The following is a 115,343-nucleotide window of genomic DNA, read 5'->3' as shown; positions in this document are numbered from 1 at the left end:
AAAACATCGCGCTGCAAATCTTTAGCAGCCAATGCTCTATTGTTAGTAAACTGGTGCTTGACCACTGGGGCTTTGATTCTGACTTTGTTGAAGTTGCCACTAATCAACGCATTGATAACCCCCAACATGATGTCACGTATTTGGATGTCGCGCGCATTGCCAACCATGTATTAATGTTCCGCCGTGAAGATGACGCCATCGACGAACACGAAGTCGAACTGGACGTCACCGGTGCCGATATTCTCTACCAACTTACTAACCTTAGTGATTTGGAGTTCCGCGATCAAATTGACGCAGTCATTAACGCCTGCGGATTATAATAACAAGGATTTTCATGTTTTCAGGGATGATGTTCATCTTTGCCCCGCTGGTCGTGGGCTACCTATTTACCCTATCCAACACGGCAATTACCCAAACCATTAATCGCGCAACGTCTTACTTAATCTATGTGATTTTAAGTTTGATGGGCTTGAGTCTTGCGGCGCTTGATAACTTAGGCCAAAACTTGCAAACCATCGTCCAATACACAGCTGTGTTCTTCTTGTGTTTAGGCGGTGCGAATCTGCTGTTTCTGCCACTGGTCGATCGCTGGTTACCACTGCAAACTGAAGCTGCGAAAAGTAAACTGCCCCTTTCCAGTATGGCCTTAGAATCAGTCAAGCTTATCGTCGTTGTCGGCGGCGGTTTGTTGGTCGGCATACTGCTGCCTATCGACTTGAGCTGGGTTGATACCGCGAGTGAATGGATTTTATTTATCTTACTGTTTTTTATCGGTATTCAATTAAGAAATAGTGGACTGACTTTAGGGCAGATTCTGCTTAACAAGCATGGAATGATCATCGCATCTGTGATCATATTCACTTCCATGCTTGGCGGATTGCTTGCGGCATGGATTCTCGATATCGGTGTCTTCCATGGTTTGGCGATGGCCTCAGGTTTTGGTTGGTATTCACTGGCAGGCATTCTCATGGGCGATGCGTTTGGTCCCGTATTTGGTGGCGCCTCTTTTTTAATCGAGTTATTACGAGAACTGGTTGCTCTAGTCATGATCCCGATGTTGATTCGCACTCGTCCTTGCACCGCTATCGGCTATGCCGGAGCGACAGCTATGGACTTTACACTTCCTGTCATACAAACCACAGGTGGTGTACGCTGCGTACCTATCGCAATTGTTAGTGGGTTCATCTTGAGCCTGTTGGTCCCTGTGCTGATGCTATTCTTTGTCTCTCTTGCTAACTAGATCGCAGGAATACAGCAATAAATCCCCTAGTATAAGGCACTCAGTTTCGCGCCAACTTTCGCTGTAACTTGATTATATTGAGTTCACCGCAAACAATAAAAACAAGCGCTTATTTAGCAAAAGGAATCCCTATGAAACGCTTGATGGTCACTTTGCTCTTTACCTCGTTGCCCTTGTCTGCCTTTGCCGCCGATAACTCATGTTTGGCAGGAAAATACGACGCCTATATTGATGCATCGCTTAATTGGTACCAAGATTTAACCACACTTACCACCAGCCAATATCCTGAGCTTGAAGGAGTGAGCACGTGGTTTCTTCAAGGGCGCAAACACCATTTTGAACTAAGCCGCGCAGCTGTTCATTACTATCTGGAACATGACCCAAGTAAAGTGGCGATTGAACAGTCGGTTGAAGGTTGGCTAAAGCTAGAGCAATCTGATATTAAAGCCCTTGCTAAACGCGACGATCAACTCGGCCAATTGGCAAAAGTTACTTACAATGATCGCCAAACACCGCCTCATGAAAAAAACTATGAACTGCGCTCGGCATTAGCAGAATTATTAAGTCATCCCAACAAGATTGACCAAGCTCTACAAACCTACAATCAGTCCATCAGCCAAATCTCTCAGACTGAATGCCAATAACGAGCAATTAATACCGAGCAAACGGGACTTTGCGCCCGTTTTGGTTTACATTGTCACGCCTAATAAAGATGTATATTGAGTCACAATCGAGTATGGACACTGAACAAAAAACGGTTGATGTCAGTTTCGAAAATTTGCTGCGAATCTTCACTGTTCCTGAAGGTCCTGATTCCACCCTTACCAAGATTGAAGAAGAACTTTCGCGTAACCTAAATCAATTTTTACGCGAACACATTGTTGCAGAAGAAAAACCGCTTAAAGAGATAGAAAAAGACTTCTCGAATCCAACCATTCCCGAGCAACCGAGCTTTGTCTCCGACCATACTCAGCACTTACTCGATACGTTAGTGTCTCACTCGGTGCATACTTCGGCACCGAGTTTTATTGGACATATGACGTCTGCGCTCCCCTATTTTCTGATGCCGCTGTCCAAAATCATGATCGCACTCAATCAGAACCTAGTAAAAATCGAGACGTCAAAAGCCTTTACGCCTTTAGAACGTCAGGTTCTTGGCATGCTTCATCGGCTCGTTTATCAGCAAAATGACACCTTCTATACACAATGGATGCACAGCGCTGAACACTCACTTGGCGCCTTTTGCTCGGGTGGAACCATCGCCAATATTACCGCGTTATGGGTTGCTCGCAATAATGCATTAAAAGCCCAAGGAGACTTTCAAGGTGTTGAAAAAGAGGGGCTATTCAAGGCCATGAAACACTATGGCTATAACGGAATGGCCGTTCTTGTTTCCAAACGTGGTCATTACTCATTAAAAAAAGCCGCCGATGTGCTTGGGCTTGGCCAAGATGAACTGATTGCAATAGATACCGATGATGCGAACCGACTTTGCCCAAGTGCTTTGGCTAAGCAACTCAAGCAGTTACAACAGCAAAACATCAAAGTTATCGCAGTGATCGGCGTCGCAGGCACGACCGAGACCGGCAATATCGATCCACTCGATGAGATAGCCGAGCTATGCCAGCAATATCAGTGTCATTTTCACGTTGATGCCGCTTGGGGCGGTGCAACGCTGATGTCAAATCGTTATCGAACCTTACTCAAGGGGATCGAGCGCGCCGACTCAGTGACCATCGATGCCCACAAGCAGCTGTACATTCCTATGGGGGCAGGAATGGTGCTGTTTAAAAACCCAGACTCGATGCGCTCGGTAGAGCATCATGCGCAATATATATTGCGTAAGGGCTCAAAAGACTTGGGTAGTCACACTTTAGAAGGCTCACGCTCAGGTATGGCAATGTTAGTGTACGCGGCGATGAATATTATCAGTCGTCCTGGCTATGAGCTTTTGATAAATCAAAGCATTGAGAAAGCGCAATATTTCGCCAAGCTTATCACCCATCAGCCCGACTTTGAGTTAATTTCAGCCCCTGAGCTCTGTCTGCTGACTTACCGTTATGTTCCAGAGAAAACTCGCAAAGCGCTAAAAGTTGCGTCTGGAAAACCGCTCGCTGAACTCAATGATAAGCTCAATGAACTCACCCAGTTTATTCAAAAGACGCAGCGCGAAACCGGCCGCTCTTTTGTGTCACGAACTCAACTCAACCCGCAACATTTGGAGCAACGGGACACCATTGTATTTCGCGTTGTACTTGCCAATCCCCTGACACAAAACGAGATATTACAAGCGGTGCTTGAAGAACAGCGAGAAATCGCAGCAAAAGCGCCAAATCTCAATAAACAACTCATGAGTCTCACCAACGAACTATTGAAAAAATGAAAATTTCTTTCGGTTTCATGTAATTTCTATATCATAGCCAAACCGAAATACGTACATTTGCAGCAAAACTATGCAGATTTTGTAGTTTAGACAAAATTTAGTTTGAGGCTGGTCATATTCTGATTAATTGAGATGTACAAAAATTACTGTAAACCTTTAGGTTAGGTTTATACTGGTCGCATGGCGTTGGTTAGAATTTACCATTTAGGAAATCACTCTTTTTCCTACCCCCTACACTTGGATGGTATAACCAATAAGTTGTTCTCCATACCCTCGTGAACACTATGAATACATTAGAAAAAATACAAAAAAATCTGGAGAACTTTAGCAAATCCGAACGGAAAGTCGCTGAAGTTATAATGGCTACCCCACAAACTGCCATTCATTCCAGCATTGCTACACTGGCTAAGATGGCTGACGTAAGTGAGCCTACGGTCAACCGTTTCTGCCGACGTTTAGATACCAAAGGGTTTCCTGATTTTAAGCTGCACTTAGCACAGAGCTTAGCCAATGGAACACCTTACGTTAACCGTAATGTCGAAGAAGACGATGGCCCTGACGCGTACACCCATAAGATTTTCGAATCGACTATGGCGTGCTTGGATGTGGCCAAAAACAGCCTAGATCCAATGCAAGTAAACCGTGCCGTCGATCTGCTTACTCAAGCCAAACGGATTTCGTTTTTCGGTTTGGGTGCATCGTCTGCGGTTGCCAAAGATGCACAAAACAAGTTTATTCGATTCAATATTCCGATTACTTGCTTTGAAGACATTGTCATGCAACGCATGAGCTGTATTAATTGTACCGATAACGATGTTATCGTATTAATTTCACATACAGGTCGAACCAAAAGCCAAGTCGAGATTGCTAATCTAGCAAAAGAAAATGGTGCAACGGTAATTGCGATTACTGCGAAAGACTCACCACTGGATAAAGCCAGTTCGCTGTCAATTTCATTGGATGTGCCCGAAGACACCGACGTCTACATGCCAATGGCAAGTCGTGTCGTGCAAATGACCGTCATCGATGTCCTTGCGACAGGCTTCACTTTACGACGTGGTACTGGTTTTAGAGAGAATTTACGCCGAGTCAAAGATGCCTTAAAAGACTCGCGCTACGATAAGCTTTCACACTTTTAAACAGTGAATATCTCATTAAAAAAGGAGCCAAATGGCTCCTTTTATCGTTCCGTCTCTCGGTCATCTAGCATGGTATAGCTCGCTTCCTCGCGTTCAACCCCTTCATACAGTGATTGATTCTCACCACAACTGCATACATGATCGAGGATAAACGTTAAACGTGCTTTGGTTAACGGCAGAGGGTTGCCTTTAATCGAGACCGATTTCATCGCCCCATCAACGACCTGCTCAAAAGACGTGCGGCAGACACCAAACTGACTCAACGCCGGGATTCTTAGTTGCTCTAAAATCATTTTAACCCAAGCAATTCCATCGCTCATATGGGCATCGTTGTGATTGGTTAGAATACGTGCCATCGTACGATAGCGTTTCAGCACCTCAAGCTTACCTTCTAATTGAGCAACCTTGATATTTTCCTCCATGACATACGGCGCTAAGCGTGCGGTGATCACGCTGTGAGGAGCGGTCATTTTGCCAGCTAAAGATGCGGCCAAACCGTGAGCGGCTCCAAGATAGGCATTGGTACTAGCCATGCCACCAAGCATAGACGCCACTGCCAAATCTTCTCGCCCTTGTGGCTCATCTCGCAAGCAACTAGGAATGATGGAACGGCTAAGACGTCTTAATCCCTCCTCGCAGATCATATCGGTTAACGGATTCGGTTGGCTACAAACATAGGCTTCCATTAGGTGAGTAAAGGCTGTCATTGCGCCGCGAGCTGACAACTCTTTAGGCATGCCATATGTCAATGTTGGATCGACAATCGCCACATCGGCCAGCATATCGCTACTGCGCAAACTGACCTTAATTCGGTCTTGGCCTGATTTGAGGACGGCTTTATGCGTCACTTCAGACCCAGTCCCTGCCGTCGTTGGAATAGCTATAAAGGGAAGTGGCTTCGACTTTAAAGGAACCTTACGACCAACAACTTCGACATAATCATATACATTACCTTTATTGGGTATCACCGCTGCTAATGCTTTTCCCATGTCCAAGGCGCTACCTCCGCCCATAGCAATCACCATATCTGGGCCAAACTTACGCGCTTCAACTGCCGCTTCTTCCACCATCGTGATATAAGGCTCACCAGACACGACCAAATGCTGATAACGAAAATGTTGGTTATGCAGATAATCACCGACGGCATTCCCCTCTTGGTTATGCTTATCGGTTACCAGCAATGCACTGTAACCGTATTGATTAATAACAGACAAAGAAGATAGCAAAGCGTCTTGACCAAAAATCACGCGTGTTGCAGTCATAAAGTCGAACATAATCCCTTCCGCCCAATAAAACTATTAATATCATCTTTCAGATTGCCTATAGAATTCAAATAGGTACTTGACCCAGTGCAAAGAACCAAAGATTAAACAAACTGAACACCTGTTTTACTGCCAATTTAAAAGATAACGCACAATCTGTAGACAAATCAGATAAAATTTATTCAATAAGTTTTACCTATTAAAACAACAGCTATTTGCTTCTTTATTTTCCAAACCAGTTAAGGCATAGTGCTTGTTAACAAATTAGAGGAGAAAGCTATGTTCGTTGTTATTTTTGGTCGCCCTGCTTGCCCTTTCTGTGTTCGCGCTAAAGAACACGCAGAAACTCTCAAAGCGAAACGTGATGACTTCAACTATCGTTACGTAGATATTCACGCTGAAGGCATTTCAAAAGCTGACCTAGAAAAAACCGTCGGTAAGCCAGTTGAAACTGTGCCACAAATTTTTATCGACCAACAACACATCGGCGGATGTGATGATTTTGAAGCATACGCAAAAGAAAACCTTGGTCTGTTCGATTAAATTGAACCGAGTTAAAAAAAGCCGCTCTTTGAGCGGCTTTTTTGTTTTATTTATTAAATAAATTAACGCGAAAAATATAAAATATTTTACTTATATTTTTATCTCTTTCAGCTACAATTCCCTACACAAACCTTACCTCTTTGGCATAAAAAACTTATTAGCCGTGAATATAGACGTCGTACTTTTGCTAGAACAAAACCCTATCCTACTCATCTTTGTCGTCTTGGCGATCGGTTTAGCGATTGGCAAGATACGCTTTGGCAATTTTCAACTCGGAAATTCAATTGGCGTACTCCTGACATCACTGGTGATGGGTCACCTTGGCTTCACTTTCAATGCGGATGCCTTAACAATAGGCTTTATGCTGTTTATTTACTGTGTCGGAATCGAAGCGGGCCCTAACTTTTTTGGCATTTTTTTTCGAGACGGCAAGCACTATTTCTTACTGAGTATGATTGTGCTAAGCAGCGCACTCTGCATCACTTATTTTTGTAGTCACTACATGCACCTCGACTTTGGCCTTTCAGCGGGTATGATGGCAGGCGCACTCACCGCCACTCCCGTGTTGGTTGGGGCACAAGATGCGCTCAATTCAGGCCTAGCAAATATTCCACGCAATATGGAATTTAGTGTTGTGCTTGAAAACTTGTCTGTGGGTTATGCTATGGCATATTTGGTGGGATTAATCAGTATGATCATGTTCGCCAAACTTTTACCAAAATTGCAAAAGCAAGACCTTTCTGATTCCGCGCAGCAAATCGCTCGAGAGCGTGGTCTTGGCAGTTCAGGGCAACGTAAAGTGTACCTACCGATCATTCGCGCCTATCGTGTCGGCCCAGAATTGATTGAGTGGATTGATGGACGCAATCTTCGCGAACTGGGCCTTTACAACCAAACTGGCTGTTATATCGAGCGAGTACGCCGTCACGGCATCCTTGCCCACCCAGATGGCGATGCGATTTTGCAAGAAGGCGATGAAATTGCCTTAGTCGGTTTTCCGGATAGTCATGCTCGACTTGACTCTAGCTTCCGTAATGGCAAAGAGGTCTTTGACCGTAACTTGCTTGATTTACGCATTGCCGAAGAGGAAATCGTGGTAAAAAGCGATTCCATTGCTGGTAAGCGACTTTCGGATCTCAACCTTTCTGAATACGGCTGTTTCTTAAACCGCGTGGTGCGCGCACAGATAGAAATGCCGATGGATCTCGACATTGTCTTAGCCAAAGGAGACGTGTTGCAGGTCAGTGGTGAAAAGAGCCGGGTTCATGGTCTTGCCGAAAAAATCGGTTTTATCTCAATTCACAGCCAAATGGCCGACCTTCTCGCCTTCTGTAGTTTCTTTATCCTCGGCATCTTATTTGGCTTAGTCACCATGACATTCGGGCAAGTTTCGTTTGGACTTGGCAATGCCGTCGGCTTGCTATTATCAGGGATTACACTCGGCTTTTTGCGGGCCAATCACCCGACCTTTGGCTACGTGCCGCAAGGGGCACTCAATATGGTCAAAGATCTGGGTTTAATGTTCTTTATGGTAGGTATAGGGCTCAGCGCTGGCGGCAAAATGTTTGACCATCTGGCTCAGGTTGGCCCTCAGGTTATTGGGTTAGCGTTTTTGGTGAGTGTCGTACCCGTGGTTATTGCATATCTGGTTGGAGCCTATCTGTTCAAAATGAACCGCGCTTTATTGTTTGGTGCAATCATTGGTGCACGTACCTGCGCGCCAGCTATGGATGTCGTCAATGATTACGCTAAATCGGCGATTCCAGCGCTTGGTTATGCAGGAACCTATGCCATCGCCAATATATTGATGACGCTCGCCGGTACCGTATTGATTATTTTAAGTTAACCAGACTTATACGCGACCACTGCAACAAAAAAGGCGCTCAATGAGCGCCTTTGATTTTATTACGATATTCAATTAGATATTGATAAAGTTGGTTTCCACTGCAGGATTAACATCGGCGTCGTAATCCACGCCATCAACACCGAAGCCAAACAACTTAAGGAATTCTTCTTTATATTCCTCATAATCAGTCAACTCTTTGAGGTTCTCAGAGGTAATTTGCGGCCATAGCTGACGACAATGCTGCTGAATATCTTCGCGAAGCTCCCAGTCGTCAAGGCGTAAGCGATTTTTATCATCCACTTCAGGGGCTGAACCATCGTCTTTATAAAGGCGTTGGCTAAACATACGGAAAATCTGCTCCATACAGCCTTCGTGTACACCCTCTTCACGCATTTTCTTGAAGACCATCGAAATATACAACGGCATTACCGGGATGGCTGAACTTGCTTGTGTCACAACAGACTTCAATACCGCAACGTTTGCACTGCCACCTTGAGCAGAGAGTTTGTTGTTCAGCTCAGAAGCCGCACGATCAAGGTCCATTTTGGCACGGCCTAAGGCACCGTCCCAGTAGATAGGCCAAGTTAGCTCGGTACCGATGTAGCTGTATGCTACGGTTTTACAACCGTCAGCCAACACACCCGCTTCAGATAACGCATTGATCCAAAGTTCCCAATCTTGACCACCCATGACGGTGACCGTGTCTTCGATTTCTTGCTCAGTTGCAGGCTCGATGCTCGCTTCAATAATGGTATCTTTGTTGGTATCAACCGCAGCAGATGTATATGTCTCGCCAATCGGTTTGAGAGAAGAACGAATCAACTCACCCGTTTCTGGAAGCTTACGAACTGGAGAGGCCAGTGAGTAAACCACCATATCAATCTGACCAAGATCTTGTTTGATCAGCTCAATAACTTTTTCTTTGGCTTCATTTGAGAAAGCATCACCATTAACGCTTTTCGCGTATAGGCCTTCTTCATGTGCCAATTTTTCAAAAGCAGCTGCATTGTAAAAACCAGCTGTGCCTGGTTTTTTCTCTGTGCCTTCTTTTTCAAAAAAGACACCAATGGTTGAAGCGCCACCACCAAATGCTGCTGCGATACGGGAAGAAAGTCCGTAACCACTTGACGAGCCCACAACAAGTACGCGTTTTGGTGCGTTCTTAATTGGACCTTGTGCTTTTGTATAAGCAATTTGTTCTTTTACGTTAGCTTCACACCCAACTGGATGTGTTGTGGTACAGATAAATCCACGAATTCTAGGTTTGATGATCATATTCAACTTCCTTTAAAAAACCTTGCTAGGATAAAAGTTTCATCTTTAAATCTCACCAAATTTCTCAAAAAATAAGGTCAATTATCCAGTGGTTGGATCTGTTTCAGTGTAAAACCCCTAAAAATAGGAAGGCACCTCACAGAGGTGCCTTGATAGCTTAGTTCATAAAACACTCAAGCGACATTATTCAACTTGGGCTTCTTTGCGGTTTGTTCCGTTCTGACCTCACTAAAGTCATGACTGAAATGATCAACCTGAATCGCTCGGTAGCGAAGCTTATCTGCGTGATTTATCTGATTCACCTCTTCTTGCGATAAAATTCCTACTTCTAAGGCTTGCGCTAAGCGTTCTTGTAATGGTCCTTTACGTGCGACTTTCCCTTCTTTTGCCGCGCGAGCAAGTTTACGCTCTAACGGTTTAACCCCATACATCGCAATAAAGGCCTGTTCCATTAAACCAACGCTATCATCCGCTTGCTGACCGATGTAACACAGTTTGGTTAAACGGTCTCGGTGTGCGCCTGGAGTCATCAAACTTTCTGCAAGACGGACGGTTAAATCATCACTTGGTGCTCTAAAGTGATTCCCAATCGGGAAAACAACCGCCTTCATGAAACGTCCAACCGCTTTACTTGGGTAGTTTTGATAAGCTTGTTGCAGAGCGTCTGACGCTTTGTGAAGACAGTGCTGAACGGCATAATGAACGTAATCGAGGTCCTGCTGCTGACGTCCTTCTTCCTCATATTTTTTCAGCACTGCCGACGCCATGTATAGGAAGCTTAGAGCATCACCCAAACGCGCTGAAATCATTTCTTTACGCTTTAATTCCCCACCCAGCGTGAGCATGGCAAAATCCGCACTCACCGCAAGCGCTCGGCTTAAGCGCGTCAAATCTTTGTAGTAGCGTTTTGTTGGCCCACTCATGTCTGCTTTAATAAATGCAGAGCCGGTGAGCGCCGCGCTTAATGCCCCAAAGGTATTTTTTGTCGCATGTTTAATGTGTTTAAACAGTAACGTATCAAATTCTTTCGCCCCTTGCTGCTCATCGGGGTTTGCAGCAGCATCCATCTCTTTGAGAACATAAGGGTGGCAGCGTGTGGCACCTTGGCCAAAGATCATCAGGTTACGCGTTAGAATATTAGCCCCTTCCACGGTAATCGCAACGGGAATACCCAAGTAGTGCGTGGCTAAATAATTCATTGGTCCATCTTGAATTGCTCGCCCGGAATGGATATCCATTGAATCATTTAAAAGGCCCCGCGCAATTTCCGTCATATGGTATTTAGCAATCGCGGTAACGATACCAGGCTTTTCTTTCATATCTAAAGCGGTCGTGGTCATGGTACGAGTGGCTTCGAGTAGATACGTCATGCCCCCAATACGACCCAATGCTTCAGCGACGCCTTCAAATTTGCCAATCGACATACCAAATTGTTTACGAACATAGGCGTAAGCGCCGGTTGTTCTTGCGGTCAAGTGTCCAATCGCCGTCCCTAATGCAGGCAGTGAAATTCCGCGCCCAGCCGATAAACACTCCACCAGCATACGCCAACCTTTGCCCGCATAATCTGCGCCGCCAATCAGCCAATCCATTGGAATAAATACATCTTGTCCGCGTGTCGGCCCGTTCATGAATGCTAATCCAAGAGGATCGTGACGTTCACCAATCTCCACCCCAGAATGTGAAGCCGGAATTAACGCACAAGTAATGCCAAGATCGCGCTTATCACCAAGCAGCCCTTCTGGATCAGACATCTTAAATGCCAACCCAAGTACCGTGGCTACCGGCGCGAGCGTGATATAGCGCTTGTTCCAATTTAAACGAACGCCCAGCACTTCTTTACCTTCGTGGGTGCCATAACAGACAACACCTTGGTCAGGAATCCCACCCGCATCCGACCCCGCTTCTGGGCCAGTTAACGCGAAACAGGGGATGTCGGTACCATCAGCCAAACGCGGTAGCCAATAATCTTTTTGCTCTTGAGTACCGTAGTGCGTGAGCAACTCACCCGGGCCGAGTGAGTTAGGCACCATGACGGTCACGGCAGTACTGATGCTTCGCGTCGCAATCCGCGACACAATGGTTGAGTTCGCCAGCGAAGAAAATGCACGCCCTCCATACTCTTTCGAAATAATCAGAGAGAAAAAGCGTTCTTTGCGAAGGTAATCCCACACTTCTTTCGGTAAATCTCGGTCTTGCTTAATGATTTTATGGTCATCAAGCATTTCGAGTAGCGTTTCTAGCTGATTATCGATAAACGCTTGTTCTTCATCACTGAGCGTCGGTTTCGGATAGTGATGCAGCTTTTGAAAGTCAGGTGAACCTGAAAATAATTCACCATCCCACCAAACACTGCCCGCTTCCATGGCCTCTTTTTCGGTGTCTGAAAGAGGAGGCAGCACTTTCTTAAACAATTTAAATGCTGGGTCGCTGACCCATTTTCTTCGTAGAGAGCTCATGTTCCGATCCTTTTGTTCACGTTTTGGTATCACGTTGTATTGTTATTATGTTTTGTCTTATTCAGCGCCAACGCCCGCAGCTAAATAGATGATTAAATGGTCGACAACCGCTTTAATATCGACTTCATGCCCAAAGTTACTTTGTGCAATTTCCGATAACGCTTGGCTTGACGCCATGGTGAAAACGCAAGTTCCTAAAGTAAAATGTAAACGCCAAAACAGCGTTTCTGGATCCAACTTAGGATTCGCCTTCAGCACACTGTCAGTAAACAGCGTCAGCGTTTGTTGATAACGAGTCGTAATAAACCAGCGTAAATGGCCCTGCACATCGGTGTACCCACGTCCAATCAAAGACATAAAGCGACTTGTTCCGTTCGGCCTAACATTATTTAACGAGCGTAGCGGTTCACGTAACGACTCAAATACGTCCGCCATGCTGTAGTTTTTGTTTAGATTAAGTGTAATCAAAGCATCTTGGAGCGCGGGCATAAACGCTTCGAGGTAACGGTTAAGCACGGCTCTCACCAAGGTTTTCTTGTCCCCAAAGTGATAATTGACTGATGCTAAGTTCACCCCTGCTTTACTTGTAATCACCCGTAGAGAGGTATCGTTAAAGCCATGCTCAGCAAACAGCCCTTCCGCAACATCCAGTATTCTGTCTTTGGTGGTGTTTTTAATTGCCATTCCAATCACCCAAATCAAACGCTTGTTTGAAATATACAATCGACACATTTAATTAACAAGCAATTAACATCACAAAATCAAACATTGGTCAGACCAGAATAAAATGCGTCGAATAGCGGGCTTCAAAGTGGAATAGCAAATTTTTTTGAATTTTTTTTGGCGCCATAGGGAACTGTTTGCTTTTCCCTCGGTCTGAATTTGTGTAGTCGGCAGAGCATTGAGAGTTTAGAGGCCGTCATATCCTTAATTCCCAACGTGACTACTTGTTTATTTGCGCTGCTTTTTTCTTAATTAACTCCTATGTTTGTATATGCCCGAACTGTTATTCGGGCTTTTTTTTGTCTTTTTATCCCCTCAAATCATCTCATCACTGATCCTCAGCGAGAAATTCATTACTATGTCGCTATAAGGTTCCTAACAGTTCATACGATGAAACTCGCACAAAGCCCAATGACCTATCATCAATTTGGTGATATTCACTTTGCCCTGAAAAGAGATGATCAGTTGCATCCCCAATTTAGTGGTAATAAAGCTCGCAAATTGGCTTGGTTACTTGATACCACCCTACCATCTGACATCACAACACTGATTGGTTACGGCAGTGTCCAAGCCAATTCGTTGTACTCACTTGCCGCGCTGGCAAAGCTCAAAGGTTGGCAACTGGAATACTACGTGGCGCGCATCCCACAATGGTTAACAGCGTCTCCAACCGGTAACTACCGCGCTGCGCTCGCGCTTGGCGCTCGGATCATCGTGACCGAGACTCAGCCAGCTGAATATATTGAGAATGTACGTCGCCCAGACCAGCAGTGTTTATGTGTCCCTGAAGGCGGACGATCTCAGTGGGCACAATATGGCGTAGAGCAGTTAGCTCGCGAGTTATTAACCCAAATAAGCCCAAGCGTTCGCCAGAACACCATTGTTGCTCTGCCCTCTGGTACCGGGACAACGGCTCTGTATTTGCACAAAGCGCTCGCTTCCCACGATATCCAAGTTGTGACCTGCCCATGCGTCGGCGGTGAAGCGTATTTGGTGAAACAATTTCAATCGCTTGGCGAAAAATCACATCCTCACATTCTAACGCTGGATAATAAACACCACTTCGGTAAGCTCGATAAACAAGATTATAAAATATGGCAATCGCTCTTCACCGCCACTCAAGTCGAATTTGACCTACTGTATGATCCCATGATGTGGCGCTGCTTGATGGATTGGCTACCAAACCAATCGCGGACGTCATTAGTCTATATTCATCAAGGTGGTGTACTGGGAAATGAAAGCATGCTACCTCGTTATCAACGTAAATTTGGTTAACGTTCAACAAAAAGGAATGACTTATGTTCCGTCCCCTACTGTTTGTTTTCGGTTTGATGTCCTTTTCGAGTACTGCCCAAGTCGCGCATACCGCACCGGCGCCGATTGTCAGCTTAGATACAGGGAAAATAGCCGAACGAGTCTGCTACTACCAAGACCAAGCCTATTCATTTGGCGCCATTATTCAGGTCGGTGTTTACTACATGGAATGCAAAGCAGCCAATGATTTCGAAACTAACGGCTCACTCAAATGGCAACGCATCAATAAAAAGCCGCAGCAGAAATCATCTCAGTAATTACTACGAGTCTGAGCATGGAACAAGAAGACTCAATTAATCTCACATTTATGACAGAAACTCATATCAAACCCTTATAGACTCAGGGTTTGATATCGAAAATTTGCGCTGAAGGTCACGACGAAACTCAACGAAAGTTGAGATTTTCCATCTGGATAGACCATTAAACAGCAAAAGTTTGTATATACTGCTTTGCAGTTTTGGTTACTTAGTGTCAATTATGTTTCTATCACCTTATTTTTCATGTTCAGATCAGCAATTCCAGTTCACTCGCGAGCAAGCCAGCCATTTTGCTAAAAAAGTCGCGGGAGATTTCAACCCTATTCACGATGAAGACAGCAAACGTTTTTGCGTTCCTGGTGATCTTTTGTTCGCTGTATTGCTCAAACAGCAAGGCATCAGCCAAAAAATGCGCTTCGAATTTGCGGGAATGGTGGGCGATGGTATTGCTCTTAATATCGAGCAGCAGTGTAAGAAACAAGCCGCTGTCATTGATGAAAATGGCAAAGAATACTTGCGCATGACTCGCGAAGGCTCAGTCAGCCATGATGCTGAATTTATCGAGCACGTTGTCACCAACTATGTGCAATTTTCCGGCATGAACTTCCCGCATATTATGGTGCCATTGATGGAGCAGCAGCAGGTCATGATCAACTGCCAACGTCCACTGGTCATTTATGAGAGCATGGAAGTCGAATTCAGCCGCTTGGATTTGCACAAACCAGAAGTGACATTTACTGACGCGACATTTGATGTCGAAGGTAAACGCGGTATCGTCACGATGAACTTCGCCTTCAAAGAAGGGGAAGAAACCGTAGGTACAGGCTGTAAACGTATGGTCGCCACCGGCCTTAAGCCTTATGAACAAGCGGCCGTCGACGATTTAGTGGACCGATTCAATCAACGTAAAGCAGAGTTTTTAGCAAAGTTTAAAGCGGCGGCATAATTCACGCTTTTTCAAAAAACATTCCCCCACATTATTAAGCCAAGTGTCGACCTGATACTTGGCTTTTCTTTTGCGCAGAAAACCCTCTCGCGATATACGGATTTTTTAGATTTGTGATGCCCATCTTTTGGGCGGGCGAAAAACGTCAGCTTTGATATTTGACTGGCGGATTTTCAAAGGTGGCCAAATGTTCAAGCTGACAACATAGCGTGTAGAACATGAAGCGCATTACGATGCGATTAGCCAAACATAAATCAAAAATAACCCCTATATCCTTAATGGAGGACTTATGTCGACACTCCGTACCCCATTGAAGTTACTACTTACTTCAATGTTAATTCTGCCAACCCTCTCAGTTGCCCATGCACAAACCGTCCTTAAGTTAGCGTACGCTGAAAATAGTCAGCCCGTAAAAGATGCATTGAAGTACATTGGTGACGCTGTTGAACAAAAAACCAATGGCGAAGTCAGAATACAGTATTTTCCAGACAGCCAATTAGGTGGCGAAAGAGAATTGGTCGAAATGGCCCAAGTCGGCGCCATTGATATCACTAAAGTCTCCTCTGGATTACTGGAAAGCTTTTCTCCGCTGTACGGCGTTTTCTCGCTTCCCTATTTATTTGACTCAGAAGAAAACTACTATCAGGTGATGGATAACCCCGACATCATGAATCCGGTTTATCAATCAACTGCAGCGCAAGGCTTTACTGGGGTCGCATGGTATGACTCGGGGGCACGTAACTTCTATATGGCAAAAGGCCCTGTAGAGAAGCTCAGTGACCTCAAGGGCAAAAAAATTCGTGTCATGCAAAGTGAAACGGCGATTGAAACCATGAAATTGCTTGGCGCTTCTCCAATTGCCATGAGCCAAGCTGAGGTCTATACCTCACTCCAACAAGGCATTCTTGATGGTGCAGAAAATAACGAATTCGTACTGACTATCGCTCGCCACGGTGAAGTCGCTAAATATTACTCTTACGACATGCATACTCGAATTCCCGATATCGTCGTCATGAGCAACCTGACCAAAAACAAACTCACCCCAGATCAATACCGCGCATTAACCGAGGCCATCGACGAATCCGTCGATATTGAAAAACAAGCGTGGAAAGTCGAAATGGAGAAAACACGAAAGCTGGCCAAAGAACAATTTGGCGTTAAGTTTTACAACATTGATCAAACGCCGTTCAAACAAGCCGTTCAGCCAATTTATGACAAGCTAGAGAACAAACCGGAAGTGTTCTCCTTGTATAAAAAAATCGCGGCAGTCAGTCAATAATCGTGTTGGGCGCTCTGCTGTCTGCGCCCATTTATTTCCGAGGTCGTCATGAATAAATTACGTTGGTGGCTCGACAAAAGCATTGAGATATTTGCCTGTGTCTTGTCTACATTGATGGTCGGTGTCGCCTGTTGGCAAGTCATAAGCCGCTATCTTTTTAACTCTCCGAGCACATTTTCAGAAGAGTTTTTACGTTTTTCTCTGGTGTGGATTTCCGTCATAGGGCTTGCGTATGTCGCAGGGAAACGAGAACACATCAGCCTGACTCTGTTTCTGGATAAATGCCCAAAACAGTTAACCGCTTATTGGAACATTGTCATTCAAGTGGTGTTCATTTTATTCGCCATCTACATCCTAATCATCGGTGGAATGAAAGTATCAAATAACGCCATGATGCAAATCTCTCCGGTACTCAAATTATCGATGGGCAAAGTCTATTACGCGTTGCCTCTCTCGGGGGGGCTTACCATCATTTACTGTGTGCTCAACATCGTTGACATGATTAAAGAGCGTCATGCAGAGCAACTCGAGCCAACGGCCGTGCTCAAGGAGGACTCTCATGGTTGATCCTATCATTGCTGCCAGCCTGCTTGTGGGTATCTTCGTTGTGTTGCTGGCGTTAGGCACACCGATTGGCTTATGCATTGTTATTGCCTCTGGCAGTACTGTGATGCTGGTGTTGCCTTTTGATATTGCGATGTTCACGACGGCGCAAAAAATGTTTTCCAGTCTGGATAGCTTTGCGTTGCTTGCCGTCCCCTTCTTTATTCTTTCTGGGGTCATAATGAACAACGGCGGCATCGCGACTCGTTTAGTCAACTTTGCCAAGCTATTTACAGGACGGGTACCAGGCTCACTGTCTTACACCAATATTGCCGGTAACATGATGTTTGGAGCGGTCTCTGGCTCAGCGATTGCCGCTTCCACGTCAATCGGCGGCGTAATGATACCAATGAGCGCCAGAGAAGGTTACAACCGTAACTTCGCCTCCGCGGTCAACATTGCCTCTGCGCCCACAGGCATGCTAATCCCACCAACCACGGCCTTTATCCTCTATGCGTTAGCCAGTGGCGGTACCTCAATCGCGGCATTATTTGCTGGCGGTTTAGTGGCCGGCAGTTTATGGGGAATCGGTTGTATGTTAGTGACTTATGTCGTCGCTAAACGCAACAATTACCGTAACTTCTTTACGTTGCAAAAAGGCGCTGCGTGGCAAGTTTTTAAGGATGCGGTACCGAGCTTACTGTTGGTGGTCATTATCGTCGGAGGGATTGTTAAAGGCATCTTCACAGCCATTGAAGCCTCAGCGGTAGCCGTGGTTTACACGGTTTTTCTCACCGTGTTTTTATACAAAACCTTAAGCTGGAAACAGCTCCCTAAGATTTTAATACAAACCTTTGTGATGACGGGCGTCATTATGTTCTTGCTGGCGACCTCTTCTGCAATGTCGTTTGCGATGTCGATGACAGGCATCCCCGGCGCATTGAGCACAATGATTCTAGGCATTTCTGAGAATCCGATGGTGATCATGTTAGTGATTACACTGTTTATGCTGATCGTTGGCGCATTTATGGATATCGGCCCTGCCATCTTGATCTTCACGCCCATACTATTGCCAATTGTGCAGAAGATTGGCGTCGATCCGGTGCATTTTGGCATTTTGATGGTTTATAACCTTGCAATCGGAACCATTACTCCTCCTGTCGGCAGTGGTTTATATGTGGGTGCAAGCGTCGGTCAAGTAAAAGTCGAGAGCTTAATTAAGCCTTTAATGCCGTTCTATATCGCCATTATCATCGTTTTAATTTGTATTACCTATCTACCTGAATTAACGCTATTTTTACCAAGACTTCTTGGTGTGATGTAACTGAATTCTGAGGATTATTATGAAAGTTTTTCCGGTTAAACACAGTGCCTTACTTCGCCGAACAGAGCGCCCACATACGCGCAGCTTGATCGTGGACAAAATTACCAGCCTCATCGATAACCTGATTAATATTCAAGATGACACTGGTGAGTTCCTGTTACACCTTGATGATGGCCGTACGATTGATACCAAAGGCTGGGCCGGTTGGGAGTGGACGCACGGGATTGGCCTTTACGGAATGTACAAATACTATCAGCAGACCAACGATCTCAACGTTTTGAATATTATCGACGAGTGGTTTGAAGACCGTTTTGCCGAGGAGCAAGCCACCAAAAACGTGAATACCGTGTGCCCGTTTTTGACGCTCGCCTATCGCTACGAAGAAACTGGAGACCAATCGCTGATCCCCTATTTGGAAACTTGGGCTGAGTATGTGATGTATCAGATGCCACGAACGCAAAGCGGCGGAATTCAACACATTGTTTACAACAGTGAGAACACTCAGCAGATGTGGGATGACACACTGATGATGAGTGTCATGCCGCTGACTAAAATTGGTTTATTGCTGAACAAACCTGAGTATGTTGAAGAAGCGAAATATCAGTTCTTAACCCATATCCAGTACTTAACTGACCGTCAAACTGGCGCTTGGTATCATGGTTGGACATTTGATGGCAACCATAACTTTGCCGATGCTCGATGGGCTCGAGGAAATAGCTGGGTTACCATCGTCATTCCAGACTTTTTAGAATTGCTCGACCTTCCAGAGCACGATGCATTTCGACGCCATCTACTGCATATTCTTAACCGTCAGGTCGAGATGCTCGCAAACTGCCAGCAACCCAACGGATTGTGGTGCACGCTGCTTGACGATCAAAGCTCTTACGTTGAAGCCTCTGCAACGGCAGGCTTTGCCTACGGCATCCTAAAAGCTGTCCGTAAACGTTATATCGATGAGCAATATGCACCATTAGCACATAAAGCAGTGGATGCGTTAGTCGAGGAATACATCAACCGCGACGGTGAATTAGTGAACGTGTCATTTGGTACTGCAATGGGCAGTGATCTTGATTATTATCGCCAGATCCCACTGACCTCAATGCCTTATGGACAAGCAATGGCGATTTTATGCCTGTCGGAGTACTTGCGTACTTATCTATAAATCACCCAGCGTCGCCAGCAAGTGTGCCTCTTGACTGTTGCTGGCGACACTCACCTAGTGTGACCTGGTCACAAAAGCGGCCCTACCCCAACAATGAAAATCCAAGCGCTTATTGAGTGGGGTTAGTTGTTCTAATTTTTGAGAGTTCAATGTCATAGCAAGCTGTACAAAATACATCCAGATCACAGAAACAGACATTAGTAATAAGTGTCTATTTTTCCATGATTTATATCACTGCTTTGTGGTCAAAATTTGTTAACTTACCTGTGAGTTTGAAATGGATAACAATGAAAATGTTTCAACTTAATAGCGATGAGTTTTTTGAACATTCTGACGCTGCCGTTTCCACTGAGGTCCGCGCTCCGCAGGAAAATTATCCTGAACACAGTCACGATTTTTATGAACTGGTGATTGTAACGAAAGGAGCGGGACAGCATGTGATTAATGATGTGCCAACAAACCTATCGCAAAATTACATCTGTTACGTTACACCGAGAGATCGCCATCTACTCGAAGAGGTCGACAACCTATATTTGACTAATGTTTTGTTTAAAAAAACAAGGTTATCTTATTCGCCGCTGCTCAAACATCTTCTGCCTAGAGACGACGAAAAAAATAACAGTTGGTTTGTCGCTTCTGAAAATATGAAACGGGTCAATCTGTTAGTGAATCAACTACAACAAGAATCACAACATAACACCCTAGAGTCTCGCTTGATGAGCGAAGCTTTGTTTCAACAACTCGTGGTGGAGATCTCTCGGGGACGTTTGACAGCCAAATCCAATAACGAACACGATAACTGTATCCTTAAAATTATTGATTGGATTCAGGCCAACTACCAACAAGATTTTCAAGTCGGCGATATTTCTGAACGCTTTTCGATTTCCTCGCGAACGCTCAGTCGTCGAATCAAACAAGTCACTAATTTATCATTTAATAACTATGTACATCGTGTGCGAATTAATAAAGCGATGGACTTGTTACATTACTCTGATTTATCGATTACTGACATCGCGTTTGAAGTCGGCTACAAAGACAGTAACTACTTCAGCACCAAGTTTAAGCGCTTTACATCCCGCACGCCGTCGGAGTTTCGTTAGGCTATAGGCCGCTACAGCGGCCCACTAACTTGGTGCGGTTACAAACCGCCTGTCGTGTCAATAAATTTGCCCGTAACAAATGAGGCATTTTCACTGGCTAACCAGAAGATGGCTTGCGCCACTTCATGCGCCTCACCACCTCGTCCGAGAGGAATCTTATGCTGAAGACGCTCCACGCGCTCTGGTTCCCCACCACTCGCATGCATCTCGGTGTAAATCAGCCCTGGACGAACACCATTAACTCGAATCCCTTCTTGCGCGACTTCTAAAGCGAGACCACGTGTCAGTGTATCCATCGCGCCTTTTGACGCCGCATAGTCGACGTATTCATTAGGCGACCCGCTCAATGCCGCTCCCGATGAAACGTTAATAATCGCGCCACCTCGCCCTCCATAACGCGTCGACATTTTTAATACCGCTTGCTTGGCACACAAAAAGCAGCTCATGGTATTGGCAAGCAACACTTGTTGAAAACGCTCGGCTGAAATCTGATCCATTCGGCTTTGTTGATGCAAAACACCCGCATTGTTGACCAGTACCGTAGGCACGCCGAATTGCTCAATCACCTTGTCAAATAGCCGTGCCACTTGCGACTCCACTGCAACATCTGCTTGAATGGCTATCGCATTGGCGCCCATCTTGCGCAGTTCTTCGACCAATGCATTGGCCGCTTGATGATTCGATAGATAATTAACCGCAACGTGATATCCGTTTTGGGCAAACAATCTTGCGGTGGCCGCGCCAATGCCTCGACCACCGCCCGTAATTAAAACAATAGGTTGCTGACTCATAAACATCCTTAATCAGGCTTACGTGTATTAAATACCAAGGCAATGCCTCCAAGTACCAACAGGCTCGCTAGGCTCAAACGCCAGTTGAGCGGCTCTTGTAACCAAATAAGCCCCCCAAATACCGACAACACAGGAACAGACAGTTGAACCACCGAGGCTTTCAGTACGCTAATAAAGGCCAGTGCTCGATACCAGATAACATACCCCATCGCCGACATCACAGCACCAGACAACAGCGCCCATATCACACCAGACGTTGATAGAGCTTTGGGCTCAACAAGCCAAGGTGATAACACCAACACAATGAGCCCTGCCCCCAAAAATCCCCAGTAGGTTGAACGCAATGGCTGCCCAGCTTTCTTTCCTACTACCGTAAATACTGCCCAGCAGATTCCAGCGACCATCATTAACAGCGCCGATATCAAGTCAGGTTGGCTTGCCGAGGGCAATAAAAGTAGACAAAAACCGCCAACGGCCAGCATGACGCCAAACCACTCACCAGCCGTTAGTCGATGGCCACTCATCCAATGGTAGGCAATCAGCACGAGTTGCACGGTGGCAAACAAAATCAATGCCCCAGTCCCCGCGGTGAGATCTAAATAGGCGTAGGAAAAACTTAATGCATAGCCAAGTAGCGGTAGCGCAAAAGGCATTAGCTTCACAAGGTGCCGAGGATTGAGCGTCATTCGCTGCGCACGACTTATATGGTAAAAAGCGCCTAAACATAGCGCACCAGATAGCAAACGAATCACGCTAAATGAACCGGCATCAATGCTACCGTCCGCAAGGGCCAAGCGATTTAAAATCGAGTTACCCGCAAACGCTAACATCGCAAGTAGAGTCAATAAATAACCTTGCATTTTCATCCTAAATCAAGCTGTTACCAAGGTATCATGACACTATTTTGTGTCGCACGAAATAAAAAGCCACCGACAACGGTGGCTTTACGTACGCAATAGTTGGTTTTACGGTAAAGACTCAAGCGCGCAAACTGTCATCGCCCGGGCAGTGGCAGGCCTAGCTAACAGTCGCTCAACCCAACGTTTGATATTGGTGTATTGATCAAGACCAAACACTGCACCGGCCTGAAAGTGCTGCTCAAGGCACACGATCCACGGCATGATGGCAAAATCGGCAATCGTGAGCTCATCACCGATGATATACACCTTGCCTTCCAAGTGTTTTTCTAAAACATTGAGTAAGTGCTGAGTCTCATCACGATAGCGAGCCTGCGCATAACTGACATCTTCATCCACGGGCACGGAATAACTGAAATGCCCATACTGCGCCAACATTGGGCCAAGCCCGCCAATTTGCCAGCACAGCCATTGCAGAGTTTGACTACGACGTATGGCATCTTGAGGTAAAAACAGCCCTGTTTTTTCAGCCAAATAAATCAAAATGGCGCCGGATTCCATGACGGCATGCGGTTGACCATGGTCGCCGACCGGGTCAACAATTGCTGGGATTTTGTTGTTCGGATTGATGCTGAGAAACTCTTCAACGAACTGGTCACCGACACATGAATCCACGGCGTGCGCGTCATACTCAAGGGCCATTTCCTCTAACGCAATAGCGACCTTTTGCCCGTTAGGTGTCGCCAGTGAGTATAGCTGCACTCTATGCGTCATAATTCACTCCTATCCTCGCCATGTTAAACGGCGGCCTAAGGGATTATTCATTTCGCAGCATGACATCCAGTTGGTCAACCAACTCTGCCCAATCTGCATCCTCAGCCAAGGATTGGCGCAAAAAGCTCGCTTGGCTGTCATTCCAAAACGAAGCTTGATGCAAAGCGCCCTGCCCGACATTACCTTTATGCTGCTCAATAAATTGCTCGATATCTTGTCGATGACCACTTAGGCCTAGTTGTTCAAACAATTCAGATAATGAGTGTTGCGTCGACTCCATACTTCCTCCTATTTTCGCGATCGATATGTTCGGTTGTCGTGGTGTCGTTTACTTTGTAACTATAGTAAAAATCAGTGATTTTCTCCGTTAAATCGCAGTTTGTTTTTGGTAATAGATTGATCAAAGCTATTATCAGCAACGCATTGAATGAAGAGAAGAATGCCTCGACACTCAATCCAATAATTGGCATGCTACTGCACCACTCATTGCTTAGGGTGGGCAATAGACACATCACCAAAAAGAGGATAAGGAGAGATATCGCCATGGAAAGCGTGAAACCCGCACAGCCATCATCTAATCGCCGGGTTGTGATTATCTTGCTATTCTTACTGCCCCCTTTGTTCTGGGCAGGCAATTTTATTGTTGGCCGCGCCGTAAGAGATGAACTTCCACCCATAACTCTTTCGTTTGATCGTTGGATTCTCGCCAGCCTAATCTTGTTGCCATTTTCCTATCGTTGGATACGCCGTGACTGGCGTTTGTATTTCACCCATTGGCGCTTGATCACGCTAACCTCGGTCACTGGCTTCGCCGCGTTTAACTCTCTAATTTACTGGGGGCTCCAGTCAACGCCAGCCACCAACGGCACGATTTTAAACGCGTTTATTCCACTGCTGATCAGTTTATTTGGTGCATTGTTTTTTGGGCTTGCCATGACCTGGCGTCTTGCTGCGGGCATCGTGCTCTCTTTATGCGGTGTCATTACGATTGTCACCGCAGGTCATTGGGCAAACTTGCTTGAACTCAATATCAACCAAGGTGACTTCATCATCTTCATCGCGATGGTTTGCTGGGCTATTTATACGATAGGCTTAAAACGCATGCCGGCCGAGCTCAATCGTTTGGGCTTAATGTCAGTCCAGATGATGATCGCGATTGTGTGCTTACTTCCGTTTTATTTATGGGAATTACATACTGGCCCCGCGCCTATTTGGAATGCTCACTCACTCATGAGCTTATTGTACATCGGTGTCCTGCCATCGATTGGCGCATTTTTATTGTACATGCGCTGTGTGGAAGCCTTAGGGCCTGCCAAAGCCAGTTTATCTGTCCACTTTATCCCCGTGTTTGGCGCTTTGCTGTCGGCAGTGTTCCTTGGCGAGTTTATTCAGCTCTACCACCTAGTCGGGATTGTACTGATATTCCTTGGACTCACTCTGAGCTAACCAATACGTGCACCATCGATATTCGGTGCGATGCCTGCAAAATTGTCGATGGGGTTGCAAAGTGCACGTGAAAGCAATTTGATGCATGCCTTTAGCTATTTTCAGCATGTTTTTCCTCTAGGGGCTTTGTTTATACTTTTGAGCCCAGCCCTTAGTAGAGCATATCCCCATGACTGAACTAGAAAAAATGATTGCCGGCCATCCTTATCACATCAACGATCCAGAACTGGTTGAAATTCGTTTTGATACTCGGGATAAAACCGACGCATTCAATCAACTCTCGGCTCGTCAAGCCGAGCAAAAATCTGCGCTGATTAAGGATATTTTTGGTCAAGTGGGTGACAACGTCCATATTGAGCAAGGGCTGCGGGTCGATTACGGTTTTAATACGAAAATCGGCAACAATGTATTCATTAACTACAACTTCGTGGTACTTGATTGCACGGATTTCATCATCGGCAATAACGTGTTTATCGCACCGAATGTGCAGGTTTACACGGCGATTCATCCACTGGAACCTCGCCAACGAGCTCAGCATATCGGCCAAGCCAAGCCCATTACCATCGAAGATGATGTCTGGATTGGTGGCGGATGTATCATTATGCCTGGTGTGACCATCGGTCGTGGCTCGACCATCGGTGCCGGCAGCGTTGTAACTCGGTCAATCGCACCAAATAGTGTTGCGGTGGGCAATCCGTGTAAAGTTAGCCGAACCTTAGACCATCAAGACTGACCCTATCGCCCCCAACACCGCGCAGTGTCGGGGGCGATAATGAACACTGAGCGTTATGCCCGTAGAGGTGGCTGTTGGTCTTCGACATCAACGACACTCATTCTCTCGCCATAGATTGTTCTCAGCGCCGAAGCAACATGTTGGCGATCGATCACACCACACAGCTCGCCTTTGTCGAGAACGGGTAAAATATGTGGCTGGCTGACTTGCATATTCTTAGCGCGTTCCTCCAGAGATAACGAACTCCACTGGGTGGCAAACCCCATACTGGTGGTTGGATACAGTTGTTCTTTATCAATACACATAAACTCAACCACATCCACCAGCTTATCTTCCGTGTTTAGCGCGATGACATCGCGGCTCATCAAATCGACTACAGTCTGCCCCTTTTCGGGTAAATAGTCCTGACACCACAACTCAACCATCACATCATGTACCGATAAAAAGCCGACTAAATTGCCGTGAATATCGGCGACGGGTGCCCCATGCATGTTGGCATCGAGCAAAATATCCAGTGCGTGTTCCACAGGCATATCAGCGGTTAAGGTCGTAGGACGAACGTTCATAACATCGCGAACTAAAATGGTGGCATTCATAGGACTTTCCTTAACAGGTTGTAGATCTTGAGTGTGAGTAATAGGTTGGATAGAAACGGAGTTAAGCTGTGGCTTACGGTAGATACACCAGTTCGCCAGGCCGACCAATACCGCTCCGCCAACGATATTGCCAAGGGTGACTGGAATTAAGTTGCTGGTCACAAAATGAGACAGCGTCAAATCGGCAAATAGACTGGCCTCTACGCCAACTTGTAACCAAAAGGCCTCTGGGGCAAAGCTGTGAATCGTAATACCGAGTGGCACCATAAACATATTGGCCACACAGTGCTCAAAGCCACTAGAGACAAACATGGCAACGGGTAATACGGTCATCGCCGCTTTGGTCAGCGCATTTTTCGATGAGAATGTAAGCCAGATGGCTAAGCACACCAGTACGTTACACAATACGCCTAACGAAAATGCCTGAATCGGCGTGTGATGCAGTTTATGCTGGGCAATTTGCAAGGCATTTAACCCCCAATTTCCGCCATCAAGTTGATATAACCCTGCACCAGTGACAATGAGTAACAGCAGCATCGCGCCGATAAAATTTCCCACATACACTGTTGCCCAAATACGTAGCATACGACCAAACTGTAGCTGCTTATTTGCCCAAGCAATGCTTGAGAGGACCGAGCTGGTAAACAGCTCAGCTCCACAGAGTACAATCAGCATCAAGCCCATGCTGAAGGCCAAACCGCCAATTAGACGACTTAACCCCCAACTACTCCCATCACTGCCTGTAGTCACGGTGATGTAAAACACAAATGCCAAACCAATAAAGGCGCCCGCCATCACCGCTAAGCTCAACATCATTGATGTGCTTTTTTGCGTTTTCTTTTTAGCAAACTGTTCTGCCTCTTTCATCATTTCAAAAGGCGTCAATAAATGTTCATTGGATGAAGCAACAACCGACATTCTCGCCTCCTACATGTATTTCCATAATCATTTCTCCATAGCGTCACAAGCCAAGTGCTTGTTCTCTTTCACCATAAGGAGCGTCACCTAGGAGGTAAAATTGATAATAATAAAAAACCTCATCAAAAATATTGATATATGTGAAATTAAATTTACAATAAATCCTTGAGTTGAAAGACAATGGATGAGGTGTCGATGCGTTACTCTTTAAAGCAATTAACGGTATTTGATGCGGTCGCTGATACGGGCAGTGTCAGCTTAGCCGCAACCAAGCTGTCACTGACGCAATCCGCCACCAGTATGTCTCTCGCTCAACTGGAAAAGATGCTTGGTCGCCCCCTCTTTGAGCGTCAAGGCAAACGCATGATGCTCACTCACTGGGGCGTATGGCTACGGCCCAAAGCCAAGCGCTTACTGCAAGACGCGCAGCAAATTGAGATGGGCTTTTATGAGCAGCACTTGTTAAGTGGTGAAATCCGTGTCGTTGCCAGCCAAACCCCAGCTGAACACTTGCTTCCCGACCTTATCAGTAATATTGATAACGATTTTCCTGAAATGCGCATCTCTCTCGATGTAAAGAGCACCAACAGCGTGCTTAAAGGAGTATTGGATTATCAATATGATTTAGGCGTTATTGAAGGTCGCTGTGACGACAGTCGATTGCATCAAATGGTGTGGTGTAAAGACTGCCTGACGATTGTCGCCTCTGCCCATCATCCCTATGCCCTGAGTGATGAAGTGACATTGGCTCAGCTTGAACAAGCCAAATGGGTGTTACGTGAAAAAGGGTCGGGTACGCGCAAAGAATTTGATAGTTCAATCAACCCACTGATCGATGATTTAGACGTATGGCGTGAGTACGAACACGTCCCGGTGATTCGTAGTATGGTCGCCAATGGTCCCTACATCACCTGCCTACCCTATTTAGATGTAAAGCCGATGATCAACAGTGGTCAATTGGTGGTGCTCAACGTACCACAAGATCTCAAAATAAAGCGGACTTTATCGTTTATTTGGCGAGCGGATATGGCCGAGAATCCATTAGCAGAGTGTATTAAACGTGAAGGGTTAAGAATGATGAAAAATGTCTCCAACTCGGTTGAGAGCCTCTCTCCCGCTTAGTTTCGGAAATCACCGACAACATCCATCAATAAAGTTGAATTGCCTCATCAATTTGGATGATGAACTAGACCATAAAAAATGTGCCGCAGATCGCTTTTGTGAAGAAAAATTCACAACATTGAGTTCTAAGCGGCCAGCTCATCAACCCATTTTCTCACGCTCTTAAAACAAGAAAAGCCTAACATTCGTGTCCCGATAACACAGATGTTAGGCAAAAAAACAGCGCTGACCCCGCCAGCACCGCCCTACAAAATAGGATGTACCCCTTGGTTAGAACACGGTTTGAACCACCGCTGAAATGCCACTTTTTTGAAGTTGATTGCTCGCGGCTAGCTGACGAATTTGTTGCGGCGTATAGCTACGCTGGTCATAAACCACCACCATGCTGACATCACCACGCTGCAGGAAATTAGTCTCCCCATACGGAGTATACCGGGTTGCCCCGAGCGCTAATAAGACTTGTTGTGGATAATCCGCTTCAGCAATCATGTGTTTGATATTCTCTTTTGGCCCGGAGTCTTGCTGTTGATTCATCTGCTCGCTGATCCAAGAGAGTAATTGGTCATAGAAGTAGGTATATCCAGAAATCTCACAATCTTCACCGTAGAGCTCAAACCCCTCACCCCGTTTGTGAAAACTCGCAATGCGGTACTGATCAATCTCGCCGCCCGGTGCAAGCTGGCTTATTGGCAACAAGGTCTCAGCAATACCTTTTGACGCCGTCCCCCAATTCTTTTTCTCACTAATCTTATTGGCGTCAGGGCGTCTTATCGAACAATCATTAAACGCGCCGAATGCTTTGGGTTTTAAATCAACCACCTGATGATACTGGTCATACACGACATCGCATAACAGCCCAACTTCCGGCTCAATCTGTAAATGGTCGACATCAAGCGGCAGTTGTATGGCATTATGGCTCAGAGGAAAATTGGTTAAGAATGAGTTGCTCTCCGAAGGCACATAAATTGGAAACAACGCTTGTGGTTTCGCCAAATCGGCACCTTCAAGTTGCGCAAAGTCTTCAGCTTCTCCCGCTTGCTGCAGGTGACCTGCAAAATTGCCAGCAATGCCGAGAACCAGCACATCGGTATACATTTTCATCGAAATAAATCCTTGTTTGATTGCTGCCAGTTACTGGCAATGTTGATTGAGATGATTTAATTGAGCGATGAGCCATGTCATCGCCAGAAGGTCAGCGCTGCCTCCGGGGCTCAAACGACGATCCGTAAACTGCTGATTCAACTCGATAAGCTTTTGCTCAAGATGTGGGTTATCACTGCCACCCTGCTGTAGAAGTTGCCACGCAGCATTTTGTACAAAACGCAGGCCATGCATGCCGCCACGAGACACCACATTGGTATCTTGATTATTCGCCATGAGTACCAGTAACGTTTGCCAAAGTGCGTGTTCAGTGCTCTGCCCTCTTGCGATGGCCTGTTCATAAGCAGGAAGGCTAAATTGGGTAATGGTGGCAAACCCCGAGGCGGCTTCGCCTCTTGCGCCCGTGAGCCCATATTGTTGAAACAACTTTTCACCGTGGCTTTGCGGTTGGAGCTGAGCAATTTTAAGCTCATCAAAGACTAACGTTGCACAGCAGCGCTTGATCACATGGCTAATGTGCACAGCATCCACCGCCAAACTTTTGCCTTTTAACCAACCGACAGCACCGCATATCAGACCGAGGCTAAATATCATTCCTTTATGCGTATTTACGCCTTGCGTTGCTTTAAACATCGCTTGCTCGGCTTGAAGACCTATCGGCCTCAATACCGACAGTAAGTGATCCGCGCCATGCTTTCGATGTTCAAAACCCGCCACAAGAAACTCATAAATAAAGGGTTTAATCGCTTCTGCGCTACGTTCGAATAATCGAACATCCATATCAGAATGGGCTCCATTATTAAGCAAGTCCACCAGACCCGGTTTAGGCGTTAAGTGCACTTCAACCAGCATCGCGTGATACGCCAGTTCAGAGACTAATTTGAATAAGTCAACGCGAACCGTTCGGTCCGCTTGAATCGGCGCTTCACAAAAATGCTCAGCGCCAACTAAAAGATTAAGCGCTGCATTCATGTTCTTTTACCATGTCATCAATCGCGCGGTTGAGCTCATCGAGCGAATGGCGACGGCTGCGCGCACAAACCACCGCGTCTTGCTCACAAATAAAACATTTGCGCCGCGGCATCTGCTCTCCTTGGCGAGAAATGATTTTGCCATCAGTGCCGATCACATCAAGATCCATAAGTCTGCCAAGCGGATGCTGCGTCTCAATTTGAATCATCCACTTTTTGAGCACAGACGCACTCACGGCGTTGACCACAAATAGGCCTTCTGGGCCGGTATTCTTAGTCACAAGTTGGCGAGCAACGATGTCACAATCATGATGTTTGCACAGCCGGCTTATCGCTTCCACGCCTTGCTCAAACACTTTGTGAGAATTCGATGTCAACTTGTAGGGGCCGGGAATATTAACGGTGAAGGAGAGCAAAGGCGCGGAGTGGCGGCGAAGCCACTCCTGTTGTCGTTTCATCCGAGCTTCTTTACTCGCCAATATCTCGTCAAGCCCGACCGCATGTACTTGGCGGTCAAAGGTCATTGCTTTACCCTCTTAATAACATCAATCACCGAGCCATCACGGTAACGAACATAACCGACGATAGTGTCATCAAACTCAATCGGTTCAGGCTTCCCTGTTAGCGTCATCGCACGTTGATACAAGGTTTCAATCTCGACCACTTCAATGCCTTTACTGACTAATTGCTGGCGTACATCGTTGCGGGCTGGATTAACGGCAATCCCATGATCGGTCACCAGAACATCAACTGACTCACCAGGCGTCACCGTATTCAACACTCGGTTCACCACTGTTGGAATCCGTCCGCGAACCAAAGGCGCAACAACAATCGCGAGATTAGCGCCGGCCGCCGTATCACAGTGACCACCGGATGCGCCTCGAATCACCCCGTCAGAGCCTGTGATGACATTGACATTAAACTGAGTATCAATTTCCAGTGCGCTAAGAATCACAATATCCAGGCGATCAACCACCGCACCTTTAGAAGACGGGTTTGCGTATTCATTGGCGGAGATTTCAATATGATTTGGGTTACGTGCTAACGAATCGGCTGCGCCTGCATCAAAGCATTGCACATCAAGTAGATGTTTTATTAAGCCTTTTTCATGCATGGCGACCATGGTTGAAGTGATACCACCCAATGCAAACTCAGCACTGATATCCTGCTTAACCATTTCGTTTTCAAGAAAACGCGTTACGGCCAGTGACGCACCGCCGGAACCGGTTTGTAAGTTGAACCCTTGTTTGAAATAGGGTGAATGAATAATAACATCAGCGGCACGTTTGGCGATCAGTAACTCTCTAGGGTTACTGGTTAAACGTGTTTCCCCGCCACCAATTTTTGCCGGATCCCCAACTTCTGAAACTTCAACCACGGCATCGACATAGTCTTGAGTGATCGACGCCGGATGATTTGGATACGCGACTAAGCTTTCCGTTAACATCACCACATGCTTGGCATGCTGGGCGTCCACTTTCGCATACCCTAAAGACCCACAGCGAGATTGCCCATTGATGCCATTCGCATTCCCAAACTCATCGCAGCACGGGACACCGATAAAGGTGACATCAATCTTTAGCTCACCACTTTGAATCAAATGCACGCGCCCACCATGAGAGTGAATATGGACGGGCTCGTTCAGTAACCCACGGGAAATCGCTTCACCTAATTCGCCGCGGATACCTGAAGTATAAAGCTTGGTTACAACCCCATTGCGAATGTGCTCAACAATGGGAGAATGAATCCCCGTGAGTGAACTTGGCGCTAACGTTAGGTTCTTAAATCCCATCGACGCAATGGTATCCATGACCATGTTGATCACTTTATCCCCAGCACGAAAGGCATGGTGAAAAGAGATCGTCATGCCATCTTCAAGCCCAGAGTCACGTATCGCTTGCTCAAGTCCGGCTTTTATTTTGCGACTGGTTTTTGTCTTCTCATCCATCAAGTAAGGCGTTGTACAATTCGCACCGCCAAATGCAGTCAATGATGACGCTTGAGGAAGGTTTAGATTAAATTCAAATTCTGCCATGATGCTGCCTTACTGTTTGATGCCTGATTGTGCTTTTTGAAGCGTCCAACGTGCGCGCTCGATGATTGGGCTATCGACCATTTTCCCGTTTAACGACACCACGCCTAACCCTTGTTCTTCCGCCTCTTTTGCGGCTTCAATGATGCGATTGGCGTAATCCACTTCTTTTTGCGTAGGCGCAAAAACGTTATGGATGATTTCAATTTGGCGCGGGTTAATCAGCGATTTACCATCAAAGCCCAGTTGTTTGATGTGTTCCGCCTCACGCAAGAATCCGGCTTCATTATTGGCATCGGAATACACAGTATCAAAGGCCATAATCCCTGCGGAGCGCGCGGCTTGTAGAATCGAGCAGCGCGCAAATAACAGCTCAGTTCCTTCTGGGGAGCGTTGGGTGCGAAGATCACGAACATAATCTTCTGCGCCAAGCGCAATACCAATCAAGCGTGGGCAACAATGCGCAATCTCAACCGCATTGTTGACGCCGTTTGCAGACTCAATCGCAGCCATCATCTTGGTGCTGCCAACCTCTCGTCCACACTGACGTTCAATGTCGGCAATATGACGCTCCATTTCCAGTACATCTTCCGCATTGTCGGTTTTGGGAAGACGAACGACATCTGCCCCACCACGTACCACGGCATTGAGGTCATTGAGACCGTGTTCAGAGTCGAGAGGGTTTACTCGGACCACGGTCTCAACATCTTGATAAAATGGGTGTTGTAGTGCATGAAACACCAACATTCTTGCGGTATCTTTTTCACGGATTGATACCGAGTCTTCTAAGTCAAACATGATCGCGTCTGGCTTGTAGATAAAGGTATTGCTGAGCATCGCTGCGTTGGCACCGGGCACAAACAGCATACTGCGACGTAATTGACTCATGATAGCGCTCTCCATTCCATCTGTTTCGTTTCTGCAGCGCGCATCACCGCCGCTTGAACTCGCGCTTTAATCACGCAATCCAAAGCCCCTTTGTCTTCAATCTCAAGCAAAGCCGACTCAACGCCCATGTTGCTAAGCACGTCACGCACTAATTGTTCAATAGCACTGCCAAATTGCTTTTGCACCGAACTGTCGAGAGCAATGTCTATTGCTCCCTCAGGGTTAGGCGCGATACGAACCTGCAAGTCACTGGACTCCAGTGTGCCTGCAAAAGCGGGTTGTATAATTTTCATTCAATAAACCTTTACACGTTAATTTATTCGGCGGCTAAACAGCCGCAAGCTCCCCAGAGCGCGTCGCGGTGCACAAGTGATGACTCTGGATGTAATCGATGGATGTCTGTGGCAGTAGCGAATCCAGCTGTTTGACCTGCCCTTTTTTCAGTAGCGAACGTACCGTTGAAGCTGATATCGGTTGTTGATGCGCGGTTTTTCTTTCCAACTCAACCACATCAATCGGTGGCCACTTCAAGTCATCGGTGGTAAGCCAGTATTTCATTTGCTGGTTGTAGTGACTGGTCACTACACAGTCAGGCTCACTGCCGACGTAGCGATGAGTGACGCCTAAAGCTGGCGCAATGTAATGACGAAAAATTTGTAAATCGATAGCGGTATGACAGTAATTAACTAAGCCTTGCGATTTAATAAAGTAGGTAGGAAATGTCGCTCTTGAAATAATATAACTGGAGCCTGGATGGACAGTAACATTAGGAATATGACTGATGCCTTTTTTAATCATTTCTAATCTGTCGTGGTAAGAGAATTCACTTCCTTCCTCTTTAACAACGATTAAATGTAACCACTCACAATCTTTCGCCGCCTGTTCAATTAAATACTGGTGTCCTAATGTGAATGGATTCGCATTAATAACCACACTTCCAATTCTTTCACCATCAACTTTTGATTTTTTGAGTTTACGACAATAGTTTCTTAGTCGATATTGGCTATTTTCGAGAAGAACTAATGTGTTATCTACTTTTGCAATCGGAAAGAAACCAGATTGCCTAAATAATTTAACATTCTGTGGTTTAGTAAATAGAAATAATTCATATCGTCCCATTTCATAAGCCAAAGACGTTAATTCAGTCATTAATCTTAATGAAAATCCTGAACCATGTAATTGCTCGTTTATCGCAATTGATTTAAGAATATTTCCGGCTATTCCACCGCAGGCTACAATTTCCTCGCCTGAATACGCGACAATAAATCGCTCTACGTCCGTGTCGACGCCAAGGTTGAAACGTTGTAAAAACGCCGCTATATCAGACCACTTCTTCTGATTTCTAGCACTCACTCGGCTTAATGTATAAGTGTCTAACATCTTATTCATCCCCATATCTCGACAAGTAAATAGTGAGCGAATGGGCGATTGAAAATAATGATCGATGTCGACTATTTTTTGCGACTAAAAAATCTTTATGAATTTAATGATTTTTATTACTTAACTCTTTGAAATAAAAAGAAATGAACGAGTTAAAATCTTTAAATTCATAAGTGTCTTTTTAAGCCATAACGTTAAATGATCACACTCACAGTTAAGGTAAGCAATTCCTCTTAAATTAATAAGGAAACATCAACAATGGAATATTTATGATGAACGAAAAAACACTAACTATAAATGAAGGACAAAGTCCTGGCTTAGCGATGTTATCGCAAGTCAGAATTTTTGGTCTGCCCTTACCTCTCTACTGCATCTTATTCATGGTTATTTTAATCGCACACGTAACCGATACTATCCCAAATAATATTGTGGGTGGCTTTGGATTTATGTTTGTGGTTGGTGCCTTATTTGGTGAATTAGGGAACCGTCTGCCGATCTTCAACAAATATATCGGTGGTGCACCTGTAATGATATTTTTAGTCGCGGCTTGGTTTGTTCACGCTGGCTTATTAACAGATAACGAAATCGCGACAGTAACCGATGTCATGAAAGGCACGGATTTTCTCGATCTCTTTATTGCTGTATTAATCACCGGGTCGATTCTTGCCGTTAACCGCAAACTCTTAATCAAGTCTCTCATTGGCTACATTCCGACCATTTTAGCAGCCGTCGCTGGCGCTTCGATTCTCGGCATTTTAGGTGGGTTGATTTTTGGTATTTCTGTCAAAGAAATCATGATGTTATATGTACTACCTATTATGGGTGGTGGTAACGGTGCCGGGGCAATTCCTCTGTCTGAAATCTATGAATCCGTCACCGGCGGCTCAAAAGAGCAGTACTACTCGATCGCTATCGCTATTTTGACCATCGCGAATATTGTCGCGATTGTTGCCGCAGCCGTACTCAACGGAATTGGTCAAAAGATGCCAGCGCTCACCGGTAACGGCGAGCTATTACGTAAATCTAACTTTAGCGTTGAAGAGCAAAAAGAAGCCAAAATCACACCTCGTGAAATCGCGATTGGCTTAATGCTTTCTGCCTGTGTTTATACCTTTGCAGCAGCACTCTCCAAAGACATCTTACCTGGCTTTGGTGATGTCAAAATCCACACGTTTGCGTATATGGTGATTTTGGTTGCCATCATTAACGCATGTGGTTTGTGTTCAGATGAAATTAAAGAAGGTGCAAAACGTCTGTCTTCTTTCTTCTCAAAACAACTGCTTTGGGTACTGATGGTAGGGGTTGGTATTGCCTATACCGACCTTGGCGAAATCATTAACGCCCTCAACTTCACCAACCTGGTCATTGCTGCGCTTGTGGTTATTGGCGCCATCTTTGGTGCTTCACTTGGCGGTTGGGTAATGGGCTTCTACCCGGTTGAATCTTCCATTACCGCAGGGCTTTGTATGGCAAACCGAGGCGGTTCCGGTGACTTAGAAGTATTAGCCGCATCCAACCGCATGTCACTCCTGTCTTACGCACAAATCTCGTCACGTCTTGGTGGCGGCTTGGTGCTGATCATTGCCAGCGTCGTGTTTGGCGTACTCGGAGGTTAATTACGTTTTTTGTTTCATTAGGAGCAAAGGGAAGCCTTTGCTCCTCCATCTATTTTGGGAGCACTTATGCAGTCAAATCTCTTTTCCGAAGGACTCAACCTAATGACATTAGGTATGGGGTTCGTCTTCATTTTCTTAGTCTTTTTGGTGTTCGCCGTCACCGCTATGTCCAACCTGATTGCTCGTTGGTTTCCTCATGTTGAACCAACATCGGCAACAAGCACTGCGACACCCCCAACCTCCGCGCAACAAGACAATCAGTTGGTTGCTGTACTGGCGGCGGCCGTTCATCACAAAAGAATTCAACAAAACTCGCTGTAAAAGGAATACTCATGTCTGAGTCAAAAAAAGCCATTGGCATTACTGACGTTGTCTTACGTGACGCGCACCAATCATTATTCGCAACCCGTCTTCGCTTAGATGACATGCTGCCTATCGCTCAACAACTGGATGACATTGGTTACTGGTCTCTTGAATGTTGGGGCGGCGCCACTTTTGATAGTTGCATTCGCTTTCTTGGTGAAGACCCATGGGTACGCCTTCGCGAACTAAAAAAAGCGATGCCTAAAACACCATTACAAATGCTACTGCGCGGACAAAATTTACTGGGTTATCGCCATTACGCTGATGACGTCGTGGATAAATTCGTCGAACGCGCCGTTACCAATGGCATGGATGTGTTCCGCGTATTTGATGCGATGAATGATCCTCGTAACATGCAACAAGCCATAACTGCGGTCAAAAACAACCAGGCTCACGCTCAGGGGACACTGTGTTATACCACCAGCCCTGCCCACAACTTACAAACTTGGGTCGATATTGCCCAGCAATTAAGTGAAATTGGCGTCGATTCCATCGCACTCAAAGACATGGCGGGCATTCTCACTCCGTATCAAGCTGAGGAGCTAGTCTCAACGCTCAAGAAGCAAGTGGATGTTCCTCTGCACCTCCACTGCCACTCTACGGCAGGCCTTGCCGACATGACCATCATTAAAGCCATTGAGGCCGGTGTCGACCGAGTGGATACTGCGATTTCCTCCATGAGTGGTACTTATGGGCATCCCGCAACCGAATCGTTAGTCGCCACACTCAAAGAGACCCCATTTGATACCGGGCTTAACATCGAAAAGCTTGAATCAATTGCAGCTTATTTCCGCGAGGTTCGCAAAAAATACTCGGCATTTGAAGGGCAACTAAAAGGCGCTGATTCGCGAATTATCGTTGCTCAAGTGCCTGGTGGCATGCTGACCAACATGGAAAGCCAGCTTAAACAGCAAAACGCCGAGGATAAGCTTGATCAAGTCCTCACTGAGATACCAAAAGTTCGCGAAGAGCTTGGCTTTATTCCTCTGGTAACCCCGACGTCACAGATTGTCGGCACTCAAGCCGTGATTAACGTCTTGATGGGTGAGCGTTATAAAACCATTACCAAAGAGACCGCTGGAATTCTAAAAGGCGAATATGGTCGCACGCCGGCGCCAGTCAATGCCGCGCTGCAAAAACAAGTGCTTGATGGCGACACACCACTATCCTGCCGCCCTGCGGATCAACTGCCACCCGAGCTCGACGCGCTGATAACCGACGTGAAATCGCAAGCCAAAGAGAAAAACCTGACTCTCGCCGATGACCTTATCGATGACGTATTGACGGTTGCGCTCTTCCCGCAAGTCGGCTGGAAATTCCTTGAAAATCGCCACAACCCTGAGGCCTTTGAGCCTGTTCCTTCTGCCTCTCAATCAACCCCTGCTAAAACAGAGAAAACCAAAATGACACAATCTCAGCAACCAAGCACTTACACCATCACTGTTAACAATCAATCGTATGTGGTTGAAGTCAACGAAGGGGGCGATGTTACCCAAGTCGCTTCAGCGACAACCACTCAACCTGCGGTAAGCGCACCTGCGCCCGCGGCCAATGCAGAACCAATGAGCGCACCACTCGCTGGTAACATTTGGAAAATTCATACTAAACCAGGGGATAACGTAGAAGAAGGTCAGGTTTTACTCATTCTTGAAGCGATGAAAATGGAGACTGAGGTTCGTGCACCGCGTACTGGCCAAATTACCAGCATTGACGTTTCAGAAGGTGATGCGGTGGATGTTGGCGCACCACTGCTACAAATCGCGTAACGGGAGCCTGAACCATGGAAAAAGTTTATGCTCTGATCAATGACTTCGGTCTGTTCCATTTAGAATTGGGACAAGCCGTAATGATCATTGTCGGCTTATTATTGTTGTATTTAGCCATCGTCAAACAATTTGAACCCTTGCTATTGGTGCCAATTGGCTTTGGTGGCATTCTTGCCAACTTACCGGATGCTGGTTTGGCGATGTCAGCCGTCGAAAATGCGCTACATGCGGCGAAACCGGACGTGATGTCCGCTTTTGCTTCAGCACTGAATATTACCGCTGAGTCGGCTACCGAAGTCAAAGCCGCCCTCGCAACGGCAACCCCTACCGAACTGACCAATGTTCATCTATTAGCCGAGGAATATCAGTACTCTGATGGAATGTTATATACCTTCTACAGCGTCGCGATTGCTTCCGGTGTCGGGCCGTTGGTGATCTTCATGGGTGTTGGTGCGATGACGGACTTTGGTCCTCTACTTGCCAACCCGAAAACCCTACTGCTTGGCGCCGCCGCGCAATTTGGTATCTTTGCTACGGTACTGGGCGCACTGGGTTTGAGTAGTATCGGCATGATGGACTTTAGCGTTGCTCAAGCCGCCGCGGTCGGTATTATCGGCGGCGCCGATGGCCCAACGGCGATTTACGTATCTAGCCTACTGGCGCCCGAGTTGCTAGGTGCTATTGCCGTAGCGGCCTACTCCTATATGGCGCTGGTGCCACTGATTCAGCCACCTATTATGCGCGCGTTAACCACGCCTGCTGAGCGCCAAATCACCATGCAGCAACTGCGTAAAGTCGGCAAGCTAGAAAAAGTCTGCTTCCCACTGCTGCTATTGGTGCTTATCGCTCTGTTATTGCCTTCAGCCACGCCACTGCTTGGCATGTTCTGTTTTGGTAACCTGATGCGCCAATGTGGTGTTGTTGAGCGTTTGTCTGACACAGCACAAAATGCACTCATCAATATCGTGACAATTTTCCTTGGTCTTTCTGTTGGTTCAAAACTGATGGCCGATAAATTTCTGCAAGCAGAAACCATTGGCATTTTGGCATTGGGCATCGTGGCATTTTGTATCGGGACCACCGCCGGGGTATTGATGGCGAAACTGCTTAACCGCTTTACGTCTGAGCAAGTGAATCCATTGATTGGTTCGGCGGGGGTTTCTGCCGTTCCGATGGCTGCGCGCGTCTCCAACAAAGTAGGTCTTGAAGCCAATGCGCAAAACTTTTTGCTCATGCACGCCATGGGGCCTAACGTCGCGGGCGTGATTGGCTCTGCTGTCGCGGCGGGTGTCATGATCAAATATGTGATCGGTTAAACGATTTGTAGGAAGAGGCTGACAAATGTTAGCTCCACTAGATCGAGATCAGTTCTCTTCCTCCTTTAGTTTCATACATTCATCGTTCACACTTTGCTACGAAGATCACATGCCGAAACGAGCCTTTTATCACCATTTCTGTCGCAACATGACATTTCGCCAGCGCGTTTGGGCGCTGTTGTTTGTCGTGGTGAGTATTCAATTGCTATTGATTGCTGCTTACTTTCACTACATTTTATCCAACACATTGACTCATCAAGTCAGCACAAGAGCGGTCATTCAGGCACGGGAAATCGCCAGTGATCCGCAATTAATCACCGCGATTACTGAACATAATGACGCCAAAGTGGAAAAACAAATCGCTCGCCTGCAGAAAATTTCTGACGCTGACTTCATTGTTGTGGGTGATGACCAAGGCATTCGTCTTGCGCATCCAGACCCACAAAAAGTCGGCTATCCGATGCAAGGGGGAGATAACGCCCGAGCATTAGAATTGGGAGAGCATTACTATTCGATTCGAAAAGGAAGCCTTGGATTAGCCATTCGAGGTAAATCCCCAGTGGTTTCACCGCAAGGCGAAATTATTGGCGTCGTCTCCATCGGTTATCTGTTGGATACCGTCAGCACTTGGTTACTCCTTTACTCTTATCCGTTCTTCTTTGCGCTGTTGATCATATTAGGCTGCTCGACACTCGGCGCTTGGGCGTTTTCACGTCATATAAAAAGCCAAATGTATGGTATGGAACCGGAAGAAATCGCTCTCTCACTGCGGGTGCAAAACTCGGTGTTAGAAGCGGTGTATGAAGGCATTGTTGCTATCGACAAACAAGGACGCTTTCTCTCGGCTAACCAGGAAGCCTTACGGATTCTCGGTATTGCCCGCCATTTAGATTACCTGCGTGGGCGAATGGTGAGTGAATTTATCACACCGTGTGAGTTTTTCTATGGTGTAAAACTCAATGGCGACCAAGACCTTCAAGAGCGTCAACACGAAGTAATTACTTGCAACGGGGAAACGTTAGTCGCCACCCGAGTACGGATTTGGGAAAACAACCATGATATTGGATGGGTCGTGAGCTTTCGCCCACGAAATGACAAAAGTACGCTCAATTATCAGCTCAACAACATTCGACAACAAACCGATAATTTACGTGTACTTAGCCATGAATATGCCAATAAGCTTTCCACCATCAGCGGGCTAATTCAAATTGGTGCTTACGACCAAGCACTGAAAGCCATTCGTCAAGAAACTGAAACGCATCAACAGTTGATTGATTTTATTGCTCGTACCTTCAACTCTAAGGTCATCGCCGGTTTGCTACTGGGTAAATACACTCGCGCTCATGAGTTGGGGCTGACACTTGAATTCGATCCATTTTGTCAGTTACACCACGCACCAGCACGGATTACCGAAGACGAACTGGCGGCCATCGTTGGTAATCTGCTCGACAACGCCTACGAAGCTACGCTCAAAAATCCGGACAGCAATAAACGGGTAACGATATTGCTCTCCGATTATGGTGAGAGTGAGTTGATTGTCGAAGTGGCAGACAACGGAACCGGTATTCCTCAAAAAATCGCAGAATCCCTATTTGAAAAAGGGATCACAAGCAAAGATCAGCCAGGCCATGGCATTGGCCTCTACCTTGTTCATCACTTTGTAACCCGCGCAGGCGGAAACATTGTTGTGGATAGCGCAGAGCCAGCCGGAACCATTTTTTCTTTATTTATTCCAAACGTGAGTACAAAAGATGGAAACCTATGACGTACTAATCGTCGAAGACGAAAACAATATCGCCGAGTTTCATTCATATTATTTGCAGCAAACTCAGCGATTTCGCCCTATTGGCATCGCTAAAAGCGTGGCGGAAGCCAAAAAAATGATTCAACTGCTTAAACCGAAATTGGTGTTGTTGGATAACTATCTGCCGGATGGCAAAGGCATCGACTTATTAAAGGAAATTACGTCGTCAAAAAGCGCGCCCGATGTCATATTTATCACTGTTGCCAATGATATGGAAACCGTGCGCGAAGGGGTGAGATGTGGCGTCTTTGACTATTTGTTAAAACCGATTTCTTATGATCGCCTCGCAGATTCACTTGATCGCTATCTCAAATACACCAGTTCACTAAAAGCCAACGACAGCATCAATCAGCGACATGTTGATGAACTCTTTAACTTTCAATCCAAGACTGCGCACCTTCAGCAATTACCCAAAGGCATTGATGAGCTGACGCTGGATAAAGTCACCGAAGCATTTGATGACAGTGAAGAGATTTATACCGCAGACACTTTAGGTAAGGAGGTCGGCATCAGTAAAACGACGGCCCGTCGTTATCTTGAGTTTCTAACCGCCAAAGGCTTTGTTCACGCCGTCATTCATCATGGCCGAGTGGGCCGGCCGGAACGCGTCTACAAGAAAAAATAGCAGCGATAGGGTAACGCGCTGTGATTACGCAACACGTTACCCATACATTATAATGTGAGATTAGCGGGTATCACTTCAGTGCCCTCGGCAATCTCAAGAGAGCTGTCTAAGTTTTCACTGTGCGCCTTGCATAATGGAATCACGTACAGCTGCTGCTCATCATTGGGCGTTTTCACTAACACACCATGAGCATGCTCTGCAACGCAGTTAACTTCACTGCAATATTTGTTGTGCTGCGCACTAAAGTGTTGCCAGTATGAAAGCCATTCTTGTTTAGCTTTATCGTTGATGAGTCCATCAGAAACGTTACTTACAATCATATGCAGACCATTTGGTTATTGAGAACGCATTGATTAAACCGAAAATATCACGATGAAATTTCGTCTTAGCTCAAATAAAAACGTGAGCTTAATGCCCTCTTCGGTTTTTAAGTTTTTAATTGCTTGAAGCACTCTATTGAGCCCTTTCCTATCTTAAGCAACCATCAAATTACTTGATTTTCATCACACATAAGCTCATTCTGTAACACGTCTTCGACAAGCCTGACGCTAGCTTGCTATGGTCAGCGCCCCACATCGCTCTCTTGTTTTGCCTTTCAATCTGGTTACTCACACAAGCTGTAAGATGTGTCGTCTCAGGTTTGATGACATCTGTGTTTCACCCGATTCGCATAAACTGCGAGTCTTAATCAGAGCAAACATTCATGACTCCAACTACGCCCCTAAAACGTCTTCGCCGCCTACGACGCAGCGAAACAATGCGCGACATGTTACGTGAAAACGACTTTAAACTTGCCGACTTGATTCATCCGATCTTTATTGAAGAAGGCATTTCCCAGCAGCAGCCTATTTCAACCTTACCCGGTATCTGCCGTTACCCAGAACAAGAACTGGCAGAAGAAATTCAAGCTTTGTACAACCTTGGCATTCGCGCTGTCATGCCCTTTGGCATCTCCCATCACAAAGACGAAACAGGCAGCGACACTTGGCAAGAAAACGGCTTATTGGCACGCATGACACGCACTATCAAACAAGCGTGTCCTGAGATGATGGTGGTGCCGGATATTTGTTTTTGCGAATACACCACTCATGGCCATTGTGGTATTTACGATGGCGAGCACGTTCACAATGATCAAACCTTAGAAGGTTTAGTGAAGCAAAGCGTCACGGCAGCCAAGGCGGGAGCAGATATGCTTGCACCTTCTGCAATGATGGACGGCCAAGTCCGTGCTATTCGTGAAGGGTTGGACGCGGCAGGCTACGAGCACGTGGCGATTTTGGCGCACTCAGTGAAATATGCTTCCTCGTTCTATGGTCCGTTTCGTGTGGCGGTAGACAGTGAATTGAGTGGCGATCGTAAAGCCTATCAGATGGATTACGCTAATGGCCGCCAAGCGATGCAAGAGGCGTTATTGGATGAACAAGAAGGCGCGGATATTTTGATGGTGAAGCCAGGTACGCCTTACCTTGACGTACTTGCCAATTTACGCCGTGAAACGCACCTTCCTTTAGCGGCATACCAAGTCGGTGGTGAATACGCTGGCATCAAATTCGCGGCATTGGCCGGTGCATTAGACGAACAGAAAGTCGTGTTTGAAACCCTGACTGGCTTTAAGCGTGCTGGCGCAGAAGTCATTGTCACTTACTATGCCAAACAAGTGGCTCAATGGTTGGCAGATAGCGAGTAACCCATGAAAAAGCCCCGAACATTCGGGGCTTTCTTTCGCTTGGCTAAGGATTAAGGATTAGCGCTGCTTGTTTTCGCGCTTTACCAGTTCAAATTCAAATTCTTCTGGGTAAAGCACAATCCCTTCCCCATTTTCGTCGGGGTAGACGATAATCGACAGTTCGTCCTCTTCTAAGCCCGCCGTCCAGCGACTTTTCCACTTTGCGGTCGAGATTGGCTCAGCGGTAAATCCTTCCCAGTCTCCTGTTGCCCACAGCAGCGCATGCTGCTCTGAAGGCCAAACTGGCACACAATCTTCATCTTCTGCACTCAGCAGTACGCTTCCGTGCTCATCAATCAACAACCAAATTTGTCTTGATGAGGCCGCCGAACTGAAAAACTGGTTAAAACGTTCACTTGGGTCTTTTGCTACCGAGATTGGCGCATCATTTGAAGAAGTCATTCATTACCTTCGCTTTGGTGAATTCTGTGGTGAGTATAACCCGAGACAAAATAAAACGCGGTAACAAAATGCCATCGAATGATGTTGGCGCTGCGTTTTTGTCCACTCGTCCCGTTCACGCAAATATTTGTCACCACCGATAAAAACGGCTATTCTCGCCGCTCTTCACGTCCCAAGAGCATCACTGATGAACCGTAAAAAAAGAATTAATCAGATTTTAAAGTCAAAACAAAAAAAGCAGAATGCCAAATTGCATACCAGCAATAAACCTCGTTATATCTCAAAAGCGGAGCGAGAAAAGATGGCGCTTGAGGAAGCACAGAAACAAGCGTCAGAGGACACCAGCGAAACCTCCCCAAACTCTAATGTCGAATAAGCTTACTCTGCTCTCGCTTCACTGCGGGTCGTCATGGGCAAACATTGGCTACTCAACACACCTTTTTCAACCAAGTCGGTTAAAATCGCCTGCGTTTTCTGACGAAAGGTATCACGCAACAAACGTACTGTCGGCGTGATCGATTGACGACTTGGGCAAACCAACCAAAGCTCCGTCGCCCGATGTGGATAGTTTGGCATCAATGCCACCACATTGCCTGAGAGTAAATCTGTCGACATATCGAGAATAGATTTGCTGGCAATGCCTTTGCCAGCAACGCACCAGCGTCGAACTAAATCGGCATCGTTGGAGACACGATTGCTGCTCATTTTCACTTTAAACTCTTGCTCAGCGTTATAAAAATCCCAAACATCATGCACACCATCGTACAACTGATACAAGAGGCCATTGTGTGACCCGAGTTGAGACGGATGCTCAGGGGCACCGCAGCGCTCAACATATTCTGGTGAAGCGCAGACGACTCGCGGCACATCGCATACCTTGAAACCATACAAATTGCCGTCATTGGGTGAACCATAGCGCAGTGCGATATCAATTGAATCACGATAAAAGTCCACGTTCCGGTCACTAATATGAGCGCGTAAACTCAAATTGGGATAACGCTCCATGATTTCATCTAGCCACCATGCCACATGGTTTCGCCCAAGGTCAGAAGAGAGAGCAATTCGTAAATCCCCTTCAATCGTATCCTGCTTATGACTTACGCTAAGTTTCGCCTGTTCAAGCAGCAATAGTGCTTGTTCACATTGAGGAAGATAGCGCTCACCTGCACTAGATAGGCGCAAATGGCGGGTGGTACGCACAAACAACTCGACGCCTAATGCACTTTCAACACGTTTAACCGCAGCACTCGCGGTGGCACTGCGCATCTCGAGATGATTCGCAGCAGCCGTAATATTGCCAAATTCCGCGACTTTCAATACCACCTGTAAATCTTCAATCAACATATTATCTAACTTTATTTGACAATTAAGCGTACACAGTCGCGTTAACCCCGTAAAAACGTGGCCTTGAGTATTTCATGCACAATGATTATCAAATAATATTTGATAATCATTCAAACCAACAGCACTTTTTCAGATCACGTAATTCTTTTAATATTCTTCATATTATGACTATTTAGCCCTTCAAATATGGAGACTTTTCACTATGACTCATCCTATTATTGCTGATTTGGAATCACGCTATACCGCCAAAAAATACGATTCTTCTAAGCGTATTCCTCAGCAAGATCTTGATGTGATCTATGAAGCGCTGCGTCTTTCTGCTTCTTCCATTAACTCACAACCTTGGAAGTTTATCGTGCTAGAAAGCGATGAGGCGAAACAACGCATGCATGAAACCTTTGCGCATAAATTTCAATTTAATCAAAAGCATGCGCTAGAGGCATCACACATTGTGCTGTTTGCTCATAATCCGGCTTATCAACGCGAAGATTATGCCAAAGTCATTGATAAAAACATCGAAGACGGTCGGTTAAAGCCCGAAGAACGAGAGCAAGCGTTTGGGGGGTTTGGCTTTGCTGAACTCAACACCGACGAGCAAGGGAACACCAGCAAGTGGACCAAAGCGCAAACTTACCTTGCTCTGGGTAATACACTGCATACGCTGGCACGTCTTGGTATCGACTCCACCACCATGGAAGGGATTGATTCAGATATGGTGAGTAAGATTTTTGAAAAAGAACTGAATGGCTATGTGTGCGATGTCGCGCTAGCAATGGGGTATCATCATTCAGATGAAGACTACAATGCGAAGCTACCGAAATCACGCCTTGCTCGTGAGCAAGTGCTCACCGTGCTATAACCAAAGTGTTTTAAAAAGCCTATTCCCTCGCTTCAAAAGCCGCCATTGGGCGGCTTTTATGCCACTTAACTTGTCGCGTTAATGACAAGCTGACGAACAATTTGTCGCCTTTAGACGGTGACGCCCTTTCATACCTTCTCTAATTCAAACAGTTACCGCGGTATAAAATTTGATGACGGCTTAGTGGCTTAACATAAATAAACCACACACCACCAAGTCACCAAACCAAAGGAAACCATGATGGAAGAGATGGATATTGAAACCTTAAAAAAGCAAGTAAAACGCGCAAAACGTATTGCCTCAGAACACGCTGGTGAGCTCCATGATTTAGTGGAGGACCGGCTGCCAAAAGCCTACGAAGAGATTCCACAAATGGCGCAAGCCTGCTATGACGCCTGCCAACAATGGGCGCAGCTGAGCGCTCAACTTGAACAAAGGCAAGCACTAGAAGCGTCATAACGCTCAGCGCAATACACCAGAGTAGTTAGTCGAGTGATTTTTTAAATCGCAGCGCGGCAATAATAATTCCAACCAGAGTAAACGCCAGTAACCACAGGCTATCAGGCCAAAGTTCAACGACATTGGCGCTACGCAGCACAATGCCACGTATCAGCCGCATGAAGTGTGTCGCTGGCAATACTTCTGCTATCCACTGGGCGGCTCGTGGCATGCCTTCATACGGAAACATAAATCCAGAAAGTAAAATTGAAGGCAGTAAGATAAACACCGTCATCTGCATGGCTTGGAGTTGGCTTTGTGCCAAGGTTGAGATAATTAACCCTAAGCTGAGGCTGGCAGAGATAAACAGTAAAGATCCAATAAATACCTGAAACAGCGAGCCATTAATCGGGACCGAAAACACAAAATGTCCCAGCCCCAAGACCAGTACCACTTGAATCAAACCAACAAAAATATAGGGAATAATTTTTCCCACCATCAATTCAAGGGGATGAATCGGGGTGGTAATCAAAAGCTCCAAATTGCCACGCTCGCGCTCACGGACAATCGCAATACTGGTAAACAGAACCATCGTCATGGTGAGAATCACCCCTAGCAGACCGGGAACAATATTCACCGCCGAACGTCGACTGGGGTTATAAAACAAGGCAATATCAAAGATAGGTTGTGTGCCATGAGCACTCAAAAGCGAACTCTCCCGGCTGGCATTGGCAAGCTTATCAAACGGCGTAAATGGCATGCGCTGTAGCTTCATGATTGTCGAGCCAATCACACTATCCGAACCGTCCACCAGCCACTGAGCCAAAACCCTTCCCTGCTCTAACCGCTGATTGAGATCGTGAGGAATCACCATCGCAGCCCGAATTTCGCCCGTTTGGATTGCTTGTTTTGCTTGTTGTGGGGTGGCATAAATCGCCTCGAAACTGACGACTTGAGATGCGCGCACAGCTTGCGTCAGCCAGCGACTATTTTGGGTTTGACTCTGGTCCACTAACCCCACCGGAATATCGCGTACATCGGTGTTGATTGCGTAACCAAATAACAGCAGCTGAACCAAGGGGATCATCACGATCATTGCAAACGTCAAACGGTCGCGTGACAATTGACGAACTTCTTTAAACACAATCGCGCCAATGCGAGAGAGCGTGCTCATGGCCGATGCTCTCCGGTCACACTCACAAACACATCTTCCAGTGTCGGCCTCACCACTTCAAGCTCTGCATGTTGAAGCTCCGGACACTGCTGACGTAACCATATCACAGGCTCCGCCACGGATTGATAGATCAGAACTCTCAGCCTCACCCCTAATTGCGCCGCAGACCGCACTTGCTTATAGGCAACCAGCTTCGCTTTCAATTGGCGCAGCCGCAGTGCTTTAATTTCCACAATGTTGACACCCATGTTCGCCATCAGGTTTTGCGGTGTGTCATCAGCGCGCAGTTGCCCCGCTTCCATTATGGCTAGCCGATGACAACGCTCAGCTTCATCCATGTAGTGCGTGGTGACCAGTATCGTCGTACCGTGTTCACAAAGATCAAACAGTTTTTCCCAAAAGTCACGGCGATTTTCTGGGTCAACGGCGGAGGTTGGCTCATCCAAAAACAATAACTCAGGCTGATGAATCGTTGCCGCTGCGAGCGATAAACGCTGTTTCTGCCCACCACTGAGCCCTCGAACCAAGCGCTTGCTTAGCGAAGTGAGTGAGTACGTCTCTAGCTGCCGTCGGCAACGCTGATTAAGTTGCTTTCCTTTCAGCCCGTAGATAGTCCCGATAAACGCCAAGTTTTCTGCCACGGTTAAATCATCGTACAGTGAAAACTTTTGCGTCATATAGCCAATACGCAGACGCAATTTATCCGCTTGTTGCGGCATGGATAACCCAAGCACGTCAACGCGCCCGGAACTTGGCGTTAACAACCCGGTTAAGGTGCGTATCGTGGTCGATTTACCACAGCCATTTGGGCCAAGAAAGCCATAGATCGTGCCTTTTTCAACCGCTAAGTTGATGTTATCAATCGCGGTAAAATCACCAAATGTCTTGGTCAAACCTTGAGCAGAAATAGCGATAGTTGCCATGACATTACTCCAGATCCACTTGCACCGGAATCCCAGCAGGAAGCCTTGCTGGCGCATCAGGTAAGTCAATTTCAGTAAGATACACCAATCTTGAACGGTCTTGCTCACTCATACTGCTGTAAGGGGTAAACGCCGGCTCCACAGATATCCAGCGCACAATACCTTTTAGCACAGTATCAAGTCCGTCTACGTGAACATTCACTTCACCCCCCACCTCTAACGTCGCGATATAAGGTTCGGCAACATAAACCCTGGCATAAGGCACACTATTGGCTTGCAAAATGGCCACCACCGCATGGGTGGCAACTCTTTCGCCAACATGATAAGGCAGAGAGTCCAAGATGCCATCTCGCGTTGCAATCACAGTTAGCTCGGAGAGCTTTTGCTGCTGAAGCTTGAGTTCTTCAGATGCGGCTTGTAATTTTGCTTTAGCAACATCAATGTCTTCTTGGCGATAACCTTGGGTGAGCTTTTTCCAATTTTGCTGCGCGGCGTTATATGTTGCCTGAGCGGCGTCTCGCTGCGCGAGTGCGTTATCCAAGTCGGCAGGTGAGGCCAGTTTACGACTGACCAGCTCTTTCAACCGCTGATATTGCTTACTGGCATCCGTCAGCAGCGCTTGGGCGTTGGTTAAGTTGGCTTTGGCTTGCTCGATGTCTTCTGGGCGCTCGCCGTTGAGTAACTTACTGAGCGCGGCTTGCGCCTCATCTCGCTGCGCCGACACCTTTGCCACCACCGCTTGTTGATTCGCTTGGTTTAACTGCACCAGTATTTGCCCTTGCTTTATTTCACTGCCTTCGGCGATAGGCAGAGCCGCGATCAGCTCGTTCGCCGTCGCAGTTAGCGTAATGCGCTCACGCTCAACAACCCCCAGCGCTTGTTCAGAGCCGCCTTGGTCACAGCCGGAGATAAACGAGCTGAGCAATAAGCTCGCAACACCGATGCATAGATAACGTCGAGATTTTACATTCATCGCCGTTCACTCACGTTGGAAGGGAAATACCACCGCAGCACAGAGTTCCCACTGAGCCACTTTGTTGTTTTTCATTGTTAACATTACGACAATCCCGTCAATTTGTCTGAAATTGAGGTCGATAACGCGACAATCGCCACGGAAAACCGCGGTGCTCGATTGGTACAGATATTGCTCGCCTCTTTGACTTATTTCTTTTAACAATGAAGGAGTTGCTTTATGTCAGAGCCTGACCGCTACATCTCGTTTTGCAACATTGACTGCGATAACAACGCCAACTTACTGGTGTCTATGCTTGAACATCATTTGACGGCGAACCACGGGCACGCCCAGTGGCACAGCTACTTTGAAAACAAACGCCAAGAGCAAGCCAATATGCAACGCGACAATCTCAATTTTGTTGGCAATCAACTCAATATGCTCTACGAATATTTTCGTGAATGTGAGGATCAAAACGCCTTGGATCTGCTGTATCAAATTGAGCAAGAGTGCTGCTAATTGTGTAAATCCACCCTCGTAAAGTCAGCCAAAACTTTGCACAATCAGTCAAATGAAAATAAATAGAAAAATAATATTAGTGCATTGATATGAAAGTAAAATAATAACAATCAGCCTCAAACGCTCGTTTATAGATCAACCACAAAAACGCATTAAAACTGTAGGATAAGGCAAATATTAGAGAGTTTTGGACTAGAGAAAATCCGCCAATTATAGACAAAATGAATGCGATGAGGTGAGTGCAAAGGACTGACCTCACAACCCACCGTTTGGTTAAGTATGTCGTATGTTCACACACTACAAGGGGATATTCTGATGTGTAATAAATGCCGTTCTTCTCACTCCCAAGCACCTCATTCTGACGCTGACGTTGATACTAAACGTCGTCACCTATTGCTCGGTGGCAGCGCTATCAGTGCTGCGGCTGCCCTAACGCCCTCTTTCATCAGTTTTTCGAGCATGGCTCAAACCAATGCTGCGCCAAATATGGCAGCACGTGATAGCCAAGCGTGGGCGGCGTCAGGCCCTAACTCTGCTTTCAAATCAATCATGATTCCGCGCCGCGCCGTGGGCCCGAAAGATGTGTCACTCGAGATACTCTATGCCGGCATCTGTCATTCTGATATTCATACCGTGCACGGTGACTGGGGCGCACCGCAATACCCATGCGTACCTGGCCATGAAATTGTCGGCCGTGTGGTCGCGGTCGGTTCACAAGTCACTCGCTTTAAAGTGGGGGACATTGGCGGCGTCGGTTGCATGGTTAACTCTTGCGGCGAATGTGCTAACTGCCTTGCAGACCGCGAACAAAACTGCCTCAATGGCACCACCTTCACTTACGGTTCAGAAGACAAAATTTCCGGTGGCTACACCTTTGGTGGCTATTCAAAGCAGGTGGTAGTTCGTGAGCATTTTGTCGTCAATGTGCCGACATCCATGGACATCTCACGTGTTGCCCCCATCATGTGTGCTGGTATCACCACGTTCTCACCCATGCAGCATTGGTCACTTGAGAAAAACCAACATATTGGCGTCGTGGGGATTGGCGGTTTAGGTCATATGGCCGTTAAGCTAGCCATTGCTCGCGGCGCAAAAGTGACCGCACTGACCACCTCGCGTAACAAATTTGAAGCCATTCGCGCCATGGGCGCTGAGCCCGTGCTTTGGACAGATAATAACGCGCTTCGCGGCTTAACGGCGTCAATGGATATGATGATCTCAACCATTCCCTATCCCTTTAGCATGCAACCTCTGCTCAATCTGATGAAACTCGATGCCACTTTTGTCAATGTCGGCCAACTCGGCACCATCGATGGTTTGAATGGAATGATGATGGGCTTTAATCGTCATAGTATTGCCGGGTCTATGATTGGTGGCATGAAAGAAACGCAAGAAGTCGTCAACTACTGTGCACAGCACAACGTTCTTCCTGATGTCGAAATCATTAAACCCAGTGAAATTGACGAAGCCTGGCGCCGCGTTCAGGATAAAGATATTCAATTCCGCTTTGTCATCGACATGCAACAAGCGTAACCCGACAGAGTACGACGCAAACATTGTGTTGCGTCGTGCACTCAGAGACTTACTACGCAAAGGTAAGTCACTCTTCGAAAGTAAAAAATCAAGGAAATATCATGACAGACAAAACTCCAGTTTGGTTTATCACGGGCAGCTCAACAGGCTTTGGTCGCGAACTTGCCCAGCAAATTCTTGCACTGGGTTGGAATGCCATCGTCACCGCTCGTAATGCAGACAGCCTTACCGATCTTGTCTCGGCATATCCAAACAACGCATTAGCGCTGGCATTAGATGTCAATGAATCAAGCCAAATTACCGAGGGCGTTAACGCAGCGCTTGAAAAATTTGGTCATATCGATGTGCTGGTCAACAATGCCGGTTATGGGTACTTTTCTGCGATTGAGGAAGGCGAAGATGCGGAAATTCGTAGGCAGTTTGAAACCAACGTATTTGGCTTGACGGCGCTCATTCGTGAAGTACTGCCATCGATGCGTGAACGCAGAAGTGGTCACATCATTAACTTCTCATCGATTGGCGGATTAGTCGCCTACCCTGCACTTGGGTATTACAACGCCAGTAAATTTGCGGTTGAGGCCATTTCCGAAGCACTGTCTAAAGAAGTAGCGCCACTTGGTATTCACGTTTCTATCATTGAACCCAGTGGCTTTAGAACCGATTGGGCAGGACGTTCAGTGATCGAATCACAAACCGAAATTGACGATTATGCCGAAACGGCTGGTAAACTAAGACGTGGAATTCAAGCGGGTTCAGGCCATCAAGCAGGAGACCCCGTGCGTGCCGCGAAAGCGATTATTCAGATCGCTCAGTCGCAAGAGCCACCACTGAGATTGCTGCTGGGTAAAGCGGCGTATAACAATGCGTTAGCAAATCTTGATGAAAAACGTCAAAACTTTGAGCAGTGGCGTGATGTCAGTATCGGCGCTGATTTCCCAGAAGGGGAATAACGCGCTCTCAGGCCAATAAAAAAGCCGCTCAACTGAGCGGCTTTTTACTAATTTAACCAGCTTTAAATTACACCACTTGGTTGGTTGGACGAATCAAAATCTCACTGACTGCAACCGTATCAGGAACACCAATTGCGTAAGCCACAGCATTCGCAATGTCTTCCGGTTTGAGTCCAACACCGGGAATTTTAGCCGCGTCACGTAATTGTGAGCCAAACTCTTTATCACTGATGGTGGTGTAGAGCTCTGTATCCACCAATCCTGGGGAAACAATCGTCGAGCGAATATTACTTTCACGCTCTTCTTGGCGAAGGCCTTCCATGATGGCGCGCACAGCAAATTTAGTTCCGCAGTAAACCGCAGAGCCTGGATAAACAACATGGCCTGCCACTGAGTCAGTGGTAATGATATGGCCAGATTTTTGCGCTTTCATGGTTGGGAGAACAGCAGCAATGCCATTTAGTACCCCCATGATGTTAATATCCAGCATCTCTTTCCATTCGCTGTGATGCAATTCACTCAGATTCGCGGTTGGCATAATACCCGCGTTGTTGTAAATCACATCAATGCGTCCAAACTTATCCAGCGCTAACTGTGCAAGGCTTTCAACTTGCTTTTGGTCTGTGACATCCGTCGCTTGATAGTAAATTTCCGCATTGGGCAGTGAGTCGGCAAGCGCTTTGAGTTTTTCTTCTCGTCTTGCACCAATCACTAGCTTGGCGCCACCTTCAGCCAAAAGACGAGTGGTCGCTTCACCAATTCCGCTGCTCGCACCAGTAATAATGACGACTTTATTTGCTAGTTCTGTACTCATACACACCTCTTATATTCGGTTATTAATCGGTACTACCATTCATGGATGCCATCGCTACGTTTGTCGCGAATCTGGAAAAAGTATATGACACGATAGACGATATTGACGCTACCAAAAGTGTTTAATCTTTGCCTAAATGTCCATCAACTTGATACCGCTCCATAAAAAATAAAAAGGAGAGATGGACAAGCTTTGAAGAGAAACAGGCAAGCCGATTGTCATCGTGCCTCTTATAATAGCTATCGTCATAATGGTGTCTTTGCAGCGCCATTCTCTAATTCGAACGACTTCATAAGCCTCCTCACGGCAAGCCAGATTCGGTGCCTTATTCAACATGAAGTCACCCACCAACCGCGATAGGAGTGTATCCATTGTCTAAGAAAGGTAACTTATTCTCTTTTGTCGGAGCGGCATTTGCGCTAATCGCGACGTACATCACCTCGGCAGTCCCTATTCCTCTGTATGGCATTTATCAAACGGCTGATCATATTGGCTACGTCGAACTGTCACTGAGTTCTGTCGTCTATTTTATTGGCGCGGTCACCGCGTTAGTGGTGTTTGGACGATTGTCTAACCACTTAGGGCGTAAACCCGTCGCCGTGATCTCACTACTTCTTGCCGCCCTTTCAACTCTGTTCTTTTTGAATGTACATAGCGCTGCGCCGCTGCTGCTGGGTCGCCTGTGCCAAGGGCTCGCTTGCGGCTTAGCGTCTACCGCACTGGCATCTTGGGTCGTGGATTGTGCATTTACCGTTCGTGCGTGGATTGCGCCCGCTATTTTGAGTTGTGGCCCAATGACAGGCTTAACCATTGGTGGTTTAGGCTCTGGCGCTCTGACCGAATACGGCCCAATACCACGTCAATTACCTTTCTACGTGGTCCTTGCTGTGCTACTGGTTTGCCTGCTTTTCGTACTCAGAAGCCAAGAAACCATGGCGCCTAAATCCGGCGCTATGCGCTCACTCAAGCCGAACTTTGCGTTGCCTCCATCAGCCAAAAAAGCCTTTCCTCTTGCCGCTTGTACCTTTGTTTGTACTTGGGCGCTTGGCGGTTTTTTCCAGGCGTTTGGCCCCGCAATGGCGCGTGAACAATTGCATTCAACCAGTGCTGTCGCCGCTGCTTTGGTATTTGCCTCCATCATGGCACCGAGTTCTATTGGTGCCTCTCTTGCAGGAAAAATGTCATCCAAACGCGCACAATTTGCCGGAATGTTGAGCTTTACTCTGTTCGTGGGATGCATTTTATTCACGCTCAGTTCGGGGTTACTTATCCCGTTTCTGATTGCAAGCGTTCTCGCGGGGATAGCACAAGGGATGGTACTGACTGGCAGTATCCAAACCATGGTCTCTGAATTGACGGCTGACGAACGGGCCAACGTACTTTCGGTGATTTATGCCACCTCTTATATGGGCGCGGCAGTGCCAACGCTGATTGCCGGGCAATTTTCGGAGCACTTTAGCTTGCTGCAAGTCGCTGGCGCGTATGGCGTTCTCGCTTTATTAGGATCGGTTATTTTAATTGCGGCCAAATTAAAACAAAAAAGTGCTGGTGCCATCACGGATAATTAATCGTGAAAAGTGCGGTTAAATTAAGTGACTTCGATGTTCATAGAATTAAGGCGTTATTTATAAGTTATTTTCATTGTTGACGAAAATATAATAATCCCCTGAACAAATAATAAAAAAGCTCCCATGCAGGGAGCTTTTTTATGCGCTAGAGAAAACTTCTCCGATTATAAGAACGCACCGTTATCAACCTGAATCACTTGCCCTGTCACCGCATTGCCCATTTTGCTGGCTAAATACAACGCCGCATAAGCTTGGTCGCGAGGGTCTGTCATCGGCACTGTGGTATTCACGTATTTATCGGAGAATTCCAACATAACATCGCCGCCTTCTTGCTCACCTGCTGCCCAAGCTGCTGCAGCTTCGGTATCAGTCACCCCTGGCGCAATCGCATTACAACGGATATTGGTACCAGACAGACGAATCGCAATGTTTTTGGTCATGGTATTGACTGCACCTTTTGTCGACGTATACGCCACACCACAAATCGGCAAGGTACCATTCACAGAAGAAACATTAATAATTCGACCTTCGTTACGAGGTAAGAAATGTTGAACTGCTTCACGGCAATAGCGGAATACACCCGATAAGTTCAGCTCTACAATTTTCGCAAAGTGCTCATCGCTGGCTTCTTCAATCGCAACCATATCACCTGAGCCCGCGTTATTGACCAAGACATCAACTTGACCAAATGCCTCAATTGCCGCTCCAAACACGGCTTTCGGCGCCGCAGCATCGCTCGAATCGGCAATGACACCAATCGCTTTACCGCTGCCAATTTGATTGATTTTCTCTACCGCTTCGTCGAGCGCTTTTTGATTCCGGGCTGTCATAACAACATTTGCGCCCTCTTCAACAAATACTTCGGCAATAGAGTAACCAATGCCTTTACTCGCCCCAGTAATAACCGCTGTTTTACCTTCTAATAATGGATTCATAATGGCCTCCGGTTGTTGATTGAAATTCCTATTTCGCCACCAACTTGAGTTGGACATAATGCGATTTCTCTTATTTTCATGAGGGAAAACGCACTTGGCTTTATTTAACTTAACGGAGGACCGGTCCATTTCTCTTTATTAAAAATCGCTATTCATTGCCTATTTATACAAATTATTACCCGTTTCAATATATACGACATAAATACGCCTGGTGCTGCTTCACTCTTCGTCACATTGCCACCTTTATTGAGGTTTAATCACTCATTATTCTCTGTGGTCGCTTCATTTCTAAGACACCAACACCATAAGATTTCACCATACGGTATGACAGTGAGATCACCGACACAGAACCGTACCCGATTTGTCTCATAGCGCACAAAATTCGATCTTGCATCTTGCTGAAACCGGTTGCAGAAATTAACTTGAAACCGGTTGCAAAGAAAACCAAAGACAACTTAAAACAATAAAAACCTCTTCCCTAACGTTAAACATAAGGTGATCACTCATGACTAAAGTCAGAGATTACAGTCAACTGGCTGCCGACATTCTCAGCGAGGTCGGCGGGCAGGAAAATATCATCAGTTTTACACGCTGTGCCACGCGCCTACGTTTGGTTCTAAAACAAACGCCCGAGCAAGCACCTGAAAAAATCAAATCCATGCCAGGGGTGATAACCGTGGTGCAAAGTGGCGGTCAATTCCAAGTGGTGATTGGCACTCACGTAGCGGATGTATACGAGGCCATGGGCAACTTGGTCGACCAATGTCTGCTGGATAACCAAGACAATAAAGTTCGTGTCATCGATGCCGTTATCGGGTCAATGTCAGCGATATTCGCACCGATCATTTTTGTTCTTGCCGCGGCGGGGATTTTGCAGGGCCTACTGATTGTTGCGAAACACTTCGCCCCGACGATAACCGATTCTGGCACCTTTGCGGTTTTAAACTTTATGTCGTGGACACCGTTTGTCTTTTTGCCAGTCTTTATTGCCATGACATCCGCCAAGCATTTTCGCTGTAATCCTTTTATCGCCGTGATGTGTAGCTGTGCCCTTATCAACCCATCATGGGCACAAATCGCAGCGCAAATTGCAGACGGTGACATTGTCACCTTCCTCGGTATCCCTTTGGCAAAAACCGTGTATACCGCTTCGGTTTTACCGCCTATTTTCATGGTTTGGGGCCTGTCTCATGTTGAGCGCTGGTCGAAAAACATCATTCCCGATGTTGTTAGTGAACTGTTCACTCCATTAGTGTGCTTAGTAATTATGGTGCCACTGACCCTGATTGTGATTGGTCCGGTAACGAGCGGCGCAGCCACCGCCATCGCTGGCGGGTATAACTGGCTATTTGATACTTTCCCTCCCCTTGCTGCGGCGTTAGTCGGCGGTATTTGGCAAGTGATCGTTATTTTTGGTGTTCACTGGGGCATCACACCAGTGGTTATCTCAAACTTTGATACCTACGGTTATGACTCATTCCAAGCATTCCAAACCGTCGCGGTTGTCGCGCAAATGGCAGCGGCATTTGCCGTGGGTATCAAATCGCGCAACAAACGCTACAAAACCACGTGTTACTCAGCAGGGGTAACCGGGATTTTTGGTATTACCGAACCTGCGTTGTACGGGGTTACGTTGCGGCTTAAGAAGCCATTTATTTGTGGTTGTATTGGCGGTGCGGTCGGAGCGGTTGTCGTCAGCTTATTTGGCAGTTACTACTACGCGTACGCAGGATTACCCGGCTTACTTACCATTGTGAATGCGATTAGCGCAGAAAACCCAATGTCTTTCATTGGTGAAGTGGCAGGCGTGATCACCACTATTGTGGTCACCACGGCGCTGGTCTTTACTGTCGGGTTTGATGACCCGATTGATGAAGAGCAAGCCGAACTTGAAGCTGCTAAGCGCTCAGACACCGAGACCTTAGTCGCTACGCCGACCTCTATCGCCAGCAACAGCACCGCTTTGACCTTATTAGCGCCAACTCAAGGCGAAATCATTCCACTGAGCGACGTCAACGATGAAAGCTTTGCTCTTAAATTATTGGGCGATGGTATCGCGATTCGCCCCAGCGAAGGCCTTGTTAAAGCCCCCTGTGATGCGGTGGTGTCTTCGGTCATCGAAAGCCAGCATGCCGTTGGTTTAACCTGTGCTAATGGGGTTGAACTGCTTATCCACGTTGGCCTTGATACCGTTAATCTCAAAGGCAAGCACTTTAAAACTTTAGTCAAACTCGACCAAGCGGTGACAAGCGGCGAACCACTGATTGAATTTGATAAAGCGGCGATCGAAGCTGAGGGCTATGACCTCACGACCCCATTTATCATTCTCAACAGTGACGAATTCTCTCTTGAGCTGCTTGAAGAACCCAAAGACAAATCGGTTCAATTTGGTCAACCCATGATGCAAATCTGTTAACAAATAGGAGTTTCCATGAGTCATTCTTTTCCAGACAATTTTCTATGGGGCGGCGCTGTCGCTGCCCATCAACTTGAAGGCGGGTGGGACCAAGAAGGTAAAGGACCAAGTGTCGCGGATGTTTTAACCGCAGGAGCTCACGGCGTTCAACGTCGTATTACTGATGGTGTGGTTGATGGTGAAAGTTACCCAAACCATCAAGCGATCGATTTTTATCACCGCTACCCACAAGATGTCGCGATGATGGCCGAGATGGGCTTTAAATGTTTTCGCACCAGTATCGCCTGGACACGAATTTTCCCAAATGGTGATGAAAGTCAGCCCAACGAAGCCGGGTTACAATTCTACGACGACTTATTTGATGAGTTATTAAAGTACGGCATCGAGCCTGTTATTACCCTAAGCCACTTTGAAATGCCTTATCACTTGGTGCAAAAGTACGATGGTTGGATGAGCCGCGAAGTGATCGACCTATTCGTTAAGTTCTCAATGACGGTGATTGAACGCTATCAGCATAAAGTCACCTATTGGATGACCTTCAATGAGATCAATAACCAGAAAAACGTGTCAGCAGATATTTTTGGCTGGATGTGTTCTGGCGTGCGTTTTCCACAAAAGGCAAAACCTGAAGAAGCCATGTATCAAGCGGTGCATCACCAGTTTGTCGCCAGCGCGTTAGTGGTCGAAAAAGCCCATGCGCTTAATCCAAAACTCAAAGTTGGCGCAATGTGCGCGATGGTGCCTTTTTACCCGAATTCATCAAAACCTGAAGATGTGATGCTGGCGCAAGAGTCGATGCGGGATCGCTACTTCTTCTCTGATGTGATGGTTAAAGGGCATTATCCAAACTATGCCAAGCAAGAGTGGGCACGTAAAGGTTATCATATTGAGATGCGCGAAGAAGACGAAGCGCTCCTTGCACGTGGCAAAGTCGATTATCTGGGCTTTAGCTACTATATGTCGAACACCGTCGATTCAACCATCCATCAAGCGAATGACACCAGCATGGACGGCAGCAGTGTGCATTCAATTAAAAACCCGTACCTCAAAGCCAGTGATTGGGGATGGCAAATTGATCCCGTTGGGCTTCGCTACTCATTAGCCTCTCTCTACGAGCGCTATGAGGTGCCTTTGTTTATCGTCGAAAATGGCTTTGGCGCCGTGGATGTCGTTGAGGAAAACGGCGAGATCAACGATGACTATCGCATCGATTATTTGCGAGAACACATCAAGGAGATGGAAAAAGCAATCACCATAGATGGCGTTGAACTGCTGGGCTACACGCCTTGGGGCTGCATTGATTTGGTCTCTTTTACCACAGGTGAGATGAAAAAGCGTTATGGGTTTATTTATGTTGATAAACACGATGACGGCACAGGAACGCTAGAACGTTCGCGTAAAAAATCCTTCTTCTGGTATAAAGACGTGATTGCGTCAAATGGAGCAACTCTTTAAGATAAATTGGGCGCTAACAGGCAGTTAGCGCCCAATCTTAAATCAAATGGAGAACAACCACAGTTATGGTCACCATGTTGGATGTCGCGAAAAAAGCCGGCGTTTCCAAAGCAACGGTATCGCGCGTATTAAATGGGAAGAATATTGTCAGACCAGATGTGGTCAGTGCGGTATTTAAAGCCATACAAGAAACGGGTTACCGCCCAAACCTATTAGCCCGCCAACTAGCTACTCAACAAACCAATTTTGTCGGATTGGTAATTACCAACGCCTTATTTAATGGCCCCTATTTTTCCTCTCTGGTGTATCACGCCGCGACCTTTACTGAGCAGCGTCAGCATCAGTTGGTTATTGCTGATGGCAAACACAGCGCACAAGATGAGCGTGATGCCATTAACTTTCTCACGGATATGCGCTGTAAAGGCATCGTGGTGTACCCGAAATATTTAAGTGATGAGCAGCTTGGCGAGATCATCGATAAGTCGCCAATTCCCATCGTCGTCGTCAACCATCAAGTCACTCAGCATCCACAATGCACCGTCGCCTCTGATCACTACCAAAGCGCCTGCCGCGTGATGCAGCACATGGTTGAAAAGGGCCACCAGTCGATTGCGTTTATCGCTGGGCGAGAGAATTCGTTCACCGGAACCCAGCGTTTAAAAGCCTATCGAGATATGTGTCATCAACACGCACTCGATACTGACCCGCGCCTTGTGGTACAAGGGGACTGGACCCCGCAAAGTGGTTATTTAGCAGCGAAGCAATTGATTGCCAGCGGGGCTGAGTTCAGCGCTATCTTAGCCGGGAACGATGAAATGGCACTGGGCGCGATCAAAGCTTTGTTTGAGCATGGCTATCGTGTGCCTGAAGATGTCTCGATTGCCGGATTTGATAACATCAATCTTGCTGACTTTGTCACGCCAAGCCTGACGTCTGTCAGCATTCCTCTTGAACAAATGGCGCAAAAAGGCGTGTTGATGATTTTAGGGGAACATGAGCAAGCTCAACAGTTATCAATACAAGGTGAATTGATTGAGCGAAACTCGATCTTTGATCGCTCAACCTAAATTTGCCCGCCACAATAAGCCAACGCTGACAAAAAACCGCAGCCTCAACTGCGGTTTTTTATATGGAGCAATTATGGTGATACCGTGATGATCGCGCGGCGATACGAATAGAGTGACGGCGTGCCCTCATCGCTGACTTCAATAATCACATGAAACGGCGTGGGTTTATCGACTTTTGGCGCCACAAAACTGGTGTCGGCCTGGTTGGTTGAAGACAGCTCTATCTTGGGGCCGAAATGAATTTGCAGCGCATGTGCACTTGGCTCCGCATACTGCCACCAACGATAATTTAACGCATCGTTATCTGGGTCTGAGCTGCCTGTGGCTGACAAGTTAACTTTCTCGCCTGATTTTGCCTCAATATAGACAGGAGCAAGCCCACCTTCCCCATTAAGTTTAACGTTCGGATTATGATTGGCTTTGGAAAAATCATCGGTCAATGTCCACTGAATACGCCCTGCGAAATCATTTTGGAATTGCTCTCTAAAACGCCAAATCGTGGCCGACGCATTACGATATTCTTTCCCATCAACGCCTGTGACCGTATCCGATGTGCTGGTTCGCAACCCGCCCGCATCGTCATACGTGACCGCAGCGTAGCGCCCTCCCCAACCACCATACTCAGGATGGTCAGGTACATTTAAACCATTTTGAAGCAAATACATAAATGATGGGCTATCGCCTTCCATGATGTACATGATGTCCGGATATTGACTGCCGAGTGGACCTTGCTGGATATGCTGACCAATCCACTCATTATTAACCTGTGACATGTCCCCGCCTTCCGCCATCGGCGCAGAAATGCCAATCCAAGTCGATAACCAATAGTCGTTGAATGCATGCAAACTGCTAATCCAAGTCATGGTTGGGAAATTACGGCGAATCCAAGCGCCGGTATTGTCTTGGTCAGAGATAGAATAAACGCGGATTTTGCGAATAAATGCCGCCACGTCTTCATTACTGCGCGTGTGTTTCACATCCCAAAGCGCTTGCGCCAGATCGACTGAGCCACCCCACACGGTGATCCATACCGGGCGATCGTCTGCTTTATCGACAATTTGAGTAATGGTCTTTGACGCTTTTGAGCTTTTGCCTTCGCCAACATAGTCCATTCCAAAGCCAGCACGGCCACTGATGATCTTTGATTTAAGCTCTGTCGGTGAAGGAAAGCCTTCAGCGTGGGCCTCTAAGTTAGGAAACACTTTGGCGTACGCATCAACGCGCTCTTTCAGTAATTGTGGCTGTACTTTATCGCGCTGCCAGGTAGAGGTTGTCGCAATCACACTCTCAATGTCAAACTCATTGGCGTACGTCAGTAAGCGAATGAACGATTGCGAATCATCGGGTTCGTTACCAATATCCGTCAATACAATCATGCGTGTTTTATCCACCGCAGGCAGTGGTTCGGCAATCGATACATGGCTCGCACCTGCACACAAAGCAGAAACAAGTGGAACAAGCAAATTTAAATGTTTGTTTATTTTCATCATAACGACCTTTCCAAGTCTCAAGTAAACAGTAACGCCGACGTCTAAAACTACGTTCCACAACATCGGCGTTAAGAATTCAATCAGCAACGGTTAAAACCACCAAAGCTCAGCTTGAACGCCAAAACTCAGTTGATCATCGTTACCACCATCAAAAGCAAAATTAGTGATGTCGTTTTCATCTGCTTTCAGGTAGGTCGCATAGAAGCGAATCTCTGGACGAGAACCAAGCATGCTGGTCGCGACCTTAAACGCATGGTACGCCGTTAACTTATAACCGCTCTCATCGTAATCTTTCCCTTCGACACGGTTGGTTTGATTGAAGTAGCCCAGTTCCACGCCAGTTTGATTAAACTGGTCCCAAATGTAAGCAGGACGAACGACCGCTCTAACACTATCAAAGTCAGTATGCGCTGACGCTAAATCATAGTTATAAATATCCTCACCATGAGATGCGACAAATGCATGCGCAACCAAGACTTGATTATCAAATAGGTATTTTTCGCCTTGAGATACGAAACGGACGGCGTAACCATCAGTGTGCTCACCTTGGTAGTTATTAATGCCTGCGCTAAAGTCAGGGTTTCCACCAGCAATCGATGCCAAGCTACTGGCTATAGAGTTGGTCGTATACTGTAGCGTGTATTCATTGAAACCATTGTTCATTAATTGTTGGTTAACGATCGTTGAGAAACTAAGCGCATCCTCCACGTTTGGATAATTCCCAGAATTCTCTGCATCTTTTGCGCTCGACCCAGGATTAGCAAATTGGTATTTCGAGGCGAAACCGAGTTGCAATGAATCACTCAACTGATACCCCTGATAACGAACATCAATGATGTTACTGTTGACGTCTACACCATTATCTTGAGCGCTGTCATCTAGATAGTTAAGGTCTTCTCGAATGAGAGCAATATTGAGCGAGCCTTCTGGTAAAACAATATTGTCTAACCCCACGCCAGCGCCTGAGTTAGTCCGGGTACTTTTCCAATCGAGCATCTGAATTTCTGAGCCAGTGATGGCATGACGTCCAACCCAAAGCTCCGATTCTGGTAATGCAGGAATGAACCCTTTGGTGCGAATATATAGGTCAAGGAAGTGGAAGTAGTTCTCTTCTTGCCCCTCAAGCTCAACCCCTTTTGCAAGACCGCTGTTACCATCAAAGGTAATAACGGCTTCGACTTGCTTACCTTGCTTGTCATAGACACGTTGCTTAAAGGTTAAGTCATACCAGCCGCTGAGCTCGTTACCAAAACGGCCCAACGAGCCAATCGCATATGATTCTGGCGATCCATTTTCAGCACCGAACCAGCCCGCTCGTAGGTAGCCATTGAAGGAAAAACCACTTTGCGCCGAAACTTGATCAGTAAATGTAGGTAACGCATCGGAGGTCGTTTCGGCAACAGGCGACGCATTTTCAGATTCACTACCGTTAGACGCTTGCAGTGCTTTTAGCGTTTGCTGCGCCTGAGTGATTTGTGATTGCAACGCCTCAATTTGAGAGTCCACCTCTCCTTGCGCCGCGGCGCCAGCCGTCAAGCCACTGGCCACCAGAGCAAGACAAATTGGAGAGAGTTTTTTAGTCCACGCTTTTGAAAAATGTTTGTACTTGTTATTCATTATCGTTCCTGCTTACTTTTCGTGTTAAAAGTGAAGCCCACCAAGATCAGGATCGCTCAGTGAACTTCTTGGGGGAACCGAACGCAATTACGATTGCGGTTCAGTCAAAGTTTCACCTTGCGAGCCAATCACGGATTGATACCAATAAAAGCTCTTTTTCGGGGTGCGTTTTAGAGACCCGTGGCCTTGGTTGTCGCGATCAACATAAATAAAGCCATAACGTTTGCTCATTTGTGCCGTTCCTGCGCTAACCAAATCGATAGGCCCCCAACTGGTGTAGCCCATGACATCTACACCATCTTGAATCGCTTCGCCCAGTTGATATAAGTGATCATTAAGATATTGAATACGGTAGTCATCTTGTATCGCGCCTTGCTCATCAACCACATCCACGGCACCCAAACCGTTTTCCACCACAAACAGAGGTAGTTGATAACGGTCATAAAGAAAGTTGAGTAAATAACGCAAACCTTTGGGATCGATCTGCCAGCCCCACTCCGATGCTTTGAGGTGAGGGTTAGCAATCATTTGCAGCATATTCGCGTCAGCTTTATCTTGCTGTTCAGGATCTGCACTAGCACATCCCGTCATGTAGTAACTAAACGAGACGAAATCGATGGTTTCTTTGAGTGCTTGTTTGTCATCCTCAGTGATATTTAATGTCACACCCATTTCAGTAAATTTACGCGTCATGTAAGACGGGTAATAACCACGAGCCTGAATATCTCCAAACATCAACCACTCTCGGTTTTGGGTTAACGTTTTCAGCATATCGTCGGGATGACAGGTCAATGGATAAAGCATTGCACCTAAGATCATATTGCCAATTTTTCCCTCTGGGACCATGTCATGGCATAGCTTGACGGCTTTCGCACTCGCCACCAACTGGTGATGAATGGCTTGAAAACGCGTTTGTTCATCACAGTCCCTTGGCAAACCAGATCCAGTAAATGGTTCATGTAACGTCACATTAATCTCATTAAACGTTAACCAATGTTTGACCCGGTGACCAAAGCGTTGAAAAACCACTCGTGCGTACGTTGCAAAAAAACCTATCGTCTCGCGACTTGCCCAACCTTGATATTGCTTGGCAAGGTTAAGCGGCATTTCATAGTGCGATAACGTCACTAATGGCGTGATGTTGTGCTTTTCCAACTCGGTAAAAATTTTGTCGTAATACGCGAGGCCCGCCTCGTTTGGCTCGGCATCATCGCCATTAGGGAAAATGCGACTCCATGCAATCGACAAGCGCAATGTGGTGAACCCCATTTCAGCAAACAGCGCGATATCCTCTGGGTAACGGTGATAGAAATCGATAGCAACATCTTTAATGTTGAAATCATTTGGCTGACGTTCAGCCAACTCACCAAAAGCACCATAAGGTTGGATATCGGAAGTTGATAATCCTTTTCCGTCAGTTAGATGTGCCCCTTCTACTTGGTTTGCAGCGATGGCGCCGCCCCATAAAAATGTATCTGGAAAACGGTAACTCATGCGTTCATCTCCTTTAATTAATTGATTACTTCTCTGCCGCTGTTGCGTCGGATTGCGTGGTAGAATGCGAACGATCAAGACCGAACAGGAACGTCAGGATTGCAGCTAAGAAAATAGCCACCAGCGAGCCAATCACTGCTGCCCATACACTGGCATCAACACCGGCTTGAGGAATAAATTGTGGGAAACTCAAAATACTTGGCAGCGAAAAAGAGAAAATCTTGGTTTGGTATAGCCCGATAATCGACGCACCAACCGCTCCGCCAACACAACCAAAAATAAACGGACGACGACGGGGCAGGTTCACACCATAGATTGCAGGTTCGGTGATACCGAAAAGACCAGCCGTAAACGCAGAGCCAGAAATTGTTTTGAGTTTGGCATCGCGAGTACGCAGTAATACACCAAGTACAGCACCGGTTTGACCTAAGATTGCTGGAATCAGCAGTGGCAGCATAGTATCCGCTCCCAAAACACTGAGGTTATTCATCATGATCGGAACGAATCCCCAATGCAGACCAAAGATCACAAAGACTTGCCAGAGTGACCCCATGATCGCGCCTGCAATCATTGGACTCATGCCATATAAAAGCTCATAGCCGTTTGCCAGAAGATGGCTTAGGTATGTCGCCGCCGGCCCAATCAACAAGAACGTTAATGGCACGGTAATCATGATGCAAAATAGTGGCGTGAAGAAATTACGCACAGCACTGGGTAACCATCGGTCGAACACAGTTTCGATTCGGCAAGAAACCCAAGCGGCGAAAATGATTGGTATCACTGACGAAGCATAATTCATAAACACAACAGGAATACCAAGAAACGTGAGTTCTGCGGTTTCAGGAGAACTCGAAGCCTGGAAAGCAGCAATCATGGTCGGATGCACGAGCGCACCGCCGATGACCATGGTAACGAATGGACTTCCACCAAATTTGCGCCCAGCCGTAAAACCGAGTACCAAAGGGAAGAAATAGAACAGAGCATCACTAGCGGCAAATAGAATTTGATAGGTTCCGGATTGTGGATTTAACCATGCCATAGCGACTGCGAGCGCAAGCAACCCCTTCAAAATACCCGAAGCAGCCAACGTGCCGAGCATGGGAGTAAAAATGCCAGAGATGGTATCCATAAAACGACCAAACAGCGTTGGCTTATCTTGCCCACTGTCAGTTGACGCACTGCTAGCTGCAGAGCTATTTCCTTCCATTGAGGACTCAATCGCTTTCAGTACTTGCCCAACATGATTACCGATAACAACTTGAAACTGGCCCCCACTCTCAACCGCAGCAATAACACCCTCTAGCTCGTTGACTTTATTTTTGTTGCCTTTACTGGCTTCTTTTAATCTGAAACGCAGGCGGGTCGCGCAATTGAACACGCTATCAATATTTTCTATCCCACCGACACCATCAATGATGTCTGATGCTAACTGTTCATATGCCATAACTATGTCCTATCTCATTAAACCGAATGACCACTGAACTGAAGGCATAAAAAAACCCGGTGAAACTCGAGCATTAAGTACTTGAGTCTCACCGGGTTTTGCCCAATTTAGAGGTAACAATCCCGTCAATAACCAAAATTAAATTTTAGATATAAAAAAACCTGACCACTTTCCTTCAATCGCTCTTGGAGCTTTGAAATCAGTTAAGTCAGGTTTTGCTCGCTTTCGCGATAACAATCCGTTTGATGGCTGAACGATAGTCTTAGCCCATTATTGATTCAATACGCTAAATAATCATTTGTGACTCAGATCGCGACTAAATATGTCAAAAAGCCTTCAAATGGCGACATAAATCACAGCTGTAACCGGTATCATAGAATTTTTATATTCATTGCAACTGACTCCGCTTATTATGCGTTTAAACTAAACACCGTGGTTATCACTCCGTTTAGGGCAAACTGTGTTGCCTTTCACACAATCCATTCAGCTGATTTGAGAGCGGCTTATAATGACTATACACTCAATAAAAAGTACGGATTGTTACTGCATTTAGCAGGCAAAACCTAAGTGGTGTTTTCCTTGGATGACACCACTTAGGTTTTTTTATGCTCAACTTACTGCCTACGATAAAAATATGCATGTATCTAAAGTTTTAAATAATAATGTGCTGATCTCCCAAGATGCCAACCAACGCGAAGTGGTGGTGATGGGTCGCGGTATCGGTTTTCAAATGAAAGTCGGTATGGAGATTGATGCCAATAAAATTGAAAAGGTCTTCACACTCGCATCAAGTGATGATGATGCGCTTGATGCGCGCTATCACGAGCTATTGGAGGAAATTCCCCTCGAGTTACTGGCAGCGACGGAACAGATCGTCGAGCTTGCTCAGCAAACATTAAGTGGTGACCTTCACCCAAGTGTGAGGATTTCCCTTGCTGACCATATCCATTTTGCGATTGAGCGTCTGCGCACTGGCCAGGTGGTTAAAAATGCCATGCTGTGGGAAATTAAACATCTCTACCCTGCCGAGTTTGATGTGGGCCTACAAGCTATCCGTTTGCTTAAAAACGCCTCTGGGGTGACCTTTGCTGAAGACGAAGCGGCGTTTATCGCGCTGCATTTGGTCAACGCCCAGCTTAATGAAGACATGAATAACACCATCAGCGTCACCAATTTGATTCGCGATATCGTGCAGATGATAAAATATAACCTGGCGCTTGAGCTCGATGAAGAAGGGGTAGAATTTCGCCGTCTGGTGACTCATCTCAAATTTTTTGCGCATCGCCTGATTCATCAAAGTACGATTTCTGATGACGATGACTCTTTGTTTCGTTCGGTGCGTGACAAGTACCCACTGGCGTTTTCATGTGTTGAAAAGATAAGCCTGTATATCAGTAAGAAGTTCAAACACGCCATGACCTCAGAAGAGATGATGTTTTTAACCATTCACGTTGAACGTGTTCGCCGCTCACAAAAGCCAAGTGCTGAGGCGTAACCATGGCTACCTCACCGAGTTATCATCAACGTTTAGCGGCGCAATTAGTCGCGCTTGTCGGTGGTGCAGAGAATATTTTGCACGTGACTCACTGCACGACTCGGCTACGCTTTAAACTCAAGCACGTTCCTGTTGAGTCGCTCAAGACGGTAAACGCCTTACCTGAAGTTATTTCGGTGATGAACTCGGGTGGGCAATTTCAAATCGTGTTAGGTAGCCAGGTTGAAAGCACCTATCAAGCGATTACTCCTTTAGTCACCACACCACAAAACGGAGATATCTCTAGCCACTTCACCAATGTGGTGGATACCGTCATTAATATTTTCACGCCTCTACTGTGGATCATGAGTGCGGCAGGAATACTCAAGGGGCTGGTGGTATTATTTGCAAGTCTTGATTGGCTTAGCCGCGATACCGGCACCTATCGAATTCTCTGTTCATCGGCGGACGCTGTCTTTTTTTTCCTACCGATTCTTCTCGGTTATTCCGCTTCTAAACGGTTTGGTGGTAACCCACTGATCGGTATTGTGATTGGCTGTGCGCTCGTGCATCCCGATATTACCAATCATGTTAATTGGTTGACCGCACAAGACCTTGCAGGTTTTGAGGTACCGACAGAGCATTTTCTCGGCTTTCCAATCCAATACTTAAATTACGCATCTTCAGTTATCCCGATTCTGTTTGCAACTTGGTTTCAGGTTCGTATTGAGAAGTGTTTTCCCAAGCAGCTACCCGACTTTGCAGACAAGTGGTTAGGGCCATTTTTCGGCCTGCTGTTTACGGTGCCGCTCACTTTTCTACTCATCGGTCCGTTTAGCGTTCTGTTAGCCAACTTTATCTCGTCTGGGGTGTTCACTCTTTATCACGCTAGCCCGATGATTGCCGGGCTGTTAATTGGCGCGATTTGGCAAATCCTGGTGGTGTTTGGCATACATTGGTGTTTAGTTCCCGTAGCGCTTAATAATATTACGGTCAACGGTTATGATGTCCTGCTGCCACTCTTTATTCCTGCGGTATTTGGGCAGATGGGGGCTTGTCTTGGTGTTCTACTTAAAACGAAGGATCGTAAAGTCCGCGGTTATGCTGGGCCTGCAGCGATGACTGCCATGTTTGGGATCACCGAGCCTGCAATTTACGGCATTACGCTTCCACGTAAATGGCCATTTATTTTTGGTTGCATGGCTGGTGCTTTGGGCGGCGGTATCATCGCTTCTTTCCAAACTAAAGCATATTCAATGGGGCTATTAAGCCTATTTTCCTTTGCACAAATCATCTCACCCCAAGGGTTGGATATTTCCGTTATTGCCTGTTTACTGGCTACGATACTCACGATTATTGTCGCTGCTACACTCACTTATTTCTTCTCACCATCAGAAAAACCCAGCTCTGTATGTCTTTCCTCGAAGATACCTAAACAGCAAGAAAAACCTCAATTTACGCGCAAGGGTACGAGACAAGATGATGTGGCAAGCCCGTTAAGTGGTGAAGTGATTCCGCTTAGCCTCGTGAGTGATCCCACTTTCGCCAGCGGCGTGATGGGAGAAGGCATCGCTATTATTCCCGACAGCGGTACATTGGTTGCCCCTTTTGCGGGGACAGTCTCCTCGGTGTTTAAAACTCAACATGCGATGGGCATTAAGAGTACGACGGGCATTGAGCTGTTGATCCATATCGGCATTGATACGGTCAAGCTTGACGGGCAAGGATTTAAACTCCTGGTCGAACAAGACCAAGAGGTCACGCTTGGCGAGCCACTGATAGAGTTTGATTTGGACTTTTTAGCATCTCAAGGTTTTGAGACAACCACGCCAATTATTGTCGCCAACTCCAAAGATTATCTTGATGTTATCCTCACCAGCGCAACCCATGTTAAACAAGGTGCGCCTTTAATGACGACCTTGTAATTCCCCCCAAAAAGCCCTAAATGCCTAAGCAATACAGGGCTTATTTAACTGTGTTTATTGAGATCAAAACTTGCTCAGATTTAAACCTCTTGTGGTTTAAAGCGCTGCTTACGATAGCCTATCAACAGCAAAAGCAGAAAATACACACTGCCCAGAATCGATACCACCAGCCCGGCGGCAATTTCCGACGGCGGCATTAAACTGCGGCCTATCCCGTCAGCCCAAATCAGTAAAATGGCGCCTGTCATGCCTGCGGCAGGCAACAAACTATTGTGGCGATATAACCCGAGTAATCGCGCACAGTGCGGCGCTAAAAGACCAACAAAGCTGATTGCGCCGACACTGGAAATCGCCATCGCGGTCAACACCGCGGCGATAAACAGCAGCAATAAACGATACGGCTTAAGCGCAATGCCGAGAACCTGAGGAATCACCTCCCCTAGCGGCAAGATATCAAGGCGGCGCAGCATCGGTATCGAGAGTGCCAACATCAACACACAAGCAACGGCCAGCGGTTCGATATTTTCCAGTGACGCACCATAAGTCGAACCGGATAACCACATTAGGGTTACGCTTGACGTCGTGCTGCCAAAAGTCAGCAATATATGGGTTGCCGTTCCCGTGAATGCGGAAATCACGATCCCAAATAGGGCGAGTTGCGAGACACTCAGCTTGCGCTTAATTCCCCAAGACAGCAGTAACGTCACCAACAATGCGCCCACGAGGCCTGCCACTGTCAGCCAGATTTGCCCCGCGCCGGGAAAGACCACCAATAAGCAAGCAATAAGCAGTACCGCACTGGTACTGACTCCAGAGATATCAGGGCTTGCCAGTGGATTACGAAACAGCGTCTGTAATAAAGTGCCGCCAAACGCTAATGCAAATCCTGCAAGGCCTGCCAGCCATAAACGATTGCTCACCCACTGCGCGCCTATTGACTGTGCTGGGGGATGCCAAAACCATATGGTAGCGACCAATAACAATGATAACCAGGTCAAAGCCCATACGGGTTTTAACCGGATAAGAGGCCTTAAACCGATAACTTGCTGCTCTGTTGCCGCCAGTGCTTGTCCACTGCGACCAAACAGAAGAATCAGAAAGAATGGCGCACCAAGTAGCGCAGCAAATGCGCCCGTTGGCAAACGATAGCCCAGAAACAATAAACTGCGCGAACTCCATTCCGCCATAACCACCAGCAGCGCACCGACTAGCAAAGAGGCGAGCCAAATTCCGCTGATACTGCGTCCTTGACGAAAAGAGACACTCAAATAACGCGCCAAATGCGGCGCCATTAAACCGATAAAACCAATCATGCCTGCCATTGCTGTCGCCAGTGCCGCTTGCCCTACGGCTAAGGCTAAAAACAGCCAGCGCCAGCGACCAACGGCCATCCCCAGGCTCTGAGCATGGACTTCTCCCAGTTGAAACAACGACAGCTTGGGCAGCAAGACTGAAGTGACCAACAACATGATCACACTAGGAATCACCATAGCCTCAAAGGGCTGTGCAGAGCTTTGCAATACTTGCCCACTCCCCCACAGGAATAAACCGTCTGTTTCATGTTCAAAGTACAACAAGAATACGGACGCAATCGCCCCGGCACCAAGGCCCAGCGCCATACCGACCAAGACAATCGGTAGTTGCCCACCACCGATAAGTCGGCTAACCAAGAGTACGATGAGCGCTAACACCGCGCCACCTAAACACGCTGCCGCCCAAACCGTCATCAAATCAGCATCCGCAATAAATACTCGACTAAGCACTGCTCCAAGTAATGCGCCAGAGGCGACACCCAGTGTTGATGGTGAAGCGAAATCATTATCCAAACTGGTTTGAATCAGCACACCGGAGCTTGAGAGCAACATACCAACCATGATCGCCATACCAACGGTTGGCAGCCAAACCGCCTGCATCATCACCATTTGCAACTGAGCATCAGCGACATCATCAATCGTTAACAAATAACCTGCAATGCCAGCGACTAAGGCCAGTAAGGTAGAAAGGGTCAGTTTAACCACGATTCGCCTCCTGCCAATCAAGTAACGACTGGGTAAATGCCTTTGCCATACGCGTGATAGAAGCGGGACCGCCAAAACTCCAAAGCGGTTCGACCGACGAAAATTGATGCGTCTTAACGAATGGCAAAAACGGCCAAACCGGTGAGGTCGTCATTCGCTCGCTGTCAGTTTGGTTCCCTGCGAGCAGCAAATGCGTATCATGAATATGGGGCAACTGTTCAAGCTGCAAGTGGACAAAATCTTTGCCCGGCAATGTATTGCGCCAGTGATAATCAAGCCCGAGCGCAGTGGCGACCGAACCGGCCAAGCTCGGGTTAGAAAAAATACGTAGCCCATACCCCATGCCAATAAACTTGCCATAAGTGACTGACTTTCCGCCTAAACCTGCACTCGCCAGCTGCTGCTTTAGCTGCGCGAGCGTTGCGTGCATCGCATTCAACTGGGCTTGTCCTTGATCAACCTTTCCGGTTAGCAATGCAAGATGGCGAAACACGGTCTGCGCATAATCAAAGTAGCGAAAATCAGGCTGATCGACTCGCGGGAACTGCTGATAAAGCAAGGTTGGCGCAATACGTTTGAGCATTGAGTACAAGCGTTGATGGCGAAAGTCATAACCAATAATGACATCTGGTTTAAGTTTGGCGATTTCGGTTAAATTCGGCTCTTGGCGGCGCCCAATTTCAACCGCCGAGGCATTCAACTGCGGATGGTTGGTTTGCCACTTTTTATAACCTTTAATTTCCGTGACACCGACCGGTTCTACGCCCAGTGACAGCAACATCTCCGCGGCTGACCAGTTGAGCGCCACCACACGTAATGCCGGTTTATCCAAAGTGACACAGGTTGACAAACACGCTTGGTATTGACCGCCGAAATTCGTCGGGTTGGCCTGACTGATAAGCGGCAACCAAGCAAGCAAAGCGAGAGAAAATAGCCGCCTCATCGCGCCGCCTCTGTCCATAAAATGCGTTGCCCATCCAAATCATGCTCACGTACCGGCGTTTGATACACTTGCGTGACAATATCCGCAGTGATCACCGTATCAACCGAGCCCGCCGCGACTAAATTACCATCATTTAACAGCATGGCTTGATCGCTGTACTCCAACGCCTGATTCAAATCGTGTAACACCCAAATGATGGTTTTTCCATACTGACGATTAAGCCGCCGCACAATATTCAACAAAGCTTGTTGGTGATGGATATCAAGCCACGAGGTAGGCTCATCCAACATCACCATGGGTGTATCTTGCGCTAACACCATCGCCAGCCAACAGCGCTGCAGTTCCCCGCCCGAAAGAGCAGTCAGCAGCCGTTTGCGATAATGGATAATCCCTGACTCTTCCATTGCCCATTCGATAAGCTCAGTATCGTTAGAACTGAGGCGGCGATACCAAGGGCGATGAGGGTGGCGTCCGAAAGCGACCAGATCCTCTACCGTGAGTGTTGAAGGCACCGGATTACGCTGAGGCATTAGTGCCATCTGCTTGGCCAATTCCGCGCGATAAAAACGCGAAAGCGGCTCTTGATTGAGCCGCACTTCGCCTTGAGTTGGCGTAAGCAGTTGATTGAGTATTGCCAGTAATGTTGATTTGCCCGACCCATTGGGACCAATCAACGCCGTAATCGCACCGGGAACAAACTCACCACTCACGGGATGAAGGATGGTTTTCCCTCCTATCTGGAGGGAAAGATCATGAAAGCTAAGCGTTGATTTCATATTAGAACGTCGCGCTGTAGCTCAGTGCCAACGTACGGCCCTGACCGTTATACACATAAATGCTTTGCGGTGAGCTTGCACCATAAAGCATCTGCGCACGTTGGCTCCATAAGGTTTCGTAGTCACGGTCAAACAAGTTGGTAATACCAATATTGAGTCGGCCTACTGGCAGCGCATAATAAGCGCTCAAATTCGCCAAGGTATAACTGTTGAGCTTAGCGCCCTCATCATCTTTGTAGGAGAGGAAACTATTCACTCTTAGCTCTGCGCCGTAGTGAAAGTTGTCATAGCCTAACCACACACTGCCAGTACTTGGGCTTGCAGAGGACGCTTCAAGATCCTTCCATTTACCGTCGGATTTGGTTTTACTTTTCACGTAATGGGCTTGGATGCCCGTATAGACTTCATTATTTACGTGATAGACCGCTTGCCCTTCAACGCCATAAATGCGTTTATCATCATCTTCAACCAGCACAGCGTAGGTAGCGCGGTCATAAGTGACGGTTTTATCGGAGAGAGATAAGTAGCTCGCCACCTGCACATCCAACGCATCTTGCGACATTCGCCAGCCCAGCTCAAACGAGTTGGTTTTTACGCCCTGTAGATCTGCACTAGCAACCGAGGTTGATGATTCCAGCGTGGTACCTTCACCATAAGTGCCACTGTAACTGCCTTGGCCGAAGAATTTTGCTGGGTCTGGCACGTCAAAGCCTTGAGAGAAATTCCCCCACAATTGCATGTTATTGGTAAGGTGATAAACACTGCCAAGATTAAATAGCCACTCATCGTAGTCAGTGTCGCCACCTTCAATCACATCGGGTTGCACGCTGCCATAATCACCATTTAAGTAGCGGTATTGTTGCAAGACGCCAACGTGGTCGCCAACTTCATGTTCCATCGCTTCATAGCGAAGACCACCACTGATTGACCAATCTTGAGTCACTTGCCAATCTAGCTGACTAAACAAAGCCAAATAGCGGCTGTCGATATCCGGATAACGCTGCACGGTTTGCGAAGGCTCAAACACCAAGCCACCAGAACCGATAGACGTCATTTGATCATAAATGTTTTGATCAGCGTCATAAGATTCTTGAGAGGCATCTAAGCCGTAAGTCAGGCTGAAGTCTTGCCAACGTTTGATAAGCGCCAAATTGGCACCAAAAATCGATGTATTTTGCTCTGAAGCACCGTACAACGGGTACACCTCATTAGGAAGTGGCGAGCCTTGGACACGAGGCAATGACGGGTATGGGAAAAAGCGCAAAGACTCATCACGGTAATAAGCTTGCGCGAGCAATTGCTGGCCAAAAACATCATCGTGTCGATATTGAGCGTTGATCATCACACGCTCAGTTTGAGGCTGCTTATCAAGCACTAACCCTTTACGAGTATCAATTAAAGACTCATCAAATAGGCCGCCAAGGTTGGCACCAAGATAGGTCGCGTAATCGCTATCTTGTTCACTGTTATAGTATTGAGCGGTGACTGATAGCGATTGATGTTCATCTGGTGTGTATTGCACATTCGCCATCAGATCAATGATGTCATTGAACTGCATATCCGTTTGCGTAATGTCGGGACGAACCATATCGCCATTGGCATCATAGGTCCCCCCTGTTTTGGTGTAAGCCAGTGACAATCGACCACGTAACGTCTCACTACCACCGGAGACCGCAACTGCACCTTGCTTGGTGAAATCATTGCTGTTATTAAAACCGGTTTGGCCGCCGATTTTGGTCTCAACAGTGAGTTCCTGTGACTCTGCCTTTTTCGTGATGATATTGATAATGCCGCCCGCGGCGCCAGCACCATACACGGAGGTAGCACCAGAAAGCACTTCCACTCGCGCAATGTTAAACGGGTCGATACTGTCAAATTGACGGCTGATGTCACGCGTTGAATTCAGTGATACACCATCGATCATCACCAAAGCAGAGCGTCCACGTAAATTTTGTGAATAGTTGGTGCGGGTGCTACTCCCAAAATCAAACCCTGGAATCAATTCACCTAACGCGCTTTTGAGATCCACGCCTGCGTTTAGACTGCGTTCCAACTGTTCTTGGTCAACCACCCACATGGTGGCGGCAACATCAGAGATCGCCGTTTCACCTCGGCTTGCGGTGACAACAACCGTCTCAGTATTGGCAGCTTGGCTGAGGTTGGCACAGACAAGCAGAGCCAACGGGCTCAATTTCATGGCAGCTTTGTTCATTCTTTAGATATCCATTCTCTTAGGTTGAATAACGAGATTAAGCACAATTATCCACTGCCTGTACCACTACAGATACAAAGCTTAATGATAATAGTTTGCGTTATAATTTGAACGGATTATACAAAATATGAACAAAAAGCCAATAAAAACGAAACCTTATAATATCTAAGGGAATTTATAACCCACCATTATTACCGAAGACCCACGCTATCCTGGCTGATATTTAGACACCTAACACTTGCCTAATAATCCAAATCGGACCAAGCTAAATGTGCATTGAACGTCAGTGGCTACCATTAAACATCGGCGACATGCCAAAGCCACCTTGGTTGAACAAAATGATGGCCACCAGCATGAGAAATAGCCCGGAAAACATCCGCAAAAAAGGCCAAATATTAATGGTTTTATAAGCGGAATCTTTCAAGTAATAACGGACAAACTTTCGCCCTGAAACAGTCATCAACGCGATACTTGATGTTGTGATTGCCGTTCCTACTGCCATGACAAAACTGCTCAAAATACCCAGCCAGTAAACATCCGCAAGATTAGCAAAAAACAACACGAGAATGGCGCCGGTACATGGACGTAAACCAATGCTGAATATCATCGCGGCGTACTCTTTAACGCTTGATGCCTGATTAAGCTCATCAGCAGAGGCTAGATGTTTATGGCCACAGCCACAATTCGAGTCATGGGTATGATGGTGCGAGTGGTCATGCAAGTGTGCAGACGTACGTGACTTACGCCACTGGGCTATCCCCTGCCAAACAATATATAGACCAAGTAAAAACACACCTACATAGCTGGCATGGAAAAATTGGTTCACTACCCCATTGAGCTGGCGCATCGAGGCTTCAATCACAAACAGTACAGCGGTAACCAGAGCAATGGCCGTCAGCGCCTGAACCAGTGCTGAGATAAGGGTGATATAAATACCGATTTTTATTTTGGTATTGTGAGTGGCGAGATACGTACTCACGACGACTTTACCGTGCCCGGGCCCTAGGGCGTGAAAAATGCCGTATAAAAAACTAATTTGTGCCAGGTTCCACATCGAACCCGCACTTTGATGGGTTAAATACAGCAGTTCGCTCATCTGATTCACAATCTGCTTTTGCCAGCGAATCGAGGTCATCAAAATCGTCGGCCACTCCAGCCACAGTAAATAGCCGATCAACGCCAGGATGCCTAAGCTAAGCACCGCGGTCAGTGTACTTCTGAGCCAATTCATTTTACGAGGTGGGGGTGACGGGGGCTTCGATTCGATAAGACGAAAGTTAGACATTGAAGGCATAAACGATTCCTTTAGCGAGCACTATCTATGGGGTATTTGATGGTTGGCAAGTGATGCTGGCCGCTTGAGTAAATAACTGACCGAGCGCGTTGTCTGGGTCTGCGTCTACCGGTAATGACATCGCATAGCTCACTTGCTCTGGCGTTGGGTTAGGTTCCATGAGCTTGAAAGAACAATGCTTTTTGAGCGCTTGATTTAGCACTAAGTGCTGGCGATCATCCCACGACATATCAACATAATACGTCGGGTCAAAAACCTTGAGGGTCAGCGTGTTACCGTTGAACACGTAAGGCTTAGATAACATCAGTTGAAACGTTAAGGTCGCTTTGCCTTTCGAGGTGCTTAATTCCGCCGACGTCACTTTTTTATAACGAATGGGCGTGGTACCGTCAGCGTCATAAAAGTAAGTAAAGTAATGGCTTTGCAGCATATTATCGATGGTAGATTGAGCGAGTTTGTTCAAGGTTTTTTGTCGCTGCCCTTTTGACATATCTTCACCATCAAACAGATACGCGGTGGTCATGGCATCAAACAGATACGCGGTGGTCATGGCATCAAACGTCCAAGACATATCGAAGCCAGTTAGCTGCTTCTCATTTTCATTAATTTGGGTGGTCATCGAAATCCAAGAGTGCGGATGAGCATTAACGCCAAAACACGCCACACTCAACACACTCCCAGCGATGCAGCTTCTCAATTTTTTTAACAATGTTTTCTCTACCATGTCGAAATCACAAACTACGTTATAACATCTCACAATAGGACAACATCAATCGCATTTTGTTAGAACAAAAACTTGTTCCCAAAAATCGCACTGGCGGGCAGACATTCACCTGCCCGCTTTGACCTATTGCATGCTTGCGAGCATGGTTTCCACATTGTGCTTAAATGCGTGAGCATACGTATCCGCTTTCCCGCCTTTCTCACTCAGCGCTTCGGGATACAACTCTCCGCCATTTTTTGCTCCAGAGGCGCTAGCTATTTGCTGCACTAAACGCGGATTGGTTTGATTTTCGATAAAATAGACCGCGATTTGTTCCTCTTTGAGCTGATTAATCAAGCGCCCAACCTCATTGGCACTGGCCTCAGATTCTGTTGAAAAACCAACCGGAGAAAGAAACTTCACCCCATATTCCTGACCAAAATAGCCAAACGCATCGTGGCTGGTCAGCACTTTTCGTTTCTCGGCAGGCACTTTAGCAAACGCTTGTTTTGCCCATTGATTTAACTTATCGAGTTTTTGAATATACGCCTCGCCTTGTTGTTTAAAGTACTCGGCATCTTCAGGGTCTGCGTTAATCAATGCGTTCATCACGTTACGCGCATAAATTGCCCCATTGTGGGCACTGTTCCATGCGTGAGGATCAGTCATCACTTCACCGTCTTCTTTCATTTCACGTGTATCAACACCTTGAGAAGCCGTGATCACCTCGCCTTGGTAACCGGACGCATTGACTAGGCGCGCCATCCAACCTTCAAGCCCTAGACCACTGACAAACACCACATCCGCTTGCTTTATAGTGACACTGTCTTTCGGTGCTGGTTCAAAGGTGTGCGGGTCACCATCAGGGCCAACTAAAGTGCTGACGTTGACATGCTCTCCGCCAACTTGCTTGACGATATCCGCCAGTACCGAAAAGCTCGCGACCGTTTCAACGGTCTTTGCCATTGCCATCGGACTCATACTGGCGGCGAGTGCGAGCGAAACTAGGGACTTTTGCCAAAATTTCATTATTTATTCCTTACTTGTTGAACAATGAGACGACATCTTCCTGACTGGGAAAATGCCTTTATGCGATCCGAAAAAAACCGAGGTTAAAAAAAGCAGCGTAGCGACCAGCACAATCGCAGGGCCTGCGGGGATCGACTGATACCAAGACCAAGTTAGGCCAACAGCAGAGCTTATAAAGCCCAACGATATCGCCACGCCTAACATAATTGGCAATCGATTTGACCAGCAGCGCGCCGCAATCGCAGGTAACATCATCAACCCGACTGTCATCAGGGTGCCGAGAATTTGAAAACCCGCGACAAGATTCATCACCACAATCGCCATAAACATGGCTTGAATCAGTGAAGGGAGACGCTTGATTTTAAGCGTGAGAAAAATCGCATTGAACGACTCGAACACCCATGCGCGATAAAAAATCGCAATCAGCGTGACGGTTAACGTGCTGATCACACCAATAAAGACTAATGATTGATGACTCACCGCCAGCAGTGAGCCAAATAGTAAATGCAGCAAATCCACACCAGTGCTGCGAAGCGACACCAACGTTACGCCAAGTGCCAGAGAGCCAAGATACAACCCCGCAAATGCCGAATCTTCATGCAACTGAGTAACTCGGCTTATCCAGCTTGCAAGTAAAGCGACCACTAAGCCGGCAACAAATCCGCCAAGCCCCATGGCCAGCAGTGACATACCCGAAAGCAAATAACCAATGGCAACCCCAGGAAGAACCGCGTGTGATAATGCATCCCCTATCAAGCTCATTCGTCTTAATAACAAAAACACGCCCAACGGGGTTAAGCTCACCGACAACGCTAAACAGGCAATCAGAGAACGGCGCATGAACCCAAATTCAATGAACGCATCAAGAACATGCAGGTTCATGGTCGGCTCCTTGTTGAGGTTGAGAAAGTTGAGCGCGAGGAGAGCTCGTCCAATGCTGATGAAGATATTGAGGAAGGATATGCTGGGTTTCCCCCCATCGTACTTGTTGGTTTTTCATCAACAACAGCTGTGGGAAAAAGGCTTGTACCACCTCAATATGATGCAGCACGGTAATAATGGTTTTACCTGACTGATTTAACGCGGTAATCAACTCCATAAGTGCGGCGCGTGTTTGGCTATCAATACCAACAAAAGGCTCATCCATCATCATCACGGGCGTATCTTGCACCAACAGACGCGCAAACAGCATGCGCTGAAACTGACCACCCGATAACGTATCAATGGTGTTATTTGCCAGCGAGGCGATACCAGTTTGATACAGGGCTTCGCGAACACGTTGATACTGGGTATCGCTTAAGGCGTTAAACAGCCCAGTATTGGGCCAACACCCCATAGCGGCAACATCAAAAACTCGAATCGGAAAGCTGCGGTCAATATCCGATTGTTGAGGCAACCAAGAAAGTAGCTGAGACGTTGGTTTACCATAGTGAATGTCGCCCGAAACCGGCGCATGAAGCTGTGCAATAGTTTTCAGTAACGTTGATTTTCCGACGCCATTTTCTCCAAGAATGGCGGTTAAACTGCCTGCAGAGAAATGACCGGAGATAGGGGGAGTGAGCGCCTTACCTTGATAGCCGACCACTAAATTATTCAGTTCGATCATGGCAGTAATACCGCCCAAAATATCGCGATCCACAACAAAGCAATCAATGGGGCCACAATAAGCACTCGCCCCAGCGCAGAATAGCAAAGCGGCTTTATAAAACTTGGATCTAACCGCTGTGTCGGACGGAGATTCATCACTTTTCCTTATACTCCTCAGGAAACAATAATTATGTTATAACATAACAAAACATTCTGAAACAATATTTAATTTGCGAAGTATTAAGAAAGGAATATTGAGAGGCTAGCAGTAGGAAAGAAGGACGGCTCGCCTTCTCATCTCAAGCAGAGTATAGGATAAGAAGGTCGAGAAATGGGTCAGCGACCAAAATGCTTAGCTAACTTTGGATTAAGGTATGCCAGCCACTGAGTGTACGCCTGCGAGTTTAAATGCAGATCATCAGCGCTGCATTCAAGTGGCAGTTCGCCCTGTGGACAGAGCTGAGAATTCAGGTCGATAAAAGTGACCTCTCGCTGCTGGCATAACTCATACAAACGCTGATTAAGCTCTGCCACCAATGGATTCAACGATGCTAGGCGCTCACCTACATGCAGCGTCGACTGAACCCAAACATCAATATCATGCTGATGCCAGAATCTCAGCATCTCGCCGTAGTTGTGAATGATTTCATCGATGGTATATCCCTGTGCTAAATCGTTGATCCCCGCCATCACGCACACCAATTTCGGCTGACACACAATAGTGGATTCAAGTCGCATGATCATGCCTTGAGTAGTATCACCGCCTAGGCCGCGATTGGCAACGCTCACGCCGTTGATGCCATCATGCCACGGCCCCCATTCGGTGATCGAATCGCCAAACATCACCACATCAACCGGTTTAGAAAACGCCATATGATTATCCTTGGTATGAATAAAACGCGCCGCTTTCTGCGCGCGCTGATTTAAGTCCAGCGTTTTAGTGAGGGATAAAAACTGCTCAGCCGTCAGCGTTTTTGCATCCAAATCTTGAGTGAGCTTTTCAATCTCAGTGATAAAACGCGAAATGCGTGTATTCAACCCGTGCTCAGCCTTAATTCGATATAAGGCTTCCACCAGAGAGTAAAAATGCGTATCTGGGTAGCGCTCATAAAGCGCCGCCAAATCTAAATAGTCGTGTTGCTCCAATTCACGAAGCAGTTGTTCTGGGGTCATAAAGTTCTCACCGCGGGTAAAAGAATTCTAAAAAAGGATTTGCAGAGAGTAATACATCACAAACCATCAGTGCATTTGCACTGTCGAAAGCGAATACCTAAAGCGTTACCAGTCAGGAATCAATAAGCGACTTTTCACACCTCGAATTTGTAACCCCATCGCCTCAAATACTTCTTCAAAATCCTCACATTGCTTGGGAATATTGGGGAGTGACAATGACGCTTCGGTAAAAAATCGTTGCCTGAAATGAAGCTCGCTTCCCCAAGCCGTTTGCCACCACGAAGTTATTCTCTGTTTAGATTCAACCAAACGTAATTTACTCGGTAATCTATCGCTCTTCTCTAAGTTCTCTTTCTTAGTTGTCGGCAGTAAATTCCACATATCGTTGTTTGGCCAGTAGGCAAAAGGTAGACAATGATCAACATGGTACATTCGATTGAGCTTGCTATTACTCCAAACGCTCGTCAATGCATGACCGGTACCTTGAAGTTGCATTACACGCTTTCTTACCTCGGAGGTGTCATGATCTTTTTTTAACCAAATCAAACCATTATGATAGCTCTGCAGAGAGACTTGATTAGCTTGATTACGTTCAAAACGCTGCATCACGCTTATCCATTGATTGACTACTAGAGGCTCAATCCACGAATTGTAAATTCGTAGACACTCCCACAGACTCGCACTCAAACGAAAAGACCCAAAGCTCGAAAAAAAATCTGAATCTAAGTAAATACTTTCTGTCTTCTTATAGCGCTTGGTTAAGGTCGAAAACTCGTGGACTCGCTGTGTGGCAGGTCCGGTATAGATATGCTTAATCGGCCCATCTTTCATCGTTTTTATCGATGCTTGAAGCGTATTTTGAATCGCTAAAGCTTCACTTCCCGAAAACCAAGCACCAACCGCAAGATCATCAGCAGACAAATGCTTTATTTGCATCCACCCTTTTTCATCAACAAACCCTAGCCCTTTTTGACTGTTGCTATTTTGCTGTAAGCCCTCATGGTCCAATAATCGCTTATATGCCTTTATCCAATACAGAGCAACTAACCCTAAAGGAATCTCTACTTGACCGTCCGTTTTATCAATAATGCATCCAGGATGCGCGTCGGCAATTCGAAGTAAAACACGTAACAATCCAAGTTTATAAGTGGCGCTTTTATTGTCGTTGACAATGATGTGTCTAACTTTATTGAGATCCCCCGAACCATCATCAGGCAAACTCAGTACCACTGTTTGCCAATACACGGCGTTACGCTTCATTCGATCTTCGGAATCTCGAACTTCTTTCACCAGTAACGCGGTATCTTTTGCAAACTCCTCAAGTTCAGTAACCGAGACCTCATAACCGACACGCTCATCTTCAAACTCGCCATGTCGAAGCGTGATAACCAACCGCCCATTAGGTGCCAGTAAATTGGATAACTTACGAAATGCTCTAGCACGAGTGGTTGGTGCTAAATGCATCCACACAGCACTGACTAAAATAAGGTCAAAGCGCATGCCCATGCCTTGCACCCGATTGAAACTCGGTAATTCATCATTAATCCAAGTAACGTCAGGCCCCGTAAAACAACGGCCAAATTCACGCAGTTCGTCACACGGTTCAACAGCGTAAACGTCAGCACCTTGCTCTACCATCCACTTTGCATCACGCCCTGAGCCAGCGCCAATATCCATCACCCTATCACCTGACATAGGCCAATACGCTTTCCACGAGCTATGTACGTTTTCAAAGTCTAGAGTGTTATATTGAGATGCAAGCTCATTAGCATTTTTGCTATAAAATGAGAGAGTTGAGGCCATTTCTATTACCGTTTTTCTGACTCGTTTTAGGGTAATGGGAAAATGAAAGGAATGCGAGAGTTGAGCAAGTCAAACCCATAAACTATAGCTACTTGTTGCTAGAGAGATCAAAACTTCACAGAGAAACAAGACACAACACTTCTGGTGGTAAGCTTCCTACACTGGTTAGGATGCTCATATTTTCTTAATTCATCTCCAACGTATTGACAATGTTCGGAAATTCACCTAGGGTTTCTTGTACTAAATTGCAGTCGGCTACCGAGTACGTTACTCACTTTTCCGCTCCCCTCTATTGCACGGGAGGTTTCAGCTGCAAGTCCGGACACTGCTCCGGTTAATTCTATATGTGAAACCTAACTCCCATTTTTATTGGAGAAAACTATGTGCAGGATAGATGCGCCATTTGGCAATCGCTCCCTCGATGAAAAAAAAGATCCCGTTGAACGTTTCGTGCAAGCACTTGATGAATTTGAAATTCAAGGTAATTTCCGAACGTTATTGATTAAACACCTTTCAGAAAACTGGATTGATGTCTTTTATAACTCGTCACGCCTTGAAGATGCGTTGACTACCGCTAACGAACAGAACTCTGAACCAGAAAAGTGCGTGGCGCTAGCGTTTTGCCAAAATATAAACATTCGTTTTCGGTTACAGCCATTTCGTGCTGACGATTCCTATAAAGAGTCATCACTATTCAAATTTTTGACTGACGTAGCAAACACATATTTTCCAACCTCTCCTTACAGCTTCTATAAAGCGGGAATGGAAAAACACTTTAGCTCATATGGTTGGTTTGTTCGAAATAACTATGATGATGAGCTTTTTTTCACCACAGAGTTTTTCAATGATGATGCGTTTTGTTCCCTCAAGGGAGATGAGAGACTGCACATTCTTTGGGATTGCTTGTACTTTATAGCTCCACCGTTTGACAGTTTAAGATACCACTCAGACGACTCGACCTTATTTAAAGGACTACTATCGCTAGCTTCATCAGAAGATGATTCTAGTTCCCCTTGCGAACACGCTCAATCAATCCGACTTGGTCTAGAATTCTTACAAACATGGCTCAAACATGATGCAGAAACGGGACGAATTTCTTGTGACTTATCTAGTTTTTTTTGGGGCACGCCATGGGAACGGCTTGAGTCACTAGTTTGGCAGAAAGACTTTGATGACGAAGAGATCAAAAGGTCTCTAACTAACTGGCTTAACCACACAAAGCAGGAGCTTGAGAAGGTTTTGATTCTAAGTTTTAACTTAGATAATGCTTCAGGCCCAGAACTTGAACAATGGGCTAATCAAGTTGACCGGTACTTTAACCATATATCCCATGATTTCTACAGAGAATTTGATTGGGAGACACAACGTCATGAAGAACTGGACATTCGTCGCAACAGCGAGCTGGAAGCATTATGTTCTCAATTGAGCTCACAGCAATTAGAAACTTGGATAGGATGGTCGATCCAACAAGACTTTGACCGCATTTTGGGCGATAAGCAAAGAGCGCCAGAATTATCTAGTAGCTCTGAAAAATGGGTATGCGAAACTTTTTTTGCTACCTGGAAAGATCTTTTCTTGGAGAATATGAATGAGTTAGAAATTGAGAAGCAACTTCGCATTTTATCGGCTCATGTCCCTGCAAGAAGGGTAGTCTCTTCTGAGTTCTATTCCGCCTGTTCTGAATGGTGGCGCGAACTGTTTCGAGGGCTTCCTGAAACAGTTAATTTTCCAAAGAGGTTAATCCCTGAATGGACTACTACTGCTATTCGTTGTTTACATGGTGAAAATCTAACTCCGTATATTGATAAAAGCATTGGTATTTTGAGAGGAGAAGTCTCTAAGTCTGACGAGACAGAAACACCTCTCTACTATAGTGATCTGCTCAGGGTTTTATTGGAAAGACTAGACAAGGTTCAACCAAGCAAATCTTTTCGTCATCGTATGTTATTAATGCGTTCTTATTCGAGTTCCTTTGCTGATGAGGCGATTTCGTTACGAGATCGTTCCTTCAATACGAGCACGAACCAGTGGTATGAGCCTATTAGCGACCTTGCTAAGAAACTTTTTGATAATAATCAAGTCATCAATTTGGGCGAATCACCAGAAAACTATGAAAAAAAGTTATCGCAGCCCTATATAGCTTGTACTCATGAATTAGCTGAGTTTTGTCTGAGCCGTTTACGCCTTCGCAAAGGCGAAAAAGCGCGTGATAAACAATACGCAGTTGAACAAATAGTCGAACGTTCTTCAGTTTGGCGACAAGGATACTTAAAGGCACTAACTGAGTTAGGGGTTGATCTTAACGGCAAAGTTCATAAAGCAGTGTATTTCATCAAACAGTCAGATCCTGATCCGGATGTACGTGCAATCGCAAATGAATGTTACAAAGCTGTCCGAAGAAACACAAAAAAGAACTCTACTATCGCAGATTTGAAGCGAGGCATTATTGCAGCTGAATGGTGGTTACTTATCTGCCAGCGACAAGATCTCGGTATGACAATAAATCATGAGGGAGCCCTCAAAACCAGACGCACCTTAATGCGTAATCCATAAACTACATTCAACTCATTCCATCTTGGTGTACTGGAGCCCGATGCTCCTACTCCGACGTTTGCCGTCCGCCATGTAAAAACTTTACGGCCTACTCTTGTAGGCCAGTCAAGGAGTATACGTATGCCTACAAAAACTCACGGTGTTGCTAACGCCAACGCAACGAACAGAATGACCTCTAGTCAGTTAAATGAACTCGTAATCAACTGGCACATAACAGAGGCTTGCAACTATAACTGTACCTATTGCTTTGCTAAGTGGGGAAAACCCAATGAGCTGCATCGCTCATTGAGCTCTATTGAACAACTGCTCGACAAACTAGCTAACTACTTCATTCATGGTAACCCAGAGATCAAAAGAATGCTTGGTTACCAGGATGTACGTCTAAATTTTGCTGGTGGTGAGCCAATTATGCTAGGTAGCGCGTTCTCTACTGCTTTAGTAATGGCGAAACAAAAAGGATTCCAAACTTCAATCATTACTAATGGTAGCTACCTGTTAAGACGGCGTTTCGAATTACCCGTTAATGCACTGGATATGATTGGCATTAGCTTCGATAGTCAACATTCCTCCGTAAGAAGAGAGTTAGGCCGCATTGATAGAAAAGGCAATTCACTAAACGAAGATGAACTTCAGCTCGCACTACAACTTCTATCGCACACCCAAAAAGGATTGAAGACAAAAATTAACACCGTTGTAAACGCTCTAAACTGGGAAGAAGACTTTACTCATCTAATTTCAAGCATAGCAGTAGACAAATGGAAAGTACTCCAGGTGATGCCTACTGATAAGCATGAACTGTTAATTTCAGATGATCAGTTTCGTCGGTTTGTTGAGAAACATTCAGGTAAGGGCTTACCTATATCTCCTGAGTCAAACAATACAATGACTGAGTCATACTTGATGATTGACCCAAACGGACGTTTTTATCAAAACAATAATGGTATGTCTGGTTATAGTTACAGTGAGCGTATTATTGATGTAGGTGTAGAGGCGGCATTGAGCCAAGTAAACTTAAATTGTAATCGTTTTAAGTCTCGTTACCATGTCAAAAACATGTCCAACATCTCTGATGAGGTGCTGATATGAAAAGTGAGACGTGCCTAGGGAAAGTGTCCGGAAAACCTCTAAGTGTTTACTATAAGGAGTTTGAGGCACAAGTTGCCGCTGAATACTCTAGAAATGTATATGGGAATGATCTAGCACCCTATAAATGCGAGAAGTGCAGGCAATGGCATTTATCTCCAAAGTCTAGGCTTACACCTAGCAAAAAGTGCTCCAGATGCACTTCCGCTATCGGGGAATACAAAAATTCATACCCTACAAGTAAAGAAGCCAGGCTCAGAGCTAATATCATTTACGAAGAGCAAGGCATTGAGTTAGAAGTGTATAAGTGCAAGCACGGTGAAGGTTGGCATTTGACCAAAGCCAAAAGATACTAATTGCTTGGGTTAAATGTAAACATGAAATGATGTGACGTGAGGATAGAGAGAGGGCTGTACCGTAGCACGGCCCTTTTTTTCATTTCCTGTTGGTTTCCCTCTCAGCCAATAGCCCTTAAGTGCACTGCGCCAGTTACAGATAGTGAACCAACTGCCGCATCATCGATGTAACTACTCCACCACTCCATCATTTTTCGTCGACGTTCCAGATAATCTGTCCGATTGTAAGCGGCACGAATAGCATTTCGATCCTGATGAGCCAAAGCAGCCTCAATAATATCTGGGTCAAAACCTCTTTCATTCAACGCCGTACTGGCGAGAGCGCGCATGCCATGCGCGGTGGTGCGATCTTTAAATCCAATACGCCCCAACGCCTTGTTTATGGTCTCAGAGTCAATAGACCGCTTGGGGAAGCGCATAGAGGGGAATACATGTACCCTATGCCCACTAATAGGATGTATGCGCTCCAGTATGGCTATAGTCTGATCGGTCAAAGGAATGCGATGTTCACGTTTCATTTTCATCCGTGTGTCTGGAATAATCCAGAGTCGATTTTCTATGTCAATCTCACCCCAGCGAACACCGGCCGCTTCACTTGGTCTAGTCATGGTGTGGAGCTGCCACTCAATTAAACATTTGGTAGCCAGCTGCATATTTGCAGTTGCAACTGTCTGTAGTAACTCTGTTAGTTCATCAGGTTTAAGTGCCGCCATGTGTTTCACATCAGGAGAAGCAAAAGTTTCTCCAACTCCAGATAAAACGTTGTGTTGGATCAAACCGCTATTAATGGCAAAGCGCATAATTTCATTTACCAACTGGATGGTGCGTTTTACTATCTCCAACTTGCCTCTACGAGCAATCGGCCTAAACGCTTCCTGAACTATTATTGGCGTCAGTGATTTAACCGGAATCTCACCGAACTTAGGAAAAGCATAAAGCTCGAGCTTTCTCCAGTTACCTTGGACGGTCTTAGGTTTTAGTTTCGTCTTGGTCTTAATCCATTCATCAGCGACTGACTTGAATGTACAAGCTTGCTCTTGTTGAATCTGGGTACTCTTCTCGATTCTATCTAACTTAGGGTCAATACCTTCCTTCAGAAGTTTGCGCATCTCAAACGCTTTGTCACGAGCACCATCAACGTTGAGCATATCTAGGCTACCCAATCCCAAGAAGGTTCTGTTTTTTGTACTTGGCTTAGTGTAACGAAACTCCCAGTATTTGAGGTTGTTGGGTTTCACCAGTAGATAGAGACCACCACCATCAGGTAAACGATAGATTCGGTCTCGGCCCTGTGCTTGTTCGATTTCCTTGTCTTTCAGACGATGTATTAAGTGCGACATATTTCCCCCTGGTATGACTAAGCTACACTCAGAAAAAGTTAAGTTTTTCGCGTCATACCACTTAACCCTAAGCTATTGATTTATCGAAAATCAAAGCTGTAACTCATGTAATTCCTAAGTTCCTAATCACTTGAATAGGAGCTAAGCAAATCAGGTTCAAATGGTATATTCCCGAAGTCGGGAAAGATTAAAACATACACTTTGTCATACCCCAAAATGGCGAACCAACTAGGACATCTTTGGACGTTATCGGACGATAACTTATTGAGTTGGAAGTATAATAGGCATAAAAAAGACGTCCTAGGACGTCTTTCTTCAAGAATGTGGCGGTGAGTGAGAGATTCGAACTCTCGATACGTTGCCGTATACACACTTTCCAGGCGTGCTCCTTCAGCCACTCGGACAACTCACCATATTTTGATTGGGTTGGCTTGTGAACCAACGAGGCGCTAATTTAATGATTCTACGCACTTAGGTCAAGTGAAAAACCCAAAAAAGCCCTGAGTTTCACGCCGTTTGCCTAATATTTAGCAAAAACGGCGTGATAGTAAACATTTAGACTTGAGGATAGTAACCAGGAACACGGAACCAACGTCGGCAAGTATCAAGAAAGTAGCCATATAGAACACCCATACCACAAGAGATAACCGCATTACTGGCAACTGCCGTGATTATCTGATCCGTTGATGCTCCTACGCTGTAGAGAATACCCGCATAAACTGGGGACTGGAACAACACATAAGCCGCTAAATCGGCAATATTTTTCATTAAGCCGCTCGAGGATATTCGTTTTGCACTACGCAAAACGAGGTCACGAAACACACCGTATGGCCAAGCAATGGCGATGTTAACCGGAATCGAAACCAAACGCGAAGCCAGCGACTGTTGGAATGACATTCCAGAGATAAAAATTTCAACTAACATACCTGCAGCAAAGCAAAATACGACCATAGCGAACGTATCAGCGGCAGCATGGCGAAGACAAAAAGGCCCACGTGACTTCATAACGCATTCCATAAAATAAATAACCAGCATATTCTTTATATTGGGTGAATATATCTAGCTAATTGGTTAATAGGCAGAATATGGTGCTATTAAATCACAACATATTAAGAATTACTCACCAATTACAAAACCAAGTCAGGAATAGATAACTAACTTTGAGACCAAAAGTAGCTCAAATCACCAGATTTCATGACTCAGGTCACTTTTTCATCAATTATCGATATTTTGACTGTGTTTGTTGCCACGAAAACGGCTACAAGTGGTTACTTTTTCTGTTTTGTTTTGAGGCAAACCCAGCGAGGCAATTTTGTGTTCACACTGATGACTGGTAGTATTACGTAATATTTTTGATGACCGTGATGAAGCGATTTTGACATTACAAGAAATATTGGCTCAACCGGAGCTGGAAGGAAAATTACTCAATCAAGCCAAAACTCAAGGCTTTGTGACTGCCATGGCGGCTGCGCCCTATACGCTCACACCGCATGAATGGCTGCCTTTCCTATGGGGTGGCGAAGAAGTTGCACCCTTTTCCGATGGAGAAGAGCTTGAAAGCTACATTGAAGCTGTGATTCAGATGTGGAATGCATTCCGCCCTGCACTACTCGAGAACCGCTGGATGTGGCCAGAGGGCTGTGAGTTGGACGATGCAGATATTGTCACTGAGCAAACCCGTGACTTTTGCGAAGGGGTTCTTCAGGGCTGGCAGCTAGCCCGTGATGATTGGGAAACTATTATGCCCGAAGATAGCCAAGATAATGCGCTACTTGGGGGGGTCCTGCTCTCTGTGAGTATGCTTTATGATCCAGAAACATCTATTGCCACGCTTTCTGAGCAAGGGGTTGAGGGATTAGAACAATTTGAAGAAATCTTTAATGCGATTCCCACCATGCTTTGCGGCTTAACCATGCGCGGCCATCAATTAGCAGAGCAGCAAGATTAAGTTCAAATAAAAAACCAGCCACTAGGCTGGTTTTTTATTAATTCTTCACGCGAGGCGACTACGCGTTGCCTTTGACTTGCATATTCAATTGCTCTGCAAAGTCCAACATTCGATTGAGAGGAATCAAAGACTTCACTCTGACTTCTTCATCCACAAAAATTTCATGTCGCTTTCCACCTTCACGCAGCGCCTGTTCAATCGCTTGTAAGCCATTCATCGCCATCCAAGGGCAATGTGCACAGCTACGACAGGTTGCACCATTCCCTGCTGTTGGCGCTTCGATCAGTTCTTTTTCAGGGACTAATTGCTGCATCTTAAAGAAAATGCCTTTGTCCGTTGCGACGATCATTTTCTTTTGCGGTAGCGACTTCGCCGCTTTAATTAATTGACTGGTAGACCCAACGGCATCAGCAAGTTCAACCACGCTAGCGGGTGACTCAGGATGGACTAGAATCGCCGCATCAGGATAGAGGTTTTTCATCTTACGTAATGCATCGGCTGAAAACTCATCGTGCACCACACACTCACCTTGCCAAAGCAGCATATCGGCGCCGGTTTGTTTTGCGATATATGAACCTAGGTGGCGATCTGGCCCCCAAATGATTTTTTGGCCTTCGGAATCAAGATGTTCAACAATTTCAAGCGCGATACTTGATGTCACGACCCAATCTGCGCGAGCTTTTACCGCCGCCGACGTATTCGCGTACACCACAACTGTATGGTCAGGGTGTGCATCACAAAACTCAGTGAAGGTATCAACAGGACAGCCCAAATCGAGTGAGCATTCTGCATCCAACGTTGGCATCAAAATACGTTTTTCTGGCGTTAAAATTTTTGCCGATTCGCCCATAAAACGCACGCCGGCAATAATCAGGGTTTCCGCGCTGTGGCGGTTACCAAATTTGGCCATTTCTAAAGAGTCACCAACAAAGCCGCCCGTTTCTTCAGCCAGCGCCTGAATTTCAGGGTCGGTATAATAGTGAGCGATCAGCACTGCGTTTTCTTTTTTAAGTAACGCTTTGATATTACTAACGTGTACTTGTTTCTGTTCGTCGCTCAACGGGGTGGGTTTCGGCGGGAAAGGGTATACTGAATCTATTTTATCCAAAATATGGTTCATTGCTCTTGCTCTACGCAATTTCCGGTAATCCGCGCATTGTACACCCGAACCTAAAGTAGAATCAAAAGTTCAGCCCCCAGAAACGAAAAGAGGCGCCTTAGCACCTCTTTTTGATTGATTTATTTCAGCTGTTCTTTCGCCAAATTGGCTGATGAAGAGTTAGGATATTCCTCAATCACTTGCTGATAATATTTCTTGGCTTGCGCAGCGTTATTATTCCGCTTGGCGATATCACCAAGTTTAACCAGCGCATCTGGGCGTTTATTAGAATCAGCGAAGGTTAAAACCGCAGCAAAACTCTTCACGGCTTCTTTGTCTTGCTTCTTCGCGAAGTAAAGCTGACCTAACCAGTAATGTGAGTTGGGCGTAAAGCTTGATTGCGGATAGTCTTTTTGGAACTGCTTGAATGCGTCAATCGCGCCGTTGTAGTCACGTTTTTTGAGAATCAAGTCAACGGCATTTTGATAGGCTTCTTGCTCGCTGGCATTGGTACTGAACGTTCCTGCTGACGCTGAGCCATCAGACTGTTGCCCTGCGTTAGACGACGCCGCGGGCTGGGAATTCACTTGTTCACGAAGCTTATCAACTTCAACAAACAACTCACGCTGACGAGTCAACATTTGCTGCATGTCATAATTATTCTTTTCGATTTGTCCACGTAGATCGCTGATCTCTTGCGACATGCCATCAATTTGCTGCTGCATGCGCGCTTGGACAAGATTGCTATTTTGAATCAAGCGTTCAAGACGCTCAACGGTGCTTTCGTTGCCTGAGGAGGCACGTGAACCGGATGTGTTATTTAGATCAGATACTGGAGCTGGTGCAGCGAGCACGGAGCTCGCTGCACTTGCCAGTAACATAAGCGACGTTAAACGCTTGAGGTTACTGAACATAAGGCGTCACCTTGTCTTAGTATACAAGTACTGCGCGACGGTTTTTCGCGTAAACTTCTTCAGACTGGCCAAGTAGAAGAGGTTTTTCTTCACCGTAGCTTACGATAGAGATTTGGCTCTTCTGAACACCTAGAGCTTGTAGGTATTTCGCTACAGCTTGCGCACGACGTTCTCCTAGCGCGATGTTGTATTCAGGAGTACCACGTTCGTCAGCGTGACCTTCAACTGTCACGTTTAGATCTGGGTTTTTGCTTAGGTATGCAGCGTGTGCAGCAAGCATTTCTTCGTAGTCACCCGCGATAGTCGCGTTATCGAATGCGAAGTAAATCGTTTGCGATTCACGTAGTGCTTGCTCTTTTAGTTCTTGCTCAGAAAGTTGACCGTTTTCATCCATTGGAGAAACAACGGTGGTATCAACATTTGAAGAACCAGAAGTTGAAGTCGACTGATTGGTTTCTGTACCAGAAGCATTCGCCGCTTCATCGCTTGAACTACATGCTGTCACTGCTAGAACAGGTAGTGCAATTAGAAGTCCTTTAAGAACCTTATTAAGTTGCATTTTATTTTCCTTACTTTTTGATACTTACTTGCTACAAAAATGGTGACCACGCAGGCGCACGAACTCGCCCATTGGTTGCCGGTAATCTCGCTTTAAATCGACCATCAATCGACACCATGGAAAGAACGTTTGTCTTGTTGTAGATGGAACTGTAAATAACCATCCCACCATTTGGTGCAATACTTGGAGATTCATCTAACAATGTTTTGGTCAGAACCTGGACTGCGCCGGTTTCTAAATCTTGCTTCGCTAAGTTAAAGCCAGAATTACTCCGGTTCACCATGACAAGGAAGCGGCCATCAGGGGTAATTTGCCCACCGAGGTTTTGACTGCCCTGCCAAGTAATACGCTTAGTCGATCCGTCTGCCAAATTTACTTGATAAATCTGAGGTTTACCACCCCGATCCGAGGTAAAGATTAATGATTTGCCATCAGGATGCCAGAATGGTTCAGTATTATTTGATCTTCCCCTCGTAATCTGACGCAATTTACGAGTTTTTAAATCTAGAGTGTATACTTGAAGGCTCCCCGTCTTCGACAAAACTAAAGCTAAAGTATTACCGTCCGGTGAGAATTTTGGCGCCCCATTGTGTCGAGGGTATGACGTCAATTTCTCAGTTTTCCCGGTGTAGATATTCATTAAAAAGATTTCAGCTTGGCCGTTTTGAAAACTCACGTACGCAAGCTCTTTTCCGTCTGGGGACCAAGATGGCGACATCAACGGCTGCTTTGAGCGTAGAACTAAGCGTTCGTTGTAACCGTCATAATCGGCAACACGCAGCTGATAGGGATAGGTATCTTTATCATTCACGACCACATAAGCGATACGAGTCAAGAACGCGCCGCGCTCACCGGTTAGCTCTTCATACACTAAATCCGAGATGCGATGCGCATATTCACGCAGACGATTCCCCGGAACCGTAGCTCGCTTATTAAACAGCACATGATCGTTAGACAGTACCAGTTCGCCATCATCGCTTAGCGCTTTACTCTTTCCACTTGTCAGCTGCCCACGAACAATGTCTACCAGTTTATAACTGATGACATAGTTACCATCTGCGGCTTGACTGATGGTCCCCGTGAGTAATGAGTCGACACCGAGAGATGTCCAAGCATTAAAATCAATGTCGGAATCGGTATACGGGGTTTGCGGCATTTTGCTTGCCGCCACTGGGCTAAACTTACCACTGCGCTGTAAATCTGAGGCAATGACGCCAGACACATCTTGTGGAAGTGGTGATTGCCCTTCCCATTTAAAAGGCACTATCGCTATCGGGCGAGCTGAATCAATACCATCGGTAATGACCAACTCAAGCGCCGCATTGGCGATCTGAAGGCTACTTGCTAGTACAAGTACACAACCTAATACAATTCGCTTTAACACTAGTTATTCCTTTTACTGAGGTTCAACGGTTAAATTGATGTCTTTTAACTTTGCCACTACGTCTGGGTCGTTGGGTAATGGAAATGTGTTAACAGTTGCAACAGCACGTTTGGCTGCCGCACACAGACGGCTATCGCCATCCAAAATATTCAAGCTACCAACGATTGCTCCAGAGCCCGTTGGAATAAGCCGCAAGTTGACGCGACACTGTTTGCCGCGAAAACTGTCTTCTATCAGCAGTTGTTCACGAATCAGCTGGGTATAAATTGCACCATAGCGATCGGCTTCACTGGCAATATGTTTGCCACGTGCTGAGCTATTTTGCGCCGCTTCGGTTTCCAAACCTGAGAAAATATCATTCAAAGCGGCTTCCTGTTCTTTGCGTTGCTTTTCAAGACGCTCTTTTTCCTGACGCGCTTTCTCAGCCGCTTCCTTCGCTTGACGCTCTTTCTCTATGCGTTCTTTTTCCGCTTTTTCCGCCGCAATTCGTTCGCGCTCTGCTTTCTCAGCTGCCGCTTTCGCCGCTTTTTCATTGGCAATACGTTGCTGCTCAGCTTTTTCCGCTGCCGCTTGTTTCGCTTTACGCTCTTCTTCCGCTTTCCGCACCGCTTCTTGCTTTGCTTTACGCTCAGCTTCGAGCTTGGCAGCGCGCTCTTGTTCTTGCTTAGCGCGAGCTTCTTCTGCTCTGCGTTGCTTCTCTTTCTCTTGGCGCGCTTTTTCCGCTTCACGTGTCGCTTTAGCTTCTTGTGCTTGCTGCTGTTTTAACTTACGAATGCGCTCTTCTTCAGCTTTACGGTTTTGTTCAAGCTGCTCGCTTTCACGTCTGAGTTTATCCAGACGGTCTTGTTCTTTCTTCGCCGCCGCTTCACGTTGGCTGCGAATTTGCTGAGCCTGCTGTCGCACTGCCGCAGGATCGATAACGACGGCTTCAACCATCTGCCCACTGGCTTCGGGTTTGGACATAGTAAAATCCGCGCCCCACAATAACGCCGCAATCAGCGCCAAGTGTAAAGCCACTGACACGCCAACGGGTTTGGCATAACGATTATGTTTTGGCTTTTTTTCTTTCATGAAACCCTAGGACTTATTCCTTAATATCCGTTAGCAACCCAACTTTCGGGATGCCCGCTCGGCTTAATTCATCCAACACCAAAACCACTTCAGCATATGGCGTAGCCGCATCACCGCCTACGGCGACAGGCGAGTTCGGATTAATTGAAAGCTCAGCTTTGACACGAACAATCACGTCTTCCAGAGACAAACCGCGCTGCATATCTTCGTTGTTGACACTCAACCCCACTTGGCCCTGCTTATCCACTTCAACAATGATAAAGCTGGCGTCGCTATCGCCTGCTAACTCAGAAGCGGGTTTCGCTGTGGATGTTTTAGGAAGTTCAACATCCACACCTTGGGTAATAAATGGCGAGGTCACCATAAAAATGATCAGCAAAACCAGCATCACGTCGATATAAGGCACGACGTTGATTTCTGCCGTCATCTTACGTTTTTTTGGTTGATAGCCAGCCATGGACTACTCCCTACCCGCCATTGCTTGACGGTGAAGAATGCTGTGAAACTCTTCCGAGAATGTCGCGTAATTATGTTCTAACTTACCGACTTTGTTACTTAAACGGTTATATGCCATAACAGCAGGAATCGCGGCAAACAACCCCATTGCTGTCGCAATCAAGGCTTCTGCGATGCCCGGCGCAACCATCGCCAATGTCGCTTGTTTAACTTCACCTAAAGCGATAAACGCGTGCATGATCCCCCAAACAGTACCAAACAGACCGATATAAGGGCTAATAGAACCGACGGTGGCAAGGAATGGGAGGCTAGTTTCTAAGTCATCGACTTCTCGAGCTACCGCGACACGCATCGCACGCCCTGTTCCTTCCATAATATAATCAGGGGAAGAAGCGTTGGACTTTCTTAGCCGGGCAAATTCGGTAAAGCCAGAATAGAAAATCTCTTCAGTCCCGCTTAGCTCATCTTTTCGTTTATGAACTTCTTGATACAAGACAGAAAGATCTTTACCAGACCAAAACCTATCTTCAAATGTTTCTGTATCACGCGAGGCTTGTGAAAGCACTTTGCTTCTTTGGATAATCATCGCCCAAGAGGCCACCGACATACCAAGTAGAATTATCATTACCAGCTTGACTAAAAAGCTGGCCTGCAAAAACAGATCTAGAATCGAAATATCAGCGGTCACTACGATTGAACTCCATAAAAATTGATTGAGGGATCGCCTTAGGCCTCATTTTCTCAGTATCAATACATGCTACCTTAACCATTGTTTTACACAACGCCTTCCCTTTAGGATTAACGATCTCCTGACAGAAAGTGATAGAAGCCTTTTTTAAATCAGATATTGATGTTGTTACCGTTAGTTGTTCGTCAAGGCGTGCACCTTGCAGAAAATCGATATCCATGTGTCGGACTACAAAACCGATGTTTTGTTCCAATAAGGTGTGTTGAGATACACCCAGTGAGCGAAGATACTCGGTTCGAGCTCGCTCAAAGAACTTCAAGTAATTTGAATGGTAAACAATGCCACCTGCGTCTGTGTCTTCGTAATACACAGTCACCGGCCAGCGAAATATTGATTTATCCTGTAGCACAACAACGCCAACGACTCTTATTTATTAGACAGTTACTATAACGCAACCCAGGCGTACCAACGCAAGCCCTAATTGGGATTTTGAGGCTTGATGCGACAAAAAAATAGCACTGAGCCTTACGACTAGTGCTATTTATGACCAATTTGGCTTCATAACCAATAACGTGCGGTGAGATAAAGCAAGATGGTTAAACTAAAGTAAGGGCTGAAAAGCAGTTGCCAGTACCAGCGTATTGGCTTAAATCCGACACCAAATACCATACTTGAACATACCGCCCATATCAGTAGCGGCGAAATAATGGCATTAAAACCACCTATCGCTTGCGCGTATTGCTCAGGATCCCACATCACCATAACAACATGGTAGAAACCGAGAATTAAAGATAAGGCCCGCAAAGGGGCCTTATCCATAGCAACATGAAGCTTTGCTATTTTTTGAGCGAAATCACTCACCATCGCTGTCTTTGTCCATCATTTCAGAATGCTCTAGCCAAAGAGCATTGATGATGCCAAATGCGCATGCGAGCAATACGCCGAGAATCCATGCGAAATACCACATAGTCGTTGCTCCTTAGTAAAGTGAGTGCTTGTTGTCGTCGATGTATTTCTTATCAAGACGACCGAACATTTTGTAGTACGTCCACGTTGTGTAACCAAGAATAATTGGTACGAACACAAACGCAACCCCTGTCATTAGGTTCAACGTCAATTCACTTGAGGTTGAGTCCCATAGCGTCAAGCTGTGGCTCGGAGTTAAGCTTGAAGGCATGATGAATGGGAACATCGCAAAGCCTGCCGTAAAGATAACGCCAGCAATACCTAAGCTCGAGGTTAAGAACGCTAACCCTCCTTTCTCTGCGCGAGATGCGATGATGGTCAGTAATGGCATTACAACACCAAGAGCAGGCGCTAACCAAAGCAGTGGGTATTGATGGAAGTTATTCATCCAACCACCTGCAACGGTTTCCACTTCTTTCGCAATTGGGTTAGATGCGGCGTTACCATCAATCACACTGGTGATCACGTAACCATCAATGTTTTGTACCCAAATACCCGCAAGGACAAAAGTCACGACCGTAAGCAAACCACAAAGTTGCGCAGCACTACGAGCACGCACATGCAGAGAATCGGTGGTCTTCATTTGTAGCCAAGTTGCCCCCTGCATAACAATCATAAATACGCTAACTAAACCACATAGAATCGCGAACGGGTTCAACAATCCAAAGAACGAGCCATGGTACGTCGGCATCAGGAACTCGTTGAGGTCAAACGGTACACCTTGCAACAGGTTACCAAATGCCACACCAAAGATAAGCGGTGGAACAAAGCCTGAGATGGTAATTGCCCAGTCACACACATTACGCCATTTTGGATCGTCCAGTTTTGAACGGTAGTCCAAACCGAGTGGACGTAACCAAAGCGCCGCAAGCGTGATAATCATCGCAAAGTAAAAACCAGAGAAAGAGGTCGCATACACGAGAGGCCACGCTGCAAATAGCGCACCACCCGCCGTAATTAACCATACTTGGTTTCCATCCCAGTGAGGGGCTATCGAGTTAATCATCACTCGACGCTCACTGTCATTTTTACCGAGAATTCGAAGTAGCGCACCTACGCCCATATCGAAGCCATCAGTCACTGAAAATCCGACCAGCAAAACACCGATGAGTACCCACCAGATGAATCGCAAGATTTCGTATTCAAACATTCTTTTTCTCCTTACGCTTCGACTTGGCGACTAACTTTATCGTCTAAAGAGTTCGCGTCTTGTTCGAAATGGTAACGACCTGTTTTCAGGCTGCTTGGTCCTTTACGTGCGTATTTCACCATTAGGTACACTTCCGCAATCAAGAATGCAGTGTACAGCGCGAGAATCGCGAATAGTGACGCCCAAATTTGACCGGCTTCAAGCGCAGAAGCAGCAGCGTGCACAGGAAGAATTTCACCAACGGCCCATGGTTGACGACCGAACTCGGCAACAAACCAGCCCGCTTCAATCGCAATCCAAGGAAGTGGAATGCTAAGTACTGCCGCTTTCATTAACCAGCGATTGTGTTCGATTTTATGACGGCATGTTTGAATGAACGCCGCGCCAAATACGAACAGCATGATAAAGCCACAGACGACCATGATACGGAACGACCAGAACAGAGGCCAAACCGTTGGGATAGAATCATCCGCAGCCGCTTGGATATCCGCTTCTGTTGCGTCAGTGACGTTTTCTGTATGACGTTTAAGTAGCAGACCGTAACCTAGGTCACCTTTCACTTCTTCAAATGCTTGCGCGGTTTCTGGTGTTTGGTCACCTGCGCGCAATTTCTCAAGCAGATCATAGGCAATCATACCGTTACGGATACGATCAACGTGCTCTTCGCGTAAATCACGAAGGCCAGTTACTTCTTCATCAATAGAACGAGTGGCGATAATCCCCATTAGGTATGGAATTTTAATCGCGTATTCCGTTTCCATTTTCTCTTGGCTTGGTAAACCAAATAACGTAAAGGAGGCAGGAGCAGGCTCGGTGTGCCATTCTGCTTCAATCGCCGCCAATTTTACTTTTTGAACTTCACCTAATTCGTAGCCTGACTCGTCCCCGAGTACGATAACCGACAACACGGCAGCAATACCAAAAGAGGAAGCAATGGCGAAAGAACGACGGGCGAATGCAACGTCGCGACCTTTAAGAAGGTAGTACGAGCTGATGCCTAGAATAAACATTGCGCCGGTCGTGTAACCAGAAGCGACGGTATGCACGAATTTAACCTGAGCGACAGGGTTAAGAACAACTTCTGCAAAGCTCACCATTTCCATACGCATGGTTTCGAAGTTGAAGTCCGCGCCAACTGGGTTTTGCATCCAACCGTTGGCGATCAAGATCCATAGCGCTGAGAAGTTTGAACCCAGTGCCACCAGCCAAGTCACCACTAAGTGTTGACGTTTAGACAGACGATCCCAACCAAAGAAGAATAGGCCAACAAAAGTGGACTCTAAGAAGAATGCGACCAATGCTTCAATCGCAAGCGGTGCCCCAAAAATATCACCTACATAATGCGAATAGTAAGACCAGTTTGTACCAAATTGAAACTCCATGGTTAAACCGGTGGCTACACCAAGCGCAAAGTTGATACCGAAAAGCTTACCCCAGAACTTTGTCATGTCCTTGTAGATTTGCTTGTCAGTCATTACATACACTGATTCCATGATAGCGAGTAAAAACGCCATACCAAGAGTCAGAGGTACGAAGAGGAAGTGATACATCGCTGTAAATGCGAATTGCAATCGCGATAGATCAACAACGTCAATCATGATAACTCCTATGTGTCGGCTGAAGACACTTTCCGCATAAAAGACATCAAACGGCCAATCGTTAATGCAACATTAAACATGTTGAAAACAATCAATAGCTTGTTGCAATTATGTACCATTATGGTTAGTTAATTGTTAAGCATCAGCTAATATAGCTGGGGCTAATATTACTGCTAAAGAACCTAGGTTTCAAAAGGTTTATAGGAGGATTCCGCTTTGATTTAGATCAAGTTTAGCGTCGCCATTTCGCTCAAAAAAGCATCACATTGATCTAGATCAAAGGATATCGCATAAGTATGTTAATGCTTAGTAATTTTGTACGGGATATTCTTGGAAGGGTAGCACAATGAATTAACAAAGTTCTCAAATCGGTTACTTATCAAGCCATCAATAAATATCAAAAAAGGCGATCAATATCACAATTTATGGCAGTGTCAGCTTATTCTGACACCACTTTTTATTAGCGGTCGAGCCCAAAATGTAAATACGCACGGTCTGTCGCAATACGACCTCGAGGTGTTCTTTGTAAATAACCTTGTTGAATCAAGTAAGGTTCTAACACATCTTCGATGGTTTCTTTCTCTTCGCCAATAGCCGCTGCCATGTTATCTAATCCAACAGGACCGCCGCCAAACTTTTCCATTATAGCCAAAAGTAACTTCCGGTCCATATAGTCGAAGCCTTCGGCATCGACATCAAGCATATCCAGCGCTTTATCTGCGATGGATGCGTCAATGTGGCCGTTACTCTTCACTTCAGCGTAATCGCGTACGCGACGCAGCAATCGGTTAGCAATTCGTGGCGTGCCACGCGCACGGCGCGCTACTTCTAATGCGCCTTCCATATCCATCGACAAATTCAGGTATTCGGCACTACGCTTAACAATGTCTTGTAGGTCGGCCACTTTATAGTATTCAAGACGTTGAGTGATCCCAAAGCGATCGCGCAGCGGCGAGGTTAAAGACCCCGCTCTTGTAGTTGCACCAATCAAGGTAAATGGCGGCAAGTCGATTTTAATTGAACGAGCGGCAGGACCTTCACCAATCATGATGTCCAGCTGATAGTCTTCCATCGCCGGATACAGCACTTCTTCAACCATGGGGCTTAAGCGGTGTATCTCGTCGATAAATAGCACATCATTTTCTTCAAGATTGGTCAGCAACGCTGCAAGGTCGCCGGCTTTTTCTAACACCGGACCTGACGTTGTGCGAATATTCACATCCATTTCATTGGCGACAATATTAGCAAGTGTCGTTTTACCCAGGCCAGGAGGCCCAAAAATCAGTAAATGATCTAACGCTTCACTACGTAGCTTTGCCGCCTGAATGAATATTTCCATCTGGTCGCGTACATGGTCTTGGCCTTTATAATCAGCCAGACTCTTAGGACGAATAGCGCGGTCAATCACATCTTCTTCTTTAAACACGGGATTGTCCGGAGCAATAAGGCGATCAGCTTCGATCATAAATGGCAAACCTTGAATAGAATAAGTTTAATTGTTTGGAGAAACCGTATTGCTAGGCAACAAACAGCGCCTAACCTCTGCATTTACACCATGGATTTTAATGATTCGCGAATCAGATCTTCGCTATTCATTCCGTCAGAATAAATTTTTGAAACCACTTTCGAGGCTTGCGTTGACTTGTAGCCTAGCGCTATCAACGCGGCGATTGCCTCTTCTTCGGCACCAACAGAGTGCGAGGCTGGTGAATCCGCAGGAGCAGCATCGGTAAAGGGTGTAAATAAGTCACCGGCCCCCCAGCCTTTTAACCTATCTTTCATTTCGACAACCAGACGCTCTGCGGTTTTCTTACCAACCCCAGGTAACTTCACCAATGTCGAAATATCTTCATTATCAACACAAGTTACAAACTGTGTCGCCGTCATTCCAGACAGAATACCCAGCCCGAGCTTTGGCCCAACTCCATTCGCTTTAATCACTTCACGAAATAGACCGCGCTCTTTGGTATTGTTAAATCCATAAAGTAACTGTGCGTCTTCACGAACCACAAAATGAGTGTAAATAACGGCTTCTTCACCGACGTTGGGTAACTCGTAAAAACAACTCATTGGCATTTGGACTTCATAGCCAACACCATTGACTTCAATTAAAACTTCAGGGGGTTGCTTTTCGAGAATAATGCCGCGTAAACGTCCAATCACTGTGTCATTCCTAGTTATCTCTTGTCGTTGCTATGAATCATAATAAATTACTGGATAGATAGCCAGTAAAAGCAAGTCAGTTAGCGATATCGTCCTTTACGTGCTGAAGTCGCTCTTCCCGCAAGGGCCACCATGGTTTTATTGGTATTCGCATGGCAGATAGCCACACCAAGCGCATCGGCGGCATCGGCTTGAGGCTTGGCTGGCAACTTTAGCATATGTTGAACCATATGCTGCACCTGGACTTTATCCGCCCCACCCGTGCCAACCACAGCTTGCTTGATCAATCGAGCCGCGTATTCGTAAACCGTCAAATCGGCATTGACGGCAGCAACAATCGCACTCCCACGTGCCTGCCCTAACTTCAATGCTGAATCCGCGTTTTTGGCCATGAACACCTGTTCAATCGCGAACACATCAGGCTGAAACTGGGTGATGATTTCGGTGACACCAGCGTAAATTTGCCTAAGCCGACCAGGAAGTGCTTTTTCCGAGGTACGAATACAACCACTGCCCAAATAATGTAAGTGTCTACCCTGCTGACGAATAACACCATAACCTGTAATTCGTGAACCTGGGTCGATACCCAAAATAATGGTCATATACTGCGCTCGGTAACGTTAACTAATGGTTGTGTATCTTATAGCAGAGGTTCACGCGGGTCGAGAGTCACCGCCTTAGCTTGGGACTTTACTTAAAAAACACGATGGATGGATTCAATACAATAATTTGTGACGTGACTTTAAGCTCGCTAAAAAGTTGAAGGTGTTATTTTTTAACCAATTTCGGTAATTTTTCCTACTTCCTCAATTTTATTATGCGCCAAGTTTTATGAAATATTTTGCTATACGTCTTGTATGCGAGATAGAGTAAATAAATATTTTCTTATAAAACAAGAAAGTATACCCTCATCCCGAAAATAAGACTTTTTATAAACAGACAACATTTAAACAAATTATTATCCACAGAATCTGTGGATAACCACTGGGATGAGTCACTTTTCATGTCACTTATTATCCTTGTCGTTAAAAATTAACCACAAATTAAAATGACGTCGACTCGATATTAAGCGGTGATAGCAAAGACTAAACGTGGTGAAGAGAAAAACATACCAAAGCCAGTTTGCAGGGGAGAGATAGAGACGGAATAAAGGTTATATAGGTGTAACACGGCGAATTCAGCAGCCAAATCATGGTTAGACTGCTAAATTCGTACCACTGGTCACGAGCAATTAGCGACGCAAATAGATCATCCAATACCACATTGCCACAAAAACACCGCCGCCAATAATATTACCTAGCGTGACAGGAATGAGGTTATGAGTAATAAAGTGAATAAGATTCAAATCTGCGTAGTCAGCAATATTCGCACCTGTCATTTGCCAAAATGACTCAGGAGCAAAGTATTTGATACCAATCGCCATTGGAACTTGGAACATGTTTGCAATGCAGTGTTCAAAACCCGATGCAACGAACATAGCAACCGGGAGAATCATGACCACGATTTTATCTGTTAATGAACGACCACTGAATGTCATCCACACCGCGATGCAGACCAAAACGTTACACATAATGCCCAATGCGACGGCTTGGAAGAAACCGTGATGCATTTTGTGCTGAGAAATGGCCATCGCATTAAGACCGACCTGACCGCCATCGAACATATATTGACGTGCAACCAGCATGCAACCAACGAGCAACAGTGCACCGCATAAGTTACCCGCGTAGACAACAAGCCAATTTTTTATCAGTGTTTTCCACGTGATTTTACCACTGGCACGAGCAACTAAGGTTAACACTGAGCTGGTAAATAGCTCTCCACCCGTGACCACCACTAAGATCAGACCTAGGCTAAAAACCAATCCGCCAATCAAGTGCGTCATCCCCCAAGGCAGTTGAGAGGCCCCGGTTGTCACAGTGGTATAAAAAATAAACGCAATGCCAATATGAATACCTGCTGAAACAGCTAATAGAAAAGATTTATTCGCAGGTTTGGTGGCTTTGCCGACGCCTACTTCTGCAGCGCGTTCCGCCGCTTGAGGCGGCAATAGTGAATCAAATTGATTAAAATCCATACTTTAGTAACATCTTGAAACATTTATCGGGAGCGCGAATAGTCTCTCCAATTTGATATAAATACAAGATTTAAGTCACATTAAATTTTAATTTTTTTCGTGGCGCGAATTTTATCGCGAAACACGCTATGCCGTATCTAGATAACACTATCGAAACTAGGGACTTGCTCGAAGTCCGGGTTACGATTACTGTCGAGATAGCGATATAAAAAAGGAACGCCTTATGAAATTTACCGCCGAGCATCTTTCTGAATTGAACCTGCTGCTGCAATTTGATTTACGCAGTTCTGCAACAGGAATTAAAGTTCATAGTGACGCTGATAGTGACATTCAACAAGCCGTCACTCGCCTGTTTAATAAAGGTCTATGCACCGCACCAGACGGTGGCTACCTCACTGATGAAGGTATCGTGATTGCCGAACATACCGACAAAATCCTCCATGTGCTAAGCCAATAATCTCTGTGTAGGAGTCAAATCGGCTCCTATTTTCCCCGTTCATGACCTTTCGCCCTCTCTCTTTTTCAAGCTCTTAAAACTCACCATGACGTGATTCAATGATTTGATTACAATAAGTTACTCATGTAATCAGGCCATAAGGATAAGGTATGCAAAATATCACCATCATTGGTGCAGGTTGGCTGGGCTTACCTTTAGCTCAGTACCTGAAAACCATTGGTTTTAAGGTTAGCGCGACTCGACGAACACCATCAGGTATCGACGAGTTAACGCATCAGAATATTGAAGCAATTACCGCAGACTTGGCACAGCCGTGTAGCGAGCTAGAACAATACCTATCTGACAATGACGTCGATACCTTGATCGGCAGTTTTCCTCCAGGCTTTCGCAAAGATGGCGGAGAAAGCTATCCCACACACTGGGCAAATCTGATTAATATTGCACGTCGCTGCAAGGTAAAAAAAATCGTTATGGTAAGTAGCACCTCGGTTTATCCATCAGTCGCTGAGGATATGACTGAAGAAAAGGCATCACTCGCCTTAGCAGTAGAAGAGGAATCGTTTGATGACAAAGCCAAAATTCTGCTGGAAGCCGAACAACATGTCATCAGCAGTGGTTTGGAATATGCAATTGTCCGCTGCAGTGGTTTAGTTGGGCCAAACCGTCACCCTTCAAGATTTGCGGCTAAGTTGCCAAGCGTGAGCTGCTCTGCCCCTGCCAATATGATCCACCTACAGGACGCCATGGGTTGCATCAGTTTTGCCGCTGCCAATATCACCAATCAAGTGGTCAATGCATCGACGCCCAATACAGTCAGTAAGGAGGCATTTTATCAGCAAGCTCTGGATAATGCGGGACTCTCCGACACACTGCCAACCGTGGTTGATAAACCCGATAAACGAATTGTCTCAGATAAGATCATACAACTCGGATATAAATTTCATTTTAGCCATACACTAGAATTGGTTTAGTGGAGTCATCATGTCAAAACCTCTCTATCAGCACATCGAAACGCTTTGGGACTACATGCAACTAAAGCAGTTACTTACTCAAGCAGACTGCATTCTGGTTTTAGGCAGTAACGATGTTCGTGTTGCGGCGTATGCTGCACAGCTTTATCACCAAGGTTTGGCTCCTGTTATGATCTTCTCTGGTGGTCGAGGTCGATTTACTCAAGATTTTACGACATCCGAAGCTGAAACCTTTGCTCAAGTGGCCATTGACCTTGGCGTACCGCAGCAAGATATTTTACTCGAAACACAATCCACCAACAGCGGCGAAAATATTCGTTTTAGCGCGGCGTTGATTGAGCAACACGGCCTTCAAATCCAATCCGTTTTGCTGGTCCAAAAACCGTATATGGAACGCCGAGCACTCGCAACATTTCAGCGTCAGTGGCCAAACTCTGACGTTCACGCTTCGGTTACGTCAACAGGCAGCGATTTCTATGACTTTTGCAATGAGCAGCTATTGATGCCAGAAGTCATCGATGCTCTCATCGGTGACTTTGAACGCATAAAACACTATCCCGCTAAGGGCTTTCAAGCAGAGCAAGAGATTCCCGATGAAGTCGAAGAAGCTTACCAAGCCCTGGTCAGCTTTTATCCGCGTGATGAAGATGCTCTGTCGTGCTTATTGCCATAAGTGGCAGCCTGTAGAACACAATTTCTTCGTGACAATAAAAAAGCCGAGGTAATCACCTCGGCTTTTCATTACTCCTAAGAGCATCAATGATTAATGGACAGCGGCTTCTTCTTCATTTAGAAAGTCAAACACCAACTCGTCATCTTTCAGTGTTACTTTCACGGTACCGCCGTTGACTAAGGCGCCAAACAGCAATTCATTTGCCAACGGTTTCTTAAGCTGCTCTTGAATAACACGTCCCATCGGGCGTGCTCCCATCGAGCGATCGTAGCCTTTAACCGCGAGCCAGTTACGTGCGTCTTCAGAGACTTCCATCGATACGCCACGCGCATCCAACTGTGCTTGCAGCTCGACAATGAATTTATCAACCACCTGATGAATCACTTCTTCATCCAAGCTATTAAACCAGATGATGTTATCCAGACGGTTTCTGAACTCTGGCGTAAACACTTTCTTGATTTCTGCCATTGCATCAAAGCTGTGGTCTTGCTGAATCAAACCAATTGATTTCTTCACGGTTTCAGACACACCTGCGTTAGTTGTCATCACCAGAATCACGTTACGGAAATCCGCTTTACGACCATTGTTGTCGGTTAACGTACCGTTATCCATGACTTGCAGTAACAAGTTAAAGATGTCTGGGTGCGCCTTTTCGATCTCATCAAGTAACACCACAGAATGTGGATGCTTGATGACGGCATCAGTCAATAAACCACCTTGGTCAAAACCAACGTAGCCTGGAGGAGCACCAATCAAGCGACTCACTGAGTGACGTTCTCCGTACTCCGACATGTCAAAGCGAAGGAGTTCGATACCCAACAACTTAGATAGCTGTAAAGTCACTTCCGTTTTACCTACCCCAGTCGGGCCTGCAAATAGGAACGAACCAACCGGTTTGTTCTCAGCACCCAACCCTGAACGGGAAAGCTTGATGGCTTCACACAGCACGCTGATTGCAGGATCTTGGCCAAACACCAACATCTTCATTTTCTCATCAAGAGATTGAAGTACGTCTTTGTCGGTTGAAGACACAGACTTCTCTGGAATACGCGCCATTTTGGCAACCATTGACTCAATGTCAGCAACACCCACTGTCTTACGGCGACGGCTTGCTGGTGCTAGACGACTTCTAGCTCCCGCTTCATCAATGACATCAATGGCTTTATCAGGAAGATGACGCTCATTAATGTATTTGGCAGAAAGCTCTACCGCTGCACGCAGTGCTTTGTTGGTATAACGAACCTCGTGGTGTGCTTCGTATTTGGTTTTGAGGCCCATCAAGATCTTGGTCGTATCATCCAGTGAGGGCTCGACAATATCGATCTTTTGGAAACGACGAGAAAGCGCACGCTCCTTCTCAAAAATACTGTTGTATTCTTGATAGGTTGTCGAACCAATACAGCGTAATTTACCACTACTTAATAGTGGCTTAATCAGATTCGCGGCATCGACTTGGCCACCAGAGGCGGCGCCTGCGCCGATGATGGTATGAATCTCATCGATAAACAGGATCGCGTCTTCTTCTTTCTCAAGCTGTTTGAGAATGGTTTTAAAACGTTTCTCAAAATCACCGCGGTATTTGGTTCCTGCAAGCAATGAACCAATGTCAAGTGAATAAATAACACTTTGTTTGATAATATCCGGCACTTGGCCTTCGACGATGCGCCAAGCCAACCCTTCGGCAATGGCGGTTTTACCGACACCAGCTTCACCGACTAACAACGGATTATTTTTACGGCGGCGGCATAGGACTTGGATGGTACGCTCAAGCTCTTGGTCACGACCAATTAATGGGTCAATGTGACCTTGCTTTGCCACTTGGTTAAGGTTGGTGGCAAAACTTTCTAAACGTTCTTCCGAATTGCTCTCTTCGACACTATCACTACTAAAGGAATCAGGACCTGTTGGGTCTTCACCCGTACTGGATGCCTTAGTAATACCGTGTGAAATAAAGTTAACGATATCCAAACGGCTAATATCGTTTTTCTTCAATAAGTAGGCAGCGTGAGATTCTTGTTCACTGAAAATCGCGACAAGGACGTTAGCACCAGTGACTTCACTGCGACCCGAAGATTGTACATGGAATACCGCGCGTTGAAGCACGCGTTGAAAGCTAAGTGTTGGCTGAGTCTCGCGAGTTTCATCGTTTTCTGGAATCAGCGGGGTTGTTTGGTCAATGAAAATATCTAGCTCGTTACGCAAAGTATCGATGTCTGCTTGGCAAGCCATTAACGCTTCTCTTGCTGCATCGTTTTCTAACAACGCTAACAGGAGGTGCTCGACGGTCATAAATTCATGTCGTTTATCTCGGGCGCGAGCAAAAGCGCCGTTCAAGCTCGACTCTAATTCTTTGTTAAGCATAAGGACCTCCTTTAAGGAATCACTTTGTCATTGTCATTCCGATAGCATCAAGCTTGTTCCATGGTGCAGAGTAATGGGTGCTCATTTTCCCTAGAATACATTGTCACTTGTGCCACTTTTGTTTCCGCGACTTCAGCCGTAAACGTACCGCAAATCGCCTTCCCTTCATAATGTACTTTAAGCATCACTTGAGTCGCTTTATCTATGTCCATTGAAAAAAATCGCTCAAGGATTTCGATGACAAAATCCATTGGAGTGTAGTCATCGTTACACAAAACCACGTTATACATAGCTGGTGGTTGAACTTTAGTTTTTTCTTTCTCCAGAAGGTTTGAGTCTGGAGTAACCCATTCGAATTGCTTACTCATAATAGTTAATAACAAAGAGTGTTTCGATGTTCAATTTGTATCGCTTCCGCATTGATTTTAAGTGGGATGAATCTCTTAACTCAGCGCAAAAAGACCAATTTGAAAAACGCCCTTATTAAGAGACTAATGCAGCAATGGTATCGCTGCAAATAAAAGATTTCTATATCACGTATGCTTTAGACTAAATGCTTAAAAAGCGAACAACAAGCTATTTCGGTACTGAATGAGTGAATTCCAATCTTGTAAACGCATCAGTTAGCAAAATGTAAAGGTTGCAAGCAATTTGTTTGCAAATATGTCGCTGTTAATACATTTTTCCTATTGACTGTGTTCCATCATTGGCTAAATTGGTCAAATAGTGACTAAAAATTTGGCAGCGGCTAAATGACTATTCACTTATAAGCAGTGTCCTTTTTATTTTAGGGCGACTACTTTTAACAACTTCAGTAACAAAATGCATGAGGGATGTAAAGCATGGCTACAGGTACAGTTAAATGGTTTAATAACGCCAAAGGATTTGGTTTCATCTGCCCAGAAGGAGAAGACAGTGACGTATTCGCGCACTACTCCACCATTCAGATGGAAGGCTATCGAACTCTAAAAGCTGGCCAACAAGTCACTTTTGAGGTAGAGGAAGGGCCAAAAGGCTATCACGCAAGTGAAGTGGTGCCTGTTGAAGGTCAACCAGTCAAATAATCGCTGCCCAGTTAAGTGTTGTAAAAAAACCCGCCAAAAGGCGGGTTTCTTTGTTTCTACGATGAGCTTAACCAATAATTTGGTTTAGCGTCGCACTTGGACGCATCACTGCCGCCGCTTTTTCAAACACGGGCAGATAGTATCCGCCAAGATCAGCAGGAGTACCTTGTGCGCCATTGAGCTCTTCAAGAATTTTCGCTTCGTTTTCCACCATCGCTTTGGCAATCGGTGCAAACTCTGCGGCTAAGTCAGCATCTTTGGTTTGTGCTGCCAACGCTTGAGCCCAATACATGGCTAGGTAGAAGTGGCTACCACGATTATCGATTTCACCTACGCGGCGCGACGGTGATTTATTGTTGTCTAGGAAATCACCCGTTGCTTTATCTAGCGTATCAGCCAACACCTGAGCTTTCGCGTTATTCGTCGCGGCAGATAAGTGCTCCAAAGAAGCCGCGAGAGCCAAGAACTCACCCAACGAATCCCAGCGAAGGTGATTTTCTTTTTCAACTTGTTGGACGTGCTTAGGCGCTGAACCGCCTGCTCCGGTTTCAAACAAACCACCACCATTCATTAATGGCACAATCGACAGCATTTTCGCCGACGTTCCGAGTTCTAGAATTGGGAACAAGTCAGTTAGATAATCACGCAGTACGTTACCTGTTACCGAGATGGTATCTTCACCACGCTTGATGCGCTCTAGTGAATACTTACAGGCATCAAGTGGCGCCAAGATCTTAATCTCTAAGCCGGATGTGTCGTGATCTGGCAAGTACTGGTTTACTTTCTTAATCAACTGCGCATCATGAGCGCGGTTTTCATCTAACCAAAATACTGCTGGTGTGCTGGTTGCGCGTGCACGATTAACCGCCAGTTTGACCCAATCTTGAATCGGTGCATCTTTCACTTGGCACATACGGAAAATGTCGCCTTGCTCAACGTTTTGCTCAAGCAGAATATCACCATTTTCAGACACAACACGTACCGTACCCGCAGCATCAAGAATGAACGTTTTATCGTGAGAACCGTATTCTTCTGCTTTTTGAGCCATCAAGCCAACGTTTGGCACACTGCCCATGGTTGTCGGATCAAACGCGCCATGTTGCTTACAAAAATCGATTACAGCTTGGTAGATGCTCGCGTAGCTGCGATCAGGAATCATAGCTAGCGTATCTTTTTGGCCGCCATCAGGCCCCCACATCTGACCCGATGAGCGCAGCATTGCAGGCATCGACGCATCAACAATCACATCACTTGGAACGTGCAAGTTGGTGATGCCACGGTCAGAATCGACCATGGCGAGTGGCGGTTGTGTTTTGTATACGTCATCCAGAGCCGCTTTGATCTCAGCTTGCTTGTCTGCAGGCAGAGTTTCGATCTTCGAGTAAACGTCACCAATACCGTTATTAACATCAACACCAAGCTGGTCAAATAACTCACCGTATTTTTCAAATACGTCTCTGTAATAAACCTTAACGGCGTAGCCAAAAATAACTGGGTCTGAGACCTTCATCATGGTCGCTTTGAGGTGAAGAGAAAGCAAAACGTCTTGTTGTTTTGCTGCTTCTATCTGCTGTTCAAAGAAAGAAATCAATGCATTTTTGTTCATCACTGACGTATCAATGATTTCTTTTTCAAGCAATGGGAACAACGGTTTCAACTCTTTGGTTGCACCATCTTGACCGACGAATTCAATTTTTACTTTTGTCGCCGTATCAATAGTGACCGATTTCTCGCTACCAAAGAAATCGTTTTCTGTCATGCTTGCAACGGACGACTTTGACTCTGCGCTCCACGCCCCCATTGAGTGTGGGTTTTTCTTCGCGTAGTTTTTCACTGATAGAGGCGCTCGGCGATCAGAGTTACCTTCACGCAACACTGGGTTCACCGCGCTGCCTTTAATTTTGTCGTATGTCGCTTTAATCGCTTCCTCTTCGTAGCTTGAAGGTTCCGCTGGGTAATCTGGGAGGTTATAGCCTTTTTGTTGCAGCTCTTTAATCACCGCGCGCAATTGCGGAACGGAAGCTGAGATGTTTGGCAATTTAATGATATTTGCTTCTGGTTTCTGTGCCAATTCACCTAACTCAGCCAACGCATCTCCAATGCGTTGCCCTTCTTTCAAATGCTCTGGGAAGTTAGCGATCACTCGGCCTGCCAATGAGATGTCACGCGTTTCAACATTAATACCCGAAGACGCCGTAAAAGACTGAATGATCGGCAGCAGTGAGTAGGTCGCAAGAGCTGGCGCTTCATCGGTAATCGTGTAGATGATTGTAGGTTTTTCTGTAGGCATGAAATTTCCCTATTGTTCTAACAGCACCATGAATGATTGATGCTGAGTGAATGGCCGCTGGGCAAGCTGGTATCATCCTCTCTAAGCTTGCACGCGATTGATGTTTTTTTACGTCTCAGCTGTCAAAGACAGCAAATTCCATGAGAACTCGTTATAATTAAACAAAACCAAGATAATAGTCTATTATCTTGTTCGTCAATCCTGTATTTGGGCGCGCAAATAATAGCGCAAATCGCGCCAGCTTAAAACTTCCACATACAGTTCATTTACATTTTTGCAAGGTAGTTAACATGTCACCTCGCTCTTCTCGAGCCCATACACGGAAAAGTCATTCTCCCTCTTCCCCGCGATTAAAACGTCAAAGCCAAGACAAAAGTAGTGCAAAACACCGCTCTAAACCGCGCACTCAAAAAACACGTGTTCGCCCAGAAGACCGTAAAATTATTGCCTTTAATAAGCCTTATGACACATTAAGCCAATTTACCGATGGGGATGGAAGAACCACACTCGCCGACTATATTGATATCAAAGGCATTTACGCAGCCGGACGCTTAGACCGAGACAGCGAAGGGCTGATGATCCTGACCAATGACGGTATCCTTCAAGCGAAGTTGACTCAGCCCGGTGAAAAGTCGCCCAAGACTTACTGGGTACAGGTCGATGGCTCACCCACTGAACAAGACTTAGATAAATTGCGTTCAGGGGTGGAGTTAAAAGATGGGCTAACGCTTTCCGCCAAGGTCGAGCGCATTCAAGAGCCAAGTGTCTGGCCGAGAAATCCACCTGTGCGCTTTCGCGCTCACATTCCCACTACGTGGTTAGCAATCACTATCGTTGAAGGACGTAATCGCCAAGTCCGTCGCATGACTGCACACATTGGATTTCCCACTCTTCGACTTATTCGTTACGCAATGGGAGACGTCACCTTAGATGCACTTCAGCCTGGGCAATGGAAAACAATCACCCTCTAAGCCAAGCGCTTGTTTTAGAGCTTTTGAGACAAAAAAAACCGCTGAATCATCAGCGGTTTTTTCTAATCACGTTTAACGTTACTCTGCATCTTTATCTTTAGCGGCAGTCACAGCAATCGCTAGCTCTTCAAGTGCCGCAGGGTTTGCCATACTTGGCGCATCCGTTAACAGACACGCAGCTGCCGTTGTTTTAGGGAATGCAATCACGTCACGGATGTTCTCCGTACCACAAAGTAGCATCACTAGACGGTCAAGACCAAACGCAAGGCCTGCATGTGGTGGCGTACCGAATTTAAGCGCATCGAGTAGGAAGCCGAATTTCAGTTGTTGTTCTTGCGCATCAATGCCTAGCAAGTCAAACACTGCCGCTTGCATAGTGGCATCGTGAATACGCACCGAACCGCCACCCACTTCATAACCATTTAGTACCATATCATAGGCATTCGACAACGCTGATGAAGGATTCGCTTTCAGCTCGTCTGGCGTCATGTTAAGCGGTGACGTGAATGGGTGGTGCATTGCCGCCACATTGCCTTCTTCATCCGCTTCAAACATTGGGAAATCAATCACCCATAGTGGCGCCCATGCTGACGTGTCCGTTAACTCGAGATCTTTACCCACTTTCAAACGTAACGCACCGATGGCTTCAGCAACGACGTTCGCTTTATCTGCACCAAACAAAATGATATCACCCGTTTGTGCCCCTGTACGTTCAACAATTGAGGTAATAATCTCTTCGTTGAGGAACTTCGCAACTGGTGATTGAATGCCTTCCATGCCAGCAGTAAGGTCGTTAACTTTCATCCACGCTAAACCTTTCGCGCCGTAGATAGCAACAAATGATGTGTACTCATCGATTTGTTTGCGGCTTAGCGAAGCACCACCAGGAACGCGAAGTGCTGCAACGCGACCATCTGCATCGTTCGCCGGGCCTGAGAAAACTTTGAATTCAACGTCTTTAAGCAAATCCGCTACGTCAACCAACTCAAGTGGGTTGCGCAGATCTGGCTTATCGCTACCAAAACGACGCATGGCTTCTGAGTAAGGCATGATTGGGAATTCACCCAACTCAACGCCTTTGAGTTCTAGCCACATGTCACGGATCATTTTCTCTGTCACTTCACGAACTTGTTCGGCGCTCATGAATGACGTTTCGATATCGATTTGAGTAAATTCAGGCTGACGGTCAGCACGTAAGTCTTC

General features: G+C 46.2%; 106 protein-coding genes and 1 tRNA gene (2 of these 107 running past the window's edge). 45 read left to right on the top strand and 62 right to left on the bottom strand.

All coding sequences use genetic code 11. The annotated features are described in order from the left end of the window. From ACFFUV_RS02705 to ACFFUV_RS02685, 5 genes are all read left to right on the top strand, one after another. Positions 1–320, top strand: partial view of an HDOD domain-containing protein gene (locus ACFFUV_RS02705; RefSeq protein WP_390189491.1) — the 3' portion only. The gene continues 601 nt to the left of window position 1, outside the view; only the last 320 of its 921 coding nucleotides appear in the window; its start codon lies off the left edge, out of view; it ends in the stop codon at positions 318–320. Between the two features lie 14 nt (positions 321–334). Next, a complete protein-coding gene (locus tag ACFFUV_RS02700) occupies positions 335–1,240 on the top strand; it encodes a LysO family transporter (RefSeq protein ID WP_390189490.1) in 906 nt (301 codons plus the stop codon). A 131-nt stretch (positions 1,241–1,371) separates the two neighbouring features. Further along, positions 1,372–1,884 carry a hypothetical protein gene (locus tag ACFFUV_RS02695; RefSeq protein ID WP_390189488.1) on the top strand — a complete coding sequence of 171 codons (513 nt, stop codon included), beginning with the start codon at positions 1,372–1,374 and terminating at the stop codon, positions 1,882–1,884. Between the two features lie 92 nt (positions 1,885–1,976). Further along, entirely contained in the window at positions 1,977–3,623 is a 1,647-nt protein-coding gene (gene panP / locus ACFFUV_RS02690; RefSeq protein ID WP_390189487.1) for a pyridoxal-dependent aspartate 1-decarboxylase PanP, read from the top strand. 284 nt (positions 3,624–3,907) lie between these two features. Further along, entirely contained in the window at positions 3,908–4,762 is an 855-nt protein-coding gene (locus tag ACFFUV_RS02685; protein WP_390189486.1) for a MurR/RpiR family transcriptional regulator, read from the top strand. A 41-nt stretch (positions 4,763–4,803) separates the two neighbouring features. Here ACFFUV_RS02685 and ACFFUV_RS02680 read toward each other — a convergent pair whose 3' ends face one another. Further along, on the bottom strand, positions 4,804–6,036 hold the full coding sequence (locus tag ACFFUV_RS02680; protein ID WP_390189484.1) for an iron-containing alcohol dehydrogenase: 1,233 nt from the start codon (positions 6,034–6,036) through the stop codon (positions 4,804–4,806). 267 nt (positions 6,037–6,303) lie between these two features. On the opposite strand from ACFFUV_RS02680, the gene ACFFUV_RS02675 reads away from it, so the two are divergent. Both ACFFUV_RS02675 and ACFFUV_RS02670 read left to right on the top strand, forming a co-directional pair. Beyond that, positions 6,304–6,567 (top strand): GrxA family glutaredoxin, encoded by a 264-nt coding sequence (locus ACFFUV_RS02675; protein ID WP_390189483.1) that lies wholly within the window; start codon positions 6,304–6,306, stop codon positions 6,565–6,567. A 163-nt stretch (positions 6,568–6,730) separates the two neighbouring features. Then, positions 6,731–8,413, top strand: a complete 1,683-nt coding sequence (locus tag ACFFUV_RS02670) for an aspartate:alanine antiporter (RefSeq protein WP_390189482.1) — start codon at positions 6,731–6,733, stop codon at positions 8,411–8,413. Positions 8,414–8,485: 72 nt separating this feature from the next. Here the strand turns inward: ACFFUV_RS02670 and fabV are convergent, their stop codons facing one another. From fabV to psrA, 3 genes are all read right to left on the bottom strand, one after another. Continuing rightward, complete coding sequence (gene fabV / locus ACFFUV_RS02665) at positions 8,486–9,688, bottom strand: enoyl-ACP reductase FabV (protein WP_390189480.1); 1,203 nt, start codon at positions 9,686–9,688, stop codon at positions 8,486–8,488. Positions 9,689–9,861: 173 nt separating this feature from the next. Further along, positions 9,862–12,147, bottom strand: coding sequence for an acyl-CoA dehydrogenase (locus ACFFUV_RS02660; RefSeq protein WP_390189479.1), 2,286 nt, complete (start codon positions 12,145–12,147; stop codon positions 9,862–9,864). A gap of 57 nt (positions 12,148–12,204) precedes the next feature. Then, the gene (psrA, locus tag ACFFUV_RS02655; RefSeq protein WP_390189478.1) at positions 12,205–12,831 is read right to left on the bottom strand and encodes a TetR family transcriptional repressor PsrA; all 627 of its coding nucleotides are present in this window, start codon (positions 12,829–12,831) and stop codon (positions 12,205–12,207) included. 429 nt (positions 12,832–13,260) lie between these two features. On the opposite strand from psrA, the gene ACFFUV_RS02650 reads away from it, so the two are divergent. The 8 genes from ACFFUV_RS02650 (at position 13,261) to ACFFUV_RS02615 (ending at position 20,795) form a co-directional block, all read left to right on the top strand. Next, positions 13,261–14,145: a pyridoxal-phosphate dependent enzyme gene (locus tag ACFFUV_RS02650; protein ID WP_390189477.1), complete on the top strand. Its 885-nt coding sequence runs from the start codon at positions 13,261–13,263 to the stop codon at positions 14,143–14,145. A gap of 23 nt (positions 14,146–14,168) precedes the next feature. After that, positions 14,169–14,441, top strand: a complete 273-nt coding sequence (locus ACFFUV_RS02645) for a DUF1496 domain-containing protein (RefSeq protein ID WP_390189476.1) — start codon at positions 14,169–14,171, stop codon at positions 14,439–14,441. Positions 14,442–14,661: 220 nt separating this feature from the next. Further along, on the top strand, positions 14,662–15,387 hold the full coding sequence (locus ACFFUV_RS02640; protein ID WP_390189475.1) for a DUF3581 domain-containing protein: 726 nt from the start codon (positions 14,662–14,664) through the stop codon (positions 15,385–15,387). Positions 15,388–15,676: 289 nt separating this feature from the next. Next, positions 15,677–16,666: a TRAP transporter substrate-binding protein gene (locus ACFFUV_RS02635; RefSeq protein WP_390189474.1), complete on the top strand. Its 990-nt coding sequence runs from the start codon at positions 15,677–15,679 to the stop codon at positions 16,664–16,666. A 48-nt stretch (positions 16,667–16,714) separates the two neighbouring features. Beyond that, on the top strand, positions 16,715–17,233 hold the full coding sequence (locus ACFFUV_RS02630; protein WP_390189473.1) for a TRAP transporter small permease: 519 nt from the start codon (positions 16,715–16,717) through the stop codon (positions 17,231–17,233). After that, positions 17,226–18,533 carry a TRAP transporter large permease gene (locus ACFFUV_RS02625; protein ID WP_390189472.1) on the top strand — a complete coding sequence of 436 codons (1,308 nt, stop codon included), beginning with the start codon at positions 17,226–17,228 and terminating at the stop codon, positions 18,531–18,533. The genes ACFFUV_RS02630 and ACFFUV_RS02625 overlap by 8 nt, the downstream gene beginning before the upstream one ends. A 19-nt stretch (positions 18,534–18,552) precedes the next feature. Continuing rightward, positions 18,553–19,695 carry a beta-galactosidase BglB gene (gene bglB, locus ACFFUV_RS02620; RefSeq protein WP_390189471.1) on the top strand — a complete coding sequence of 381 codons (1,143 nt, stop codon included), beginning with the start codon at positions 18,553–18,555 and terminating at the stop codon, positions 19,693–19,695. Between the two features lie 287 nt (positions 19,696–19,982). Next, positions 19,983–20,795 carry a helix-turn-helix domain-containing protein gene (locus ACFFUV_RS02615; RefSeq protein ID WP_390189470.1) on the top strand — a complete coding sequence of 271 codons (813 nt, stop codon included), beginning with the start codon at positions 19,983–19,985 and terminating at the stop codon, positions 20,793–20,795. A gap of 38 nt (positions 20,796–20,833) precedes the next feature. Here the strand turns inward: ACFFUV_RS02615 and ACFFUV_RS02610 are convergent, their stop codons facing one another. The 4 genes from ACFFUV_RS02610 to ACFFUV_RS02595 form a co-directional block, all read right to left on the bottom strand. Then, positions 20,834–21,586 (bottom strand): SDR family oxidoreductase, encoded by a 753-nt coding sequence (locus tag ACFFUV_RS02610; protein WP_390189469.1) that lies wholly within the window; start codon positions 21,584–21,586, stop codon positions 20,834–20,836. A gap of 8 nt (positions 21,587–21,594) precedes the next feature. Beyond that, complete coding sequence (locus ACFFUV_RS02605; RefSeq protein WP_390189468.1) at positions 21,595–22,446, bottom strand: DMT family transporter; 852 nt, start codon at positions 22,444–22,446, stop codon at positions 21,595–21,597. Positions 22,447–22,551: 105 nt separating this feature from the next. After that, positions 22,552–23,217 (bottom strand): glutathione binding-like protein, encoded by a 666-nt coding sequence (locus ACFFUV_RS02600; protein WP_390189467.1) that lies wholly within the window; start codon positions 23,215–23,217, stop codon positions 22,552–22,554. A gap of 43 nt (positions 23,218–23,260) precedes the next feature. Further along, positions 23,261–23,497, bottom strand: coding sequence for a DUF2789 domain-containing protein (locus ACFFUV_RS02595; RefSeq protein WP_390189465.1), 237 nt, complete (start codon positions 23,495–23,497; stop codon positions 23,261–23,263). Positions 23,498–23,760: 263 nt separating this feature from the next. On the opposite strand from ACFFUV_RS02595, the gene ACFFUV_RS02590 reads away from it, so the two are divergent. Continuing rightward, positions 23,761–24,663: a DMT family transporter gene (locus ACFFUV_RS02590; protein ID WP_390189464.1), complete on the top strand. Its 903-nt coding sequence runs from the start codon at positions 23,761–23,763 to the stop codon at positions 24,661–24,663. A 169-nt stretch (positions 24,664–24,832) separates the two neighbouring features. Continuing rightward, positions 24,833–25,396, top strand: a complete 564-nt coding sequence (locus ACFFUV_RS02585; protein WP_390189462.1) for a sugar O-acetyltransferase — start codon at positions 24,833–24,835, stop codon at positions 25,394–25,396. A gap of 53 nt (positions 25,397–25,449) precedes the next feature. Here the strand turns inward: ACFFUV_RS02585 and focA (ACFFUV_RS02580) are convergent, their stop codons facing one another. Beyond that, the gene (gene focA, locus ACFFUV_RS02580; RefSeq protein ID WP_390189460.1) at positions 25,450–26,910 is read right to left on the bottom strand and encodes a formate transporter FocA; all 1,461 of its coding nucleotides are present in this window, start codon (positions 26,908–26,910) and stop codon (positions 25,450–25,452) included. A 195-nt stretch (positions 26,911–27,105) separates the two neighbouring features. Here focA (ACFFUV_RS02580) and ACFFUV_RS02575 point away from each other — a divergent pair, with 195 nt between their 5' ends. Continuing rightward, positions 27,106–28,032 carry a LysR substrate-binding domain-containing protein gene (locus ACFFUV_RS02575; RefSeq protein ID WP_390189458.1) on the top strand — a complete coding sequence of 309 codons (927 nt, stop codon included), beginning with the start codon at positions 27,106–27,108 and terminating at the stop codon, positions 28,030–28,032. Positions 28,033–28,302: 270 nt separating this feature from the next. Here ACFFUV_RS02575 and ACFFUV_RS02570 read toward each other — a convergent pair whose 3' ends face one another. The 7 genes from ACFFUV_RS02570 to citC all read right to left on the bottom strand — a co-directional run bounded on the left by ACFFUV_RS02570 (position 28,303) and on the right by citC (position 34,404). Further along, positions 28,303–29,133, bottom strand: coding sequence for a DUF5718 family protein (locus ACFFUV_RS02570; RefSeq protein ID WP_390189456.1), 831 nt, complete (start codon positions 29,131–29,133; stop codon positions 28,303–28,305). Positions 29,134–29,163: 30 nt separating this feature from the next. Continuing rightward, the gene (gene citG, locus ACFFUV_RS02565) at positions 29,164–30,105 is read right to left on the bottom strand and encodes a triphosphoribosyl-dephospho-CoA synthase CitG (protein WP_390189455.1); all 942 of its coding nucleotides are present in this window, start codon (positions 30,103–30,105) and stop codon (positions 29,164–29,166) included. After that, complete coding sequence (citX, locus tag ACFFUV_RS02560) at positions 30,089–30,628, bottom strand: citrate lyase holo-[acyl-carrier protein] synthase (protein WP_390189453.1); 540 nt, start codon at positions 30,626–30,628, stop codon at positions 30,089–30,091. Before citX ends, citG begins: the two co-directional genes overlap by 17 nt. Continuing rightward, positions 30,625–32,052, bottom strand: a complete 1,428-nt coding sequence (gene citF, locus ACFFUV_RS02555) for a citrate lyase subunit alpha (RefSeq protein ID WP_390191811.1) — start codon at positions 32,050–32,052, stop codon at positions 30,625–30,627. Before citF ends, citX begins: the two co-directional genes overlap by 4 nt. Before the next feature lie 96 nt (positions 32,053–32,148). Beyond that, on the bottom strand, positions 32,149–33,024 hold the full coding sequence (citE, locus tag ACFFUV_RS02550; protein ID WP_390189451.1) for a citrate (pro-3S)-lyase subunit beta: 876 nt from the start codon (positions 33,022–33,024) through the stop codon (positions 32,149–32,151). Continuing rightward, complete coding sequence (gene citD / locus ACFFUV_RS02545) at positions 33,021–33,317, bottom strand: citrate lyase acyl carrier protein (protein WP_390189450.1); 297 nt, start codon at positions 33,315–33,317, stop codon at positions 33,021–33,023. The genes citE and citD overlap by 4 nt, the downstream gene beginning before the upstream one ends. A gap of 34 nt (positions 33,318–33,351) precedes the next feature. After that, positions 33,352–34,404, bottom strand: coding sequence for a [citrate (pro-3S)-lyase] ligase (gene citC, locus ACFFUV_RS02540; protein ID WP_390189448.1), 1,053 nt, complete (start codon positions 34,402–34,404; stop codon positions 33,352–33,354). A gap of 272 nt (positions 34,405–34,676) precedes the next feature. Here citC and citS point away from each other — a divergent pair, with 272 nt between their 5' ends. From citS to ACFFUV_RS02510, 6 genes are all read left to right on the top strand, one after another. Continuing rightward, on the top strand, positions 34,677–36,020 hold the full coding sequence (gene citS, locus ACFFUV_RS02535; RefSeq protein WP_390191810.1) for a citrate/sodium symporter CitS: 1,344 nt from the start codon (positions 34,677–34,679) through the stop codon (positions 36,018–36,020). Between the two features lie 66 nt (positions 36,021–36,086). Beyond that, positions 36,087–36,341 (top strand): OadG family protein, encoded by a 255-nt coding sequence (locus ACFFUV_RS02530; RefSeq protein ID WP_390189447.1) that lies wholly within the window; start codon positions 36,087–36,089, stop codon positions 36,339–36,341. Positions 36,342–36,352: 11 nt separating this feature from the next. After that, positions 36,353–38,149 (top strand): sodium-extruding oxaloacetate decarboxylase subunit alpha, encoded by a 1,797-nt coding sequence (oadA, locus tag ACFFUV_RS02525; protein WP_390189445.1) that lies wholly within the window; start codon positions 36,353–36,355, stop codon positions 38,147–38,149. 14 nt (positions 38,150–38,163) lie between these two features. Next, positions 38,164–39,465 (top strand): sodium ion-translocating decarboxylase subunit beta, encoded by a 1,302-nt coding sequence (locus tag ACFFUV_RS02520; protein ID WP_390189443.1) that lies wholly within the window; start codon positions 38,164–38,166, stop codon positions 39,463–39,465. A 109-nt stretch (positions 39,466–39,574) separates the two neighbouring features. After that, positions 39,575–41,230 carry an ATP-binding protein gene (locus ACFFUV_RS02515; RefSeq protein WP_390189441.1) on the top strand — a complete coding sequence of 552 codons (1,656 nt, stop codon included), beginning with the start codon at positions 39,575–39,577 and terminating at the stop codon, positions 41,228–41,230. Continuing rightward, on the top strand, positions 41,217–41,894 hold the full coding sequence (locus tag ACFFUV_RS02510; RefSeq protein WP_390189440.1) for a response regulator: 678 nt from the start codon (positions 41,217–41,219) through the stop codon (positions 41,892–41,894). The genes ACFFUV_RS02515 and ACFFUV_RS02510 overlap by 14 nt, the downstream gene beginning before the upstream one ends. 47 nt (positions 41,895–41,941) lie before the next feature. On the opposite strand, the gene ACFFUV_RS02505 is transcribed toward ACFFUV_RS02510, so the two are convergent. Further along, complete coding sequence (locus ACFFUV_RS02505) at positions 41,942–42,214, bottom strand: hypothetical protein (protein WP_390189439.1); 273 nt, start codon at positions 42,212–42,214, stop codon at positions 41,942–41,944. A gap of 383 nt (positions 42,215–42,597) precedes the next feature. On the opposite strand from ACFFUV_RS02505, the gene hemB reads away from it, so the two are divergent. Beyond that, entirely contained in the window at positions 42,598–43,581 is a 984-nt protein-coding gene (gene hemB / locus ACFFUV_RS02500; protein WP_390189438.1) for a porphobilinogen synthase, read from the top strand. A gap of 57 nt (positions 43,582–43,638) precedes the next feature. Here hemB and ACFFUV_RS02495 read toward each other — a convergent pair whose 3' ends face one another. After that, positions 43,639–44,022 (bottom strand): DUF2750 domain-containing protein, encoded by a 384-nt coding sequence (locus tag ACFFUV_RS02495; protein WP_390189437.1) that lies wholly within the window; start codon positions 44,020–44,022, stop codon positions 43,639–43,641. Between the two features lie 187 nt (positions 44,023–44,209). Here ACFFUV_RS02495 and ACFFUV_RS02490 point away from each other — a divergent pair, with 187 nt between their 5' ends. Further along, the gene (locus ACFFUV_RS02490) at positions 44,210–44,398 is read left to right on the top strand and encodes a DUF2986 domain-containing protein (protein WP_390189435.1); all 189 of its coding nucleotides are present in this window, start codon (positions 44,210–44,212) and stop codon (positions 44,396–44,398) included. A gap of 2 nt (positions 44,399–44,400) precedes the next feature. Here ACFFUV_RS02490 and ACFFUV_RS02485 read toward each other — a convergent pair whose 3' ends face one another. Further along, on the bottom strand, positions 44,401–45,366 hold the full coding sequence (locus ACFFUV_RS02485; protein WP_390189433.1) for a LysR family transcriptional regulator: 966 nt from the start codon (positions 45,364–45,366) through the stop codon (positions 44,401–44,403). A gap of 202 nt (positions 45,367–45,568) precedes the next feature. On the opposite strand from ACFFUV_RS02485, the gene ACFFUV_RS02480 reads away from it, so the two are divergent. Then, positions 45,569–46,225 carry a nitroreductase family protein gene (locus ACFFUV_RS02480; RefSeq protein WP_390189431.1) on the top strand — a complete coding sequence of 219 codons (657 nt, stop codon included), beginning with the start codon at positions 45,569–45,571 and terminating at the stop codon, positions 46,223–46,225. Positions 46,226–46,462: 237 nt separating this feature from the next. Beyond that, a complete protein-coding gene (locus ACFFUV_RS02475; protein ID WP_390189429.1) occupies positions 46,463–46,684 on the top strand; it encodes a CCE_0567 family metalloprotein in 222 nt (73 codons plus the stop codon). 25 nt (positions 46,685–46,709) lie between these two features. Here ACFFUV_RS02475 and ACFFUV_RS02470 read toward each other — a convergent pair whose 3' ends face one another. Genes ACFFUV_RS02470 through ACFFUV_RS02460 form a run of 3 tightly spaced genes read right to left on the bottom strand, consistent with a single transcriptional unit; the run spans position 46,710 to position 49,733 of the window. Further along, positions 46,710–47,837, bottom strand: a complete 1,128-nt coding sequence (locus tag ACFFUV_RS02470; RefSeq protein WP_390189427.1) for an ABC transporter permease — start codon at positions 47,835–47,837, stop codon at positions 46,710–46,712. Then, positions 47,834–48,760, bottom strand: coding sequence for an ABC transporter ATP-binding protein (locus ACFFUV_RS02465; RefSeq protein ID WP_390189425.1), 927 nt, complete (start codon positions 48,758–48,760; stop codon positions 47,834–47,836). The genes ACFFUV_RS02470 and ACFFUV_RS02465 overlap by 4 nt, the downstream gene beginning before the upstream one ends. Positions 48,761–48,764: 4 nt before the next feature. Further along, positions 48,765–49,733, bottom strand: a complete 969-nt coding sequence (locus ACFFUV_RS02460) for an HlyD family secretion protein (protein WP_390189423.1) — start codon at positions 49,731–49,733, stop codon at positions 48,765–48,767. Positions 49,734–49,952: 219 nt separating this feature from the next. On the opposite strand from ACFFUV_RS02460, the gene cowN reads away from it, so the two are divergent. The 3 genes from cowN (at position 49,953) to ACFFUV_RS02445 (ending at position 52,714) form a co-directional block, all read left to right on the top strand. Then, complete coding sequence (gene cowN / locus ACFFUV_RS02455; protein WP_390189422.1) at positions 49,953–50,231, top strand: N(2)-fixation sustaining protein CowN; 279 nt, start codon at positions 49,953–49,955, stop codon at positions 50,229–50,231. Between the two features lie 279 nt (positions 50,232–50,510). Beyond that, entirely contained in the window at positions 50,511–51,764 is a 1,254-nt protein-coding gene (locus tag ACFFUV_RS02450) for an NAD(P)-dependent alcohol dehydrogenase (protein ID WP_390189420.1), read from the top strand. Positions 51,765–51,865: 101 nt separating this feature from the next. Then, the gene (locus ACFFUV_RS02445; RefSeq protein WP_390189418.1) at positions 51,866–52,714 is read left to right on the top strand and encodes an oxidoreductase; all 849 of its coding nucleotides are present in this window, start codon (positions 51,866–51,868) and stop codon (positions 52,712–52,714) included. A gap of 67 nt (positions 52,715–52,781) precedes the next feature. Here ACFFUV_RS02445 and ACFFUV_RS02440 read toward each other — a convergent pair whose 3' ends face one another. Further along, entirely contained in the window at positions 52,782–53,528 is a 747-nt protein-coding gene (locus ACFFUV_RS02440) for an SDR family oxidoreductase (protein ID WP_390189415.1), read from the bottom strand. Positions 53,529–53,899: 371 nt separating this feature from the next. Here ACFFUV_RS02440 and ACFFUV_RS02435 point away from each other — a divergent pair, with 371 nt between their 5' ends. Further along, on the top strand, positions 53,900–55,096 hold the full coding sequence (locus ACFFUV_RS02435; RefSeq protein WP_390189413.1) for an MFS transporter: 1,197 nt from the start codon (positions 53,900–53,902) through the stop codon (positions 55,094–55,096). 164 nt (positions 55,097–55,260) lie between these two features. Here ACFFUV_RS02435 and ACFFUV_RS02430 read toward each other — a convergent pair whose 3' ends face one another. After that, positions 55,261–56,031 carry an SDR family NAD(P)-dependent oxidoreductase gene (locus tag ACFFUV_RS02430; RefSeq protein ID WP_390189411.1) on the bottom strand — a complete coding sequence of 257 codons (771 nt, stop codon included), beginning with the start codon at positions 56,029–56,031 and terminating at the stop codon, positions 55,261–55,263. 505 nt (positions 56,032–56,536) lie between these two features. Here ACFFUV_RS02430 and ACFFUV_RS02425 point away from each other — a divergent pair. The 3 genes from ACFFUV_RS02425 to ACFFUV_RS02415 all read left to right on the top strand — a co-directional run bounded on the left by ACFFUV_RS02425 (position 56,537) and on the right by ACFFUV_RS02415 (position 60,969). Next, positions 56,537–58,447, top strand: a complete 1,911-nt coding sequence (locus ACFFUV_RS02425; RefSeq protein WP_390189410.1) for a beta-glucoside-specific PTS transporter subunit IIABC — start codon at positions 56,537–56,539, stop codon at positions 58,445–58,447. A gap of 15 nt (positions 58,448–58,462) precedes the next feature. After that, positions 58,463–59,902, top strand: a complete 1,440-nt coding sequence (locus ACFFUV_RS02420) for a 6-phospho-beta-glucosidase (protein WP_390189409.1) — start codon at positions 58,463–58,465, stop codon at positions 59,900–59,902. Positions 59,903–59,967: 65 nt separating this feature from the next. Beyond that, a complete protein-coding gene (locus ACFFUV_RS02415) occupies positions 59,968–60,969 on the top strand; it encodes a LacI family DNA-binding transcriptional regulator (RefSeq protein WP_390189408.1) in 1,002 nt (333 codons plus the stop codon). A 71-nt stretch (positions 60,970–61,040) separates the two neighbouring features. Here the strand turns inward: ACFFUV_RS02415 and ACFFUV_RS02410 are convergent, their stop codons facing one another. The 4 genes from ACFFUV_RS02410 to ACFFUV_RS02395 form a co-directional block, all read right to left on the bottom strand. Continuing rightward, on the bottom strand, positions 61,041–62,459 hold the full coding sequence (locus ACFFUV_RS02410; protein WP_390189407.1) for a DUF1593 domain-containing protein: 1,419 nt from the start codon (positions 62,457–62,459) through the stop codon (positions 61,041–61,043). A 90-nt stretch (positions 62,460–62,549) separates the two neighbouring features. After that, complete coding sequence (locus tag ACFFUV_RS02405) at positions 62,550–64,076, bottom strand: carbohydrate porin (protein WP_390189406.1); 1,527 nt, start codon at positions 64,074–64,076, stop codon at positions 62,550–62,552. An 87-nt stretch (positions 64,077–64,163) separates the two neighbouring features. Continuing rightward, complete coding sequence (locus tag ACFFUV_RS02400; RefSeq protein WP_390189405.1) at positions 64,164–65,570, bottom strand: glycoside hydrolase family 1 protein; 1,407 nt, start codon at positions 65,568–65,570, stop codon at positions 64,164–64,166. Between the two features lie 25 nt (positions 65,571–65,595). Continuing rightward, positions 65,596–67,014 carry a PTS transporter subunit EIIC gene (locus ACFFUV_RS02395; protein ID WP_390189403.1) on the bottom strand — a complete coding sequence of 473 codons (1,419 nt, stop codon included), beginning with the start codon at positions 67,012–67,014 and terminating at the stop codon, positions 65,596–65,598. A gap of 634 nt (positions 67,015–67,648) precedes the next feature. On the opposite strand from ACFFUV_RS02395, the gene licT reads away from it, so the two are divergent. Together licT and ACFFUV_RS02385 are read left to right on the top strand one after the other, a co-directional pair. Next, entirely contained in the window at positions 67,649–68,509 is an 861-nt protein-coding gene (licT, locus tag ACFFUV_RS02390; protein WP_390189402.1) for a BglG family transcription antiterminator LicT, read from the top strand. Between the two features lie 2 nt (positions 68,510–68,511). Continuing rightward, complete coding sequence (locus ACFFUV_RS02385; RefSeq protein ID WP_390189401.1) at positions 68,512–70,413, top strand: beta-glucoside-specific PTS transporter subunit IIABC; 1,902 nt, start codon at positions 68,512–68,514, stop codon at positions 70,411–70,413. 80 nt (positions 70,414–70,493) lie between these two features. Here the strand turns inward: ACFFUV_RS02385 and ACFFUV_RS02380 are convergent, their stop codons facing one another. The 11 genes from ACFFUV_RS02380 to ACFFUV_RS02330 form a co-directional block, all read right to left on the bottom strand. Continuing rightward, positions 70,494–72,431: an iron ABC transporter permease gene (locus ACFFUV_RS02380; RefSeq protein ID WP_390189400.1), complete on the bottom strand. Its 1,938-nt coding sequence runs from the start codon at positions 72,429–72,431 to the stop codon at positions 70,494–70,496. Continuing rightward, positions 72,424–73,392, bottom strand: coding sequence for an ABC transporter substrate-binding protein (locus tag ACFFUV_RS02375; protein WP_390189398.1), 969 nt, complete (start codon positions 73,390–73,392; stop codon positions 72,424–72,426). The genes ACFFUV_RS02380 and ACFFUV_RS02375 overlap by 8 nt, the downstream gene beginning before the upstream one ends. Continuing rightward, positions 73,371–74,150: an ABC transporter ATP-binding protein gene (locus ACFFUV_RS02370; RefSeq protein ID WP_390189396.1), complete on the bottom strand. Its 780-nt coding sequence runs from the start codon at positions 74,148–74,150 to the stop codon at positions 73,371–73,373. Before ACFFUV_RS02370 ends, ACFFUV_RS02375 begins: the two co-directional genes overlap by 22 nt. Position 74,151: 1 nt before the next feature. Further along, on the bottom strand, positions 74,152–76,362 hold the full coding sequence (locus ACFFUV_RS02365) for a TonB-dependent receptor (RefSeq protein ID WP_390189394.1): 2,211 nt from the start codon (positions 76,360–76,362) through the stop codon (positions 74,152–74,154). Between the two features lie 283 nt (positions 76,363–76,645). Continuing rightward, positions 76,646–77,656: a nickel/cobalt transporter gene (locus ACFFUV_RS02360; protein WP_390189392.1), complete on the bottom strand. Its 1,011-nt coding sequence runs from the start codon at positions 77,654–77,656 to the stop codon at positions 76,646–76,648. Positions 77,657–77,681: 25 nt separating this feature from the next. Beyond that, complete coding sequence (locus ACFFUV_RS02355; RefSeq protein ID WP_390189390.1) at positions 77,682–78,380, bottom strand: DUF1007 family protein; 699 nt, start codon at positions 78,378–78,380, stop codon at positions 77,682–77,684. A gap of 123 nt (positions 78,381–78,503) precedes the next feature. Then, positions 78,504–79,388 carry a metal ABC transporter substrate-binding protein gene (locus ACFFUV_RS02350; RefSeq protein WP_390189388.1) on the bottom strand — a complete coding sequence of 295 codons (885 nt, stop codon included), beginning with the start codon at positions 79,386–79,388 and terminating at the stop codon, positions 78,504–78,506. Positions 79,389–79,391: 3 nt separating this feature from the next. After that, on the bottom strand, positions 79,392–80,270 hold the full coding sequence (locus ACFFUV_RS02345) for a metal ABC transporter permease (protein WP_390189386.1): 879 nt from the start codon (positions 80,268–80,270) through the stop codon (positions 79,392–79,394). Continuing rightward, positions 80,251–81,027: a metal ABC transporter ATP-binding protein gene (locus tag ACFFUV_RS02340; RefSeq protein WP_390189384.1), complete on the bottom strand. Its 777-nt coding sequence runs from the start codon at positions 81,025–81,027 to the stop codon at positions 80,251–80,253. Before ACFFUV_RS02340 ends, ACFFUV_RS02345 begins: the two co-directional genes overlap by 20 nt. Positions 81,028–81,311: 284 nt before the next feature. Beyond that, positions 81,312–82,148 (bottom strand): SGNH/GDSL hydrolase family protein, encoded by an 837-nt coding sequence (locus tag ACFFUV_RS02335; protein ID WP_390189382.1) that lies wholly within the window; start codon positions 82,146–82,148, stop codon positions 81,312–81,314. A gap of 105 nt (positions 82,149–82,253) precedes the next feature. Next, complete coding sequence (locus ACFFUV_RS02330; protein ID WP_390189381.1) at positions 82,254–83,951, bottom strand: class I SAM-dependent methyltransferase; 1,698 nt, start codon at positions 83,949–83,951, stop codon at positions 82,254–82,256. Between the two features lie 381 nt (positions 83,952–84,332). On the opposite strand from ACFFUV_RS02330, the gene ACFFUV_RS02325 reads away from it, so the two are divergent. Next, positions 84,333–86,504, top strand: a complete 2,172-nt coding sequence (locus ACFFUV_RS02325; RefSeq protein ID WP_390189379.1) for a hypothetical protein — start codon at positions 84,333–84,335, stop codon at positions 86,502–86,504. Between the two features lie 120 nt (positions 86,505–86,624). Further along, positions 86,625–87,590 (top strand): viperin family antiviral radical SAM protein, encoded by a 966-nt coding sequence (locus ACFFUV_RS02320; RefSeq protein ID WP_390189378.1) that lies wholly within the window; start codon positions 86,625–86,627, stop codon positions 87,588–87,590. Between the two features lie 454 nt (positions 87,591–88,044). Here ACFFUV_RS02320 and ACFFUV_RS02315 read toward each other — a convergent pair whose 3' ends face one another. From ACFFUV_RS02315 to ACFFUV_RS02305, 3 genes are all read right to left on the bottom strand, one after another. Then, entirely contained in the window at positions 88,045–89,283 is a 1,239-nt protein-coding gene (locus tag ACFFUV_RS02315; RefSeq protein ID WP_390189377.1) for a tyrosine-type recombinase/integrase, read from the bottom strand. Positions 89,284–89,607: 324 nt separating this feature from the next. Then, positions 89,608–89,695: transfer RNA gene (locus ACFFUV_RS02310), tRNA-Ser, on the bottom strand. Between the two features lie 143 nt (positions 89,696–89,838). Further along, positions 89,839–90,288 (bottom strand): L-alanine exporter AlaE, encoded by a 450-nt coding sequence (locus tag ACFFUV_RS02305; RefSeq protein ID WP_390189376.1) that lies wholly within the window; start codon positions 90,286–90,288, stop codon positions 89,839–89,841. Positions 90,289–90,658: 370 nt separating this feature from the next. Between ACFFUV_RS02305 and ACFFUV_RS02300 the strand changes: the two genes are divergently transcribed. After that, positions 90,659–91,231 carry a UPF0149 family protein gene (locus ACFFUV_RS02300; protein WP_390189375.1) on the top strand — a complete coding sequence of 191 codons (573 nt, stop codon included), beginning with the start codon at positions 90,659–90,661 and terminating at the stop codon, positions 91,229–91,231. Positions 91,232–91,289: 58 nt separating this feature from the next. Here the strand turns inward: ACFFUV_RS02300 and nadA are convergent, their stop codons facing one another. The 16 genes from nadA to focA (ACFFUV_RS02220) form a co-directional block, all read right to left on the bottom strand. Continuing rightward, positions 91,290–92,351 (bottom strand): quinolinate synthase NadA, encoded by a 1,062-nt coding sequence (gene nadA / locus ACFFUV_RS02295; RefSeq protein WP_390189374.1) that lies wholly within the window; start codon positions 92,349–92,351, stop codon positions 91,290–91,292. A 119-nt stretch (positions 92,352–92,470) separates the two neighbouring features. Next, on the bottom strand, positions 92,471–93,244 hold the full coding sequence (gene ybgF, locus ACFFUV_RS02290) for a tol-pal system protein YbgF (protein WP_390189372.1): 774 nt from the start codon (positions 93,242–93,244) through the stop codon (positions 92,471–92,473). Between the two features lie 16 nt (positions 93,245–93,260). Next, the gene (gene pal / locus ACFFUV_RS02285; protein ID WP_390189370.1) at positions 93,261–93,803 is read right to left on the bottom strand and encodes a peptidoglycan-associated lipoprotein Pal; all 543 of its coding nucleotides are present in this window, start codon (positions 93,801–93,803) and stop codon (positions 93,261–93,263) included. A gap of 31 nt (positions 93,804–93,834) precedes the next feature. Then, positions 93,835–95,187 (bottom strand): Tol-Pal system beta propeller repeat protein TolB, encoded by a 1,353-nt coding sequence (gene tolB, locus ACFFUV_RS02280; RefSeq protein ID WP_390189369.1) that lies wholly within the window; start codon positions 95,185–95,187, stop codon positions 93,835–93,837. 12 nt (positions 95,188–95,199) lie between these two features. Continuing rightward, positions 95,200–96,258 carry a cell envelope integrity protein TolA gene (gene tolA, locus ACFFUV_RS02275; RefSeq protein ID WP_390189367.1) on the bottom strand — a complete coding sequence of 353 codons (1,059 nt, stop codon included), beginning with the start codon at positions 96,256–96,258 and terminating at the stop codon, positions 95,200–95,202. 13 nt (positions 96,259–96,271) lie between these two features. After that, positions 96,272–96,715, bottom strand: coding sequence for a protein TolR (gene tolR, locus ACFFUV_RS02270; protein ID WP_390189365.1), 444 nt, complete (start codon positions 96,713–96,715; stop codon positions 96,272–96,274). A 3-nt stretch (positions 96,716–96,718) separates the two neighbouring features. Continuing rightward, entirely contained in the window at positions 96,719–97,402 is a 684-nt protein-coding gene (tolQ, locus tag ACFFUV_RS02265; protein WP_390189364.1) for a protein TolQ, read from the bottom strand. Next, complete coding sequence (ybgC, locus tag ACFFUV_RS02260) at positions 97,392–97,811, bottom strand: tol-pal system-associated acyl-CoA thioesterase (protein WP_390189363.1); 420 nt, start codon at positions 97,809–97,811, stop codon at positions 97,392–97,394. Before ybgC ends, tolQ begins: the two co-directional genes overlap by 11 nt. A gap of 149 nt (positions 97,812–97,960) precedes the next feature. After that, complete coding sequence (gene ybgE / locus ACFFUV_RS02255) at positions 97,961–98,266, bottom strand: cyd operon protein YbgE (protein ID WP_390189362.1); 306 nt, start codon at positions 98,264–98,266, stop codon at positions 97,961–97,963. Continuing rightward, the gene (gene cydX / locus ACFFUV_RS02250) at positions 98,256–98,369 is read right to left on the bottom strand and encodes a cytochrome bd-I oxidase subunit CydX (RefSeq protein ID WP_390189360.1); all 114 of its coding nucleotides are present in this window, start codon (positions 98,367–98,369) and stop codon (positions 98,256–98,258) included. Before cydX ends, ybgE begins: the two co-directional genes overlap by 11 nt. Before the next feature lie 12 nt (positions 98,370–98,381). Continuing rightward, complete coding sequence (gene cydB / locus ACFFUV_RS02245) at positions 98,382–99,518, bottom strand: cytochrome d ubiquinol oxidase subunit II (RefSeq protein ID WP_390189358.1); 1,137 nt, start codon at positions 99,516–99,518, stop codon at positions 98,382–98,384. 11 nt (positions 99,519–99,529) lie between these two features. Next, positions 99,530–101,116, bottom strand: a complete 1,587-nt coding sequence (gene cydA / locus ACFFUV_RS02240) for a cytochrome ubiquinol oxidase subunit I (protein ID WP_390189356.1) — start codon at positions 101,114–101,116, stop codon at positions 99,530–99,532. A 460-nt stretch (positions 101,117–101,576) separates the two neighbouring features. After that, complete coding sequence (ruvB, locus tag ACFFUV_RS02235; protein WP_390189355.1) at positions 101,577–102,581, bottom strand: Holliday junction branch migration DNA helicase RuvB; 1,005 nt, start codon at positions 102,579–102,581, stop codon at positions 101,577–101,579. A gap of 83 nt (positions 102,582–102,664) precedes the next feature. Continuing rightward, positions 102,665–103,279, bottom strand: coding sequence for a Holliday junction branch migration protein RuvA (gene ruvA / locus ACFFUV_RS02230; protein WP_390189353.1), 615 nt, complete (start codon positions 103,277–103,279; stop codon positions 102,665–102,667). Between the two features lie 80 nt (positions 103,280–103,359). Next, positions 103,360–103,881, bottom strand: coding sequence for a crossover junction endodeoxyribonuclease RuvC (gene ruvC, locus ACFFUV_RS02225; RefSeq protein ID WP_390189352.1), 522 nt, complete (start codon positions 103,879–103,881; stop codon positions 103,360–103,362). Between the two features lie 629 nt (positions 103,882–104,510). Next, entirely contained in the window at positions 104,511–105,353 is an 843-nt protein-coding gene (gene focA, locus ACFFUV_RS02220) for a formate transporter FocA (RefSeq protein ID WP_390189351.1), read from the bottom strand. Positions 105,354–105,576: 223 nt separating this feature from the next. Between focA (ACFFUV_RS02220) and ACFFUV_RS02215 the strand changes: the two genes are divergently transcribed. The 3 genes from ACFFUV_RS02215 (at position 105,577) to ACFFUV_RS02205 (ending at position 107,454) form a co-directional block, all read left to right on the top strand. Continuing rightward, a complete protein-coding gene (locus tag ACFFUV_RS02215; RefSeq protein WP_390189349.1) occupies positions 105,577–105,810 on the top strand; it encodes a TIGR02647 family protein in 234 nt (77 codons plus the stop codon). A gap of 149 nt (positions 105,811–105,959) precedes the next feature. Beyond that, on the top strand, positions 105,960–106,781 hold the full coding sequence (locus ACFFUV_RS02210) for an NAD(P)H-binding protein (protein ID WP_390189348.1): 822 nt from the start codon (positions 105,960–105,962) through the stop codon (positions 106,779–106,781). 10 nt (positions 106,782–106,791) lie between these two features. Beyond that, positions 106,792–107,454, top strand: a complete 663-nt coding sequence (locus ACFFUV_RS02205; RefSeq protein WP_390189346.1) for a YdcF family protein — start codon at positions 106,792–106,794, stop codon at positions 107,452–107,454. A gap of 90 nt (positions 107,455–107,544) precedes the next feature. On the opposite strand, the gene clpA is transcribed toward ACFFUV_RS02205, so the two are convergent. Beyond that, the gene (gene clpA / locus ACFFUV_RS02200) at positions 107,545–109,815 is read right to left on the bottom strand and encodes an ATP-dependent Clp protease ATP-binding subunit ClpA (protein WP_390189345.1); all 2,271 of its coding nucleotides are present in this window, start codon (positions 109,813–109,815) and stop codon (positions 107,545–107,547) included. A 47-nt stretch (positions 109,816–109,862) separates the two neighbouring features. Beyond that, a complete protein-coding gene (clpS, locus tag ACFFUV_RS02195) occupies positions 109,863–110,183 on the bottom strand; it encodes an ATP-dependent Clp protease adapter ClpS (protein WP_390189344.1) in 321 nt (106 codons plus the stop codon). Between the two features lie 474 nt (positions 110,184–110,657). Between clpS and cspD the strand changes: the two genes are divergently transcribed. Continuing rightward, positions 110,658–110,879: a cold shock domain-containing protein CspD gene (cspD, locus tag ACFFUV_RS02190; protein WP_390189342.1), complete on the top strand. Its 222-nt coding sequence runs from the start codon at positions 110,658–110,660 to the stop codon at positions 110,877–110,879. A gap of 67 nt (positions 110,880–110,946) precedes the next feature. Here cspD and ACFFUV_RS02185 read toward each other — a convergent pair whose 3' ends face one another. Continuing rightward, on the bottom strand, positions 110,947–113,169 hold the full coding sequence (locus tag ACFFUV_RS02185) for an NADP-dependent isocitrate dehydrogenase (protein WP_390189340.1): 2,223 nt from the start codon (positions 113,167–113,169) through the stop codon (positions 110,947–110,949). Between the two features lie 188 nt (positions 113,170–113,357). Between ACFFUV_RS02185 and ACFFUV_RS02180 the strand changes: the two genes are divergently transcribed. Next, positions 113,358–114,140, top strand: coding sequence for a pseudouridine synthase (locus tag ACFFUV_RS02180; protein ID WP_390189338.1), 783 nt, complete (start codon positions 113,358–113,360; stop codon positions 114,138–114,140). Positions 114,141–114,218: 78 nt separating this feature from the next. Here the strand turns inward: ACFFUV_RS02180 and aspS are convergent, their stop codons facing one another. Continuing rightward, on the bottom strand, positions 114,219–115,343 hold the 3' portion of the coding sequence (aspS, locus tag ACFFUV_RS02175; protein ID WP_390189337.1) for an aspartate--tRNA ligase. It continues 654 nt past the right edge of the window; only the last 1,125 of its 1,779 coding nucleotides appear in the window; the start codon falls outside the window, past its right edge; its stop codon occupies positions 114,219–114,221.

Source organism: Vibrio olivae (assembly GCF_042428525.1).
GTDB classification, from domain to species: domain Bacteria; phylum Pseudomonadota; class Gammaproteobacteria; order Enterobacterales; family Vibrionaceae; genus Vibrio; species Vibrio olivae.
Note: the sequence above shows the minus strand (reverse complement) of the source record. Positions and strands in the feature narration are given on the sequence as shown.

What these genes read in the sequence shown, in the direction of transcription:
- citG (WP_390189455.1), bottom strand. Translation starts at nt 30,105, where the DNA reads ATGAATGCAGCGCTTAATCTTTTAGTTGGCGCTGAGCATTTTTGTGAA.
- ACFFUV_RS02625 (WP_390189472.1), top strand. Translation starts at nt 17,226, where the DNA reads ATGGTTGATCCTATCATTGCTGCCAGCCTGCTTGTGGGTATCTTCGTT.
- ACFFUV_RS02490 (WP_390189435.1), top strand. Translation starts at nt 44,210, where the DNA reads ATGAACCGTAAAAAAAGAATTAATCAGATTTTAAAGTCAAAACAAAAA.
- ACFFUV_RS02520 (WP_390189443.1), top strand. Translation starts at nt 38,164, where the DNA reads ATGGAAAAAGTTTATGCTCTGATCAATGACTTCGGTCTGTTCCATTTA.
- ACFFUV_RS02650 (WP_390189477.1), top strand. Translation starts at nt 13,261, where the DNA reads ATGAAACTCGCACAAAGCCCAATGACCTATCATCAATTTGGTGATATT.
- ACFFUV_RS02600 (WP_390189467.1), bottom strand. Translation starts at nt 23,217, where the DNA reads ATGACGCATAGAGTGCAGCTATACTCACTGGCGACACCTAACGGGCAA.
- ACFFUV_RS02645 (WP_390189476.1), top strand. Translation starts at nt 14,169, where the DNA reads ATGTTCCGTCCCCTACTGTTTGTTTTCGGTTTGATGTCCTTTTCGAGT.
- cspD (WP_390189342.1), top strand. Translation starts at nt 110,658, where the DNA reads ATGGCTACAGGTACAGTTAAATGGTTTAATAACGCCAAAGGATTTGGT.
- panP (WP_390189487.1), top strand. Translation starts at nt 1,977, where the DNA reads ATGGACACTGAACAAAAAACGGTTGATGTCAGTTTCGAAAATTTGCTG.
- ACFFUV_RS02350 (WP_390189388.1), bottom strand. Translation starts at nt 79,388, where the DNA reads ATGAAATTTTGGCAAAAGTCCCTAGTTTCGCTCGCACTCGCCGCCAGT.
- ACFFUV_RS02475 (WP_390189429.1), top strand. Translation starts at nt 46,463, where the DNA reads ATGATGGAAGAGATGGATATTGAAACCTTAAAAAAGCAAGTAAAACGC.
- ACFFUV_RS02430 (WP_390189411.1), bottom strand. Translation starts at nt 56,031, where the DNA reads ATGAATCCATTATTAGAAGGTAAAACAGCGGTTATTACTGGGGCGAGT.
- hemB (WP_390189438.1), top strand. Translation starts at nt 42,598, where the DNA reads ATGACTCCAACTACGCCCCTAAAACGTCTTCGCCGCCTACGACGCAGC.
- cydB (WP_390189358.1), bottom strand. Translation starts at nt 99,518, where the DNA reads ATGTTTGAATACGAAATCTTGCGATTCATCTGGTGGGTACTCATCGGT.
- ACFFUV_RS02210 (WP_390189348.1), top strand. Translation starts at nt 105,960, where the DNA reads ATGCAAAATATCACCATCATTGGTGCAGGTTGGCTGGGCTTACCTTTA.
- ACFFUV_RS02685 (WP_390189486.1), top strand. Translation starts at nt 3,908, where the DNA reads ATGAATACATTAGAAAAAATACAAAAAAATCTGGAGAACTTTAGCAAA.
- ACFFUV_RS02585 (WP_390189462.1), top strand. Translation starts at nt 24,833, where the DNA reads ATGACTGAACTAGAAAAAATGATTGCCGGCCATCCTTATCACATCAAC.
- ACFFUV_RS02510 (WP_390189440.1), top strand. Translation starts at nt 41,217, where the DNA reads ATGGAAACCTATGACGTACTAATCGTCGAAGACGAAAACAATATCGCC.
- citC (WP_390189448.1), bottom strand. Translation starts at nt 34,404, where the DNA reads ATGTTAGACACTTATACATTAAGCCGAGTGAGTGCTAGAAATCAGAAG.
- ACFFUV_RS02370 (WP_390189396.1), bottom strand. Translation starts at nt 74,150, where the DNA reads ATGAAATCAACGCTTAGCTTTCATGATCTTTCCCTCCAGATAGGAGGG.
- ACFFUV_RS02570 (WP_390189456.1), bottom strand. Translation starts at nt 29,133, where the DNA reads ATGAAAATGTATACCGATGTGCTGGTTCTCGGCATTGCTGGCAATTTT.
- ACFFUV_RS02385 (WP_390189401.1), top strand. Translation starts at nt 68,512, where the DNA reads ATGGCTACCTCACCGAGTTATCATCAACGTTTAGCGGCGCAATTAGTC.
- ybgF (WP_390189372.1), bottom strand. Translation starts at nt 93,244, where the DNA reads ATGTTCAGTAACCTCAAGCGTTTAACGTCGCTTATGTTACTGGCAAGT.
- citE (WP_390189451.1), bottom strand. Translation starts at nt 33,024, where the DNA reads ATGAGTCAATTACGTCGCAGTATGCTGTTTGTGCCCGGTGCCAACGCA.
- ACFFUV_RS02315 (WP_390189377.1), bottom strand. Translation starts at nt 89,283, where the DNA reads ATGTCGCACTTAATACATCGTCTGAAAGACAAGGAAATCGAACAAGCA.
- focA (WP_390189460.1), bottom strand. Translation starts at nt 26,910, where the DNA reads ATGTCGGTTGTTGCTTCATCCAATGAACATTTATTGACGCCTTTTGAA.
- citF (WP_390191811.1), bottom strand. Translation starts at nt 32,052, where the DNA reads ATGGATGAGAAGACAAAAACCAGTCGCAAAATAAAAGCCGGACTTGAG.
- ACFFUV_RS02400 (WP_390189405.1), bottom strand. Translation starts at nt 65,570, where the DNA reads ATGAGTTACCGTTTTCCAGATACATTTTTATGGGGCGGCGCCATCGCT.
- cydA (WP_390189356.1), bottom strand. Translation starts at nt 101,116, where the DNA reads ATGATTGACGTTGTTGATCTATCGCGATTGCAATTCGCATTTACAGCG.
- ACFFUV_RS02465 (WP_390189425.1), bottom strand. Translation starts at nt 48,760, where the DNA reads ATGGCAACTATCGCTATTTCTGCTCAAGGTTTGACCAAGACATTTGGT.
- ACFFUV_RS02440 (WP_390189415.1), bottom strand. Translation starts at nt 53,528, where the DNA reads ATGAGTACAGAACTAGCAAATAAAGTCGTCATTATTACTGGTGCGAGC.
- ACFFUV_RS02660 (WP_390189479.1), bottom strand. Translation starts at nt 12,147, where the DNA reads ATGAGCTCTCTACGAAGAAAATGGGTCAGCGACCCAGCATTTAAATTG.
- ACFFUV_RS02640 (WP_390189475.1), top strand. Translation starts at nt 14,662, where the DNA reads ATGTTTCTATCACCTTATTTTTCATGTTCAGATCAGCAATTCCAGTTC.
- tolA (WP_390189367.1), bottom strand. Translation starts at nt 96,258, where the DNA reads ATGAAAGAAAAAAAGCCAAAACATAATCGTTATGCCAAACCCGTTGGC.
- ACFFUV_RS02345 (WP_390189386.1), bottom strand. Translation starts at nt 80,270, where the DNA reads ATGAACCTGCATGTTCTTGATGCGTTCATTGAATTTGGGTTCATGCGC.
- ACFFUV_RS02605 (WP_390189468.1), bottom strand. Translation starts at nt 22,446, where the DNA reads ATGCAAGGTTATTTATTGACTCTACTTGCGATGTTAGCGTTTGCGGGT.
- licT (WP_390189402.1), top strand. Translation starts at nt 67,649, where the DNA reads ATGCATGTATCTAAAGTTTTAAATAATAATGTGCTGATCTCCCAAGAT.
- ACFFUV_RS02680 (WP_390189484.1), bottom strand. Translation starts at nt 6,036, where the DNA reads ATGTTCGACTTTATGACTGCAACACGCGTGATTTTTGGTCAAGACGCT.
- ruvC (WP_390189352.1), bottom strand. Translation starts at nt 103,881, where the DNA reads ATGACCATTATTTTGGGTATCGACCCAGGTTCACGAATTACAGGTTAT.
- fabV (WP_390189480.1), bottom strand. Translation starts at nt 9,688, where the DNA reads ATGATCATCAAACCTAGAATTCGTGGATTTATCTGTACCACAACACAT.
- ACFFUV_RS02420 (WP_390189409.1), top strand. Translation starts at nt 58,463, where the DNA reads ATGAGTCATTCTTTTCCAGACAATTTTCTATGGGGCGGCGCTGTCGCT.
- focA (WP_390189351.1), bottom strand. Translation starts at nt 105,353, where the DNA reads ATGGATTTTAATCAATTTGATTCACTATTGCCGCCTCAAGCGGCGGAA.
- ACFFUV_RS02335 (WP_390189382.1), bottom strand. Translation starts at nt 82,148, where the DNA reads ATGACCCCAGAACAACTGCTTCGTGAATTGGAGCAACACGACTATTTA.
- ACFFUV_RS02495 (WP_390189437.1), bottom strand. Translation starts at nt 44,022, where the DNA reads ATGACTTCTTCAAATGATGCGCCAATCTCGGTAGCAAAAGACCCAAGT.
- ACFFUV_RS02530 (WP_390189447.1), top strand. Translation starts at nt 36,087, where the DNA reads ATGCAGTCAAATCTCTTTTCCGAAGGACTCAACCTAATGACATTAGGT.
- ACFFUV_RS02330 (WP_390189381.1), bottom strand. Translation starts at nt 83,951, where the DNA reads ATGGCCTCAACTCTCTCATTTTATAGCAAAAATGCTAATGAGCTTGCA.
- ruvB (WP_390189355.1), bottom strand. Translation starts at nt 102,581, where the DNA reads ATGATCGAAGCTGATCGCCTTATTGCTCCGGACAATCCCGTGTTTAAA.
- oadA (WP_390189445.1), top strand. Translation starts at nt 36,353, where the DNA reads ATGTCTGAGTCAAAAAAAGCCATTGGCATTACTGACGTTGTCTTACGT.
- ybgE (WP_390189362.1), bottom strand. Translation starts at nt 98,266, where the DNA reads ATGGTGAGTGATTTCGCTCAAAAAATAGCAAAGCTTCATGTTGCTATG.
- ACFFUV_RS02395 (WP_390189403.1), bottom strand. Translation starts at nt 67,014, where the DNA reads ATGGCATATGAACAGTTAGCATCAGACATCATTGATGGTGTCGGTGGG.
- ACFFUV_RS02305 (WP_390189376.1), bottom strand. Translation starts at nt 90,288, where the DNA reads ATGAAGTCACGTGGGCCTTTTTGTCTTCGCCATGCTGCCGCTGATACG.
- ACFFUV_RS02675 (WP_390189483.1), top strand. Translation starts at nt 6,304, where the DNA reads ATGTTCGTTGTTATTTTTGGTCGCCCTGCTTGCCCTTTCTGTGTTCGC.
- citX (WP_390189453.1), bottom strand. Translation starts at nt 30,628, where the DNA reads ATGACCTTTGACCGCCAAGTACATGCGGTCGGGCTTGACGAGATATTG.
- psrA (WP_390189478.1), bottom strand. Translation starts at nt 12,831, where the DNA reads ATGGCAATTAAAAACACCACCAAAGACAGAATACTGGATGTTGCGGAA.
- ACFFUV_RS02415 (WP_390189408.1), top strand. Translation starts at nt 59,968, where the DNA reads ATGGTCACCATGTTGGATGTCGCGAAAAAAGCCGGCGTTTCCAAAGCA.
- ACFFUV_RS02205 (WP_390189346.1), top strand. Translation starts at nt 106,792, where the DNA reads ATGTCAAAACCTCTCTATCAGCACATCGAAACGCTTTGGGACTACATG.
- ACFFUV_RS02695 (WP_390189488.1), top strand. Translation starts at nt 1,372, where the DNA reads ATGAAACGCTTGATGGTCACTTTGCTCTTTACCTCGTTGCCCTTGTCT.
- citD (WP_390189450.1), bottom strand. Translation starts at nt 33,317, where the DNA reads ATGAAAATTATACAACCCGCTTTTGCAGGCACACTGGAGTCCAGTGAC.
- ACFFUV_RS02610 (WP_390189469.1), bottom strand. Translation starts at nt 21,586, where the DNA reads ATGAGTCAGCAACCTATTGTTTTAATTACGGGCGGTGGTCGAGGCATT.
- clpS (WP_390189344.1), bottom strand. Translation starts at nt 110,183, where the DNA reads ATGAGTAAGCAATTCGAATGGGTTACTCCAGACTCAAACCTTCTGGAG.
- ACFFUV_RS02215 (WP_390189349.1), top strand. Translation starts at nt 105,577, where the DNA reads ATGAAATTTACCGCCGAGCATCTTTCTGAATTGAACCTGCTGCTGCAA.
- citS (WP_390191810.1), top strand. Translation starts at nt 34,677, where the DNA reads ATGAACGAAAAAACACTAACTATAAATGAAGGACAAAGTCCTGGCTTA.
- clpA (WP_390189345.1), bottom strand. Translation starts at nt 109,815, where the DNA reads ATGCTTAACAAAGAATTAGAGTCGAGCTTGAACGGCGCTTTTGCTCGC.
- ACFFUV_RS02595 (WP_390189465.1), bottom strand. Translation starts at nt 23,497, where the DNA reads ATGGAGTCGACGCAACACTCATTATCTGAATTGTTTGAACAACTAGGC.
- ACFFUV_RS02615 (WP_390189470.1), top strand. Translation starts at nt 19,983, where the DNA reads ATGAAAATGTTTCAACTTAATAGCGATGAGTTTTTTGAACATTCTGAC.
- cydX (WP_390189360.1), bottom strand. Translation starts at nt 98,369, where the DNA reads ATGTGGTATTTCGCATGGATTCTCGGCGTATTGCTCGCATGCGCATTT.
- ACFFUV_RS02505 (WP_390189439.1), bottom strand. Translation starts at nt 42,214, where the DNA reads ATGATTGTAAGTAACGTTTCTGATGGACTCATCAACGATAAAGCTAAA.
- ACFFUV_RS02700 (WP_390189490.1), top strand. Translation starts at nt 335, where the DNA reads ATGTTTTCAGGGATGATGTTCATCTTTGCCCCGCTGGTCGTGGGCTAC.
- ACFFUV_RS02515 (WP_390189441.1), top strand. Translation starts at nt 39,575, where the DNA reads ATGCCGAAACGAGCCTTTTATCACCATTTCTGTCGCAACATGACATTT.
- ACFFUV_RS02485 (WP_390189433.1), bottom strand. Translation starts at nt 45,366, where the DNA reads ATGTTGATTGAAGATTTACAGGTGGTATTGAAAGTCGCGGAATTTGGC.
- pal (WP_390189370.1), bottom strand. Translation starts at nt 93,803, where the DNA reads ATGCAACTTAATAAGGTTCTTAAAGGACTTCTAATTGCACTACCTGTT.
- bglB (WP_390189471.1), top strand. Translation starts at nt 18,553, where the DNA reads ATGAAAGTTTTTCCGGTTAAACACAGTGCCTTACTTCGCCGAACAGAG.
- ACFFUV_RS02325 (WP_390189379.1), top strand. Translation starts at nt 84,333, where the DNA reads ATGTGCAGGATAGATGCGCCATTTGGCAATCGCTCCCTCGATGAAAAA.
- ACFFUV_RS02365 (WP_390189394.1), bottom strand. Translation starts at nt 76,362, where the DNA reads ATGAACAAAGCTGCCATGAAATTGAGCCCGTTGGCTCTGCTTGTCTGT.
- ACFFUV_RS02445 (WP_390189418.1), top strand. Translation starts at nt 51,866, where the DNA reads ATGACAGACAAAACTCCAGTTTGGTTTATCACGGGCAGCTCAACAGGC.
- ACFFUV_RS02630 (WP_390189473.1), top strand. Translation starts at nt 16,715, where the DNA reads ATGAATAAATTACGTTGGTGGCTCGACAAAAGCATTGAGATATTTGCC.
- ACFFUV_RS02185 (WP_390189340.1), bottom strand. Translation starts at nt 113,169, where the DNA reads ATGCCTACAGAAAAACCTACAATCATCTACACGATTACCGATGAAGCG.
- cowN (WP_390189422.1), top strand. Translation starts at nt 49,953, where the DNA reads ATGTCAGAGCCTGACCGCTACATCTCGTTTTGCAACATTGACTGCGAT.
- ACFFUV_RS02470 (WP_390189427.1), bottom strand. Translation starts at nt 47,837, where the DNA reads ATGAGCACGCTCTCTCGCATTGGCGCGATTGTGTTTAAAGAAGTTCGT.
- nadA (WP_390189374.1), bottom strand. Translation starts at nt 92,351, where the DNA reads ATGAACCATATTTTGGATAAAATAGATTCAGTATACCCTTTCCCGCCG.
- tolR (WP_390189365.1), bottom strand. Translation starts at nt 96,715, where the DNA reads ATGGCTGGCTATCAACCAAAAAAACGTAAGATGACGGCAGAAATCAAC.
- ACFFUV_RS02450 (WP_390189420.1), top strand. Translation starts at nt 50,511, where the DNA reads ATGTCGTATGTTCACACACTACAAGGGGATATTCTGATGTGTAATAAA.
- ACFFUV_RS02575 (WP_390189458.1), top strand. Translation starts at nt 27,106, where the DNA reads ATGCGTTACTCTTTAAAGCAATTAACGGTATTTGATGCGGTCGCTGAT.
- ACFFUV_RS02410 (WP_390189407.1), bottom strand. Translation starts at nt 62,459, where the DNA reads ATGATGAAAATAAACAAACATTTAAATTTGCTTGTTCCACTTGTTTCT.
- ACFFUV_RS02635 (WP_390189474.1), top strand. Translation starts at nt 15,677, where the DNA reads ATGTCGACACTCCGTACCCCATTGAAGTTACTACTTACTTCAATGTTA.
- ACFFUV_RS02405 (WP_390189406.1), bottom strand. Translation starts at nt 64,076, where the DNA reads ATGAATAACAAGTACAAACATTTTTCAAAAGCGTGGACTAAAAAACTC.
- ACFFUV_RS02460 (WP_390189423.1), bottom strand. Translation starts at nt 49,733, where the DNA reads ATGAATGTAAAATCTCGACGTTATCTATGCATCGGTGTTGCGAGCTTA.
- ACFFUV_RS02360 (WP_390189392.1), bottom strand. Translation starts at nt 77,656, where the DNA reads ATGCCTTCAATGTCTAACTTTCGTCTTATCGAATCGAAGCCCCCGTCA.
- ACFFUV_RS02375 (WP_390189398.1), bottom strand. Translation starts at nt 73,392, where the DNA reads ATGGACAGAGGCGGCGCGATGAGGCGGCTATTTTCTCTCGCTTTGCTT.
- ACFFUV_RS02425 (WP_390189410.1), top strand. Translation starts at nt 56,537, where the DNA reads ATGACTAAAGTCAGAGATTACAGTCAACTGGCTGCCGACATTCTCAGC.
- ACFFUV_RS02320 (WP_390189378.1), top strand. Translation starts at nt 86,625, where the DNA reads ATGCCTACAAAAACTCACGGTGTTGCTAACGCCAACGCAACGAACAGA.
- ACFFUV_RS02590 (WP_390189464.1), top strand. Translation starts at nt 23,761, where the DNA reads ATGGAAAGCGTGAAACCCGCACAGCCATCATCTAATCGCCGGGTTGTG.
- ACFFUV_RS02355 (WP_390189390.1), bottom strand. Translation starts at nt 78,380, where the DNA reads ATGGTAGAGAAAACATTGTTAAAAAAATTGAGAAGCTGCATCGCTGGG.
- ACFFUV_RS02480 (WP_390189431.1), top strand. Translation starts at nt 45,569, where the DNA reads ATGACTCATCCTATTATTGCTGATTTGGAATCACGCTATACCGCCAAA.